The organism is Polaromonas potterensis, assembly GCF_033446725.1.
Classification (GTDB): Bacteria; Pseudomonadota; Gammaproteobacteria; order Burkholderiales; family Burkholderiaceae_C; genus Polaromonas.
In genome coordinates, this window is sequence record NZ_JAWQLX010000014.1 from 1 (window position 1) to 115,343 (window position 115,343).

Consider the following 115,343-nt stretch of genomic DNA (forward strand, 5'->3'; position numbering starts at 1 on the left):
TGCCTCGCACCATCAATTTCACGACAAAGCAAGAAAACCGTCACCAAGGAAAACTTATCACGAACAATGCTTGACTACGTGGGAAGTCCCTGTAAGGGGTTAGGGGTGGGAGTGGGGAGTCCGACCTACTGCCAGAGGCAAGCCGCCAATGCCGCGTGATACCGAGCGAGGGCCTAGAAACGAATGCCGGAGGGATTGTTCGCGCTGGGCGGCGGCGCGACAGGTGTTGCCGCTGGTTCTGCAGACCGTGTTGCACCGTCATTGCGCGCGACCGCCGGGACATTGAGCGTGACCAGGGGGGTTGCTGCCGCCTGGCGGTAGCTGGCCGGCAGCACCGACGATTTGGGGTAACCGGCAGCATCGAGAAACTGCGTCCATTCCGCGTCCGAGAAACCCTTGAGCTGCTGGCTGCCTATGGTCAAAAACGGCAACGAGCTGTCGCCGCTCAAACGCTGCAACGCCTGTGTGTCTTCAAAGGTCTTGACGGTTTTTTCTGCGAAGGGAATGCCGCGGGCGCTCAGCATGGACTTGGCCGAGGTGCAGGGGCCGCAGTTGTCGCCGGTGTAGAGGGTCACCGGGTACTGGCCGGCGACCTTGCGCAGTTCAAAAGGCAGGGACGCGCTGGCGCCCCCTTTGCTGCCGTCAGCAGACCCTGAGGTGACTTTGGCGTTGGTGGCAGCCGGCGGCGGCTGGTCAGAGAAGGTGACCTTGCCGTCGGGGCCCACGATGCGGTACACCGGCTGGGCCTGGGCTACAGAAGAAAATAGGCCTGTAGCCAGCGCCAGAAGGGCGCTGCTAGCTGCAAATTTGATAGCGGTCGATGTCATGCGTGCTCCAAAGTCGGGCTCAGACCATGCCCTGGTGGCGCAGCAGCGCGTCGATGGTTGGTTCGCGGCCACGGAAAGCCTTGAACGACTCCATCGCCGGCCGGCTGCCGCCCGCTTCCAGAATGGCCTGGCGGTATTTTCTGCCAGTTTCGACCATGACCGTACTGGGCGCGGTGTCTACATCGGCGTTTTGGCCTGCCACTGTGGTGTTTTTCGCACTCTCCTCGAAGGCTGCGTAGGCGTCGGCCGAGAGCACTTCCGCCCATTTGTAGCTGTAATAACCGGCCGCGTAACCGCCGGAAAAAATGTGGCTGAAGGTGTGTGCCGTGCGGCTGTAGGCTGGCGGCGTGATCAGCGCGTAGTCCTTGCGCACCTGGTTGAGCAAGACCATCACGTCGTCGCCGGGTTGGTACTGCGTGTGCAGCAACATGTCGAACAGCGAAAACTCGATCTGGCGCAAGGTCTGCATGCCGCTCTGGAAATTCTTGGCGGCCAGCATCTTGTCGAACAGCGCGCGCGGCAGCGCTGCGCCTGTGTCCACGTGGGCGGTCATGTGTTTGAGCACCTCCCATTCCCAGCAGAAGTTTTCCATGAACTGGCTGGGCAACTCGACCGCGTCCCACTCGACGCCGCTGATACCCGAGACATCGCGCTCGTTGACCTGCGTGAGCATGTGGTGCAGGCCGTGGCCGAACTCATGGAACAGGGTGGTCACGTCGTCATGTGTCAGCAGCGCGGGTTTGCCGCCCACACCGTCGGCGAAATTGCAGACCAGGTGCGCCACGGGCGTTTGCAGCTTGCCGGTGTCGGGTCGCAACCAGCGCGCGCGCACGTCGTCCATCCAGGCGCCGCCGCGTTTGCCGGTGCGGGCCGGCTGGTCCAGGTAAAACTGGCCGACCAGTAGTCCGTCGCGCTCGATGCGGTAGAACTCGACGCCGGGCTTCCACACCGGGGCGGTGTCGGGGCGTATCGCCACCTCAAACAGGGTCTCGACAATCTTGAACAGGCCTGCCAGCACCTTGGGCGCGGTGAAATATTCTTTGACTTCCTGCTCGCTGAAGGCGTAACGCGCTTCCTTGAGTTTTTCGCCGATGTAGGCGAAGTCCCAAGGCTGCGGGTCGGCCAGGTCCAGTTGCTGGGCGGCGAATTCGCGCAGGTCGGCCACGTCCTTGATGCCATAAGGCTTGGCACGCCGGCCCAGGTCGTGCAGAAAACTGATGACTTGTTCGGGCGAGTCGGCCATCTTGGCCACCACTGACACTTCGCCGAAATTGCGATAACCCAGCAACTGCGCTTCTTCCAGGCGCAGCGCCAGGATTTCCTGCATCACGGCTGTGTTGTCAAACTTGCTGAATTCTGCGGGCGCCTGGTCGCTCGCGCGGGTGCTGTAGGCCTTGTACAAGGTTTCGCGCAGGACCGAGCTGCCCGCAAACTGCATGACTGGCAGATAGCTGGGCATTTTCAGCGTCAGCTTGTAGCCGTCTTTGCCTTCGGCCAGGGCCTGCGCGCGGGCGGTTTGAATCACATCGGTCGGCACGCCGGCCAGTTCGCTGTCGGTCGCGTAATAAGCGTAAGCATCGGTCGCGTCCAGCGCGTTTTCGCTGAACTTCTGGCTCAGTTCGGCCTGGCGCTCCTGGATGGCCGCAAAACGCTCCTTGGCGGCGCCCACCAGCTCGGCCCCTGACAACACAAAGTTGCGCACGGCGTTTTTATGCGCCTGGCGTTGTTCGGCGTTCAAGGTGGCGACGTCAATGGCCTTGTATTTGGCGTACAGCCGCTCGTCGGCGCCCAGGCGGGTCCAGAACTCGGTGACACGGGGCAGGGCCGCGTTATAGGCGGCGCGCAACTCGGGTGTGTCGGCCACGCTGTTGAGGTGGCTGACGGCGCCCCAGGCGCGGCTCAGGTTCTCGGTGGCGATGTCCAGCACCCCGGCGATGTCAGCCCAGCGCGCCGGAAATGCTGGCGCGGTGACCTGCTCCAGGGCTTTTTCGGCCTCTGCCAGCAAAACATCAACCGCGGGGCCGACATGCGCCGGCTGGATGCGGTCAAACAGGGGAAGGTCGGAAAAGTCGAGCAGCGGGTTCTGTGAGGTCATGGCTGTTAGCTGTGGGCGGTGACGCCAAATCTAAAGAGACAGGAAAAATGAGACACAAACGCCGGGAAAGCCCGGCGTTTGCCCGGTGCGAACAGGGGTTTAGTCCTGCGACCGTTTCTTGAGACTTTGCAGCCTGGGCTTTTTGGCGCGTTTGACGGTGCCGCCCGGTGTCAGGCGCTGGTTGCCCAGCACGCGCAGGATTTTGACCTCGGGGCGCTGGCCGTAACGCGAGCTGTTTTTCAGCACTTTCACATCGCGCGGGGCAGCCATGCGGTCTTCGTTAATCTTTTTTTCCTTGGGGGGCATGGGCCGCCACATCACCAGCAACTTGCCGATGTGCTGGATGGGGGCGGCGTTCAGCTCGGTGGTCACGGTCTGGAAAATCGCCTCGCGACCGGCGCGATCGTCAGACTGCACGCGGACTTTGATCAGTCCGTGGGCCTTCAGCGCGGCGTCGATTTCCTTCGTAACGGCAGCGGTCAGGCCGTCTGAGCCGATCATCACAACAGCGTCCAGATGGTGCGCATCGGCGCGGTGATCTTTGCGCTGGGCGGGGGTAAGTAGTATTTGAGCCATGCCCTGATTATCGGTGAGAGGACAATACAGGCATGAAAGTAAATATAAAAAGCAAAAAGGTCAATAGAGCGTGGTTAAACGACCACGTGAACGATACCTATGTGAAACTCGCAAAAAGAGAAGGTTATCGGGCGAGGGCGGCCTACAAACTCAAGGAGATTGACGACACTTTTGGCCTGATCAAACCCGGCCATTGCGTGGTGGACCTGGGCAGTGTGCCCGGCGCCTGGAGCCAATATGCCCGCCGCAAACTCTCGCCTGCGGGCGCCGCTGCCGGCGCGCTGAACGGGCGTATCGTGGCGCTGGACATCCTGCCCATGGAGCCGATCGAAGGGGTGGTTTTTATCCAGGGCGATTTTCGCGAGCCCGAGGTTTTGCAGCAATTGGAGCAGACCTTGGGTGCTGACCGGGGCTTTACCAAGGTGGATGTGGTGATCTCCGACATGGCTCCGAATCTGTCGGGCATCGACTCGGCCGACGCGGCCCGCGTGGCGCATTTGGTGGAATTGGCCGTGGAATTTGCCGTAAGCCACCTCAAACCCGAGGGGGCGCTGGTGGCCAAGCTGTTTCATGGCGGTGCTTACAGCCCGCTGGTCAAGCTGTTCAAGGACACTTTCAAGGTGGTCAAGCCGGTCAAACCCAAGGCCTCGCGCTCCAACTCGTCGGAAACCTTTCTGGTGGGCATAGGCCTGAAAACCACGTCCAAAACGCCTGATTCAGCGGACTGAAGCAATAAAAATCTGCAATCCCGCTTTAAACCAAGGGATGTCCGCTGCCGTTTTGACGGTTATCGCCCTTGAAACGCCTAAAATCAGGCGCATGTGCCTTTTGTTCCTCTATCGGAGTCATCCTTGAACAATCAGTGGTTTTCCAAAATTGCAATCTGGCTGGTGATCGCCATGGTGCTGTTCACCGTTTTCAAGCAATTTGATACACGCGCGGGCGCTGGTACCAATTACCTGGGTTATTCCGATTTCCTGGAAGAGGTGCGTGGCAAACGCATCAAGTCCGCGACCATCGCTGAAGGCCAGGGCGGCACGGAAATCGCTGCCGTCACCACCGATGACCGCAAAATCCGCACCACCGCAACCTACCTGGACCGCGGCTTGGTCGGCGACCTGATCGCCAATGACGTGAAATTCGACGTCAAACCCCGTGAAGAAGGCTCCTTGCTCATGACCTTGCTGGTCAGCTGGGGCCCGATGTTGTTGCTGATTGGTGTGTGGATTTATTTCATGCGGCAAATGCAGGGCGGCGGCAAAGGCGGCGCGTTCAGCTTCGGCAAGTCCAAGGCGCGCCTGCTCGACGAATCCACCAATCCCGTGACCTTTGCTGACGTGGCCGGTTGCGACGAGGCCAAGGAAGAGGTCAAGGAAGTTGTCGATTTCCTGAAGGACCCGACCAAGTTCCAGAAACTGGGCGGACGTATTCCGCGCGGCCTCTTGCTGGTCGGCCCTCCGGGCACCGGTAAAACCCTGCTCGCCAAGAGTATTGCCGGTGAAGCCAAGGTGCCTTTCTTCTCGATTTCCGGTTCCGACTTCGTTGAGATGTTCGTCGGTGTGGGCGCTTCCCGCGTTCGCGACATGTTCGACAACGCCAAGAAAAACGCACCCTGCATCATCTTTATCGATGAAATCGACGCCGTCGGCCGCCAGCGTGGCGCCGGCCTGGGCGGTGGCAATGACGAACGTGAACAGACACTCAACCAGATGCTGGTCGAGATGGATGGTTTTGAAACCAATGTCGGCGTGATTGTGGTGGCTGCCACCAACCGTCCCGACATTCTGGACGCTGCCTTGCTGCGCCCCGGCCGTTTCGACCGCCAGGTTTATGTGACGCTGCCCGACATCCGCGGCCGCGAGCAGATTCTCAATGTGCACATGCGTAAAGTCCCCTTGGGCCAGGACGTCAGCCCGCTGGTGATCGCCCGCGGCACGCCAGGTATGTCCGGCGCCGATCTGGCCAACCTGTGCAACGAAGCCGCCTTGATGGCCGCGCGCCGCAGTGCACGCACCGTCGAGATGCAGGACTTCGAAAAAGCCAAGGACAAGATCCTGATGGGCCCCGAGCGCAAGAGCATGGTCATGCCCGAAGAAGAGCGTCGCAACACGGCCTACCATGAGTCCGGCCACGCCTTGCTCGGCAAGATGCTTCCCAAGTGCGACCCGGTGCACAAGGTCACCATCATCCCGCGCGGCCGTGCCCTGGGTGTGACCATGAGCCTGCCGGCGCAAGACCGCTACAGCTATGACCGCGAGTACATGCTGAGTCAGATCAGCATGTTGTTTGGTGGCCGTATTGCCGAAGAAGTTTTTATGCACCAGATGACGACAGGTGCCAGCAACGACTTTGAACGCGCCACGGCGCTGGCCAGGGACATGGTCACACGTTATGGCATGAGCGAGGCGCTGGGCCCCATGGTCTATGCCGAAAACGAAGGCGAAGTGTTCCTGGGTCGTTCGGTGACCAAAACCAACAACATGAGCGAGTCGACCCTGAAAAAGGTCGACGAAGAAGTGCGTCGCATCATTGACCAGCAGTACGCCGAGGCGCGCAAGCTGATTGAGGACAACCAGGAAAAGATCCACGCGATGGCCAAGGCCCTGCTCGAGTGGGAGACCATCGACGGCGACCAGCTCGACGACATCATTGCCGGCAAGGAGCCACGTCCGCCCAAAGACTGGACACCGCGCAACCCCTCGGTGGGCGGCAGCGACCCCAGTGGGGGCACCCCGGCGGTCAGTACCGATCCGGCGCCCACTGCGGCCTGATACCTTCTGAATACATCACAACCGGGGCAAGTCCCCGGTTTTTCTTTGGCCTTGCTTCAGGAGCATGGAATGATCTGGCAAACCTCCCGCTTTCAAATTGACCTTAGCCAAGCTCGTGTCATGGGCATCGTCAATGTCACGCCTGATTCGTTTTCAGACGGCGGCAAATATTTCTCTGAAGGCGGTGCTCAGCGCGCCGCGTTTGCACATTGCGAGCAGCTGATCAAGGACGGCGCGGACATGCTGGACATAGGCGGGGAGTCGACCCGCCCGGGCGCGCCACCGGTGCCGCTGGAGGAAGAACTGGCGCGTGTATTGCCGGTGGTACGCCATGCAGCAACCCTGGGTGTGCCGGTTTCGGTGGACACCTACAAGCCGCAAGTCATGGCCGCCGTGCTGGACCTGGGCGCCGACATCGTCAATGACATCTGGGCCTTGCGCCAGCCCGGCGCTGCGGCCATCGTGGCGGCGCACCCGGCTTGTGGTGTCTGCCTGATGCATATGCACCGCGAGCCGCAGACCATGCAGGCCGCGCCCATGGACGGTGATGTGGTGCCGCAGGTGTTGTTATTTCTTGAACAGGTCGCCAAGGACCTGCAGGCGCTGGGTGTGGCCGCCAGCCGCATCGTGCTGGACCCGGGTATTGGCTTTGGCAAAACCGTGGCGCAGAATTTTGCCTTGCTGGCGCGCCAGCGCGAATTGCTGGCGGCCGGTTATCCGCTGCTGGCCGGCTGGTCGCGCAAGTCATCACTGGCGGCTGTCAGCAGCAGCTCATTGGCCAACGTGGCCCCGCTGGACGTGACGAACCGCATGGTGCCCAGCGTCACAGCGGCCGTGCTCGCGGTGGACAGAGGCGCGCGTATTGTGCGTGTGCACGATGTGCGGGAGACCGTGCAAGCCCTCAAGGTCTGGTCGGCCGCCTCGGGGACGCCATAAATCCGATGCTCGGGCGCATGGCGGCACGGAGCGCAAGCGAACACCTGGTGTTCGGCGGTGCTCGGAATCCTCATGCACCGACGTGCATTCCGGTTCCTGCGCGCCGGGCGCCTTGCCCTGCATCCCGAGAATCGAACTTCTGAAGCCCCCGGTAGAGTCAACATGGACTCGCCCTAAAATTCACGAATCAAAAATAAGACAACTCAAGGGACAACCACAATGACCAGAAAATACTTTGGCACCGACGGCATTCGCGGCACGGTGGGGCAGGCGCCGATTACCCCCGACTTTGTGCTGCGCCTGGCCCATGCGGTTGGCCGCGTTCTGAAAAAGACCGAAGCCCGGCCCACGGTGCTGATTGGCAAAGACACACGTATTTCCGGCTACATGCTGGAAAGCGCGCTCGAGTCGGGTTTTAATTCCGCCGGCGTGGACGTGGTGCTGCTGGGCCCGCTGCCCACGCCGGGTGTGGCCTACCTCACGCGGGCCCAGCGTGCCAGCCTGGGCGTGGTGATCAGCGCCAGCCACAATGCCTTTGCCGACAACGGCATCAAGTTTTTCAGTGCCCAGGGCACCAAGCTGGACGATGCCTGGGAGCTGGCCGTGGAAGCCGCGCTGGAGGAAGAACCCGTGTGGGCCGACTCGGCCACACTGGGCAAGACCCGCCGCCTGGACGATGCGGCCGGGCGTTACATCGAATTTTGCAAAAGCACATTCGCCCATGACCTGACGCTCAAGGGCCTGAAAATTGTCGTCGATGGCGCCCATGGCGCGGCCTACCAGATTGCCCCCATGGTGTTTCATGAGTTGGGCGCCGAGGTCGTTGCCATTGGCTGCTCGCCCGATGGGTTGAACATCAATCATGAGGTCGGTGCCACGCACCCTGAGGCCTTGATTGACGCCGTCAAGGCCCACCAGGCGGATTACGGCATTGCCCTGGACGGCGACGCCGACCGTCTGCAGATGGTGGACGCCGACGGCCGCCTTTTCAATGGCGACGAGGTCTTGTACCTGATGGTGGCCGAGCGGCTGGCACGCGGCGAAAAAGTGCCAGGCGCTGTCGGCACGTTGATGACCAACATGGCGGTCGAAGTCGCCCTGAAAGCCAGGGGTGTCGAGTTTGTGCGCGCCAAAGTCGGCGACCGTTATGTGCTTGAAGAGCTTGAGAAAAAAGGCTGGCTGCTGGGCGGCGAAGGTTCGGGCCACCTGCTGGCGCTGGACAAACACAGCACCGGCGACGGCCTGATCAGCGCGCTGCAGGTCTTGCAGGCTTGTGTGCGCAGCGGCAAAACCTTGGCCCAACTGCTGGCCGAGGTGACGCTGTTTCCGCAAACCCTTATCAACGTCCGCCTCAAGCCGGGACAGGATTGGGCCCGCAGCGCCTTGCTGGCATCGGAGACCCAGGCCGTGCAGACCGAACTGGGCGACAACGGCCGTGTGCTGATTCGTGCCAGCGGCACGGAGCCCTTGCTGCGGGTGATGGTGGAAGCGCGTGAGGCCTCGCTGGCGCGGGCTTGTGCGGAGCGTCTGGTTGAGGCGGTGAAGGTCGGTTAATGACCAGTGTTGCGGCCACGGCCACGGTTGTTGCGGTCCACCGCAGCAGTGGCCACAGCTTCAGCAAGTTCGCCGAAGAGGCCATCCGCCTGGTCGCCGGTTTGGGCGTGTCGGGCGACGCCCATTCGGGTGTGACAGTCCAGCACCGCTCGCGCGTGGCGCGTGATCCCAGCCAGCCCAATCTGCGACAGGTTCACCTGTTGCACACCGAACTGTTCGATGAACTGCTGGCCGCTGGTTTTGCCGTGCGGCCCGGCGATTTGGGCGAAAACTTCAGCACGCGTGGCCTGGACCTGCTGGCCCTGCCCACAGGCACGCGCCTGCACTTGGGCCAGACGGCCATCGTGGAAGTCACCGGGCTGCGCAACCCCTGTAGCCAGCTGGATCATTTCCAGCAAGGCCTGATGGCCGCCGTGCTGGCGCGTGACAGCACGGGCCAGCTTGTACGCAAGGCCGGGGTGATGGGGGTGGTGTTGACGGGGGGCGAGGTGAGGGCGGGTGATGCCATTCGCGTCGCGCTGCCACGGCCGCCGCATCGGCCGCTGGCGCCGGTGTAGGCCTGGATGCCCTGGAATTTTAATGAAATAGGCCTCTAGCCCAATCAATACGGGCGCAAGAAGCTATCAAAAGAGGAGCGCTTGTGGCGGCGGGCTTATTTCCCCACCTGCCAGCCACCCCCCAGCGACTGAATCAGCACCACGGCCGTGGTCTGCCGGTCTGACAAGGCTTGTGCCAGGGCGCTGCGGGCGCTGAGTGCGGTGGCTTGCGCGCTGATGACTTCGGTGTAGCTGACCTGGCCGCTGCGGTAGCGGTTGAGCAATTGCTGCTCGACCAGATCGGCGGCTTCCGAGGCCTGGCGCCGGAGTTCCTGCTGGGCCAGCAGCACGCGGGTGGCGGACAGCTGGTCTTCCACGTCCTGGAAGGCGGCCAGCACGGCTTGGCGGTAACGCGCGACCGCCTGATCCCGGCCGGCTTCGGCACCTTCAACCCGCGCGCCGGTGGCACCGGCATCAAACACCAGTTGCGCGGCCGACAGACCCAGCGACCAGACGTTGCTGCCTATCTTGAACAGGTCGGCCACACGGCTGGCACCCGAGCCGCCCGAGGCGCTCAGGTTGATGCTGGGGAAATAAGCGCTTTTGGCAATGCCGATCTGCTCGTTGGCCGAGGCCACGCGGCGTTCCGCACCCGCGATGTCGGGGCGGCGCTGCAGCAGGGTGGAGGGCACACCCACGGGAATGTCCGGCACCACCGGCTTCCAGGCCGCAAGCGGCGGCAAGCTGAAATTGCCGGGCGCTTCGCCGACCAGCACGGCAATCGCATGTTCGAGCTGGGCACGCTGACGCTGCAAACCGACGGCGGTGGCCTGGCCATTGGCCAGCTGGGTTTGTGCCTGCAACACATCGGTTTTGGCGGCAATGCCGGCGGTGTAGCGGTTTTGTGTGATCTCCAGTGCGCGTGTGTAACCTTCGTTGGTGCTTTGGATCAAGGCCTGCTGGATGTCGGTCTGGCGCAAGGACAGGTAGTTGGTCGCCAGTTCGCCCTGCGCTGACAGTTTGGCCGAGGCCAGGTCGGCCGCGCTGGCCTGGGCGCCTGCCGTGGCGCCGTCCACCGCCCGGCCCAAGCGGCCCCAGACATCGGGCTCCCAACTACCGCCTATGCTGAGCTGGTAGTTGTTGCCGGTGCGGCCGGCCACGCCGGTACTGAGGTTGCCGCTGCTACGCGCGCGCGTGGCGCCGCCATTGAGCGTCACGGAGGGGAACAGCGAGGCACGCTGCTCACGCACCAGTGCGCGGGCCTGGGCATAGGCGCCCACGGCCAGGGCCACGTTCTGGTTGGACACCTCGACGCGCGAAGCCAGCTCGTCCAGCATCGGGTCGCCAAACAGCGACCACCAAGGGCCGCGCTCTAGCGTGTCGGCGGGGGCGGCGGGCACCCAGCCTTCGGCTTCCTTGAAAGCGCTGACTTCGGGCGTGCTTGGCAGCTCGTACTTGGGGCCGACGACACAGCCGCTGACCAGCAAGGCCAGCGCGGCGATGGCCAGCAAGGTATGGGGAGGTCTTACCGAAAAAGTGAAATGCATGGACTCGTTCATAGATTTACCCGGTTTGCAGTTCGTCGGGATGATGGCTCAACTGACGCTCGTAGGGGCTGCGGCGGCGCAGCTTGTCCATCAGCACATAAACAACGGGTGTGGTCAGCAGGGTCAGCAACTGGCTGGCGATCAAGCCGCCAATGATGGCGATGCCCAGCGGCTTGCGTAACTCGGCGCCTTCGCCAAACCCGATGGCCAGCGGCAGGGCGCCCAGGATGGCGGCCATGGTGGTCATCAGGATGGGCCGGAAACGCAGCAGGCAGGCTTCACGCACCGCTTCCATCGCCGTCAGGCCGCGTGCGCGTTCGGCTTCAATCGCAAAGTCGATGATCAGGATGGCGTTTTTCTTGACGATGCCGATCAGCAGGAATACCCCGATCAGCGCGATGATGGAAAAATCCATCTTGAACAGCAGCAGTGCCAGCACCGCACCCACCCCAGCCGAGGGCAGGGTGGAGAGCACGGTGATGGGGTGGACCAGGCTTTCATAAAGAATGCCGAGCACGATGTAAATCACCACCAGCGCGGCCAGGATCAGCATGGGTTGTTCCTGCTGCGATTGCTGGGCATTGCGCGCCGTGCCCTGAAAGCTGCCGCGCACATTGTTGGGCAGGCGGATGTCCGCCTCCGCCTGCCTGACGGCGTCCTGGCCATCGCTGATGGTGGCACCCTCGGCCAGGTTGTAGGAAATGGTGGTGGCCAGTTCGCCGTCCTGGTGGCTGATCGATGCGGCCTTGGGGTTTTCGCTAAAACGCGCAATGGCTGACAGCGGCACCATGGTGGTGGCCGAGGAACTCAGCGCCTGGCCGGTCGACGGGTCACGCAGGGCCGGGTTGACCGAGAGGGTGGTTGTCGTCGCCGTTGCCGGCGTGGCCAGTGTCGTGCCGCTGCCGCCTTTGGCCGGGATGTAGATGTCCTTGAGCGACTCGGGGCTGCGGATAAAACGGGGCGCCACTTCCATGACCACGTGGTACTGGTTCAGTTCGGCATAAATGGTGGCGACCTGGCGCTGGCCGAAGCCGTTGTACAGCGCGTTGTTCACGTCGCGCGAGCTGATGCCCAGGCGCGCCGCGCTGTCCTTGTCCACGGTGACCATGGTTTCGACGCCATTTTCCTGCTGGTCGGTGTCCACGTCGACCAGCACGCCCTGTAATTTCATCTGGTCGGCCAGCCGTGTGGCCCAGGCCTTCAGGTCGCTGGCGCTGTCGCTCTTGAGGGTGTACTGGTAGGTCGAGTTGCTCTGGCGGCCACCGCCGCGCAGGTCTTGCACGGTGTTCAGAAACAGGGTGACACCCGTGACCTGGGCCAGTTGCGGACGCAGGCGCGTGATCACCGCCTGGCCGGAGTCGGTGCGCTGCGCGACCGGTTTCAGGTTGATGAACATGAAGCCGCCGCCCGCCCGTGAGCCCCCGGTAAATCCGACCACGGTGTCCACCGCCGGGTCGGCGCGAATGATGTCCACCAGTTGCTTGAGTTTGCCCTGCATGGCCTGGAAGGAGATGCTGCGGTCGGCACTCAGGCCGCCGTTGATCTGGCCGGTATCCTGCTGCGGGAAGAAGCCCTTGGGCGCCTTTATGAAAAGGTAAACATTGAGCCCAATGACGGCCAGCAGGATCAGCATCACCAGCAGCTTGCTGGCCAGCGCCCAGTCCAGCGCCACTTCATAAGCGCGGAGTACACGTTTGAAGGCATTCTCAAACCAGCGGGCCACGCGGCCGGGCGGGGTGTTGTGGCTGCCCGGCTTGAGCAGCCAGGCGCACATCATGGGGGTGGTGGTCAGTGAAATCACCAGTGAAATCAGCACCGCCACGGACAGCGTGACGGCAAACTCGCGGAACAGCCGGCCGGTCTGGCCCGCCATGAACAGCAGCGGAATAAACACTGCCACCAGCGAGAGGCTGATGGACAACACCGTGAACCCGACCTCGCGCGCGCCCAGCAGCGCCGCCTTGAAACGGTCCATGCCGGCTTCAATATGGCGGCTGGTGTTTTCCAGCACCACGATGGCGTCGTCCACCACAAAACCGGTCGCAACGGTGAGCGCCATCAGGCTCAGGTTGTTCAGGCTAAAACCCAGCAAATACATCACGCCGAAGGTGCCCAGCAGCGACACCACGGTGGCCACGGCAGGAATGACGGTGGCCCGCGCGCTGCGTAAAAAAGCGCTGACCACCAGCACCACCAGCACAATCGAGATCAGCAGCGTGACTTCAATTTCATGCAGCGATGCGCGTATCGAGTTGGTGCTGTCGGAGGCGACCTGCAGCTGTACGTCTTGTGGCAACTGGGCCTGCAGCTCCGGCAGCAGCGCACGCACGCCGTCCACGGTTTCAATCACATTGGCACCGGGCTGGCGTGTCACCAGCACGATGACGGCCGGGCTGCCATTGAAGAGACCCAGGGTGTTGATGTTTTCAACACCGTCCACCACCTCGGCCACGTCGGCCAGCCGGATGGCCGCGCCGTTGCGCCAGGCCACGACGAGGCCGCGGTAATCGGCCGCCTTGAGCCCGCCCGTGGCGGTGTTGGCGCCCGAATAAATCTGCAGGCGCTGGCCGTTGCCTTCAATCGCGCCCTTGGGCCGGTTGGCATTCGAGGCCTGCAGGGCGGCCCGCACGTCTTCCATGCTGACGCCATATCGGTTCAGCGCAAACGGAAGCAACTCGACACGCACGGCAGGCAAGGAACCGCCGCCCAGCTCCACATCGCCGACACCCGGCACTTGCGCGATTTTTTGCTGCACCACGTTCGACACTTCGTCGTAGATCTGTCCCGGCGTACGCGTTTTGGACGTGAGTGCCAGGATGATCACCGGCGCCGAAGCCGGATTCGCCTTGCGGTAAGTCGGGTTGCTGCGCAAGGTGGCTGGCAGGTCGGCGCGCGAGGCATTGATGGCGGCCTGCACCTCACGTGCCGCGGCATCGATGTTGCGATTCAGCTCAAACTGCAGGCTGACACGGGTCGAGCCATTGCTGCTGTTCGACGTCATTTCGTTGACGCCGGAGATCACGCCCAGGCGTCGTTCCAGCGGCGTGGCCACACTGGTGGCCATGGTTTCGGGGCTGGCGCCGGGCAGTGAAGCGCTGACCGAAATGACGGGGAAGTCCACCTGCGGCAGCGGCGAGACTGGCAACACGAAGAAGGCACCTATGCCGGCCAAGGCGAGGCCCATGGTCAGCAGGACGGTGGCGACCGGTCTTCTTACAAAGGGTTCGGAGAGGTTCATTTTTGACCTCTCGGTGCTTGGCTTGAATTTTGTCGTGGTGCGTGGGCCTGCTGGCCGGGGGTAGCCCGGCAGCTACTCACTTTCTTTTGCTTCGCCAAAAGAAAGTAAGCAAAGAAAAGGCGACCCCGCTGTCTGCGTCCCCTGCGCTGCGCTGCGGGGCAAGCTGCGGTGCTCGGTCCAGCCGGGGTCGAGCTCGAACTCGCTGCGCTCAGACAATCGCTCGCCCTGATCCGGCTAGACCTCCGCTCCTCGGCGCAGTCAGAAGGGGTGGGAGACGAGAAACCGGGGACAAAAACTGGACTCCGACAAGGACGCGCTTTGCGCGTCCTTGTCTCCCCGCATTTATTTTGGGTGTTTGTGTTGTTCCCCAAAGCCCGACCGGCTCGAGCACCGCAGGTTGCCCGTAGCGCAGCGAAGGGACCCCGACTGCGGGTCGCCTTTCTTTTCCTTAGGTTTCTTTGGCGAAGCAAAGAAAAGTAAGTCGCCCGCCGGGGCGAGACCCGGCCAACAGGCGCAACTACAAAATCAAAACAAGATGGAAGCGTCACGCAACAAGCTCCCGCTTCCGCCTAAAGCGCTGCCCCATCCGGTCAAACGCCAGATAAATCACCGGCGTCGTGAACAGCGTGAGCACCTGGCTCACAATCAGGCCACCAAAAATGGACAGGCCCAATGGGCGTCGCAATTCAGCACCTTCGCCCCAACCCAGCATCAGTGGCACGGCTGCAAACAGGGCCGCCAGCGTGGTCATCAAGATGGGCCGAAAGCGCAGCAGGGCGGCCTGGTGGATGGCTTCCTGCGCCGACTTGCCCTGGTTACGTTCGGCGTCGATCGCAAAGTCGATCATCATGATGGCGTTCTTTTTCACGATGCCGATCAGCAGGATGATGCCTATGATGCCGATGACCCCCAGGTCGGAGCCGCTGATCATCAGGGCCAGCAGCGCACCGACGCCGGCCGAGGGCAGGGTGGAGAGAATCGTCAGCGGGTGGATATAACTTTCATACAACACGCCCAGCACGATGTAAACGCAGATCACTGCCGCCAGGATCAGCCAGAGCTGGTTGGACAGCGAGTTCTGGTAAGCGCCGGCCGCGCCCAGAAAGGTCAGGGTGACGCTGGCTGGCATGGCGATGTCTTTGGCGGCGCGTTTGATCTCGTCGACGGCTTTCCCCAGCGAGACACCGGGCGCCGTGTCAAAGCCCAGAGTAGTCGCCGGGTACTGGGCCACATGGGTGATTTGCAGGGGTGCCGGCCGCTCGCTGATGCTGGCAATCGCCGACAGCGGCGTGGTGCCACCGGCGCCAGTTTTCAGCTGCAGATTGCCCAGCGAGGCCGGCGTGGTCAGCTGGTCGGGCATGGCCTCGAGAATCACGCGGTATTGGTTGGTCTCGGTAAAAATCGTCGAGACAATGCGCTGGCCAAAGGCGCTGTACAAGGCATCGTCGATCGACGAAGTGGTGATGGCCAGCCGCGAGGCGGTGTCGCGGTCCACGGTAATGTAGGCCGAGGCGCCGCTGGAGCCGGCATCCGAGGCCACGTTACGCAGATCGGCAAGTTCGCTCATGCGCTGCGCGAGTTTGTTGGCCCACAAGACCACGGTGGTGTTGTCCACGCCTTCGACCGAGACGCGGAACTGGGTCGGCCCGGTTTCAGCGTCAATCGTCAGGTCCTGGGTCGGCTGCAGGTAAAGCGTGACACCGGCGATTTTGCCGACACCTTCCTTGAGCCGGTCCATGGTTTCCTGCTGGCTGCCGATGCGGTTTTTCTTCAGATTAATCAGCATGCGGCCGGTATGCAACATGGTGTTGTTGGCGGCATCGACCCCGATGAAGGAGCTCAGGGTATCGACATCCGGGTCTTCCAGGATGGCTTTGGCCGCCGCTTGTTGCAACCCGGCCATGCGTGCATAAGACACCGATTGCGCGGTTTCAATCCGGGCCTGCAACTGGCCGGTGTCCTGCGTGGGGAACAGGCCTTTGGGAATCAGTACATACAGCAACACCGTCAGCAGCAGGGTGGCCAGTGCCACCAGCAAGGTGGCGCCCTGGTGTTTGAGCACCCAGGTCAGCCAGCGGTCGTAATGCCTGATCACGTCGTCAAAAAAATGCTGCAGCCGGGCGCCCAACTTGCTGCCCTGGCCTTGGGGCACATGTTTGAGCCAGCGTGCCGACATCATGGGCACCAAGGTCAGCGACACCACGGCGGAGATCAGGATGGTGATGGCCAGCGTGACTGCAAACTCGCGGAACAAGCGCCCCACCACGTCGCCCATGAAGAGCAGCGGGATCAGCACGGCAATCAGCGAGACGGTCAGTGAAATGATGGTGAAGCCGATTTGTTGTGCGCCCTTGAGCGCGGCGGCCATCGGCTCCTCGCCTTCCTCGATGTAACGCGAGATGTTTTCAATCATCACAATCGCGTCGTCCACGACAAAACCCGTGGCGATGGTCAGCGCCATCAGGCTCAGGTTGTTCAGGCTGTAACCCAGCAGGTACATCGCGCCGCAAGTGCCTATCAGTGAAATCGGCACGGCCAGGCTGGCGATCACGGTGGCGCGCAGGCTGTGCAGAAAGGCAAAAATCACCAGCACCACCAGCAACACGGCCAGCAGCAGCTCGATTTCCACATGCAACACCGAGGCCCGTATGCCGGTGGTGCGGTCACTCAGCACGTCGACCTTCAACGCCGTCGGCAGGCCGGCCTGCAATTCGGGCAGGCGGGCCTTGATCGCATCGACGGTGGCAATCACATTGGCGCCGGGCTGACGCTGCACGTTCAGGATGATGGCGGGTTTCAGGCCGCTCCAGGCGCCGAGTTTGATGTTTTCGGCGCTGTCCACCACACGTGCGACGTCCGAGACACGCACGGCCGCGCCATTGCGCCAGGCCACGATCAGCTTGTTGTAGTCGGCGGCCGCCAGCAACTGGTCGTTGGAGTTGATGGTGTAGGCGCGGGTCGGGCCGTCGATGCTGCCTTTGGCGCTGTTGGCATTGGCGGCGCTGATGGCGGTGCGCAGCGAGTCGAGTGCCAGCCCATAGGAGGCCAGCGCCCGGGTATCGGCCTGGATACGCACGGCCGGCCGCTGGCCGCCGCTGAGCGACACCAGACCAACGCCGCTGACCTGGCTGATCTTGAGCGCCAGCCGGGTGTTGACGATGTTTTGCACCTCCGTCAGCGGCAAGGTGTCCGAGGTGATGGCCAGGGTCAGCACCGGGGCATCGGCCGGGTTGACCTTGGCATATACCGGCGGGGCTGGCAGGTCGGCCGGCAACAGCGAGCCGCCGGCGTTGATGGCGGCTTGCACTTCCTGTTCGGCCACGTCGAGCGAGATGCCCAGGCCAAATTGCAGGGTGACGATGGATACACCGGCGGCACTGGTCGAACTCAGGCGCTGCAAGCCGGACATCTGGCCGAAGTTGCGTTCCAGCGGCGCGGTCACGGTTTGCGCCATGACCTCGGGGCTGGCGCCGGGGTACAGCGTCTGCACCTGGATCGTCGGGTAGTCGACCTGGGGCAGGGCCGACAGCGGCAGGAACTTGAAGCCGACCAGGCCGGCCAGCACGATGGCCACCATCAGCAGCGAGGTCGCGACCGGGCGCAGGATAAAGGGACGGGAGGGGCTCATGCGAGGGATTCCTGGCGGCCGCTCATTGCGCCGGCCGTTCGCCCTGCCGGCGTTTCTCCATCATCTCCCGCCAGCGCGCCTGCGCGGCGGGGTCGCCGCGGTCCAGCTGTTCAAAAAAGCGCTGCCGGCGCTCCAGCGCGGCCGGATCGTCCTTGACCTGCTCCAGCATGCGTTGCCGTTGTTCGGCGCTTGGGCCATCGCCTTTGGCCACAGGTGCGGGTGCGCGGCTTTCCGCAGGCGGCACACGCGGCGCTGCAGCACTGGGGCCGGCCGCTGCCGCTACCGGCTCGGAGGCCGATCGCGCGGGGGCGGGTGCGGAGGCGCCGCCCGCCGGTGCGCCGGGACGCTGGCGCCTGGCGCCAGAACCTGCGCCGCCCGGCGGGTCGCCCGGCAGCACCACACGGGCGCCGTCCTTGAGTCGGTCCGCGCCTTCGGTGATGACACGTTCTCCGACCTTCAGACCGGTGCTGATCACCACCTTGTCCACCGTGGCCTGGCCACGCGTGACCGGCCGCAGGGACACGGTGCGTTCGGCGCTGTTAACCACATACACATAGTCGCCGGTGCTGCCATTGCGCAGGGCGGTGATCGGGACCACCACCGCGTTGTCCAGGGTCTTGACCAGCAACTGCACGTTGACAAACTGGCTGGGGAACAGGGTGAGCTGGCTGTTGGCAAAACGGGCTTTGGCCTTGACCGTGCCGGTGGTGATGTCCACCTGGTTGTCCAGCGAGGCAAACACGCCGGTGTCCAGCGTGGCCGAGCGGGTCCGGTCCAGCGCGATAACTTTCATGGCGACGTTGCCGCTGGCGTTTTGCTGCAGTTCCGCGGCCCGGTCTTGTGGAATGGAAAACACCACATCCATCGGGCTGACCTGCGTGATCAGCGCAATGCCGTTGACATCGCTGTTGCTGACCACGTTGCCGACGTCCACGGTGCGCAAGCCGACCCGCCCGCTGACCGGCGCCACCACCCGGGTGTAGCCCAGGTTCAAACGGGCCGCGCCTTCGGCGGCCTTGTCGATCACCACCGTGCCTTCGAGTTGTTTGACCAGGGCCGCCTGGGTGTCGACATCCTGGCGCGCAATCGAGTCCTGGGTCAGCAGGGTTTTGAAGCGCTGCAGGGTCACGCGGGCGCTGTCGAGTTGTGCTTCATCCCGCTGGCGCTGGCCGCTGGCCTGCATCAAAGCCATTTCAAACTGGCGCGGGTCGATGGTCGCCAGCAGGTCACCGGCACGCACCATCTGGCCTTCCTTGAACAGCACTTTTTCCATCACGCCGGACACCTGGGGACGCACCCTGACGGTGGCTTGCGGCGTGACGGTGCCCAGGGCCTCCAGCACCACCGGGATGCTGCTTTGCTCGGCCGTGGCCACCCCCACCGTGGTGGCCGGGGCGCCGCGCCGGCCGGCCGGCGGGCCACCGGGCCCGTTGGCGGCGCTGCTTGCGTCGGGTGAAGGATGGGTCAGGTACCAGGCCAGCCAGCCGGTGCCGGCCAGGACCAGCAGCGCCAGCACGCCGCCCACGATGGAGGCGCGGCGGCTTAGACGCTTGCGGGGGCTGGTACCGGGGACGGTTTGCGGTGTGTTGACTTTCGGGTCCATCCGTTATCCTTGTTGCCCGCCGCGGCGCCAGGGGGCCGCGGCATTTTTTTGTTTGATTGGGAGCGCTGATCAGCACGGTCGGCAGGACAGCGGCGTCCCTCTTGATTCACCGCCCGGACTGCTTCACCTGCGCAGAATAATTATCACTGCAAGGCCTGGCGCCGATTTTGCGCGCGGGACAAGCGCGGGTAAACGTCAGGTAAAGAAAAAAGGAGGGCGCCCGGGGCATGCGCGAGGCGCGCGAAGGGCGGTTTTGCTATGTTGTTGATAGCTGCTTGCGCCCGTTTTACCTGGGTTGGAGGCCGATTTGATGCATAAGACCAGCCTAAAACCTCTGGCGCGGCCACCCCGTCCCTAAAATCAGGTCATTGCTTTTTATGGAAAGAACACGGCGTGACTGAACCTATCTCGACCGACCTGCACATCTGCCAGGCCGACTACCACGACGCCGCACATGCCGAGGCGCTGGTGTTGCTGCTGGACGCGTACGCGCAAGACCCCGCCGGCGGCGACCAGCCGCTCAGCGACTTTGCCAAAAACAACCTGGTGAAAGAGCTGGCCGCACGCCCGCAAGCCTTCAGCGTGCTGGCGTTTGACGGCACGCAGCCGGTGGGCCTGGTCAATTGTCTGGAAGGTTTTTCCACCTTTGCCTGCCGACCGCTGGTCAATGTGCATGACCTGGCCGTGTTGGCCAGCCACCGCGGCCGACGTGTCGGCGAGTTGATGCTGGACCTGGTCGAGCAAATCGCGCGCAACCGCGGCGCATGCAAGCTGACGCTGGAAGTGTTGCAGGGCAATGCCAGCGCGATGCGGCTGTATGAACGCGTGGGTTTCGCCGGCTACCAATTGAGTCCTGCCCTGGGCCAGGCGCAGTTTCTGCAGAAGTGGCTGGCCTGAACCAAGAGCTACTTGGGCTGAAAAGCGATCAGGCCCATGCCCGCCAAGCTGACAGCGACCCCGGCCACATCCCAGGCGCTGGGGCGCACCCCGTCCACCGCCCAGAGCCAGGACAGGGCCACGGCGATATACACCCCGCCGTAGGCGGCATAGACCCGGCCGGCCGCCGCATCGTGCAGGGTCAACAACCAGGCAAACAGCGCCAGGCTCAGGCCCGCCGGCAGCAGCAGCCAGGCCGAAGCCCCTTTGCTGAGCCAGAGGTAGGGCAGGTAACAACCGACAATTTCAGCGAGCGCGGTGGCGAGGTAGAGCAGCAGTGTTTTCACGGGAGGCCTTGAAGGGATGAGCCGAGTTTACTTTTCGGCGTGGGAGGCATCACGCAAAACCAGAGGCAAAGTGTCTTGGGCAATCGTCAACACGCCGTTGCCGGTCCCGTGCAGCACGTGAACACAGCCCCCCGCTGGCACACCGTGGGTTTACTACAGCAACCGCGGCAGCTGCGCGGCCATGGCGGTGCTGCCGGGCCATGCCAGCACGATCCGGCTGTATGACCGGGTCGGTTTCGCTGGCTACCAGTTGAACCCGGCCCTGGGCCAGGCGCAGTTTCTGCAGAAGTGGCTGGCCTGAAGGGCTGCTGCCCTACACGCCCGTAAAGACGGGCGGGCGTTTTTCCTTCATGGCCAAGGCGCCTTCTGCCGCATCTGCGCTTTGTGCCAGCTGTTGCGCCGCATAGTGGGTAGCATACATGGCTTCGACCGGGCCGCGCGCCAAGGCTTCGCGCGCGGTTTGCTTGAGAAAACGAAGCACCAGCGGCGCTGCCGACGTCAGGCGCTGTGCCATGGCCATGGCCGCGGCGGTTTCCTCGCCCGGTGCGCATACTTGGTTGACAAAGCCAGCCTCATAGGCGCGTTGCGCGGACAACGGGGTGCCCATCAGCATCAGTTCCATGGCCACTTTGTGCGGAATACGCGGTATCAGCGACGAGATCAGGCCCGCCGCCATGCCCAGCCCGGCTTCCGGGTACACAAAGCTGCTGGTGTGCGAAGCCACGCAGAGATCACAAAAAGCCACCATCGACACGCCGGCCGCGATCACCGGCCCGTTGACCGCCGCAATCACCGGTTTGCCCAGCGCGAAGGCCAGGTCCGGCACCGCCTGCCAGAAATGAGCCGGCGGATCACGGATATCCAGTCCCGCCGTAAACACCGGGCCTTCGGCGCGCAACACGGCCACTCGGTCACTCGAGTGCTGGAAGCGTCGCCATTCCTGATGGAGTTGCTCCGCCATCGCGGCATTCAGCGCATTTCGCTTGTCGGGCCGGTTGAGGGTGATCACCCGCACCGCGCCAACGGAGCGAACGTCGATAGTGGTATCGGTCATTGGCATGGCGTGCGGCTCAGCGGGCTTTGTCCAGGAACTTTTTGAAGATCTGCTGGGTCTCGTCGGTATTGAGCAGGTCGGCAAAGGCCCGGACCTCCAGATCGAAGGCCTGTGTGACTTGCGCCTGCGAAGTTTCCCTCAGCATCCGTTTGGCCGTGCGCAGGGAGTTGCGCGGCAGACGAGCCAGGTCTGCCGCTGTCTGGCGGGCCACGTTCAGCGCCTCGCCGGGGGCCACCAGCTCGGTGATGAAGCCGGCGTCGCGCGCCTCGGTGCCGTCAAAGTACCTGCATTGCAGCAACCACTGCCGCGCCTTGCGCACCCCCACGATTTTTTCGAGCAGGTAGGTCGAGGCACCTTCCGGGCACAGGCCCAGGGCCACAAAAGGCATGCGAAAGCGGGTCTGCGCCGGGGCATAGACAAAATCGAAATGCTGCAGCATGGTGGCGCCAATACCGATGGCGAAATTTTCGACCGCCGCGATCAGGGTGACGTTGGCCCGGGCGAGTGCCCGCAGGAAAACCACGGCGGGCGCATCCTCGTGGCCGCGCTTGGTCTGGAAGTCCTGAATGTCCGCGCCGGCCGTGAAGAGGCCGCCTGCGCCGTACAGAATCACGGCCGCGCACGTGGCGTCGGCGCCCGCTGCATCGACCAAGCGCCCGAGTTCGAGGTACATGTCGTGGCTGAGTGCATTGCGTTTGTCGGGACGATCAATGCAAATCTCCATCACACCGTTGGCAACGTGGCTGCGAATCATGGGGTCTCCTTGGGTTGTTGAGTTTCTTTGCCGACCACCCCGCGCTGCGCGAAGTCGGCGACGATTTCCGGGCTCAGGCCCAGGATGTCGGTCAATACCTCGGTCGTGTGGCGTCCCAGGGCCGCCGGCGTGCGCTCATAACGAACCGGTGTTTCGCTGAACTTGATGGGGTTGGCAATGCCGCGCATATACCCCTCGCCGTTCTCACTGCCGACATTGACTGCCATTTCCCGGTGAATGATCTGGGGGTGTTCGAACGTTTCGCGGTAGCTGTTGATGCGCCCGTGCGGGATGTCCCACTCCGAGAAGGCGGCCAGCCAGTGGCTGGTGGCTTGTTGGGCGACGAGTGCCTGCAAGCGGGGCAGCAACACATCGCGTTGCCGGATGCGTCCGGAGGTGAGCTGAAACTCCGTTGCGGCTTCCAGCGAGGGGTCGCCCAGCGCCCGGCAAAAACGCGTCCACTGCGAGTCGTTGCCGACCGCCACGACGATTTTTCCATCGGCCGTATCGAAGACCTGGTAAGGCACCAGCGCCGGATGGGCATTGCCCCAGCGGCGCGGGTCCAGGTCGTTGACCAGGTGGAAGGCTCCCTGGTTGGAGGCCAAAGCCGTCACGCAGTCGAGCAAGGCTAGATCGATGTACTGACCGGTGCCCGTGACATGGCGGTGGTTGAGTGCCGACAAAACGGCAATCGACGCATACAGGCCGGTGGTCAGATCGGCCACGGCAATGCCGACTTTCTGCGGTCCACCGCCGGGCAAATCGTCCTTCTCGCCGGTGATGCTCATCAGCCCGCCTTCCGCCTGGAAGACGAAGTCGTAGCCCGGTCGGTCAGCGTAAGGGCCGGTTTGTCCATAACCCGTGATCGAGCAATAAACGATGGCGGGGTTGATCTTTTTGATGCTTTCGTAATCGAGGCCGTAGCGGGCCAGATCGCCCACTTTGAAGTTTTCGATGAAGACATCACACTGGGTCGCCAGCTTGCGCACCAGCTCCGCACCTTCCGGATTCGCGATGTCGATGGCGACGGAGCGCTTGTTGCGGTTGGCCGAGGCGAAGTAGGTCGCGTCACGGGTCTCCCGGCCATCCGTGGTCCGGAAGTAGGGCGGGCCCCAATGCCGTGTGTCATCCCCGCGCGCGGGGTGTTCGATCTTGATGACATCGGCGCCCATGTCGGCCAGAGTCTGGGTACACCACGGACCCGCGAGGATGCGGGTCAGGTCCAGCACGCGCACATTTCCCAATGCTTGATTCATGTGATCAACCCTGTTGCGGCGCATTCTGTTGAATGGCCTTGTATTCGAGAAACTCATCGAGGCCGACGCTGCCGCCCTCGCGGCCCACGCCGCTTTGCTTGAAGCCGCCAAAAGGCGCGAGCGCATTGAAACGTGCGCCATTGATATCGACCTGGCCGGCCCGGATGCGCCGCGCGACCTGCAAGGCCTCTTGCGGCTCGCCCCACACCGCAGCGGCGAGTCCGAACACCGTGTCGTTGGCGATGCGCACGGCCTCGTCCACATCGCGGTAGGTCATGACACTCAGCACCGGTCCGAAGACCTCGTTGCGTGCCAGCACATTGCCTGGCTCCACCCAGAAAGCCTGCGGACTGACAAAAAAGCCGTCGGCCGGGGCGGAAGCCGGCGCATGGATCGCTTGGGCGCCTTGCGCGATACCTTCGGCGATCAAGGCCTTGACGCGGTCTTGCTGCTGGCGGGAGATGAGTGGTCCGACCCGCGTGCCGTCAGCCAGGCTCTCGCCCAAAGTCAATTTGGCCATCTCCAGCTTCAGGAGCTCATCCACTTGCGCCTGCTGGTCCTCGGGCACCAGCAGGCGGGTATGGGCACTGCAGGTCTGGCCGTTGTTGAGCATGCAGGAGCCCAGCGTGGCTTTCACGGCGCGCGCCAGATCGCCGCTGGGCAGGACCAGCGCCGGGGACTTGCCGCCCAATTCGGTGGTGACCTTCTTGACGGTGGCCGCCGCCAGCGCGGAGACGGCGCGGCCGGCTTCGGTCGAGCCGGTGAAGCTGACCATGTCGACGCGCTCCGCGGCCGCCAGGAAGGCGCCGACTTCGGCGCCCAGCCCGTTGACCACGTTGACCACACCCGCCGGAAAGTCCGATTCGTCCAGCGCTTCGCTGATCAGTTGTGTGGTGAGCGGCGTCAGTTCGCTGGGCTTGAGCACCACCGTGTTGCCGGCCAGCAGGGCGGGGACCACCTTGAGCACAATCTGGTGCAGGGGGAAGTTCCAGGGCGTGATGCAGGCCACCACGCCGAAGGGCTCTCGCACGATCAGGGAGTTGCCGACCTGCTGCTCCCAGGCCAGCGAAGCGATGGACTGGATGAAGTGCTGGATATTGCGAATCGGTGCATCCACCTGCACGATGTGCGCGATCTTCAGGGGTGTCCCGATCTCGCTCGCCATGGCCTGGGCCAGGCTGTCCTTGCGGCGGGCCAGTGCCGCGCCGAACTTGCGGAGAAGGTCGGTGCGCTGTTCCAACGGGGTGTCAAACCAGGCCGGAAACGCGTCATGGGCGGCATCCACCGCCAGCGCCGCATCCTGTGTGTGTCCGCACGTCACCCGGGCGAGGGGCTTGCCCGTGTTAGGGTTTTGCACATCGACGAAGGCCGTGGCCAGCGATGTACGCCAGGTGCGGCCTATGTATTGCTGGTCGTAAGTCAATGTCATGATTTTTCTTCCTCCAGGGCTTGCACGCGTCCTGGCTGGCCAGACCAGCCCCAGGCCAGCGACGTGCGGGAAACCCCCATCAGCACGCCATTGAGGGCGCTGGGGTGGATCCAGAGGCCATCCCTTTCCGTGGGTGTGGTGGTTCTGCGTGTCCATTTGTGCTGGTGGCGCTCCAGCCGGGCAATCACGTCCGCCAGGTCATCGGTCTCCACGTAACACATGTAGAGCGCGTCGCCTCGTTTGGCGGAGAACCGCCCCATGGCAAAGGCCGGGTCGTGCGCTTCGGACAGTTCGATGCGATCCAGGCATTTCGGATCGAATAGCATGAGCGTGCCCTCATAACCAAAACGCTGGAAGGTGATGTCCACCATGTGTTCGCGCGGCAGTCCCAGACGTGTCGCGTAGTGCTCCGCTACCTTGTGCCAGTCGGAGCGCAAGACCATCGTCAGTTCATACAGAAACTCGACCGGACCGCCTCCCCGGACGGGGGCTTGCGCGGGCGCAGCGCTAACCACGAGCGGCAGCCCATAAAGATCGTCGCTCTCGGGGTAGAGGCGGCCATCGGCCTGGACGAGGCGGGTGCCCTGCGCCGTCAGCCCGCGCTGGCAGCTAGCGAGATCGCCGGTGGTCACGCCACCGCGGAAAAGCCCCTGGCCGAACTGGCTCAGATGGGTCTCCACCTGCCCAGTCCCCAGTGGCTTGCAGAGCTCCACTTCGCTCGCGCCGAGGGCCATGCGGCGTATGCGTGCGTTGAGATGTGTGCTCTCAAAATCGCCGATCACCGTTGCGCCCAGCACATTGCGGTAGTTGTTTTCTGCCTCATCAAGGTCGTTGACGGCAACGAGAATCCTGTCTACGTTTTTAAACATGGCTTGTGGTGTCCTGGTTGGAAAAATGGATGGGCCGGCAAGAGGCCGCCCGGCAGGGCTGGCCCTGGCGTCAAAGGTGCGAAGGGGCGGGCGGCCTGGTTGGCGCTGCGGCTGCCCCGCCTCCGTGGCCTGTGCAAGCGGCTGGTGCTTGCACAGTGTCTGCTGCGTGACGGCGCTTGCTGCGCCGACCGCGGATCAGTCTGCCTTGATGCCCAGTTCGTTGATCAGGCTTCCCCAGCGGCGATCTTCCGACGCAATGAAGTCGCGGTATTGCTGGGGTGTGCTGGGCGTGATGTCGATGTTTTGCTGCTTGAAGAATTCGACAAATTCCGGCTTGGCCTGAACGGTACGAACGGCGGCATTGAGCTTGCGCACGATTTCCGGCGGCGTCGCCTTGGGCAGGTGGATGCCGAACCATGACGCGACCGTGAACTCCGGCAAACCGCTTTCCACAAAGGTGGGAACCTGCGGCAAAGCCGCCGAACGAACCGCCGTGGTCACGCCCAGAGGTACAACTTTTCCGGACTTGATGTGGGGCAGCGCCGTGTTGATGCTGTCGAACATGAAGTCGAGGTTACCTCCCAGCAGGTCCATCATGGCGGGCGCGCTGCCTTTGTAAGGCACATGGACCACCTTGATGCCGGCCTGTTTGGCAAACAGTTCTGCCGACAGATGCGAGGAGGAACCCGGACCGAAGGAGCCGTAGTTCAGCTGGCCCGGGCGCTTCTTGGCCTCTTCCACCAGACGGGCGACGCTTGAATAAGTCTGTGCCTTCTGGGCGTTGACCACCAACACATTGGCGCCATCGGCGACCTTGGCCACGGGGATCAGGTCACCCGGCGCATAGGGCATCTTTTGCAACAGAAACTGGTTGACGCTGACCTGGCCGATCGCGCCAAACATCACCGTGTAGCCGTCCGGACGCGACTTGGCGACCATGTTGGCGGCGATGGATCCGTTGGCACCGGCCCGGTTGTCCACGATCACGGGCACTTTGAGAACCAGCGCCAGCTCGACCGCCAGTTTTCTGGCAATCGCGTCATTGATGCCACCTGCCGGATAACCCAGCACAAAGGTGAGGGGCTTTTCAGGCCAGTTTGCATCAGCTTTGGTGTCCTGTGCCGCGCTGACGGTGGGTAAACCCAAAGCCGTTGCGGCGACGCAAGCGAGGGCCAGGCGAACGCCCTGACGACGGATGGCACTGTGGAATGGTTGGACCGGTTTCATGTCTGTCTCCTCGTGTAATAGACGATCTGATTCTCCCCACGCCGGTCCAGCCCGGGACACCCGGATCACGACTTTTGTGCGAATATCGCCCAATTCAGTACCTACTGCCCCTCGCCATGCCCCAGTTCGAAGAAATCCAGCACATTGCCGCCGCCCACAAGGGCGACCCAGACTTCATGCTGTCCCTTGCCAGAGGCATGCAGGTGTTGCTTGCGTTCTCCGAGCGCAAGACGCCGGCCTCTCTGTCGGAGATCGCCCTCAAGACGAGCCTGGACCGCGCGGTCGTGCGGCGCTGTGTCTACACGCTGGGGAAGTTGGGCTTGGTGGGGGGCGTGGGCAAGAAATATGCACTGAACGCCGAAGTCCTCAGCCTGGGCCATGCCTATTTTTCGTCGGCCGACCTGATCACGCGGGCACAACCCGTGCTGGATCAGCTGAGCGAGAAAATTCACACCAATTGTTCATTGGCGATTCTGAACCAGGGGGATGTGGTCTACCTAGTGCGTTCGCAGAGCCGGCGCCTGATGCAGCGCTCCCTGGGGATGGGCAGCCGCCTGCCCGCGCATTGCACTTCACTGGGACGGGTATTGTTGGCCCACATGCCGGCCAAGGAGTTCAGTATCTACCTGGCCGCCACGCAGTTTCAGCCCCTGACGTCGTTTACCGTGACGGACAAGCGGGCCTTGCGAACCATTTTGAAAAACATACGCAAGGATGGTTTTGCCATCGTCAACCAGGAGATAGAGATGGACCTGGTGGCCATTGCCATCCCTGTCCGGATGGCGGGTTACAACGAACTCATGGCCCTGAGCGTGACGGTGAACCCGCGCTACACCGCCGCTGAAGACATGAAGGCGCGTTATCTGGAGGCCATGCAGCAGGCGGCCACGCAGTTGCTAACGGTCTAGGTCTTGTCGGTCGCAGTCTGGCCCAGCCCGCGGCTGAGCAACACACCGGCCCACGCGCCTATGAATTCGGCGAGCATAAAGCCTGGTGCGCTGGCGGGCGCAATGCCGGCAAAACTGTCCGACAACATGCGTCCCAACACCGCCGCCGGGTTGGCAAACGAGGTGCTGGCAGTGAACCAGTAGGCCGCGCCTATGTAGCAGGCCACCAGCGCGGCCGCTTTGCTCGGCGGCGCACGCAACACCACGAGGATCAGCCCGGCCGTGGCCACGGCTTCCGCCAGCCACTGGCCCCAGCCGCCGCGCAGGTGGTGGCTGAACTGCAGCACCCCCAGGTCAAACATGGCATGCGCCAGCCAGGCCCCGGCCACCGCACCCAAGCCCTGGGCTGCTATGAAAAATAGAGCTGTTTGTGTCCGCCCGGTCTGGGCTGGAGGGCCTTTCGACCACATGACCAGGGTCACCAGCGGGTTGAAGTGGGCGCCGCTGACCGGGCCCAGCACCTCAATCAGCACGTAGAGCGCAAACACCGTGGCCAGGGTATTGGCCAGCAGCGCCAGCGCCAGGTTGCCGCCAGCCAGCCGTTCGGCCATGATGCCGGAGCCAATAACCGCGCAGAGCAGGGCGGCGGTGCCGACGAACTCCGCCAGGAGTTGGCGTGGCAGTGGGTGAGGTTGGGCGTGACCGGCCAGCCGCGCAGCGGCGGCGCTCATGAAGCGCTCAGGCAAGCGGTGTTTGTGGGGCTGATTTCGCAGCTGCCGCCTTCACAACAATGCTCGGTCAAATAAGCCAGCAGCGCATTCATCTGCGCAAAATTGGCGCGGTAAATCAGGTTGCGGCCGCGTGGCTCGCTGCTGACCAGGCCGGCATGCGCCAATTCCTTGAGGTGGAAAGACAAGGCGCTGGGCGCCACACCGAGTTGTTCGGCGATGTTGCCCGGCGTCAGCCCATCGGGCCCGGCCATCACCAGCGCACGGAAGGTACGCAGACGTTGTGCTTGCGCCAGCGCCGCCAGGGCCTTGACGGCAACACTTTCGTCCCGCGGTGCGAAGGCTGGGGTTGGCGATTTTGATTTCATGATTCAAATATAATTGAATTATTGAATCAAAACAATCCCTTCCACTTCCTGTTGGATCGACAGGCGGGGCAGGCACAAGGAGTACCGCCACATGTCCAGCATCACGATTTATCACAACCCGCGTTGCAGCACCTCGCGCAACACGCTGGCCCTGATCCGCAACAGCGGCGCCGAGCCCGAGGTCATCGAATACCTGCTGACACCGCCGACCCGGGAGACCTTGCAGGCGCTGATCGCACAAATGGGCATCCCGGTGCGCGAACTGATACGCAGCAAGGAAAAACTCTACACAGAGCTGCAACTGGACCAGCCCGCGCTCAGCGACGAGGCCTTGCTGGACGCCATGCTGGCCCATCCCATCTTGATCAACCGGCCGATGGTGGTGACGCCGCTGGGCACGCGCCTGTGCCGTCCTTCCGAGTTGGTGCTGGACATTCTGCCCAGCCCGCAGCAGGGCGCTTTCACCAAGGAAGACGGCGAGCCGGTGATCAACGACAAGGGCGAGCGTGTTGCTGGGCGCTGATCTTCCCAATCTTGAATCGGCGCTGCTTGCGCCGCCGTCAGTCAGCGCTCTGCAGTCCGACCGGCCTTCGGCGCATGCGCCACGTATCTTGTTGTTGTACGGCTCGGTGCGTGAACGTTCCTACAGCCGGCTGCTCAGCGAAGAAGCCTCACGGCTGCTGCAGGCCATGGGCGCCGAGACCCGTACCTTTGACCCGCGCGGCCTACCGCTGCCCGACGACGCGCCCGACAACCACCCCAAGGTGCAGGAGTTGCGGCAACTGGCGCAGTGGGCCGAAGGCATGGTCTGGACCTCGCCCGAGCGTCACGGGTCCCTGACCGGCATCATGAAGTCGCAGATCGACTGGATTCCGCTGGCCGACGGCGCCGTGCGGCCGACCCAGGGCAAAACCCTGGCGCTGATGCAGGTCAGCGGCGGCTCGCAGTCTTTCAACGCCGTCAACCAGTTGCGCGTCCTGGGCCGCTGGATGCGCATGTTGACCATTCCCAACCAGTCCTCGGTCGCCAAGGCTTTTCTGGAGTTTGACGAGGCCGGGCGCATGAAGGCATCAAGCTATTACGACCGCGTGGTGGACGTGATGGAAGAACTGCTCAAGTTCACCTTGCTGACGCGGGACGTGTCGCCTTATCTGGTGGACCGGTACAGCGAGCGCAAGGAGAGTGCGCAGGCGCTGGCCAGGCGGGTGAATCAGCGGGGTTTGTGAGTTTTATACGCCAAACAGGCCTCTAGCCCTTTAGGTTTGGGCGTAAGTAGCTATTGAATTTGTAGCGACTGGCTATGCGCTTCTGTCACCCGCAGCTCAATAAGACTTGGGCAAGCCCAGTACTTTTTCGGCGATAAAACACAGGATCAGTTGAGGGCTCACGGGGGCCAGGCGGGGAATCCAGGACTCACGCAGATAGCGCTCCACGTGGTATTCCTTGGCGTAACCCATGCCACCATGGGTGAAGATGGCGTTTTCGCAAGCGTGGTAACAGGCTTCTGCGGCTAGATACTTCGCGCTGTTGGCCTCGGCGGCGCATGGCAAATGCTGGTCATACAGCCACGCGGCCTTCTGGACCATCAAGTCAGCAGCTTCCAGCTCCATCCAGGATTTGGCCAGAGGGTGCTGGATGCCTTGGTTTTGACCAATCGGGCGACCAAACACTTCGCGCTCATTGGCATAACCCGCTGCGCGTTTTAAGGCCGCACGCCCCAAACCCACGGCTTCGCTGGCGATCAGGATGCGCTCCGGGTTCAGGCCGTGCAGGATGTAGCTGAAGCCTTTGCCTTCTTCTCCCACACGGTCTTCCACGGGAATACGCAGACCGTCAATGAAGACCTGGTTGGAGTCCACGCACTTGCGGCCCAGTTTTTCAATTTCCCGGACTTCAACCTTGCTGCGATCCATATCGGTGTAAAACAGGCTCAAACCTTCGGTGCCCTTGCAATCTTCGATAGGTGTGGTGCGCGCCAGCAGCAAGATCTTGTTGGCCACTTGGGCCGTGCTGATCCAGACCTTCTGCCCATGCGCGACATAGTGATCGCCGTCACGTACCGCACGCGTCTTGAGCTTCAAGGTGTTCAGCCCGGTATTGGGTTCGGTTACCGCGAAGCAGGCCCGGTCCGTGCCCGCAATCAGCGGCGGCAACCAGCGCTGCTTTTGCGCATCGGTGCCGAACACCACGACGGGGTGCAGGCCAAAAATATTCATGTGCACCGCAGAGGCGCCAGACAAACCTGCGCCGGTCGCGGAAATCGTGTGCATCATGAGCGCCGCTTCACTGATGCCCAGGCCTGCACCGCCATAGGCCTCGGGCATGGCGATGCCCAGCCAGCCCGAATCCGCCAGCGCGCGGTGAAAATCATCAGGGAAGCCGCCTTCCTGGTCCTTGCGCAGCCAGTAGTCAGCATCGAATGGCGCACAAACACGCTCAATGGCATCGCGGATTTGTTCTTGATCAGGGGTCCGTGCAAAGTTCATCGTGAGGCTCCGTTCGAAATGGCGTTGTCGGGGCGAATCACTTTGTCGGGCGATTCGCCGTAGGGTGGGCTGTAGATCACGAGCAGCTTCACGGGGCTGTCACTGGTGACCGTGAAGACATGCATTTGGTCGGCAGGGAAGAAACAGGTGTCGCCTGGCGCCATCTCAAACGACTGGCCGGCCACCTCGACATGCGCTGTGCCTTCCAGCAGGTAGCAGGCTTGTTCAATGCCAGGGTGGGCATGGGGCAAAGCCCCACCCCCTTTATGCAGCGTTCCCAGCAAGACCTCCATCTGCTGGGCCCCGACGGTCTCGGGGCCAATCAGTCGTTGATTGCTGGTGTGATGGTGGTTGGCCGGCTGATAAGCCGGCACATCTTTAGTACGAACCAGGTAACTTGGTTGCATGTTGTTATTCCTTTCAGATGGAAGTTCGGCAAGCACCCTGTTCGATCAAGGTGTTGATGCGTTCTGGGGTGTAACCCGCTTCTGCCAGGACTTGTCGGGTGTGTTCACCCAATCTTGGCGCGGGCGAAAAGCTGCGCGCAGGCGGCGTGGCCGACCACTTCGTTGGGTGCGCGAGTGTGTGCATCGGCCCTTCCGTCGGATGAACGCTGTCACGCACAAAGCCCGTGGCGCGCAGTTGTGGATTGACCAACAGGTCTTCCGGACTGTTCATCGGCATGTTGGGCACGTCGGCCGCATCCAGCAAGGTGCGCCATTGCGCGGTGCTGCGGCTGCGGAGGATGCGGGCGACTTCCGCATAAACCTCGTCAATATGGGCCGCACGTGCGCTGTGTGTCACAAAACGCGGATCGCGGCCCAGGCCATCGGACTCGCCTATGGCGTCAAAGAAACTTTTCCAGTGCTTGTCGTTGTAGATCAGGACACACAACATGCCATCGCTGGTGACATAAGGCTTGCGGTGTGGCGTCAGCAGGCGTGCGTAGCCGGGCTTCCCAAGCGGCGGCTCGAAAGTCAGGCCGGCCATGTGATCACCCAGGATGAACTGGGCCATGGCTTCAAACATAGGCACCACCACGGACTGACCCACGCCCGACTGGCTACGGGCATACAGTGCCGCCGTGACGGCGTAAACGGTGTGCAGGCCCGTCACGCGATCTGCCAGCGTGGTCGGGGCATAGGCGGGCTCGGGCGTCCCATATTGCTCCATCAGCCACGGCACACCTGTTGCACCCTGAATCAGATCGTCGTAAGCCGGCCGGGCGGCATCTGGACCGTCTTGATCAAACCCACAACAACTCACATGGATGATGCGGGGGTTGCGCAGACGTATCGCCTCGTAGTCCAGCCCCAAGCGGGCCAAAGCCTGTGGCCGCACGTTGCTGATAAACACGTCGCAACCCTCTGCCATTTTCAAGGCGGCCTCCAGGCCTTCCGGATGTTTGAGATCCAGGACGATACTTCTCTTGCCGGCGTTGGCATGCAGGAAGATATGTCCCATGCCGGCATGGGCCATCGGGCCGACGTGGCGCATGTTGTCGCCTTCCGGGGTCTCCACCTTGATCACCTCGGCGCCCAATTGCGCAAGAATCTGGGTCGCAAAAGGCCCCATGACAACAGAGGTCAGGTCGAGAATCTTCACACCTGCCAGCGGACCGGAGGTGGAGGCTGAATACGGAGCGCTCATGTTTATTCCGGGCGAATGCCGGCTTGCTTGATGAGGGTGCTCCAGTGCGCGAGCTGGTCCGCCACGTATTTGGCAAACTCTTCCGGCGTCTTGGTCGGCCAGGTCTCAAAGCCAAGCTGGCTCAGTGCTTTCTGTACGTCCTTGTCGGCCAGCACCTCTTGCAGCTCCATGTTCAGCTTGTCCACCACAGGCTTGGGCGTGCCCGCCGGTCCGAAGATGCCGTTCCAGGATGTCAAGTCAAAGCCGGGGACCACTTTGGCGATGGGAACTGCCCCTGGTATCGCTTTCAGCGGCTCTTTTGTCGTGACGCCCAGAACCCGTACGCTTCCCGCATTAATCATGCCCATGCCAGAACCCAGATCCACGACGTACATCTGGACTGACCCACCGATCAGATCGGTGAGGGCCTGGGGGCTCGATTTGTAGGGAATCGCAACGACATCCAGGCCCGCAATCCGCTTGATGGTTTCAGAGGCCACCAGGGAGGTGCTGTTCGGCGTGGCGTAAGAAAATTTTCCGGGGTTGAGTTTGGCTTGATCGATCCAGTCTTTGAGCGACTTTCCGGGATCGTTTTTGTTGACCACCAGGGCAAAGGGAAGTTCACCAATGCGGGTGACAGGTGTGAAATCCTTGATCGGGTCGTACTTGAGATTCAGGACCAGGCTGGGATTGGCCGAGTGTGATGTATTGGTCGTCATCAGCAAGGTGTAGCCGTCGGGCTTGGCCTTGGCCACGAACAGGGCGCCAATCTGGGCGTTGGCACCAGCCCTGTTGTCGATCAGAACGGGTTGTTTGAGTCGCTCGCCGAGCTTTCTTGCAACAATGCGTGCCACCGCATCCGTACCACTGCCGGCTGCAAATGGCACGACCAGCGTGACGGGCGCAGAGGGGTAGATTTGACTCAAGGCTGCCGAAGCCGCAAGCAAGCTAGCCGCCAGGGTAAGGGCGCGAGGAAGGATTGTCATGAAGCGTCTCCGTTTGTGAATGTCATTTGGCACCGTCCAGTCAGTGATGCGGTCACATCCTCCCCACTTCAATCATTCGTGTCCAATCCTATTTTTGGTTGGAGCAATTCTTTTTGAGAATCATTGAAAGATAATTGGCTCTCGGCCTAACCCACACGCTCCACCCATGAAGCTTCACTTTCTTCGTTACTTTGTCGTACTGGCTGAAGAATTGCATTTCGGACGGGCCGCAAACAAGCTTGCGATCACGCAGCCGCCACTGAGCAGCGCCATCAAGTCGCTGGAACAGGAGTTGGAGGTGCAACTCTTGATTCGCGATAGCAAACATGTCGAGCTGACCCAGGCCGGAGAGGCCTTCCTGGAGGAGGCGCGCCAGATTTTGGAACAAGTGGCGCGGGCTTCGAATGTGGCGAAAATCGTCGCCAGGGGGATGCGGGGGCGACTGGAGATTGGCATGACCGGTTCGCTGGTCTACCGGGAAGTGCCGACCATCGTGAGACAGTTCAATGCGGAAATGCCAGACGTGGATGTGGTGCTGAGGGAAATGTCCAGTGCCGACCAGTTGAATGAGTTACTGCGCGGCCAGATCCATGCCGGGTTTGTGAATGCCGCTACGGTTCCGCCCCAATTGGCATCGATGCCCATGGGTGAAGATGAATTTGTGCTCTGCTTGCCCGAGGATCATCCCAAAGCACAGGGCGCGACGGTCGATCTGAGACAACTGGCCGATGAACGGTTTGTGATGTTTTCCCGGGATGTGGCGCCTGCCAACCATGACAACGTGATCGCCATCTTCTCTCGCGCCGGCATACACCCCCAAATTGCGCATGCGGCCCGTCAATGGTTGACGATTGTGGCCATGGTCGCCAATGGCCTGGGTGTTTCTCTGGTGCCCCGCACGCTGGCTCGCTCGCGTGTTCACGGCGTGAAATTCATGAGGATTAGCGGTGAACAAGTGCTGGCACCGGCCATGCTGGTCTGGAATCCAGCTTATTACTTGCCGACCCTGCGTAGTTTTATTGAATGCTCTGAACGGATCCTCGCTCGGAAGGTGTGACTGGGCGAAGCATTTTTTCGGCAATAGCCCGTCGTGCATCAACGAAACTGCAGAGGTCCCCTGGGTCGCGTTCTGGCAAGGTTTATCCAGCCATCCAAACAGATCTTTCGTAGCGAATGCCTGCTGACGAGTCGGCCAAACTTTGAAATTCAAAGCCCAGAAAGCGGCCGGTGGCGACCGGCAGCAAACGCGGCTTTGCTGACGATCAAAGGGTCTACCGCGACAGGCTACAAAAGACTGCAAGCCGGCCTGCAAGCGAGAACTGCGACCGGCGGCATCCGCTGCATTGGGGTAGTTCGTTTAAGACCGACAACTGACATAGGGTTATTCACGCTGCTCGCTCCATACCCGACGTTGGTATCAGCAGGTTGGTGTCAGCAATGTGGCGCCAATTTCGATGACTGCTGCAACCGCACCTAGCCAGTACCAGCCAGTCATGCTGCTGCAATAAGCAGCGGCAAAAGGCTGCTGGGATCACCCGCATGGGAATGCTTGAGCTGCGTGCGGGTGGTGCATGGAAAAAGCCTGAGCTCGCCAAGCAAAACCCCGGTGCTCAAAGGCCGGGTGAAAAGCTGGTTGATCCAGAAAACCGAGGTACTGGCTTTGTGCGGGCGTGGCTGGCCGAGGGCGCCGACGGGGCACTGGCCGCCGCATTGGTGCTGTACGGGCCTGGGGCCGCAGCCTCACACCGCCGAAGCGGCGGCCTAGGCCTTCCGCCCGCAGCCTGCCGGTGCAGGCGGTTGGCTTACCACACCCTCAGCGTACAGGCTGGCGGCCGACGTCCTTCAACAGCTGTATGTAGCGATTGACCTGGGCCACCAAGTAGGCATCCGCTTGCGCTTGTGTGGCGAGTGGCAGCAACACCGTGCGGCCTTCCGCTTCCAGCCGCGCGCGCACGTCGGCTTGCTGGAGAGCATGGCCCACCGCCACGCGCAGACGGTCGACGAGCGCGCCAGGCGTGTCCTTGCGCACCAGGTAGCCGCCGCCGATCGTGTGCTCGAAATCCGGCAGTTGCTTGCTGGCGTCGATCTTCGGAATGTGCTTGAGCGTGGGCGGCAGGTTTTTGGAGAAGCTGGTCAACAGCTTCAGGCGCCCCTGCTGGGCCATGCCATCCATGCTGACCTGGTAGGCAAGGATGGCAAAGTCCACCTGCCCGCCGGCCAGGTCCTGCAGCGCGGGCGCGGACCCCTTGTAAGGCACGTGCAGGAAGTTCGCCCCCGTTCGTTTGGCCATCGCCTCGCCCATGAGGTGGTAGAGCGAGTCGATGCCCACCGTCGCGAAGCTCAGCGGTTTGTCCTTGTTTTTTTGCGCATAGGCGATGAATTCATCGAGCGTATTGATGTTGAGCCCATTGCGCACGAGCAGGACGATGGTGGCTTCCGTCGTGGGCTGCGCGAACTTGAAGTCGGTCGACTTGTATTTCGCCGCCTCGTTGAGCAGCGGAGCCAGGATCACTTCGTTCACCGAACCGTGGAAGAAGGTGTAGCCATCGGGCGCCGCACCGAGCACCTTGTTGGCGCCGATCACCCCTGTGCCGCCGCCGATGTTCTCGACGATGACCGGCTGCTTCAGGTCCTTGCCGATCGCCTCGGCAAAGATGCGCGCGGCCGCATCGCTGGGGCCGCCAGCTGGATACGGGACGACCAGCGACAGCGGCCGGTTCGGATAGGGCCCCGACTGGGCCCAGCTGGCAGGGGTGGCTGCCACCGCGGCTGCGGTCGCGATGAGGGATCGTCTCGAGAGGCTGTACATCGTTTTTGTCTCCTTGCAATTCACTCTTTTTGCTCTGTTCGCGGGTCCACTCAGCCGATCAGAGCAGGCGGGCATGCACCAGCCTGACCCAAAAGGCCGCGCCCGTGGGCAGGGCATCGTCGTTGAAGTCGTAGCCTGGGTTGTGCACCATGCAGCCTCCGTCTTCGCCCACGCCGTTACCCAGCCGCACATAGGCGCCCGGCACGGCTTGCAGCATGTAGGCGAAGTCTTCGCTGCCCATGGTCGGCTGGCGTTCCGACACCTTGTCGGCGCCAAGCAGGTCAATGGCGACTTGACGGGCGAACTCCGTGTGGTCTGCGGGGTTGACCAGCACTGGGTACTTGTGCACGTACTCAATGCTGCAGCCCAGGCCGTAGCTTTCGGCCTGGGCCTGCACGAAGGCCTTGATACGGCGCTCAATCTGCTCGCGTACCTTGGGCTCCAGCGTGCGCACCCCGATCTTGAGCACGGCGCGTTCGGGCACGATGTTGTACACCTCTCCGCACTGGACGGAGCCCACCGTGATGACCGCGGCGCGCTGCGCATCGATTTCCCGCGACACCAGGCTTTGCAGGCCCAGCACAATGCTCGCGGCACACTGCATCGGGTCGACGCCATGGTGCGGCATGGCCCCGTGGGCGCTCACGCCTGTCAATTCGACCGTGATTCGGTCAAAGGACGCCATGGCGGCCCCCGCGCTCATCGCCATATGGCCGACCGGCAGACCCGGGGCGTTGTGCAGCGCGTAGATGCTGTCGCAGGGGTAGCGATCGAAAAGACCTTCGTCCACCATGCGCAAGGCGCCGCCTTCGTTCTCCTCGGCCGGCTGAAAGATGAGATTCAGCGTGCCGTTGAAACGGCCATGTTCAGCCAGGTATTTCGCGGCGCACAGCAGGATGGCGGTATGGCCGTCGTGGCCACAGGCGTGCATCTTTCCGTGCACGGTGCTGCTGTAGGGCAGGCCGGTTCGCTCAACGATGGGCAGTGCATCCATGTCGGCGCGCAGGCCCAGGCGCTGTACACCGTTGCCTCGGCGCAACTGCCCGACCAGCCCGGTGCCACCGATGCCGCGCTCGACCTGATATCCCCATTCGGCGAGCTTTGCGGCAACCAGATTGCTGGTCTGCACCTCCTCGAAGGCAAGTTCCGGGTGCGCGTGGATCTCGCGTCGGATATCCACCAGTTCCGGCGCGATTCTCCGGATGTCTGTCAGCAATTCTTGTGCGGTCGGGTGTGTCAATGTAGGCATATGCCGAATTCTCTACAGGGGTCCCAGCACTATCAAGGCCACACATTGCGCTGAATCGTTGCCGAAAAAGCAACGGACCATGCGTACCCCGTTCGGTTGGCATCTAGCGCCGCACGGGAATTCTCTTGATGAAATGGTCAAGCAACGACTGGACCGCCGGCGACAGATGCCGGCCCACCCGGGTCATCACATGCATGCTTCCGCGGTTGAGGATCGGATTGACCATGGGCAGTGCCACCACGTCTGGCATGTGGATGCGCGAGGTGAAGGGGGCGCTGGCCGTGGTCAGTGCATAGCCCAGGCCGGCATCGGCGAACTGCCACAGCACCTTGAAGGAGCTGGTGGTCAGTACGTTGCGCAATTGCACCTGCTCGCTGATCTCTGCGGCCTGTATGTGCTGGCGCACTCCGAAGGTGTCGAGCATCGCCGCGCCAGGGTAGTCCAGCAGATCGCTGAGTTGCAGTGGTCGATCTATGCAGGCCAGCGGATGGGAGCGATGCACGATCGCCTGGATCGGTGCCGACGCCGTGCTGTGGTGCGATCGCAGACGGACGTCATGTGGCGGCTGGAAGACGATCCCGATTTCCACCTTGTCTTCGAGGATGAGGTCGATGCTGTCGGCGGTGCTGGCGACGTTCAGCGTCAATGTGACCTGCGGATGGCCGCGCACATACTCTGCGATGAGCGGATCGAAGAAGAGATCCAGCATGCCCTCTCCAAGCACCAGATCGATGTGGCCGCGGTTAGCATTGCGCAGGCTATCGACCTCGGCGTAGAAGGTCGCCTGCACATCAAGCTGCCGCCGCGCGTAGGTGGCGAGTAGCCGGCCTGCATCCGTGGGTACGACGCCGCGGCCGCGGCGCTCCAGCAGGGTCATCCCGCATTCCTTCTCCAGCAGCGCAACGGCGCGGCTCACGGCCGAGGGCTCGATGCCGAGCTGCTCCGCGGCGGCGCGCACCGAGCCGCTGGCAACGACCTGCTGAAAGTAGTGCACACGCCGCGAATCGAAGAGCTCCTGCATGGTGGCCATCATAGGGGGTAGACGCCATACCGCCTGCGCCACCGATGACCAGCAGACGCTGGCCCTCGCCACCGCCACGGGTCAAACCGAACCGGTCCAAAAGCATCTAGTAAGCCGTGAGCCCTGCCGAGGGCAGGGCTCACGGCCTTGGGAAAGGACAATCCTGGCGGCTTGTGATCGACGATGCGCTCATCTACGAGCTGCCATTGAGCGTTGCTGCCTTGCCGCCGCACGCTGCCGGCATAGAGCACTTCATAGCCGACGGCAAGCCGACACTGACGATCGGCAGCCTCGCTGCATTGCGGGTGCCCAAGCGCAACCCGTTGTCCGGTTGAATCTACCGCCCATTGCGGGCCTTTCCGTCTCCGAAAGCGGACCTTGGCGTTGCTTCCATCGGGCTTCGTAGACGGGCAAAGTCGCTGACCGCACGACGCCGGTCAAGGTGCAACAAGTCAGCGGGCTGAGGAGGACTTGCGCGCTGGAGGGGCCGCGTCGTTCCAGTGCCGTTCCCAGAGGGCTTCGCCGCGTTCGAGCGCGGCGCCCATTTCCTTCTTGCGGCGCTGCGCCACGGCCGTGATCAGCGCATTACACACCGAGAGCGCCGCCGTGTACGAATCAAAGGGCGATGCGCTGGAGGTGCGCACCAGCAGCAGGTGGTTGGCCGATGCCGCCGCGGGTGCTGTCGGTCCGTCGGTGATCACGATCACCTTCGCTCCCTTGTCACGAAAGTACTTGGCCGCGCGCGTGATAGCGAGTGAATGGCGCCTGAAGGTGGGGGTGAGCAACACATCGTGTTCGTCGATCCAGAGCAACTGGTCTTCGAGCAGCAGCGGGCTAGCCGACGCCATGAGACGCACGTCGGGCAGGCACAGGTTCAGATGCAGCGCCAGGTGGCTGGCCATCGCGGCGCCGTGCCTTTGCCCGAGCACATGCACACGCACCTTGCGCTGCGTGAGCAGTCGCACCGCAGCTTCGAAGGCCGCCACGTCGAGCGACGCGAAAGTGGCGCTGAGGTTGTGCTGGTCGTGCAGCAGCGCGTTGGCCAGGCAGGACCGGATGGAGCTGTCGTCGTTGATCACGGCGTCAGCACGCGTGGCGGGCGAGGCCAGCAGGGCGGTCACCTCAGCGCGGGCTTCCATCTGCGCTTCGGCGTAACTTTCATAACCCAGCTTGGCGAGCAAGCGGACCACGGTGGACGCGCTGGTGCCCACTTTTTTGGCAAGGCTTGTGGCCGAGGCGAGCAGGCCTTGCGGATGATGTGCCTGCAACTCCTCAATCAGGCGTTGCTCGCTCTTGGTGAGCTTCTTGCCGTAAGTCGAGATGCGTTGGTTCAGATTCATGCTCGCAAGACCTTCTGCATGTGGTGTCTGGAGGGATCTCATTTCTGCCGAAAATATTGCATGGAAAATAATTTTTGCAATAATCCATGCATTATGCCGATCCGGCTTTGCAAGCTCTCTACGCACAAGGACACTCCCATGAGCCCCACCAATGCAGTTCCCACGCTTCGGCGACGCGAAATTCTCGGCGCCGGATTGACGGCCTTGTTGCCCCTGGCCGCGCAAGCCCAGACTTACCCTTCGCGGCCGATCACGCTGGTGGTACCTTTCCCGGCCGGTGGCTCGGTCGACCTGATTGCACGGCTCTACGCCGAGCCGCTGTCCAAGGCGCTGGGTACGGCGGTGGTTATCGACAACCGCGGCGGTGCCGGGGGATCGATTGCTAGCGCGCAGGTCGCACGCGCCAAGCCCGACGGTTACACACTCGTCGTGTCCTCGCAGAGTTCGCATCTGGCCAACCCGCTGACGCAAGCCAACCCGGGCTACGACCCGATCAAAGATTTCCTCTCGATCAGCCAGCTCGCCCGTTCCATCAACGTGTTGCTGGTGAACCCGGCCGTGCCCGCGAAGACCTTCAAGGAGTTTGTCGCGCTGGTGAAGGCGCGTCCCGGCGAGCTCAACTTCTGCAGCGCGGGACCGGGCAGCATGGGGCAGCTCAATGTCGAGTTGATGAAGTCGTTGCTGCAGCTCAATGCCATCCACGTGCCCTACCGTGGCGGCGGTCCGCTGGTCACCGCCTTGATCGGGAACGAGGTGCAGTTCGGCCTCGACAATCTCGCGCCTTTCCTGCCGCACGTCCAGTCCGGCAAGCTGCGCGCGCTGGCCGTGGCCTCTCCGACCCGTGTCGCGGCGCTGCCCGATGTGCCGACCTTCGCGGAACTGGGTTATCCGGTGCTTAACACCACCTCGTGGATCGGCCTGGCCGCGCCCGCAAAAACGCCGCCCGAGGTGATCGCCGCCTTGCACAAGGCTGTGCGTTCAGTGGCCGACCAGCCGGTCATGGTCGAGGCATTGCTGTCGCGCGGTTCGCTGCCGCCCGAAGTGCAATCGCCCGCGCAGTTCACCGCGATGATGTCGGAGCGGCTCGCGCTCTACGGCGAGATGGTCAAACGCGCCGGCATACGCGGCGAATAAGCGCATGACGCCAACATCGTTCGCCCCCGACACCGCGCCACTCGAGGTGCTGCCGCGTGACATCTCGGCTTACCGGCAAGGCAACATCGGCATCGATTACGTGCACCGCTTCGCATCGGGTCGGCCTGGGCCGCATGTGCTGGTCAACGCGCTGACACATGGCAACGAAATTTGCGGCATGGTGGCGGCCACACACTTGCTGGATACAGGTATACGACCGAAGATAGGCACGCTCACCGTGAGCTTCGCCCATGTCGAGGCCTACAACGCCTTCGATATCAACCGGCCTTACGACAACCGCCAACTCGTGCACAACCTGAACCGCATCTGGTCCAAGGAAATGCTCGACGGCCCGGAGCAAAGCCCCGAGCTGCGCCGCGCGCGCGAACTGCGGCCTGTGCTGGACGCGGCCGACTACGTGCTGGACATTCACTCCACGCGCGCGCCCGTGCAACCTTTCTGGGTCTATCCCGAGTTCGATCGCAATGGCCGTTTGGCGCAGGCGGTCGGCAACCCGCTGGTGCACCTCGTCATGCCCGTGGGCTGTGCACCCGGCACGGGTGTCAACGGCTACGGTCGTCACGGTGAGGCGGGTGTCGATGGCGGCGCGCTGGTGGTGGAGTGCGGCCAGCATTTCAGCCAGTCGGCCGCTGACCTGGCCACCGATGTGTCGCTGCGTTTTCTGGCGCACCTGGGGCTGATCGATGCGGCGCCAGACGCCCCTGCACCTGAAGCCGCGCGCCGGTTCCGGCTACTGGAGGTACACATGGTGAAGTCCGAGAGTTTCGCGTTCACAAGGCCTGTGATCGGTTTTGAGATCTTCAACAAGGGCGAACTGATCGCGGTCGACGCGGGCAACGAAATCCGCTCACCCTGCGACAACTGCACGATTTTTATGCCGACCCGTGAACCGGTGGTCGGGCGAGAAGGCGTGTACTTGACTGTGCAAATCTGAGCAACTGCAATCCGAGTTCGACGCAGGCTCGGGGTGCTGGCCTAGGCTAAGGCCACGCGGGCGCGCTGCTGCCAGGCGGCATCGAGGGCCGCGCCCATTTGGCAGGCGTGCGTGCAAGTTGGGCACTGTGGCGCACGGCGCACAACGTACCGAATCCGGAGGGGGAAACCTCAAGATAGGGGGCCATAGGGGGTCTCGCCGCGGCCAAGCCGCCGGGCACGCGTCCGAGATTGCGCAGCCATTGCCCTGTTTGAGCCAACGAGACTTGCACATGCCAACTGCCGCCCTCGCGTTGCTGGCGCCACAGCGCTGCCGCCGCACCAAACGCTATCAGGTAGCCCGTTGCTTCATCCAGAATCTGCATGGGCATAGGTCGTGGGACACCATCTCCGGCCGCCTGTCCCTCCGCATGGTTGAAACCCATGGCCGTTTGCACCAGCGAGTCAAAGCCACGCCGTTCAGCCCACGGACCTTGCGTGCCATACGCTGACAGCGAGACATAGACGATGCCTGGACGCAATCGCGCTATTTCTTCGCTGCCATAGCCCAGGGCCTGTAGTCCCCCGGGTCGATAACCTTGCACAAAGACATGCGCATCGCCGAGTAGCTGCTCTAAAGCTGCGCGGCCCTGGGCGGTATGCAAATCCGCATGGGCGGATAGTTTTCCGCGGCTGGTGTCCGCGATGGCATCGATGTTGGGCAAGTTTGGTGAGTTGATCAGCATCACATCGGCGCCATAAGCCGCCAGTGCGCGACCACCGACAGGTCCCGCAAGAATGCGCGTCAAGTCGAGAACGCGCACGCCGCTCAGTGGCAACGCGTCATCGCGCAGCGGCGGCAAGGTGAGGGGTGTTGCATCCTTGGGGTCGCCGATGCGCTCGATGGTAAAGAGCGGCTGGGTGCGCAAGGCCAGTCCCTGCGGGGTGGCATCCCATTCATCAAAACTGCGCAAGGCGGTCGCCACCAGATGTTGTTTCGCAGTGGCTTCTTCAAAGTCGCGCGCACGCCAGCCAAGCAAAGCCTTTTCGGCGTCACGGCGTTGTGCGGTCGCCGGGTTCAGCCCCAGCAAACGCAGGGCACCCTCGCGATGGTGCGCAAAGTTGGTGTGGATCCTGACATGGCCATCGGCGCATCGGTACAGGCCAGAAAATACATCCCAAACTTCCGGCGTCTGGCCGTCGATGCTGAACCAGCCTGTGCACTCGACGGCCGCGTGTGCCATCTCGACAGCCACGCGCTGACGGGCAGCGCCACGCTGGTGACCGACTTCACACGCGGCCAAAGCAGCGGCGGCAATCGTGCTTTGTGCCGCAGCGCCAACGCGAAAGGAGGAGGGGAATACAGGGTCTGCGCCAGAAAGATCCGTGAAAGCCAGGGCCTCGGGCGGCAATTGGGCGGCTCGCCACAAGTCCTCTAGGATGCTGTGTGGGGTCATGCGTCGAGCTTATCAAATTGCGATGGGCTCGATGCCGCGAACGTTCGGATGGCGCCTGTCTCAGGCCGGAACCACTCAGACCTTTGGCCATCGTTCCTTGAACCGCTTCGCCGACACTCGCTGGCGGTAGGTTTCAACGCTTGCACGGAGCGGATTGTGTCGCACCCGGAGATTGAACAAATCATCGAGTCCATGCGGAGCCACGACGCGTATCGCGTCGTCAGGGCCCAGCATGACCCCCACACAAGTCGCGTATTCCGGCCAGGTTGAAACACCTTCTTCCAGCGACTGGAGTGGTTTGACCGCCTGGCCTAGGTGCGCCTTGAACCACTGATGCACCGAAGCCTGATTGGTGACCTCCCAACGAATCCCCGGCATACACAGGGAAAGTTTTCTTTCGAAATCTGTATCGTTCTGGGTGTTCACCGCCGATGCGTCGAAGTACACGACGTCTATGTCTTCCAGTGGCGAGGGCGCTTGAAACCCATGCAAGGTGTCCCAAACCAGGGTTCGGACGGCCCCGGCGCCGATGCACCATGAATGGAGCTTGAGTTCGCGGACCGCCGACAGTGCGTCCATCAACCGGGCCGACTCACGCACCATCGCAACGAGACGATGGCTGAGGTCGAGTTGGGTTTCACGCATGGAGGTCATTGCAATGGAATGTGCCGTTGAAGGCTCGTGTATGACCGGCAGCAGGTCAATGCTCGGTGCCCGCATATATCCACATCGGCTCTGTTTGGCCCGCGCGCTCGAAGCCGAGTTGCTTGTAGAACTCGACCGCACGCCCGTCGGCGGTCAGCATCAGTTGGTGAAAGCTTCCGTACCTCTCCAGAAAGGCTTGCATCATTTTTCTGCCAATGCCATGTCCGTGAAGGCCCGGGAGGACCAACAGGTGGGGAAAGTAGACGACGAGGTGACCATCGGAAATGGCGTTGCCAAGTCCAACAAGCTCTCCCGAAACACGCGCCGTGACGAGGGCGTGCGAACCTCTCAACGCCGCCATCAACTGAGCGGGCTTTTCAGCGGATGACCACGCATTGGCTCGGTAGAGCTTCAGCACCTCTTCTTCGCTGATCGTCTCACTGAGGGAAATGTCTACATCCACCATAGTCTCCTTTGCGCGGGGCCCGTGAGTTTGTTGTGGGCGTTGAACTTGAAATCAATCATAGCCGCGTGAATAGAGCGGTGAGATCGGGCCTCCGCAGCCGATACGTGGGATCTGCTGTTGCTGACAAGCCGAAGCAGCTGCTTGATGCCGTCAAACACGGATAGAAGGGTTTCTTAAGCCTTTTAGGTTTCTAGCCCAATACCAGAGGGCGCAAGACGCTATTCATTTAGTAGCAAAAAAGCATCCCCCAGCGGGCTGTCATCAAACTGCCATCAAACCGACATGAACACGTCACCCCCGGCTTTCAGAATCACGTCATCAATCAAAAACACGATGGAGAGTGATTCATGGGTCAAGGGTTTGGCAAGGTTTACGAGCCGGAAAACGGCGTCAATACGGCGCCCAATCCGTCTATTCACGAGATAGACGGCGAGCGCCGCCATGTGCTGCGCTGCACGACAGCCGCGGTGGCGCTGCTGATGGGTTCGCACACCTTGAGCGCCAACGCGGCAAGTACCGCCAAAGGCCGGCCGCTGGGTTTTAGCAGTGTGCCGGTGTCTGTTGCCGACACGCTGGTGGTCCCGCCTGAATACGAAGCCCAGGTCTTGTACCGCTGGGGTGATGCGACCGGGATTGCCGGCGCGGCCGCACCGGCCTTCAGCGCCGACGCGTCGAACAACTGGCAGGAGCAGTTGTTGCAGGCCGGCATGCACCACGACGGCATGGAGTATTTCCCGCTCGACAAAAACCCGCGCCACGGCCTGTTGGCCATCAACCACGAATACACCGACGACGGGCTGCTGCACAGCGACGGCATGAAAACCTGGACGCCAGAAAAAGTACACAAATCACAGGCCGCCCACGGCGTCAGCGTGGTGGAAGTGCTGGAGCGTGGCGGCGTCTGGCGGGTGATGCCCAACTCGCGTTATGCGCGCCGCATCACGGCTGCCACACCGATGGTGTTCAGCGGCCCGGCGGCCGGCCATGCCTTGCTGAAAACCGCTGCCGACCCGAGTGGCCTGCGGCCCCTGGGCACCCTGAACAATTGCGCGGCAGGGCAGACGCCTTGGGGCACATTTTTGACCTGCGAGGAAAACTGGAACGGTTATTTCTCGGCGCAGGCCAAGCCCAATCCGGACGAGTTGCGCTACGGCATGCGGCCGCAAGGTTTTGGCTACCGCTGGCACGAGTTTGATACGCGTTTCGACGCCGTGAAAACGCCTAATGAGCCGCACCGTTTTGGCTGGGTGGTGGAGATTGATCCGCAGGACCCGACGCAAACCCCGATCAAACGCACGGCACTGGGCCGCCTGAAACACGAAGGCGCCACCAGCACCTTGACGCGCGACGGCCGTGCCGTGGTCTACATGGGCGACGACGAACGTTTTGAATACATCTACAAATTTGTCAGCCGCGACAAGGTCAAACCCGGCGGCTACCGCGCGAACAAGGACTTGCTGGACCACGGCACCTTGTACGTGGCGCGTTTTGACGCCCAGGGTTATGGTCGCTGGTTGCCGCTGGTACATGGCGAAGACGGTCTGACTGCTGCCAACGGCTTTGCCGGCCAGGCCGAGGTGCTGGTCAAGTGCCGCCAGGCGGCCGATGCCGTGGGCGCCACGAAGATGGACAGACCCGAGTGGGTGGCGGTGCATCCCAACACCGGCGAGGTGTTTGTGACCCTGACCAACAACAGCGCGCGTGGCCAGGGCGGCACCGGCCCGGATGCGGCCAACCCACGTAAGGACAACATCATGGGCCACATCATTCGCTGGCGCGAAGGCAAGGGGCAGGGCCTTGCAGGCGGCACCCCCGACGGCGACGCCAGCGCAACCGAGTTCCGCTGGATGCACTTTGCGCTGGCCGGCGATCCCAACGCCGGCAAGGCCGAGTACCGCGGCACCATCAAGGGCGACATGTATGGCAGCCCGGACGGTTTGCAGTTCGACGCCAGCGGCCTGCTCTGGATACAGACCGACGTGTCGACCTCGACATTGCACAAAGGGGCCTACGCCAGCATGGGCAACAACATGATGTTGTGCGCCGACCCGAACACCGGCGAGACCAAGCGGTTCCTGACCGGACCAGCCGGTTGCGAAATCACGGGTGTGACCTTCACGCCGGACCGCCGCGCGGTGTTCATCAACATCCAGCACCCCGGCGAACCCGCCAGCGAGCGCAGCGACCCGGCCCAGCCGAAAGCGGTGAGCCAATGGCCCGACGGCCCCGCCGGCGGACGGCCGCGTTCGGCCACCGTGGTCATCCGGCGCAAGGATGGCGGTGCAGTTGGCACCTAGTTTTTTGAATCATCAGCCCCTGCCCAGGGGCTTTTTTACAGCTTTTTTTGAACCTCAATTTGCGAGAAGACAACCAGGAGTCATCATGAAAGAACTGCCCAATCCAACCTTTGCACTGTCGCCCGTCGCTTCGCCCCAGTTCTCTCGGGGGTTGGTTCATCAAAGCTCTCATGTTGTCGGTCCAGCCGCTGTTCAAGGGCCTGTCCTGGGGAAAATCCAGGTCAGCTGGGCCAGGCACCAGGACGAGGTCCGGCAGGCGCAACGCCTGAGGTACCAGGTCTTCGCGCTTGAGATGGGCGCCAGGCTGCCCAACACAGTGCCCGGTCATGACATCGACCTGTTCGACGACTATTGCGAACACCTGCTGGTGCGCGACGAAGCCAGCCAGGAGGTCATAGGCACGTACCGCGTGTTGACGCCGACCCAGGCCAAACGCGCCGGCAGCACCTACAGCGACACCGAATTTGACCTGACGCGCCTGCGTTTTTTGCGCCCGCGCATGGTCGAGCTGGGCCGCAGCTGTGTGCATGCCGAGCATCGCCACGGGGGGGTGATCCTGGCCTTGTGGGGCGCGCTGGCCGAGTTCATGGCGCGCAACCAGCTCGACACCATGATTGGTTGTGCCAGCATCCCTATGCAACACACGGGTGCGTCCAGCGGCCAGGCGGCGGCCAGCATCTGGCGCCAGGTCCGGCAAACCCATCTGGCGCCGATTGACTTCCATGTGACGCCGCGCCTGCCGCTGCCGGTCGAGCAGCTTGATGATTCGCTGGATGTGGAGCCGCCGGCGCTGATCAAGGGTTATCTGCGCCTGGGTGCCAAGGTGTTGGGTGCGCCGGCCTGGGACCCGGACTTCAACTCCGCCGATCTGCCCATGATGATGCGTATCGCCGACTTGCCGCCGCGTTTTCGCAAACACTTCGCGGGCAAGGGGGACTGATGCGTACCCTCTTTGACAAACTCGGCCCGCTGAACCAAGGCTTCATGCCGGACGACGGCGATGATGACGAAGACCTGGCGCTGCGCAAACGTTACCGCAGCATTTTTATCTCCGACCTGCACCTGGGCACACCGGGTTGCCAGGCTGCCGCGCTGCTGGATTTTCTGAAAGCCCATCCCAGCGATTACCTGTATCTGGTCGGCGACATCGTGGATGGCTGGCAGTTGCGGCGCAAATGGTATTGGCCGCAGTCGCACAACGACGTGGTGCAAAAGCTGCTGCGGCGTGCCCGCAAAGGTTGCCGCATTGTGTATGTGCCGGGCAACCATGATGAGTTTGCGCGTGAATTTATAGGCCACCAGTTCGGCGGCATCGAAGTGCTTGAAGAAGCGGTGCACACCACGGCCGATGGCCGCAAGCTGTGGGTGGTGCATGGCGACTATTTTGATGCGGTGGTGCAATGCGCCAAGTGGCTGGCCTATGTGGGTGACAACCTCTATGAGTTCACGCTCAAACTCAACCGTTACCTGAACAGCCTGCGTGCGCGCATGGGCCTGCCTTACTGGTCACTGTCCGCCTACCTCAAGCAAAAAGTCAAAAGCGCACTGAACTACGTCACGGATTTTGAAGTCGCCGTCGCCAGCGAAGCTCGCCGCCGCGGCCACCAGGGCGTGGTCTGCGGCCACATCCACCGCGCCGAGATGCGCGAGATCAATGGCACCTTGTATTGCAACGACGGCGACTGGGTGGAAAGCCGCACCGCGCTGGTTGAACACTTTGATGGCACGCTGGAGTTGCTGCATTGGGCGCCCTCTAACGAGCACCGTAGCAGGGAGCCGCTGGAGAACGTGGGCAGCGTTGAGGACTCCCCTCTGTTCAAGCCAGGGCCGCGGAACTGGCTTGGCCAGGCCGCAGGCGCAGCGGCCCCCTCGGGGGGCAGGGCGCTACACGAAGTGAGCAACCGTGGGGGTGGCGTACAAGCATGAAACTCGCACTGATCACCGATGCCTGGCAGCCGCAGGTCAACGGCGTGGTGACCACCCTGGTGGAGCTGGTGCGTGAACTGGAAAAGCTAGGCCACCAGGTCGAAGTGATTCACCCCGGCCTGTTCAAGACCCGGCCTTGCCCGGGTTATGCCAGCATAGACTTGGCGATTCGCCCCAAGGTTTTGCTGACCGAAAAGCTGGACAGCCTGCAGCCCGATGCGATTCATGTGGCCACCGAAGGCCCGCTGGGCTGGGCCGCCCGCAGTTATTGCCGCCAGCGGGGTTTGCGTTTTACCAGCGCGTTTCACACCAAGTTTCCGGAAATCCTGAACGCGGCCTTGAAAATCCCGCTTTCCTGGGGTTACGCCTTGTTCCGCCATTTTCACAAAGCCTCGTCGGGCGTGATGGTGCCGACCCACGGGGTGTTAAACATGTTGCAGCAGCGGGGTTTTCGCCACCTGCGCAGCTGGACCCATGGCGTGGACACGCGGCTTTTTGCTTATGAAGCGCAGCCCGGTCTTTACCCGCCAGCCGGGGCGCTGGTCCGGCCTGTATCCCTGTTTGTGGGCCGGGTGTCGTACGAGAAAAACATTGAAGCCTTTTTGCAGTTGGATCTGCCGGGCAGCAAGGTGGTTTGTGGCGTCGGGCCGCTGGAAACCTCGTTGAAGGCGCGTTACCCGCAGGTGCGCTGGCTTGGGGTCTTGCCCCGGGACGAACTGGCCAGCGTTTATGCGGCGGCCGATGTGTTTGTTTTTCCGAGCCGATCCGAAACTTTTGGCCTGGTGATGCTGGAGGCCATGGCCAGTGGCACGCCGGTCGCGGCTTTTCCGGTCGATGGCCCGCTGGAGGTGCTTGGCACGCCCGATGGCCGTGTGCACGGCGGCGTCCTGCATGCCGATCTGAAACTGGCATTCGAGGGGGCGCTGGCGGTTCCGCGGCATGAGGCCCGCGCCCGTGCGCTGGCGTTCAGTTGGGCGCATGCGGCACAGCTGTTTGAAGGGAATCTGGTGCCCAGCCAGCCGAAACGGGATGACAAACCGGTGACGGCGGAGGCCCTTTAGCCAAAGGGGGTTTGTCGCGCGCTTGTCATATTGTTGTCATCTAAGGGGGCAACACTAGGGCCTGTTCACACTATTTTTACGAATGCGAACGGGGTGAAAACAGTGCCAATCAAGGCGCGCGACGACGCCCAGACTGGGCGTCTGGGCTAGGCGTGCAACGCCGAGTGGCGGTGATTTCACCCCGTTCCCTTCGGGTTGCGATCAAAAAGGCCCTGCGCGGCGTTGCAAAGCCTTGTCGGGGGGCTTACCCCGCCGGCGTTTTGCGCCTTGCTCAGGGCCTTTTTGACTCGCAACGCATCTCGTAAAAATAGTGTGAACAGGCCCTAAACAAGTCAATTGGATTACAAAAAGATCACAGGTCCGCATGTCCCCATCTTCCGCGCCTCCATCGCCTGTTGTTCCCGCTGCTGTCCAGTTTCTGGACCGCGACCACAGCATTCTTGCCTTTAACGAGCGTGTGCTGGACTGGGCCAAGCGGGCAGACGTGCCGCTGCTGGAGCGTTTGCGCTTTTTGTGTATTGTTTCTTCCAATCTGGACGAATTTTTTGAGGTCCGCGCCGCGCTGCATTTGACGGCGGCCCAGGCCAAAGAACAAAAAGGGGTGTACAGCACGGCGTCTTTTCAGGCGCTGGCCGCCGCCGCCCACGACATGGTGGCGCGCCAATACACGCTGTACAACGACGAGTTGATGCCGCTGTTTGAAAAGCAGGGCATCAAGATGATTTCGCATGGTGACCGTAATGCGGCGCAAAGGCAGTGGGTTCACGCCTACTTTGAGCGTGAGGTCAGGCCGCTGCTGATTCCGGTCGGGCTGGATCCGTCGCACCCGTTTCCGCAGGTGGCCAACAAGTCGCTCAACTTTATCGTCCGGCTGGGCGGGAGTGATGCCTTTGGCCGCGAAAACGACATCGCCATCGTCAAGGTGCCGCGTGTCTTGCCGCGGCTGATACGCATGCCGGACAAGGTCTCGGGAAAATTCACCTGTTTTGTGTCCTTGTCCAGCGTGATCCGCGCCCACCTGAGCGAGCTGTTTCCCGGGCGTGAGGTCGGGCAGTTCTCCCAGTTTCGCGTGACGCGGCATTCCGACCTGGCCGTCGACGAAGACGATGTGAAAAACCTGCGCACGGCCTTGCGCCTGGGCCTGGAGCAGCGGCATTACGGGCAGGCGGTGCGGCTGGAGGTCTCGGCCGGCTGCTCGAAACATCTGTCCGATTTTTTGCTGAGCCAGTTCAACCTGCCGGAAGCCGCGCTCTACCGCGTGCACGGCCCGGTCAACCTGGTCCGACTGACGCAGCTGGTGGACCTGATCAATGACCCGCGCCTGCTGTTTCCGGCCCACAAAGCTTGTTACCCGACACAACTGGTGCCTGGCGAGTCATTTTTTGAACGGCTCAAGCGTGGTGATGTGTCCATCCACCAGCCTTTTGAGAGTTTTGACGGCGTGCTCGATTTCCTGCGCGAAGCGGTGAACGACCCGCAGGTATTGGCCATCAAACAAACCATTTACCGCACCGGCACGGATTCCGAACTGATGGTTTTGCTGCGTGAAGCGGTGCGGCGCGGCAAGGAAGTCATGGTGGTGCTGGAGCTGAAAGCCCGCTTTGACGAGGAAGCCAATATCAACTGGGCCGAGATGCTGGAGTCCATAGGTGCGCAGGTGGTGTATGGCGTGGTGGGTCTCAAGACCCACGCCAAAATGCTGGTGGTGACACGGCGTGAAGGCCAGCACCTGAAACGGTATGCGCACCTGTCCACCGGCAACTACAACCCCAAGACGGCGCGCCTGTACACCGACATCAGCTACCTCAGCGCCGATCCGGCCTTGACGGCCGACATCGACAACGTGTTTGTGCATCTGGCCAGCCAGAGCAAACTGCCCAAGCTGAATCGTCTGTGGCTGGCGCCGTTTCAGCTGCAGAAAAAGCTGATCGAAAAAATCGATGCGCTGGGCGAGGCGGCCGCGCTTGGCAAAGAATCCCGCATCGTCGCCAAAATGAATGCGCTGACCGACGAAGACCTGATGCTGGCGCTGGTCAAGGCGGGGCAGCGCGGCGTGAAAATTGACCTGGTAGTGCGCGGCGCCTGCATGTTGCCGGCCCAGGTGCCGGGGGTCACTGACAACATCCGGGTGCGCTCCATCATCGGCCGCTTTCTTGAACACTCGCGCGTGTTTTATTTCCGCTGCGAGGAGGACGAAACCTTGTATCTGTCCAGCGCCGACTGGATGAACCGCAACATGCTCAGGCGGGTCGAGCTTGCCTGGTCCGTGACCGATCCGCTGATTCGCCAGCGCATCATCGACGAGTGCCTGGTGGCCTACCTGCATGACGACCTGGACGCCTGGGACCTGCAGCCCGACGGTACCTACCTGCGTGTCCATGCCTTGGCGCCAGGCGAGGCACACGGCGCCCAGGCCGCGCTGATGGCGCGTTATTCGAACAGCAACGCCGGCACGGAGCTTTCGTGATGGACCTGATCCTGTGGCGTCACGCAGAGGCTGAAGACTGGCCGCCGGGTGAGGATCACGGCCGCAGCGACCTGGAACGCTCCCTGACGCCGCGCGGTGAAAAACAGGCGGCCCGCGTGGCCGGCTGGCTGGACCGGCAACTGCCGGAGCGTGCCCGCATCCTGGTGAGCCCGGCGCGCCGCTGCGAACAAACCGCGCTGGCGCTGGGGCGCAAATACAAAATTCGTGCGGAACTCGGTCCCGATGCACCGCCGTCGCAATTGCTGGAACTGGTGTTATGGCCGACGAACAAACTGCCCATCCTGATCATCGGCCACCAGCCCACGCTGGGACAGACGATTGCCCAGTTGCTGGGCCTGAAAGACAGCGATTGCCCGGTGAAAAAAGGCGCGCTCTGGTGGCTGCGTCACCGGGAGCGCGAAGGCGGCGCGCAGACCGTGGTGGTCACAGTGCAGTCACCTGAAGTCCTCTGAACGACCACTGGTCAACACAGGTCGCGACGACGCGCTGTGACGTCTGCAGCATGGGTGTATGTGTTCATGCATGAATTTACAAAATATTGCACTGAACCCCAATAGACAAGCCAAAGGCCGGATGTTTTAGTGTTCGGATTCAATCGCAGTCACCAATAGATGCCGCCGGTTTGGCGGCATCCATGGCCTGACTTCGAAGCCGGAACGAGGCTAGCTTGCTTCTCATCTGGCGCACTTGTGCAGAAGGAGAGCGTCACATGAATCCAAGCACCACGCTGCCTCTCAGTCAGCGTATTGTTCAGGTTTGCCTGTTCCTGGTGGCGGCCATCGCCATGTCCGGTGGTGTATTGCAGATGTACCTGGGTCAGCCCGATACCACGCCGCGGCTGGACAACGTCCACCGATTCATGGCCGGTGTCTACTTCTCCACCGGCATCATCAACCTTTGGGCTGCGCTGACCATTCGTCGTCAGGGCGCGCTGATTTTTCTGCTCGCCTTGGGGGTCTTGCTCGCCGGCATCGGACGGCTTGTGTCCATCAGTCAAGTGGGCTTGCCGGAGCCTGCGGCTGTCTGGCTCGGCTACCTGATTCCAGAGCTGTTGTTGCCCGTGATCATGACCGTGGCCCAGCTCGCCACCCGTCGCCATGTGTTACAAACCGCCCATTTGGCCTGAGCCTCCAGTCAAGCGGACGCTGCGCAGTAAACCGCGTTATGAGGCTTGAGGGCTCGCTCAGCTTCCAGGTCATGCCTCTTTGTCCACGCACTCCAAGGAGCTTTTGATGAAACTCACGTCCTTCTGTTTGGTTTTTGTTGCCGCAACCCTCGCCGGTTGTGCCTCCCACCAGGTTGCGCAGAGCAATGCCAATGTGCAAGGCGCACGCACAGAGAACTGCAAGGCAACGTCCGATGCGGAAATTGCGTCACTGTTCGATCGATGGAATCAGTCCTTGCAAACAGGAAACCCGCGTCAGGTGGTCGCCAACTACGCAGAGCGGTCCATTCTTTTGCCCACGGTGTCCAACAAGCCACGTCTCACACCAGAGGAAAAAGAGGATTACTTCAAGTACTTTTTGGAAAGCCGACCCTCGGGCAAGATTGACTTGAGAACCATTGAGCTCGGTTGCAACAGCGCGGTGGATGCGGGGCTTTACACCTTCACGTTTGCCAAGACCGGGGCAACAGTCAGCGGACGTTACAGCTATACCTACCGCTGGAATGGCTCGGCGTGGTTGATTACCAGCCACCATTCCTCAGCTATGCCTGAGAAGCAGTAGGGCAAGAGCCGCCTCGCTGTCAGGCCCTAAACCGCTGACGGCCGGCCGGTCTTGATGGCCGGCACCTCGGCCAGCGTCACCAGAAAAGCGACATCATTCATGGCCGCCAGGGCCTTGATGCCGGCCCGGAGCAGCTCGCTTTTCTTCACGGGGCGGGCCAGTGCGCTTGCACGTTGTTTGAGTTCGTCCAGCACCCCGTATTCGTTTTTGGGAATGGTGAAGCTGTCGCGTACCAGCTTGGGCTTTTTGGCTTTGACGGGTTTTTCCGGTTTGGGTGTGGGGGCCGGTTGGGCGACTGCTTTCTTGGCCACAAGCGGCTTGGGGGCGGGGCGGGTGAGGGCTTGTTTGCGCGCTGTTTTTGGGGAAGCCGTGCCGGCTTTTTTCAGCGGTGCCACGGATTTTTTCGCAGTTGCCATGAGTCTTGCCTTTGGAGGGAAACGGTTTATACAGTTTATGCCGTTTGCGCCAGATCCGTCAAATCACGCGCGCCGAGCGCGCAGCGTTTTTTAAATCCCGGCCAGCACCAGTGTCCAGGGCGTTTTCTGCCAGGCCAGCATTTCTTCACGCAGCAGGTGGGCCGACTGCGGGTAGGTGCCGGCCCAGCCGGTGCGACAGCGCAGGACAAAACGCTGGCGGTCTATGTCGCGTTCAAGCAGCATGCCCTTGGTGTCGGGGTCACGCCGTGCATGGCAGAGGATCACGGCCAGCCGCAGGCACAGCAGTTGCTGCACAAACACCTCGTCGTTGAAGTCGGCTTCCAGCTTGCGCAGCTTGCCGCGGTGGCCCAGCACCAGCAGGCTCAGGCTGTGCAGTTCGGGCAGGGCAAAACCGGGGGCGTCGGCATTGTCCAGGATGTAAGCGCCATGTTTGTGGTAATCGCTGTGTGAAATATGGCTGCCGATTTCATGCAACTGGGCGGCCCAGTCGAGCTTGCGCTGAAAACGCGCCAGCTCGGCCGGCGGCACAACGCTGCCGGCCTGCTGGAACAGGCTTCGGGCTACCTTGCTCACGCGTTGCGCCTGCGCGGCATCAACGTCGAATTTAACGGCCAGGCGTTGCACCGTGGTGGAACGCAGGTCGGTCGTGTCCTGTTCGCGGTCTAGCAGGTCGTACAACACGCCGTGGCGTAAGGCGCCCTGAGCCGCCTGCATTTGTGTGATGCCCAGGAGTTCAAACGTGGCCCGCAACACGCTGACACCACCGCCAATCACGGCGCGTCTGTCCTCCTTCATGCCGTCCAGCTTGAGACGATCGGCACTTTGGGCTTTAAGCAGTCGGTCCAGCAACCAGTCCAGTCCGCCCTGCGTGACCAGGCCTGGCGGCCAGCCCGCGGCGCTCAAGACCTCGCAGACGGCACCCACCGTGCCCGACGAGCCATAAGCCACGTCCCAACGGCTGGGGTGGTAGAGGCTGACGGCTTCGTCCAGCACGGCTTTGGCGGCGACCTCGGCGGCCTCGAAAGCCGAGGCGTTGAACTGGCCGTTGGGGAAATATTGCATGGACCAGGCCACGCTGCCGACCTGGTAGGACTCCATGGTCAAGGCATCCAGGCCTTTGCCCAGAATCATTTCGGTGGAGCGGCCACCGATGTCGACGACCAGACGTTGTTCGTCAGACTGCGGCAGCATGTGGGCCACACCCTGGTAAATCAGGCGGGCTTCTTCGCGGCCGGAAATCACGTCGATGGGAAAACCCAGCACCTGGTGGGCGGGGATCAAAAATTCGTCGCGGTTGCGCGCTTCGCGCAAGGTCTGGGTGGCGACTGCGCGTATTTCGCGTTTTTTGAAGCCGGCCAGACGTTCACCGAAACGCGCCAGGCAGTCCCAGCCGCGCTGCATGGCCTCGGGTGTGAGGTTGCCGTCGCCATCCAGGCCATTGCCCTGGCGCACGGTTTCCTTGAGGTATTCGGTGCGGAGTATCCGGCCGTGATCGAGGCGGCCTATTTCGAGGCGAAAGCTGTTGGACCCGAGGTCCACCGCAGCGAGGCGGGTTCCGTTTTGCATGTGCGAGTGTCTGTGTGGGGGCTCAGCATAGCATTCGCGCGGCACCCGCATCCTGGTTTTATCCGATCAAGCGGCCGTCCACCGTCAGCATGCTTTGTGTGACATAGGTGCTGCTTCGGCGCTGGGGGTTGAACTGGACCCGGAAGCCGCCAACGTCGAGGTTGTTGCGGCGCTGAAAAGCCGTCAGCACGTTCTGGCGTGTCAAGGCGCCGTCGATGTCGGCCAGCACGTCGTGGGTGTAGCGGGCGGCGATATAACCGGCCAGGCTCAGGGATGTGGGCGGCTCGTCAAACAGGCGGGCCAGGGTTTCGCGGTAGGCCCGCACCACGGGCAGGCTGGCGTTGACCATGGGCACCGGCTGGGTGGCGATGACCGGGGTGTTGCGGGCGGCGCCCATTTGCTGCATGGTCTGCAGATTGACGTCGGCCAGCGCCACGATGTAACGCTGGCGCGCCTGTTTTTCCAGCCCCTGCGTGAACTCGGCCAGTTCCGGCGTGCCACCTATAAACAGCAACACGGCCGGCGTGCGGGGTGTCAATTGTTGCCCCAGGGCCCGGAGATTGTCGGCACCGCGAAATACCTGCAGGCCGAGTTTCATGCCGCTGGCAATACGCGCCACCTCGCCGTGATAAGCCGTGTAATCCTGGGGCGAGGCATAGACCGCGCCCAACTCCTGCAAGCCCATCACGGACAGCGTTTTCAGGGCGTGGGCAATTTGCTCCTGGCGCGCTGCAAAAATCGGAAAGGTTTGCTGATCGATGTCCAGGCTGGCGTTTTGCAGCCAAGGCGCGACGTGGGCCAGGCCCAGGCCGTCCTGCTTGAGTTGAGCCACGACCTGGCTGGCCATCTGGTCGCCCACGCTGCCGGACAACACCACGCAGGCGCTGTTGTCCCGGATGCGGGCGAGGGCGCTGCGCAGGCTGGCCGCCGTGCCGTCGGTTTCCAGCGCCAGGTGCTGGACCTGGCGGCCGCGTAGGCCACCGCGTGAATTGATGTCCTGCCAGGCCGCGCGCGACCCGATCAGGAAGTCTTTGGACACGTCTTGCTGCGCTAGCGAATAGTCCACCACCTGCGCCACCACAAGGCTGCGCGCGTTCGTGGCGGCCTTGCCGGGTTGGGCCCAGGCGGGCAGGGCTGCTCCAGCGACCAGCCCTGCTGCGCCTTGCAAGGCCTGGCGGCGGCTGAAGGTGGGGGTCTGAAAAGGCATGGGGTTCTCCCGTGGCCGTGCCACGACGGTGTTGTTTGCTATGAATGTGATAGCTGTCTGCGCCCGTTGTATATGGGCTAAAGCCCTAAAAGGCTTAAGGCTTTTGCAAAAAAGGCTGGCTGCTGTCGCCGGCCCTTCGTGGCTTACTGCTTTTTCGGCGGCAACATCACGCGGTCCACGCTGTGGATCACGCCGTTGCTGGCGGCCAGGTCCGCGGTTTGCAGCATGGCTTCTTCCACAGTCACAAACTCGCCGGCTTTGCCCAGCGCCAGGCTGGCGCCGTTCATGGTTTTGACGGGGCCGGTTTTGACGTTGGCGGCCAGCAGTTTGACGGGCAACACGTGGTAGGTCAGCATCTCTTTGAGCAGCACCGGGTCTTTGGCCAGCGCATCCATGTTTTTTTGCGGCACGGCCTTGAAGGCCTCGTTGTTAGGCGCAAACACGGTGAACGGGCCGCTGCCTTGGAGGGTCGGGGCCAGGCCGGCTTTCACGACCAGGCCGTTGAAGGTGCTCAGCGACGGTGTGGCCGTCAGGGTGTCAGCGACCGACACGGGAGCGGGGACGGTGGCACAGGCGGACACAAGGACGGCGACAGCCGCGACAAACAAAACACGACGTTGAAACATGAGGGTGACTCCGGGTTAAGAAACAGCCCGAGAATAGGGAGTATTCGTGACAAAACCGTGACGCTCGCAACCCCTGGCGCGCCAGCCGGCACGGTCAAACCGGGTGGAGAAGCAGGGAAATCAGTACTGTCATACCGTTGTCACACAAGCTTCCTACAGTTCTTACATCTTTCATTAACTCAAGAGGTGTACGAATGAAGCTGATTTTCAAAGCGACGATGGCGGCTGTGGTGGCCTTGACGGCCCTGTCTTTCAGCGCTGTCGCCAGCGCCCAGGATGTGACTGGTGCCGGCGCCTCCTTTCCTGCACCGATTTACGCCAAGTGGGCTGACGCCTATAACAAGGCCACTGGCGCACGTATCAATTACCAGTCCGTGGGCTCAGGCGCCGGCTTGCGCCAGATTCGCGGCAAGACCGTTGACTTCGGCGCTTCCGATGCACCGCTGACCGATGCCGAACTGGCCAAGGACGGCTTGTTGCAGTTCCCCACCGTGATCGGTGGCGTGGTGCCTGTGGTCAACATCAAGGGCATTGCTGCCGGCCAGATCAAATTGACGGGCGCCGTGCTGGGCGACATCTACCTGGGCAAGATCACCAAGTGGAATGACGCTGCCGTGACCGCCCTGAACCCGGGCGTGCCGCTGCCGGATGCCGCCATTGCCGTGGTGCGCCGCGCCGATGGTTCCGGCACCAGCTTCATCTTCACCAACTACCTGTCCAAGACCAATCCCGAGTGGAAAGCCAAGGTTGGCGAAGGCACGGCCGTGAACTGGCCGACCGGCGCCGGTGGCAAGGGCAACGAGGGAGTTTCAGCTTTTGTGCAGCGCCTGCCCAACTCCATCGGTTACGTGGAATACGCCTACGCCAAGCAGAACAAACAAACCCATGTGACCCTGCGCAACGCCGCCGGCAACTACGTTCAGCCTAGCGACACGGCCTTCAAGGCCGCCGCCGCCGGTGCCGACTGGGCCAAGTCTTTCTACCAAATCCTGACCGAGCAGCCCGGCAAAGAGTCGTGGCCCATCACCGGCGCGACCTTCATCCTGATGCACGCCAAGCAGGACAAACCGGCGCAAGCCACCCAGTCGCTGAAGTTCTTTGACTGGGCCTTCAGCAGTGGCGACAAGATGGCCGACGATCTTGACTATGTGCCCATGCCTGATTCGGTCAAAGCCGTGATCCGCCAGTCCTGGAGCAAGATCACCGACGGCGCCGGCAAAGCGGTCGCCACCAAGTAAACCCAGCCTGCACAGGCGAAGCGGCTGATGCCGTTTCGCCTTTTTTCCACGTCCAGGAGCCTACCCGTGGCAGCTACACTTCCTGCAAGTTCATACAGCAGCAGAGAGACAACCATGTCCGTCCCGCCGACCCCCACCCAGCGTCGATCCAGCCGCACGGCCGACCTGGTTTTTGAGTGGGCGGCCCGGCTCGCGGCCATCGTCACCTTGCTGCTTCTGGCCGCCATCATCCTGTCGCTGATCCTGGGCGCCTGGCCAGCGATCAAGGAGTACGGGCTGAGTTTTCTCTGGACCTCCGAATGGGACCCGGTCCAGAACAAATACGGCGGCCTGGTGATGATTTACGGCACCTTGATGACCTCGCTGGTGGCGCTGGTGATCGCCGTGCCCGTCAGTTTTGGCATCGCCCTGTTTTTGACCGAACTCTCGCCGCGCTGGCTCAAACGCCCCCTGGGCGTGGCCATCGAGCTGCTGGCGGCGGTGCCGTCCATCGTTTACGGCATGTGGGGCTTGCTGGTGTTTGGCCCCATCCTGGCCCAGTATGTGCAGGCGCCGCTGCAAGCCGCGTTTGGCGATGTGCCCTACCTGGGCGCGCTGTTTTCCGGCCCGCCTGTGGGTATCGGCATCCTGGCGGCCGGCATCATCCTGGCCATCATGATCATTCCCTTCATCGCCTCGGTGATGCGTGATGTGTTTGAAGTGACGCCGCCCATGCTCAAGGAGTCGGCGTATGCGCTGGGCGCCACGACCTGGGAAGTGGTGTTCAAGGTGGTGCTGCCTTACACCAAGGCCGGTGTGATAGGCGGCATCATGCTCGGCCTGGGCCGGGCGCTGGGCGAAACCATGGCCGTGACTTTTGTGATCGGCAACTTCAACCAGCTGGATTCCTTGTCGCTGTTCCAGGCGGCCAACAGCATCACTTCGGCCCTGGCCAACGAGTTTGCCGAGGCCACCGAAGGCCTGCACCAGGCGGCGCTGATTTACCTCGGCCTGGTGCTGTTTTTCATCACCTTTGTGGTGCTGGCGCTGTCCAAGCTGCTGCTGTCGCGCCTGCAAAAAGGCGAAGGAGCCCGTACATGAGCACCACCCCGCTGAATGCCGCGCAACAAGCCCGGCAGGCTAAATTCCGCAGGCGCAAAACGCTGAACCTGGTCGCCATCACCTTGTCGATGGGCGCCATGGCTTTTGGCCTGTTCTGGCTGGCCTGGATTCTGTTTGAAACCTTTCGCCTGGGCCTGGGCGGTCTGAGCCTGGCCTTGTTCACCGAGATGACACCGCCGCCGAATGCCGAAACCGGCGGGCTGGCCAACGCCATCTTTGGCTCCCTCACCATGGTTTTGCTGGCGACCTTGCTGGGCACACCTATTGGTGTGCTGGCCGGCATTTACCTGGCCGAATACGGCGCGCATAGCCGCCTGGGCAAACTGACAAGTTTTGTCAACGACATCTTGTTGTCGGCGCCGTCCATCGTGGTTGGCCTGTTTGTGTATGCACTGGTCGTCGCCCAAGTCAAAAGTTTTTCCGGCTGGGCGGGCATTGTTGCGCTGGCGCTGCTGATCATTCCGGTCGTGATCCGTACCACCGACAACATGCTCAGGCTGGTGCCCAACGCCTTGCGTGAAGCCGCCTACGCCCTGGGCAGCCCCAAGTGGAAAGTGGTCATGGGCATCACCTTGCGTGCGGCCCAGGCGGGTGTGGTGACCGGGGTGTTGCTGGCGGTGGCGCGGGTGGCCGGAGAAACCGCGCCGCTGTTGTTCACGGCGCTGTCCAACCAGTTCTGGACCAGCGACCTGAGCCAGCCCATGGCCAGCCTGCCGGTGACCATTTTCAAATTCGCAATGAGCCCATTTGAAAACTGGCAAAAACTGGCCTGGGCCGGTGTGTTGTTGATCACGCTGAGCGTGCTGGCCTTGAACATCCTGGCCCGCCTGATGTTCAGAAACAAAAACTGAGGAATACCCAAGATGCTCACATCCACCGTGGCGCGTAACGAAGCGATCAAGATGTCGGTTCGCAACCTGAATTTTTACTACGGCAAGTTTCACGCGATCAAGAATGTCAGCCTGGACATTCCGGAGAAAAAGGTCACGGCTTTCATCGGCCCTTCGGGCTGCGGAAAGTCCACCTTGCTGCGTACCTTCAACCGCATGTACGAGCTGTATCCAGACCAGCGCGCCGAAGGCCAGGTCATGATGGGCGGCGAGAACATGATCACGTCCAAGGAAGATGTGTCGCTGATACGCGCACGTATCGGCATGGTGTTTCAGAAGCCCACGCCGTTCCCGATGTCGATTTACGACAACATCGCTTACGGTGTGAAGCTCTTTGAAAGTCTGAGCGCCAGCGACATGGATGAACGTGTCGAATGGGCGCTGGGCAAAGCGGCCTTGTGGAACGAGGTCAAGGACAAGCTCAACCAGAACGGCGCCAGCCTGTCCGGCGGCCAGCAGCAACGTCTGTGTATTGCGCGCGGCATTGCGATCAAGCCTGAAGTGCTGCTGCTCGACGAACCCTGCTCGGCGCTGGACCCCTTGTCGACCGCCAAGATTGAAGAGCTGATTGCCGAGCTGAAGAAAGACTACACCGTGGTCATCGTGACGCACAACATGCAGCAGGCCGCGCGTTGCAGCGATTACACCGCCTATATGTACCTGGGCGACCTGATCGAGTTTGGCGCCACCGAGGAGCTTTTCTTCAAGCCCAAGCGCAAGGAAACCGAAGATTACATTACCGGCCGTTTCGGCTGATCGGGAGCACACCATGCCAGACAAACATTTATCCACCCAGTTCGACAGCGAACTCAATGCCGTGTCTTCACGTGTGATGGAGCTGGGCGGCCTCGTCGAGTCCCAGATCCGCCTGGCGATTCATGCGTTGTCGCAGTTCAGCGCGGAAACCGCCAACCAGGTGATTGAGACCGAAGCCCGGGTCAATGCCATGGAAATCGACATTGACCGCGAGCTCTCGTCCATCATTGCGCGCCGCCAGCCAACCGCACGCGACCTGCGGCTGCTGATCGCGATTTCGAAAACCACGGCCAACCTTGAGCGCGTCGGCGACGAGGCCGAAAAAATCGCCCGCATGGTCAAGTCCATCATTGAAAGCGGCGCGTCCCGCACCTTGCCCTCGTCCGAGCTGAAAGTCGCGGCCGAACTGGCGTCGGGTTTGCTGCGCAAGGCGCTCGATGCGTTTGCCCGCCTGGACACCGCAACCGCCGTGTCCATCCTCAAAGAGGACGACCTGATCGATCAGGAGTTCGACGGTTTTGTGCGCAAGCTCATCACCTACATGATGGAAGACCCGCGCACCATTTCCCCCAGCCTGGACTTGCTGTTTGTGGCCAAGGCGATTGAGCGGGTCGGTGATCACGCGAAAAACATCGCCGAATTCATCATCTACATCGTCAAGGGGGCCGATGTCCGGCATAGCCCGATGGACCAGATCGAGTCAGCAGTCAAGTAAGTCTCCATGAAACACCAGCCACGTATATTGATCGTCGAAGACGAACCAGCGATCGCCGAACTGATTGCCATCAACCTGACGCATGGCGGTTTTTTGCCGGTGATTGCCGGCGACAGTGTCGCCGCGCAGCGTGAGCTGGATGCCGTGTTGCCCGATGCCATCCTGCTCGACTGGATGTTGCCCGGGCAAAGCGGTCTGGCCCTGGCGCGTCACCTGCGCAAGGAAGCGCGCACCAAGGCCATTCCTATCCTGATGCTGACAGCTCGGGGCGACGAGCCGGACAAGGTGGCAGGCCTGGACGCTGGTGCCGACGACTACATCACCAAGCCGTTTTCCACACAGGAACTGCTGGCCCGCATTCGTGCGGTGCTGCGTCGGCGCGCGCCGGAATCGGTCAACGACAGCGTGACCGTCGGCGAGTTGCTGCTGGATGCCGGCACCCACCGCATTTCCTACCAGAGCCAGGAACTCAAGCTGGGTCCGACCGAGTTCAAGCTCTTGCACTACCTGATGAAACATGCCGAGCGGGTGCACAGCCGCAGCACCTTGCTCGACAAGGTCTGGGGTGACCATGTGTTCATCGAGGAACGCACCGTTGATGTTCACGTCAAGCGCCTGCGCGAAGCGCTGGGCGCGGCCGGCGCCATGGTGGAAACGGTACGTGGTGCGGGTTACCGCTTGACCGCGCAGGCCCCCGCTTTGTCAGCGTCCCGGACATGATCAATCGCTGGATGATTTTTGTCGCCTGCCTGTTGCTGGGCGCGGGCGGTGGCTGGTGGCTGGCCGGCAAAGACGGTTTGACGACCGGGCTCTTGCTTGCCGCCGCGGTCTGGTTGCTGCAAGACACCCTGAAGATGGCGCGTCTGTTGACGTGGTTACGCAGCGAACAAAATGCCGATCTGCCCGGTGTGCCGGCCGGCGACGCGCCTAGCCTGGGTGGTGTCTGGGGCGAGTTGGCGGACCGCGTCCGCCGCCTGCTGAGAAACCGTGATCGCCAGTACCAAGACAGCCAGGCCCGCCTGAACGAATTTTTGTTGGCGATGCAGGCATCACCGAACGGCGTGGTGCTGCTGGATGCAGAAGGCCGCATCGAATGGTGCAACCAGACGGCGGCCCAGCATTTTGGTTTTGATGCCAAACGTGACGTGATGCAGCACATTGCCAACCTGGTGCGTGATCCGGCGTTTACCGCCTACCTGTCCTCCGGTGATTTTTACGCTGATGTGGTGATTCCCGGCGGCTCCTCCACACCGGCGCGGCCGGTCAAGCTGTCGGTGCACCTGCATGCTTACGGCAACGAGCGCAAATTGCTGTTGTCGCGCGACATCACGGCGCTGGAGCTGGCCGAAGCCATGCGCCGCGACTTTGTGGCCAATGTGTCGCATGAAATCCGCACACCGCTGACCGTGTTGTCGGGGTTTATCGAAACGCTGCAAACCCTGCCGCTGCAGGAGCCCGAACGCACACGTTACCTGGGCCTGATGGCGCAGCAGTCGCTGCGTATGCAAACATTGGTCAACGACTTGCTCACCTTGTCCCGCCTGGAAGGCAGCCCTCTGCCGGATACCAGCGGCTGGGTCAGCACCGCCGCCTTGTTGGCGCAATGTGAGCAGGAGGCGCGTGTGTTGTCGGCCTTGCTGACCGCCGAGGGTCACCGGCTGGTGTTCGAGGCCGGGCCACCTTGCGAGCTGGCAGGCGCGCACAACGAACTGCTCAGCGCGATGTCCAACCTGGTGACCAATGCCGTGCGTTACACCCCCCAAGGCGGGCAGGTGCTGGTCAGCTGGGCGCTGCTGGACGATGGACGCGGCCGGTTCCAGGTGCAAGACAGCGGACCCGGCATTGCCGCGGAACATATCCCGCGCCTGACCGAACGGTTTTACCGCATTGATCGCAGCCGCTCGCGTGAGACCGGCGGCACCGGGCTGGGCCTGGCGATTGTCAAACATGTGACCCAGCGCCATGGCGCCGAGTTACAGATTGAAAGCCAGCCGGGTCACGGCTCGCGGTTTGCGATTATTTTTCCGCTGACGCGGGTGCGGCCGAGCCAGACCTAGGCGCTGCCGTCAAGCTGCGCCTGACCGCGTGCCAGAGCAATCCTGCAAAACACAGGGCGACCGCGCCCAGGGCCACGGTGCTGACGGCCCAGAAACTGCTGGCCGACTGGGTGGCCGGCCAGGCGCCCCATCCCTCATAGGCCAGCGTATAACCCCCCAACAGACCCACGCCCCAGAGCAGCACGCTGTAGAGCAGCAGCGGCGTCAGGGTGATACGGTAGCAACGCAGCAAGAAGGCGCACAGGGCCTGAATGGCATCGGCCAGGTGGTAGGCCGCCACCCACAGCAGCAGGCCAGAGCCCAGGGCCACGATGGCCGGGTTGCGGGAGTAAAGACTGGCGATGACTTCATTTGCTATTAAAAGAGTAGCTGAAAGCGCAAGTGCAATAAGGGCTGTCAACCTGAAACCTATCCAGACGACACGCCGGGCCTGGTCCGGGCGCTCGGCACCTATCCAGAACGACACCCGGGCGCTGCAGGCCAGGGCCATGGACAGCGGCACCATGTACAACACAGCTGTGACACTGGCCGCGATCTGGTGGCTGGCCGTGGCCACCGTGCCCAGTCGGGCGATGAACAGCGCCATCAAGGTAAACGAGGTGACCTCGACCAGGTAGGCCATGCCACCCGGAACGCCCAGGCGAGCGAAGGCGCCGATCTGGCGCCAGTCGGGCGCTTCCATGGCGGCCCATAGTTGATAGGGCCGGTACAGGCCCTGGGTGCGCAGCATGATCACGGCCAGCAGCAGCAAGCCGTAGTTGACCACCAGGGTGGCCCAGGCGCAGCCCACCACGCCCATGGGCGCCACGCCGGCGCCGCCGGCTACCAGCCAGACCGACAGGGGCAGCTTGAGGAGCAAGGCCCCCAGTTGCAGCCAAGTCACCAGCAGGGGCCGGCCTAAGGACTGGTTGAAGGTGCTGTACACGCGAAACAGCAGCGAGGGCATCAGTGCCACGGCCAGTACCGCCAGGTAAGCCTGCACCTCGCCCCGCATGGCCTCGGGAACCTCTGCCCAGCGCAGCAGCGGACCGGGGAACAGCAAGGCAGCCATGCCGGCCACCGTGAGAAAAATGCACAGGTACAGGCTTTGTCGCAGCGATTGCCCCAGGGCCGCCGGCTGGCGCGCACCGTGGAGTTCGGCCCAGATGGGCAGCAAGGCCTGCACGATGCCGATCAGGCCAACATAAACGCTGACGTAGATCGCCGAGCCCACGGACAGCGCTGCCAGGGCCTGGTCACTGTAGCGGCCGGCAATGACCGTGTCAGCTACGCCAAAAGCCATGACGGCCAGTTGGCCGACCAACACCGTGCCGGCGTGCCTGAGGATGACTTTGAGTTCGCTCACGGCCGGCGGCGAGCCGGCGCAGCCGTGGAGGCTGTCGCTTGATCGGGCGTTGCCACGCTGACACGTTTGTACAGCGCGACGTTTTCGCCTTTGTCGGTGGGCCGGCGCAAGGTGGCCAGGTAAGCCCATTCGGGCATGTCGACGACGTTGCTCACCGTGTCTTGTGCGTCGGCATCCACCACCAGGTAGGGACAGGTCGCTTTGGGGCCGGCCTGACGCAACTGAAGATTGCCATGGTATTGAAAGGCCGCCACCTGGCCGCTGTTCAGGCCATACACCTCGACGCAGGCTTGCGGATCGACCCGCGCGGCGACCTGGCGTGACAGTGGCGCATAGCTACGGGCATAGTCCAGCAGGGGCAGCCACAGCGTCATGAGTAGCAGCCAGCACAAGGTCGCGCCGCCGGCCGGCAGCACCATGGATTTCCAGACCGCGGTGCGCTGACGGCCAGCGCGCCATTTGACCAGCCAGGCCCAGACCAGGGTGGCCCCGACCGCCGCCAGAAACGCCAGCCAGGAAAAGCTCGGTTCAAAGCCCGGCGCCAGCTTGGCGACATTGGCCGCTGGTTGTTTGGGGATGCCGGTCTGCATGGCGATCCAGATCACCCAGATGACGGTGGCGCAGCCGGTGAAAAAGAGCAGGGTGAACCAGTCGATCAGCGAAGCGACGCTGCGTTTGAGTGTGGGCAGCGCAAAGGCCGCGAGGGCCGCCAGCGGCGGCAGGCTCAGCAGCAGGCTACGGTCGGAGGCGGTGGTGGTCAGGGTGGCGGCGATGGCCACGATGGCAAACCACAGCGGCAAAGCCACATGCCGGCTGCTCAGTTGCCGGCGCCAGCGCCACAAGGTCCAGGCCGCCAGCGGCCAGGTGGGCCAGGTGAACCAGATCAGCAAGCGCCCCAGGCTGCGCCATTCCTTGATGTCTGCGGGCGTACTCAGGCCGGCCATGTCTATACGCCAGCGCCACAGATCCAGCCCGTAAGACAGGAGGGCCACGGCCACGGTCAGCGTACCGGCCAGCAGCGCCCAGCGCCAGGCATGGGCGGGCTTGTCTTCAGGCAGGACATCTTTCCGGCTGTTCAGCGCGATCAGGGTGCTGCCGGCGCCCAGCAGGACCGCCACGGTGGGCGCACCGCTCAAAGCCAGCCCGGCCAGCCCGAGCGCCAGGCCCAGGGCGGGGCCAATGATTTGGGAGGCGCTGCGGTAGGCGCTGGCGGCCATGGCATAAAACACCAGCGCCGTGAAGCCGAGTTGGGCCAGGGCCGGCGTGGTTTCATGCGAGAGCTGGGCCAGGCCCAGGCTGGCAATCAGGGCCAAGAGGCCGGCGTCGGCAATGGCTCTGGCGTAGTCGATGGGGCTGGCTTCGCCGCCAAAGGCAAAAGCCACCGGCTGGGCCTGCGGACTGCGGGCCAGGTAATAAATCGCATACCAAGTGGCCAACAGGGTCAGCGCCAGCAGCAGGCCAAAGGGAATCCGTGCCGCAAAGGCAGAATCAAAAAAGGGCAGGAGCTTGATCGCCAGGGCGCCCAACCAATAAGGCGCCAGCGCTTCAAATTCGCCCGATTGCCCCAGCAGTTGGGGATGCAGCCAACTGGTGTTGCCGGCAGCAAGTTCGCGCATGGTGCCAAAGGCCGCGATGTCGGCGGTTTTCCAGGGGCCACGACCCAGGAAGCCGGGCAGCACATAGGCCACACAAAACAGCAGCAGGGCAAGCCGGGGCAGGCGGCGCACCGCAGACTGGGCAATGATGGCTGGCGAAGGTTTGTTCAAGGGTGCTCGGGGTCAAACAAGGAATGCCCGATTTTGGGGCAAAAAAAAGCAGCCTGACATTCAGGCTGCTTTTTCTGTGAGCTGGACGAAGGTCGCAGCTTACTCGGCAGCGGGGGCTTCAGCAGCAGCGGTTTCAGTCGCGGCAGTTTTGGCGGTAGTTTTGCCAAAACGGTTGCGGAACTTCTCAACGCGACCACCCATGTTGTCCACGGATTTTTGTGTGCCGGTGTAGAAGGGGTGCGATTCGCTGGACGTATCGAGCTTGTACAGGGGCAACTCGCGACCGTCTTCCATTTTCACCATTTCCTTGGTGTTGGCGCAGGAGCGTGTCACAAACTTGAAGTTGTTGGACATGTCCAGGAAACAAACTTCGCGGTAGTTGGGGTGAATGCCGTCTTTCATGATCTTTTCCTTGTTCGTTATGGCAGCCACCCAAACCAGTTCCGGGCACTTTCCATGAAGCCTTAAATTATAGCCCGGATTTGAGGCTCCAAGCTTCCAGCCCAAATGGGCAATTTTCCGACGGGCCGCCCCTAGGAAAATTAGCCCCCTCGGGGGGCAGAGAGCTACACGCTAGTGAGCGAACGTGGGGGCTATGTTCTAGCCGCCTCTACGCATCATGTCGAAGAACTCGTGGTTGTTCTTGGTTGCTTTCATGTTCTTGAGCATCAGCTCCATGGACTCGATTTCGTCCATGTTGTACATGAATTGACGCAGAATTCGCGACTTTTGCAGGATTTCCGGGGCCAGCAGCAGCTCTTCCTTGCGGGTGCCGCTGCGGTTCAAATGAATCGCCGGGAACACGCGTTTTTCGTACAAACGGCGGTCCAGGTGGATTTCGCAGTTGCCGGTGCCTTTGAATTCTTCAAAAATCACCTCGTCCATGCGGCTGCCGGTATCAACCAGCGCGGTGCCGATGATGGTCAGGCTACCGCCTTCCTCGATCTTGCGGGCTGCACCGAAGAAACGTTTGGGGCGCTGCAAGGCGTTGGCATCGACACCGCCGGTCAACACCTTGCCGGATGAAGGCAAGACGTTGTTGTAGGCACGGGCCAGGCGGGTGATGGAGTCCAGCAAAATGACCACGTCTTTGCCGAGTTCGACCAGACGCTTGGCGCGTTCGATCACCATTTCGGCCACATGCACGTGGCGGGCGGCGGGCTCGTCAAAAGTCGACGAAATCACTTCACCGCGCACGCTGCGCTGCATTTCGGTCACTTCTTCAGGGCGCTCATCCACCAGCAGCACCATCATGACCACTTCGGGGTAGTTGGCGGTGATCGCGTGGGCGATGTGCTGCATCATCACGGTCTTGCCGGACTTGGGCGGCGCCACCAGCAGGGCGCGCTGGCCTTTGCCGATGGGGGCGATGATGTCTATGATGCGGCTGGTCAGGTTTTCTTCACCCTTGATGTCGCGTTCGAGCTTGAACTGCTCGCGCGGGAACAGCGGTGTCAAGTTTTCGAACATCACCTTGTGCTTGTTGGCTTCAGGCGCGCCGTCGTTGACCTTGTCCAGCTTGTTCAGTGCAAAGTAGCGCTCGCCGTCTTTCGGGGTGCGCACTTCGCCTTCGATCATGTCGCCGGTGTGCAGGTTGAAGCGGCGGATCTGGCTCGGACTGATGTAGATGTCGTCCGTGCTGGCCGTGTAGCTGGAGTCCGGTGCGCGCAGAAAGCCGAAGCCGTCAGGCAACACTTCGAGCACGCCGTCAGCGACGATGGTTTCCCCGGTTTTGGAACGCTTCTTGATGATGGCAAACATCAATTCCTGTTTGCGCATGCGGCCAGGATTTTCGATCTCAAGGGCTTCGGCTTGCTTGAGGACTTCAGACACGTGCTGCGCCTTGAGTTCGTTTAAATGCATGGGGAAACCTTGCGTGAAGTGAACTCCTCGCGGAGTCATTTAAAAAACGGGGGAGGTTTGAAAGGAAAGCTAGAAGGGCTTCACAAACCGGGAACTCGAACCAACCGGCAGCAGCCAGTCAGCGAACAAGGGCATTATGACAGGAAAATGGGAGGCTTCATCAGGGCCTTGGGGGCCTGGTCACAGGCACTGCCGATTTGCCCCGGAGGGGAGGACGCGCGAAGAAGCTGCGTGGGGACAGCTTCTTTCGCGACGCCGGGCATGGCTTAGGCCAGTTGCTGGTCGATGAAGGCGGTCAGCTGGGCTTTGCTCATGGCGCCGACCTTGGTGGCGGCCAGTTGACCGTCCTTGAACAACATCAGGGTCGGGATGCCGCGGATGCCGAACTTGGCGGGGATGTCGCGGTTTTCGTCGACATTCATCTTGGCGATTTGCAGCTTGCCTTCATAGCCGGTGGCAACTTCGTCAAGAATAGGCGCAATCATTTTGCAAGGGCCGCACCATTCGGCCCAGTAGTCCACCAGCACAGGTTTGGAAGCTTGCAGCACGTCGGCTTCAAAGGTGGCATCGGTGGTATGTTTGATCAGGTCGCTGGCCATGGCATGTCCTTTGGGAAAGGGTTCAGGAAATTTCTAGGATAGAAGCTAAAGTTGCAGGCATTGTGGCAGAAACCAAGTCCCCCCGCCGTTCCCCAAACCCCAAATCCTCCCTATGAGCGTGATAGTCAAGAGCATGGCCGCAGCGCCAGGCCCCAGCGAGCCCAGCTGGCAACAAGTGATGAAGCAACTGGCTGCCTTGCTGCAGGAGCGTGGTGTCCATCCGGCGCGCACCGTGGTGTTGTTGCCTTATGTACAACTGATTCAAGAGGCCAAAACCGCCTGGGCCAGTGCGGCCAGCGGCACCCACTTTGTGCCGCGTTTCGAGTCGACCATGAACTGGGCCACCAGCTTGGGAGGCTTCGAGCCGGCCGACGGCGACTGGCGCCAGGACGTGGCGCGCGACGTGTTGACAGCCGCCTCATTGTTGACGCGGGCCGGTCTGGGCGCGCACAAGGATGCTTTCGCGGCCCGCCTGGTCGAGGCCGCCGCATCGCTGGCCAAGCTGGCTGCGGCTGTGCCGCCCGAGCAGCGCCTGGCCTGGGGGGCGCAGATGAGTACTTCTCTGGGCGCCGGCATGGACTCGTCGCTGCTGCAGTTGGAAGCCGCGCTGGGCCAGATCGCGCTGACCTGGGTGACCCATTCCAGCTACCCCTCGGACGTGCTGTTTACGGAGCAGGCGAGTGGGCCGGTAGACCTGCTGGTGGTGCTGGAAGGCTTCCAGGCCGAGCCGGTGACCGAGGCGCTGAAAACCCATTTTGGCGAGCGCGCCGTGGCGATTGCCCTGAACCTGCCCGGCGAGCCGCATCTGCCGGCCTTACATGCCGCACCTGATTTTGAAGCCGAGGCGCAACGCGCCGCCGCCTGCGTGATGGCGCATCTGGCGCAGGGCCGCAGCCCGGTCGCGCTGATTGCGCAGGATCGCGAGCAGACCCGCCGCGTGCGCGCCATGCTGGCGGAGCGCGGCATTGCGCTGCGTGACGAAACCGGCTGGAAACTCTCCACCACCCGCGCGGCGGCCACCTTGATGGGCTTGTTGCGCGCCTTGACCTGGAACGCCAGCACCGACGCCGTGCTGGACTGGCTGAAAAACGCCCCGGCCTTTGAGGCGAGCACCGTCATGGCCGCCGAGAAAGAATTACGCCGCGCCGGTGTGCGTGAATGGCGCGGCATCTACGCCTCGCTGCTGGCCAGCAGCGCTCTCGTGGTTCGCTGGCAGGAACTGCGCGAGCCCTTGCAGCGCGCAAGGCCGCTGGCGGTCTGGCTGCGTGACTTGCGCGCGGCCCTGCAGCAGGCCGGGCAGTGGGAGGTCCTGGTGCTGGACGTGGCCGGTCAGGCCGTGATGGACGCCTTGCGCCTGCACGAGGGCGCGGAAACCGAGTTTGACGATGCCGAAGGGCGCATGAGCCTGGCCGAGTTCAGCACCTGGGTCAACCAGGCCTTGGAGGCGGCCAAATACATGCCGGTGCATCCGGACCAGGCGCAGGTGGTGATCTTGCCGCTGAGCCAGTTGCTGGGCCGTACCCTGCAAGCCGTGGTGCTGCCCGGCTGCGACGAGTTGCACCTGCCGGTCTCGCCCGAACCCGCCGGCCAGTGGACCCCGGCCCAGCGCGAACTGCTGGGCCTGCCCTCGCGCGAGGCCGAGGCCGCCGCCCAACGCGCCGCCTGGCAACACGCCTTGCGTTTTCCGCATCTGGATGTGCTCTGGCGCGAAAGCCAAAACGGCGAACGTTTGATGCCCAGCGGTTTTGTGCAGGAGCTTGTGTTGCAACACGCACCCGCGCTGGCGCCCGATCCACGTGTGTTGCGGCAACTGGACATCCATCCCACGCAGCGACCGATGCCGACCGGTGCAGCGCTGCCGATCCAGCGCCTGTCGGCCAGCGCGTACGAAGACTTGCGGCGTTGCCCGTATCGTTTTTTTGCCCTGCGCCAGTTGAAGGTGCAAGAGGCCGACGAGCTGGACACCGAACTCGGCAAGCGTGATTTCGGCAACTGGCTGCACAGCTTGCTCAAGATTTTTCATGAGGCCTTAAAAGCCGCGCCCACCCCCGATCTGCAAGCGCGGGTAGCTATGATCAATAGTGCGGCTGACGAAGCCGCCAAGGCACTGGGTCTGAGTGACAGCGAGTTCTTGCCTTTTGCCGCCAGCTGGCCACGGGTGCGTGAAGGTTACCTGGACTGGCTGACAGGCCACGAGGCCGAAGGTGCGGTGTTTGAGGCGGCCGAGGTGTCCCGCGAGGTGCCGCTGGGCGCCTTGACCTTGATCGGCAACCTGGACCGCATCGACCGTCTGGCTGATGGCAGCCGTCTGGTGATCGATTACAAAACCGAAAACCGCGCCACCACCGCCGATCGCCTCAAACAGCCGCAGGAAGACACCCAACTGGCTTTTTACGCCGGGCTGCTTTGCGACGACACCTTGTCGGCGGCGTATGTGAACCTTGGCGAAAAAGAAGCCACACGCACCTACGAGCAGCCCGACATCGTGGCCCTGCGCGACGAGTTGCTGGAAAGCATCCTGAGCGACATGGCGCGTATCGCCGACGGCACGCCGCTGCCGGCCCTGGGCGAAGGCAAAGCCTGCGACTACTGTGCAGCACGCGGCCTGTGCCGCAAGGATTTCTGGAATACATGATGACCCCCACGTTTCTCGCTTCGCGTAGTGCGCTGCCCCCCGAGGGGGCCACCCCGCCTGCGGCCCGGCAAAGCCGGTTCCGCGTCTCGGACTGGCTGGAAAGGAGTGTCCTTTGACGCTCGTGCCTACTGTGCCGTCTGTTGCGGCCTACGAACACAACGGCAAAACCGTTTCCGCCCCGGCTTTTTACGCCATCGCCTGCGACCCGCGTCGCAGCGTGGCGGTGGAAGCCTGCGCCGGCGCCGGCAAAACCTGGATGCTGGTCTCGCGTATCGTGCGGGCCTTGCTGGACGGTGCGCAGCCGCATGAAATCCTGGCGATCACTTTTACCAAACGTGCGGCCGGCGAGATGCGTGAGCGTCTCTACGACTGGCTGGAGCAGTTCGCCCATGCCGACGACGCGACCCTGGCGCGGGAACTCGCGATGCGCGGTTTTTTGTATGAAAAAGGCCCGCAGCCCCCGTCTGACGGGCGCGAGCAGCTATCAAATTTATACCAAGGCATTCTCACGACCGGCCGCGCGGTGCAGATACGCACCTTTCACAGCTGGTTTGCAGCCTTGCTCCGCAGCGCGCCGATTGCGCTGTTGCAGCAGCAAGGCTTGCCGCTCAATTACGAACTGCTGGAAGACGATGCGCCGGCCAAGGCCCTGGTCTGGCGGCGCTTTTATGCGGCGCTGGTGGCGCAGCCGGAACTGAAGGCCGACTTTGAAGCCGTGGTGCTGGCCTATGGGCGTTTCCAGGCCGACAAGGCCTTGCAGGCCGCGCTGGACAAACGCACCGAGTTCGCCCTGGCCGATGCCGCCGGCGTGGTCGATGCCTCGGTCCAGCATTTCACGGCGCAGTTCACCGAGTTCGGCGGGCTGGACGAACCTGAAGAATTGCTCAGCACCAACCGCTTTCACCGGCAAACCCTGCGCGATGCCGCCGTGGCCCTGGGCCGCGCCAGCGCGCCGACGTTCTCTGCCAAAGGGGTGGAGCTGGAGCAGGCGCTGACCGCCGGCAACCTGCAGGCGGCGTTTGCCGCGTTGCTGACCGACAAGGGCACGCCGCGCAAGTTCGGCGACAAGATCGTCGGCATCGAGCAAGTCCGTATTGCGCAAGACCTGGTGTTGCGTGTGTTGGCCGCGCGCCAGCAGCACGATGCCTGGTTGTACCAGCAGCGTCTGGCGCGGCTGACGCGTCTGCTGATCGCCGAGTTCACCGCGCTCAAACACGAACGCGGCTGGGTCGACATGAACGACATCGAACGTGCTGCGCTGGCGCTGCTGGGTGACGAGGTCTTGTCGGGCTGGGTGCAGGAGCGGCTGGACGCACGGATCCGGCATTTGCTGATCGATGAATTCCAGGACACCAACCCGCTGCAGTGGCAGGCGCTGTGGTCCTGGCTCAGCGCTTATGGCGGCGCGGGCAGCCGGCCCAGCGTGTTTATCGTCGGCGACCCGAAGCAGAGTATTTACCGCTTCCGGCGTGCCGAGCCGCAGGTGTTCAAGGCCGCGCAGGCCTTTGTGGCCGACCCCGACGGCCTGAACGGCGAGCTGCTTAGCTGCGACCACACACGGCGCAATGCGCAGCGGGTGATTGCCACCGTCAACGAGGTCATGGGCGCCGCGCGGGATAACGACGGTTACGACGGCTTCCGGGACCACACCACCGAGTCGCCTGAACCCGGATCGGCGGGCCGCCTGCCACCGATTCCCCGCGCCAAAGAAGTCGAAGGCGAAGCGCCGGGCCAGGCCTGGCGCGACAGCTTGAGCACACCGCGCGAGATTCCCGAAGAAACCCTGCGCACGCTGGAAGCGCGCCAGGCCGCGGCCTGGATTTCGGCACAGGTGGCCGGCGGTCTGCAACCGTCCGACATCATGGTGCTGTCGCGCAAACGCGCGGGCTTGCTGCCGCTGCAGGAGGAGTTGCGGGCTTTGCATATTCCGGCGCTGGTCGGCGAAAAAACCGCGCTGATTGATTGCTGCGAGGTGCTGGATATCGTGGCGCTGCTGGATGTGCTGGTCTCGCCGCAGCACGATTTGTCGCTGGCGCGCGCCTTGCGCTCGCCGCTGTTCGGCCTGGACGACGACGCGCTGGTGCAGATCGCGCTGCAGCGCACAGCGCTGGGCGGCTCCTGGTTTGATGTGCTGCAAAAATCAGAGCATCTTGCGCCCGCGCTACAAGGGCTGGCACCTGTTTTGATGCGGTACAAAGGCTGGCTGGACCGCCTGCCGCCGCACGATGCGCTGCAGGCCATTTACCACCATGGCGACGTGCTCGCGCGTTTTGCCGCCGCCGCGCCGGCCGCGCAACGCGCCAGCGTGCTGGCCAATCTGCGCGCGCTGCTGGCGGTGGCGCTGCAGCTTGACGGCGGGCGTTACGCCACGCCGTATGCTTTTGTGCGCGCCCTCAAAGCCGGCGGCCTGCAGGCGCCCGCCACGGTCAGCAGCGAGGCCGTGCGCCTGTTGACCATTCACGGCGCCAAAGGCCTGGAGGCCGAAGCCGTCTTGCTGCTGGACACCGACACGCTGGAGCGCAACGCCGACAGCATGGGTGTGCTGGTGGACTGGCCCGGCGAGGCCGTCGCGCCGCACAAGTTTGTGTTTTTGGTCAGCGAAAGCCGGCCGCCGGCCTGTGCGCTGGAAGCCCTGGCTGCCGAGCAGACCGCACGCCGGCGCGAGGAACTCAATGCCCTGTATGTGGCGCTGACCCGCGCCCGGCGCACCTTGATGATGTCGTCCATCACGCCGCACCGCGAAACCACCCACAGTTGGTGGCAGCGCCTGGTCGGGTTGGTGGACGAGGTGCCGGTACCGCCGGCGCAAGAACTGGCGGGCGACTTGGCCCACGCGCTGGATCATTTGCCGGAACTGCCTGTGGCCCCGGTGTTGCCTGTGCAGGTAGCGACGGAAACCAAAGTGGATGACGACACGCTGAGTGCCCGCCTGGGCAAGGCCATGCACCGGCTGCTGGAGTGGGGCGGCAGCTCGGAGCCGCGGGTGCGCGCGGTGATGCGCGAGTTCCGCCTGAGCCCGGCCCAGGGCCAGACCGCGGCAGAGCGGGCGCAGCGCATCCTGAGCGGCGCGGGCGCCTGGGCCTGGGATGCCCAAGTCATCGCCTGGCAGGGCAACGAAGTCGAGCTGTTTTACGAAGGTGATACCTGGCGCCTGGACCGGCTGGTGCAGCGCAAGGACGCCGGTCACGAAGGCCACTGGTGGGTGCTGGACTACAAATCGAACGCCGCGCCGCAAGAGCTGCCGGAACGGGTGGGCAAGATGCAAACTTACCGCGCGGCGGTGCAGGCGCTGTACGCGGGGCAAACCGTCAAGGCGGCGTTTTTGACCCCACAAGGGGCGGTGCTGGAAGTGCCCTGAGGGGCGGCGGGTCGGCCTGCCTGCATAATTCGCCCTGGCCCTCACGCTAAAGCGCCGCCTGTCGCCATGGATCGATTTCTCAAGCCTTTTAGGCCTCTAGCCCATGGTGGTCGAGCGCAAGCAGCTATAAAATAAATAGCGACTGCTGTGCCCCTCACCGCCTATTTTTGTCCCCGCCTCCCGCGCCATTTCCGGAAACTTTCTTGAACGATCTCACTGACTCCGCCTCCCGCACCTCTTTGTCCACCGCCGGCCGGGTGCGCCGCATTGCCGTGATAGGCGGCGGCCCCGCCGGCCTGATGGCCGCCGAGGTGCTGTCCAGCGCTGGCGCCGCCGTGCAGGTCGAGGTCTTTGATGCCATGCCTTCGGTGGGTCGCAAGTTTTTGCTGGCCGGCAAGGGCGGGCTGAACCTGACCCACTCCGAGGCGCCTGAGCCTTTTCTCAGCCGTTATGGCGAACGCAGTGCACAACTGCAGCCGCTGCTGGCCGCGTTTGGCCCCACCGACTTGCGCGCCTGGGCCGAAGCCCTGGGCGTGGAAACCTTTATCGGCAGCTCGGGCCGCGTGTTTCCCAAAGACATGAAAGCCGCGCCGCTGCTGCGCGCCTGGCTGCAGCGCCTGCGCCTGGCCGGTGTGAAGTTCTCCATGCGCCACCGCTGGCTGGGCTGGGCCGAGGACGGTGCGCTGACCTTTGCCGGCCCCGCCGGCGAAGTGAAAACGCAGGCCGACGCCGTGGTGCTGGCGCTGGGTGGTGGCAGCTGGGCGCGCTTGGGTTCGGACGGCGCCTGGGTGCCCTTGCTGGCACAACGTGGCGTGGCCATGGCGCCGCTGCGGCCGTCCAACTGCGGTTTTGACGTCGCGGCCTTGCCGCGCGAAACGGCGGAGGGCGAAACGCGGCGCGAGTTCTTGAAAGAAATCACCGGCCAAAGCCCGGCCCCCCAGGCCGGCTGGACCGAACATTTCTCCAGCCGCTTTGCCGGCCAGCCCTTCAAGTCGGTCGCCATCCAGTTCACCGACTCGCAAGGCCGGAGCTTCCACCGCAAAGGCGAGTTTGTCGCCACCGCCACGGGTGTGGAAGGCAGCCTGGTTTACGCCGTGTCCAACCTGCTGCGCGACGAAATCGCCGCGCACGGCAGCGCCACGTTTTACCTGGACCTGCTGCCCGACAAAACGCCCGAACAGGTGCTGGTCGAGGTGCGCCATCCGCGCGGCTCACGATCGTTGTCCAGCCACCTGAAAAGCCGGCTCAGCATTGACGGCATCAAGGCCGCCATGTTGCACGAGCTGCTGGGCAAGGAGGCCATGAACAGCCCGGTGCAACTGGCCCACGCCCTCAAGGCCTTGCCGGTGCGTGTGATCGCCGCCAGGCCCATCGACGAAGCCATCAGCACCGCCGGCGGTGTGATGTTTGAAACCATGGATGCGCAACTGCGGCTCACCACACTCAAGGACACGGCGCAGCCGGTGTTTTGTGCCGGTGAAATGCTGGACTGGGAAGCGCCCACAGGCGGCTACCTGTTGAGCGCCTGTTTTGCCAGCGGCCGTGTGGCCGGGCAGGGCGCTTTAAGCCATTTTGGCCTCTAGCCCAATCAGGGCGGTCGCAAGCAGCTACTGATTTGGTAGCGGCTTGTTCACTTTATTTGTTTGATTCGTTTCCCCGCTGCCCTTGTGCAGCAGCCTTCAAGAAAAGAGATAACCATGATCGTCCGCTTCCACATTGACCCGATGGAACAAGACCAGTACGAATACCGTGTCACCTACGAAGGTGAAGACCTGTTTGGCGACGTCGGCCTGGACAGCATCGAAGCCTGCATCACCGCCGCCACCGAAGGCCTGAGCCAGGACCCCGTGGGCGCCGAGATCGCCTACCGCGGCATCATCAGCGGCACCTACCCGCTGGCCACCCTGGCGCTGGCGTCGGCGCAGATTGCGCAGCATGCACTGAATACAACGACGGCGATTGAAGAGGTCAGCTCGTAAGCCTGCATAGGAAATGATGAGTCTGTCTTTTACACTCATCCTCATGAAAAAAAGCGCCCCAATCCGTTACGCCGTACTCGCAATCTGGGTAACGATTGCCCTGTCTGTAGTCATCGCTGTCATCGACCGACAAACAGGAGCAATGTCGTCAGGAAACTTCCTCGGGTCGCTTTTCATCTACGCTTTCGTGTGCATCTTGCCCTTCAAGATTTCTGAAGGCAAGAACTGGGCGAGGTACGCTTACGCGGTTGTTGTTGTCTTGACAACGGCGGTGCTGTTTGAACCAAGTGCGGTAGTTGTCGCCCATTTCCCTTGTGACGCCCTCTAGTGCCATGTCGGGATACCGGCTTTCAAATTGCTTTAGTGCCCGTCCATACGCCGCTATAGAGTCTTTGGACCGTGTGGAGTCGCCTGATACCTGCCAGCGCTCATACACGCCCCGTAATGTTCTTGGCTTGGCGGTGGCGGGCAACGTGGTTAGGACTACAGGCGTATCTATGATTTCCCCGGCGTCTCGCTGGGTCCTCTCATGGTGCGCTGTGCGGTACGCCTTGAGACACTGGAGAAGCGCCTCCCGCGCGCCAGGAGTTCGGGCATCAAGGGATATACCCAGCTTGTTTGCCTCAGCTTGGACGATAGGCAGCACGGAGGCAAGGTTTCGGCCCGCCAGGGCCACCGCCGCATTACCGTCTAGATAGGCATTGAGTTCGGACAGTTCTGCAGCCTCTTCAGGCGTCAGCCCAGAGAGGTCATCCTCACGGGTCTCGGTAGGTTCCCATTGGGGGATGATTAATGGATTCTTGGCCCTGCGATCAAGCTCGCGGCGAATGTGAACCATCTCAGCAAGGAGAGGCAAGTCGGAGCGTAAACGGTCATCCTCAGCTAATACGGTGGCGCGGACCCGCTCAGACAGCAATGCGGCTAACTCTTGGGGGACCGAATCAATTTGAGTGGGTTTTAATTCGCGGCGCTTGGTCTCGAAGTCGGCCAGCCATTCGGCCCGCTTGATGGTTGCCAGAAGGGTTGCCTCGTGGCGTTCGCTGGTGTCCAAAGCGAGGTTAATACGGGAAGTCCCGTAGGCCACCTTCAGATCGTTTGGGATCAGGATTCGGATGTACCAGCGGGAGCCTCGGAGGTTCAACCCTTCGACTTGAGCCATGTCTTTTTCCTTCATAGATTTAATGAAGTGACACACTCAAGTGATACAAAACCGCAGCGGGAAGCCGCTCTAGGCTTGAAACCCGCATGGATACTCGGTTTAATATGAATAAGGTGACGAGCCTTGACCCCGGCACTGGCTCCACAGTTAGGGCTGCTTGGTTCCCCATCTGACCCGGTTGGCCGCTTTACCATGCGGGAAGGCCCGTCACTGACTATTGTAAGGGCAGGGCGGCAGGCTTAAAGACCGGGGGGCCAAAAAACCCTCAAGGCAGCGCTTTAGAATCCCCTCATGTCCTATCTCGTGCTCGCCCGCAAATACCGCCCCAGAAACTTCTCTGAAATGGTCGGGCAGTCGCATGTGGTGCAAGCGCTGGGCAATGCGCTGCGCACGCAGCGCCTGCACCATGCCTATATGTTCACCGGGACGCGAGGTGTCGGCAAGACCACCATTTCGCGCATTCTGGCCAAGTCGCTCAACTGCCTGGGCACGGACGGGCAGGGCGGCATCACAGCCACGCCTTGTGGCGTATGCCAGGCCTGCACCGACATCGACAGCGGCCGTTTTGTCGATTACACCGAGCTGGACGCGGCCTCGAACCGCGGCGTTGACGAGATCGCGCAACTGCTGGAGCAGGCGGTTTACAAGCCAGTGGTGGGGCGCTTCAAGGTCTTCATGATCGACGAGGTGCACATGCTGACGAACACGGCCTTCAACGCCATGCTCAAGACGCTGGAAGAGCCGCCCGAGTACCTGAAGTTTGTGCTGGCCACGACCGACCCGCAGAAAGTGCCGGCCACCGTGTTGTCGCGCTGCCTGCAGTTCAATCTGCGGCCCATGGCGCCCGAAACCATTCTGGAACATTTGACCCAGGTGTTGCAGGCCGAAACCGTGGCCTCCGAGCCACAGGCATTGCGCTTGCTGGCGCGCGCGGCGCGTGGCTCCATGCGGGATGCGCTGTCGCTGACCGACCAGGCGATTGCTTTTGGCTCCGGCCAGTTGCAGGAAGCCAGCGTGCGCCAGATGTTGGGCAGTGTGGACCGCAGTTATGTGTTTCAGTTGCTGGATGCGCTGGCGCGTGGCGACGGCAAAAGTGTGGTCGAAACCTCCGAGGTCTTGCGCCTCAATGGGCTGAGCGCCGCCTCCACCCTCGAAGAAATGGCCACCGTGCTGCAACGCATGGCCGTGCTGCAAGCGGTGCCGGGCATAGGTGCGGGCGACGACGAGTCCGACCCCGAGGTGGCCGCCACGGCGCGTCTGGCGCAAACCCTGCCGGCTGATGAAACCCAATTGCTCTACAGCCTGTGCCTGCATGGCCGCGCTGAACTGGGCTTGGCGCCTGACGACTACGCGGCGCTGACCATGGTGCTGCTGCGCCTGCTGGCTTTCAAGCCCGCGGGTGCTGGCGCGGCAACGGCACCGGGGAGCGCCGTCGAGCTCCCAAAAAAGCCACAGCCTGACCGGGCACCGGCCCCGGTCGTACGCCCAGTCGCACCGACCCCTGTGCCGGCACCGATCCCTGCGCCCGCACCGGTGTCTGCGCCAGCCCCCGCACCGGTCCAGCTGGTGGCTGCGGTGCCCGAAAGATTTGAAGAAAACAGGCCTCCAGCCCAGGAGGATCAAGCGCCACCAGCTATTGATTTTGTAGCGGATGAAGATTCGATGCCGCCGCCCTGGGACATGGACGAGGAATTGGCTGGGGCCGTGGTTGCACCCGCCCCGGCACCTGTTCGCGTGTCCGAACCCGCGCCTGCCGTGGCCACGTTTGAAGCCAGTCCGCTGGGTGACGACTGGACCGCGCTGGTCAACCGGATGGTCGCTGACGACATGATTGCGGCGCTGACGCGTGAACTGGCCTTGCAGTCCGAGCTGCGTTCCCAACTGGACGGTGTCTGGACCCTGCGCGTCGAGCGTGAGTCGCTGACCCATACCGCCTCGCGCGAAAAACTCCAACTCGCCCTGCAAGCCGCCGTGCCTGACAACGCGGCCATCAAGCTGGTGGTTGAAGTCGGCCCGGTGGGTGATTCACCGGCTAGGCGCAACGCGGCTGCGCAGCAGGCGCGGCAACGCGAGGCCGAAGCCATCATTCTCAACGACCCTTTTGTGCAAGACATGATGCGCGACTGGGGTGCCAAAATTGTGCCGGGCAGCATCAAGCCGGTGAAGCCCGCCGCTGCCAAGCCGATATGATCGAAGCCCTGTGGGCGCATTGATTTAGCCATTTAGATTCAAAGGAAAAAACATGTTCAACAAAGGACAACTCGCCGGCCTCATGAAACAGGCCCAGAGCATGCAGGACAACCTGAAAAAAGCGCAGGACGAACTGGCTTTCATCGAGGTGACGGCCGAGTCCGGCGCCGGCCTGGTCAAAGTCACGATGACTTGCAAACACGACGTCAAACGTGTCGAGATCGACCCCAGCCTGCTGGGTGAAGACAAGGACATGCTGGAAGACCTGGTGGCAGCCGCCTTCAACGCCGCCGTGCGCAAGGCCGAAGAACTGAGCCAGGAAAAAATGGGCAAACTCACGGCAGGTATGCCCGGCCTGCCCGGCGGCATGAAGTTCCCGTTCTAAATCTGTGAGCCCCCACGTTCGCTCGCTGCGCGTAGCTCTCTGCCCCCCGAGGGGGCGCTGCGCCTGCGGCCCGGCGAAGCCGGTTCCGCGGCCCCGGCTGGGTGTGTCCGTGCATACGCTTGCACCTTAGCCACCATGGCTGACTCCAATGCCCTTGAGGGCTTGACCCAAGCGCTGAAGCGCCTGCCCGGCGTGGGCGCCAAGTCGGCGGCGCGCATGGCGTTTCATTTGTTGCAGCACGACACGCAGGGCGCCTTGCAGATTGCGCGTGCGCTGGAGCACGCGGTCCACAGCGTCAAACATTGCGCCTTGTGCAATACCTTGACCGAGCTGGACGTGTGTATCACCTGCGCCAACCCCGAGCGCGACCGCAGCAAGTTGTGTGTGGTCGAAACCCCGGCCGACCAGGCTGCGCTGGAGCGCACGCGGGCCTACCGCGGCCTGTATTTTGTGCTGATGGGCAAACTCAGCCCGCTCGACGGCATAGGCCCGCACGACATTGGCCTGAAAAAATTGTTCGACCGCGTGGTGCCCAAAGATGCGCAGGGTGAGCCGGCGGGTGCCGATGCCCGAGAGGTGCAGGAAGTGATTCTGGCGACCAACTTCACGGCCGAAGGCGAGGCCACGGCGCATGTGATCACGCAGGCGTTGAAAAGCCGCGGCGTGCAGGTGACGCGCCTGGCGCGTGGCGTGCCTGTGGGCAGCGAGCTGGAGTACGTCGACCTGGGCACGATTGCCCACGCGCTGGTGGATCGCCGTTAAGGCTCTCTGCCGGCTGAGTCATATTCGCTATACTTTTTATAGCTGTCAGCGACCGTCCTTCAAAGACTACAAGCCAGAAAGGCACTTGATTCATGAACTATGCGCATTTCACCGTGGCCTACTGGTGTTTGCTGGTCGCCGCCTTGTTGCCGATTGGCTGTGCGGCCCTGGCCAAGTGGGGCATGTTCAGTGTCTCTCCGCGTCAGGGGGGTTATGACAACCACCACCCGCGCGCCTGGCTGGCCAAGCAAACCGACTGGCGCGCGCGTGCCAACAGTGCGCAAGCCAACACCTTTGAAGCGCTGCCGTTTTTCTTTGCAGCGGTGATCATTGCGCACCAGTTGCAGGCGCTCCAGGTGAGGCTGGATGTTTTTGCGTTTGTGTTTGTGGTGCTGCGCATTGCCTACGTCATCATGTACGTGGCCGACATGGCCAAAACCCGCAGCGCGCTCTGGGCCCTGGCCTTGCTGGTCAACATCGGCATTCTGTTTCTCGGCTATCGGTAACGTCTGGTAACCAAGGGCTCTCTGCCTAACTCCCGCTATGCGCGTTCGGATCCACAACGGGATGATTTGCTCGCCAACACCGTGCAGCGTGTGCTGAAGCACACGCAAGGGGTTTGGTGAGGAAAGCGCCCGTTTTGGTCCGAACCCGAAGGGGCGTGGTTTTGCGGGCGATCCATTTCGTTACAAAACCAGGCAAGGCGTTCAGCCTTGCCTTGGGTTTTGCGCCTCATGGCTCATCCCGCAAAAGCCCCGCAGCGCGCGGCGCGAGTTAGGCAGAGAGTCCTTAACGTTCCGTACAAACCCGCACGGGATGATACCGATGCGTTTTTTTTTGTCGCTGTTTATGCTTCCTCCAAGCCATAAATTGCACAGAGAGAACCCGCATGAACACTCCTTTCTCCCTCACCCGCAGAAGCTTCGCCGGCGCTACCGCCTTCGGTGCGGCCAGCCTGGCCTTCCCGGCCTTGCGCGCCCAGGGCAAGCTTGAGAAGACAAAAATCGCGCTCGCCGTTGGCGGCAAGGCAGCGTTTTATTACCTGCCGCTGACCATCACCGAGCAGCTCGGCTACTTCAAGGCCGAAGGCCTGGAAGTCGAGATCAGCGACTTTGCCGGCGGCGCCCGTGCGCTGCAGGCCGCGGTGGGCGGCTCGGCCGACGTGGTCTCGGGCGCCTACGAACACACCATCAACCTGCAGTCCAAAAACCAGATGTTCCAGGCCTTTGTGCTGCAGGGCAGGGCGCCGCAGATTGCCTTTGGTGTGTCCACCAAAAACATGCCCAACTACAAGTCGGTGGCCGATCTGAAGGGCAAAAAAATCGGCGTCTCCGCGCCCGGCTCGTCCACCAACATGATGGCCAACTTGGTGCTCTCGCGTGCCGGGCTCAAGCCCAGCGATGTGAGTTTTATCGGTGTCGGCACCGCCGCCGGCGCGCTGGCGGCTTTGCGTTCTGGCCAGATCGACGCGATGAGCAACACCGATCCGGTGATGACCATGCTGGAGCAAAAAGGCGATGTAAAAATCATCTCCGACACACGCACACTCAAGGGCACGATTGATGTGTTTGGCGGCCCCATGCCGGCGGCCTGCCTGTATGCGCCCATGGACTTCATCCAGAAAAATCCCAACACCTGCCAGGCCTTGACCAATGCCATCGTGCACGGCCTGAAGTGGCTGCAAACCGCCGGCCCCAGCGACATCATCAAGACCGTGCCCGAAAACTACCTGCTCGGCGACCGCGGCTTGTACCTCGCGTCTTTCAACAAGGTGCGCGAGGCGATTGCCGTGGACGGCCTGATTCCCGAGGACGGCGCGAGGACGGCGCTCAAGGCGCTGGCCAGTTTCGATGCCAGCATCAAGGCCGACAAGATCGACCTGAGTAAAACCTACACCAACGAATTCGCCCGACGCGCGAAGGACAAGTTCAAAGCCTGAGCAATGTTGCCCCCACGCTCGTCGCTTCGCGTACTTCGCTTCCCCCCAAGGGGGCTCATTTTCCCAGGGGCGGCCCGTCGGAAAATGGCGCGCTTGCTTTCCTGACCCTTTCTTAAGCCCGACCTGGTTCGCGGCCACTCTTTATCTATGCCGCAAACCTCCCAGGATCACGCCGCCGAATACGCGATTGAACTGCTCAATATCACCTGTACCTTCCGGGCGCGGGAGGATGCGGGGCCGGGTTATACCGCCGTCGGGGACACCACGCTGCGTATACGTGCCGGCGAGTTTGTCTCGGTGGTCGGCCCGACCGGCTGTGGCAAGTCCACCTTGCTCAACATCGGTGCAGGCCTGCTGGCGCCGTCTTCCGGCACGGTCAAGGTTTTTGGCGAGCCGCTGGCCGGCATCAACACCCGCGCCGGCTACATGTTCCAGACCGAAGCGTTGATGCCCTGGCGCAGCGCCATCGACAACGTGATGGTCGGCCTGCAATACCGCGGCGTGCCCGACCCCGAAGCCCGGCGGCAGGCGCAGGCCTGGCTGGACCGGGTGGGCCTGAGCGACTTCGGCGACCGTTACCCGCACCAACTGTCCGGCGGCATGCGCAAACGCACGGCGCTGGCGCAGGTGCTGGCGCTGGACCCGGACATCATCCTGATGGACGAGCCTTTTTCGGCGCTGGACATCCAGACCCGGCAACTGATGGAAAACGAGGTGCTGGACCTCTGGGCCGCGAAGAAAAAAGCGGTCATTTTTATCACCCATGACCTGGATGAAGCCATCGCCATGAGTGACCGCGTGGTGGTCTTGTCGGCCGGGCCGGCCACCTGCCCGATGGGCGAGTTCGACATCGACCTGCCGCGTCCGCGCAACGTCGCCGAGGTACGCACCCAGCCACGTTTCATCGAACTGCACACCCAGATTTGGGACGTGTTGCGCGATGAGGTGCTCAAAGGTTATGCGCAACAGTTGAAGAGAGCAGCATGAAGACGGCTCAAAAGTATGCAGTCATCCCGGACCCCGGATCAAGTCAGAGGCAGACCCGATCCGGGATCTATCTGCGCGCCAACATGGATTGCGGGTCAGGCCCGCAATGACAGAAAAAATGTGGACCTTGTTTAAACCCTCCGATAAAAACCTTCGCTACTGGCAGGTCGGCCTGCTGCTGGCTTTCCTGGGCCTGTGGCAACTGGCCTCGCGCGACCAGCAACTGGCTTTTTTCCTCGGTGAACCGGTCCAGGTCGCCGGTCGGGTCTGGTCCTGGTTCATGCCTTTCGGCTTTGGCCCCAGCCTGCTGTTTGCCGATGGCTTGCCGGGCAATGCGGACATTTATTTACACCTGGGCACCACCCTGCTGGAGACGGTGCTGGCCTTTGGCATAGGCACGGTGCTGGGCCTGGCCTGCGGCCTGTGGCTGGCGCTGGCGCCCATGGCCAGCGCCATCATGGACCCTTACATCAAGGCCGCCAACTCGATGCCGCGTGTGATCCTGGCGCCGATTTTTGCGATGTGGTTCGGCCTGGGCATCTGGAGCAAGGTGGCGCTGGCGGTGACGCTGGTGTTTTTCATCGTGTTTTTCAATGTCTATCAGGGCGTCAAGGAAGTCAGTCCGGTGGTGCTGGCCAATGCCCGCATGTTGGGTGCCAACCAGCGCCAGTTGTTGCGCACCGTCTACCTGCCCAGCGCGACCAGTTGGGTGTTTTCCAGCCTGCACACCTCGGTCGGCCTGGCCTTTGTCGGCGCGGTGGTCGGCGAGTACCTGGGTTCGGCGCGCGGTGTGGGTTATCTGATTTTGCAGGCCGAGGGCACGTTTGATGTGAACACGGTGTTTGCCGGCATCGTGGTGCTCACTGCCTTTGCCCTGGTGCTGGACGGCATTGTGGGGCGGCTGGAAAAACGCCTGATGAAATGGCAGCCGCGCACCGGTGAGACCGAGAAGTTGTGATGACAAATGCCCGTGAATCGCTGCGCCTGTATTCCGGCCCGCTGAGCATGTTCGGCGCCAAGGTGCAAATTGCCGCGCTGGAAAAAGGACTGGACGTCGAGTTGGTCATGGTGCCTTTCGAGATGCAGCGCCTGTACCAGCCCAAACACCCGGAGGTGCTGCGCATCAACCCCAAGCAGCAGGTGCCGGTGCTGGTCCATGGCGATCTCGAACTGTTCGATTCGACCCAGATTTTTGAGTACCTGGAAGAGTTGCAGCCGGCGCCGCCGCTGTGGCCGGCCGGCCTGGCTGCCAAAGCCCGCGCACGCCTGCTGGAGCATCAATCCGACGAGGTGTATTTCCCGCCCATCGTTCGCCTGATGGGGTTGCAGGACCGGCCGCAAGACCCGCTGGCCATCGCAGCGCGCGAGGCCTCGGCTGCATATTACGTGGCCATGGATGCGCTGCTTGTGGACCGTGATTACCTGGCCGGCCCGTATTCGTTTGTCGACATGGCGTTTTACATGGCGCAGCTGTTTGGCGAGCGTATGGGGGCGGTGATGGGGGATGACACGCCGCGCCTGCTGGCCTGGCGTGAGCGGCTCTCGCATCGGCCAGCCGTGCGGCAGGTGGCCGGTGCGATGGCGCAATACCTGCTGTCGCAGGGGCGGCCGCTGCCGGCTTTTTTGGCGGACCTGGTGCTGGCTGCTTGAGTCTTGCGTGCGCAGGGCTGGCCTGCTCGCTCCGTCCTACAAACGCTGGCCCGACTTGCCGTTAAATGGAATGCCTATCCCCGGTCCCGACGGCGCCTGTGTGCTGCCGGGACTTTTTGACCACTTCAAGGAATATTCATGTCTCTGACTGCCCACATTGGCCCTGTCGCGGCCCTGATCGCCGGCATCCTGATTTTGCTCATGCCCAAGCTGCTCAATTTCATCGTGGCGATTTACCTCATCATCGTCGGCGTGATTGGCCTGTTCGGAACGGGCTGGTTGCGGGTGTAAGACGCGAAGCGAAGGGCGAGGGCCCCGCGCAGCGGGATCGACCAGCGTAGCGGCTGGCGAGCCGAGGGCCTGGATGGCCCGCAGGCGAGACGCGGAGCGCGAGATGCCTCAGTCGCCGCCACCACCCGCCAGCGCCAGCAATGCCTGCGGCTGGTCTGTCGTGCGCGTGGCGCGAGTAGCGCCAGAGCGTCACACCGCCGGCTGCGCCGTGGGACTGACAGCGGGTTTCAAAACCGGCCTCGGCCAACAGGGCTTCACACACAGCGCCTCAAACTGCGGCGCCGACAACTTGTCAAAAATGCCTGGCCCCCAGAGCGGGACGGGTGCGGCCTGCTTGTCTGTGGGGTGAAACATCAGCGCAGGGGCTCAGGGGCTGGCAGGCAGGGCTCTCAGTCGCTATTGTTTTAATAGCTGCTTGTGCTTGTGGGCTAAGGGCTGGAGCCTTGTTTTTCTTGTGACTTTGGCTGCTTAGCGTTTTTTGCTCTTGACCACGGCTTTGCCCGGGTTGCGCTTGACGGCCTTGATGGCGCCGTGCGCGGGAACAGATGTTTTCCTGGCGCCGCCCATTTTGACCGGCAGAAACACCACCACCGGGTGGCCCAGTTTGAATCCGGCGTGGGCGCCCACCTTGTTCCATTCGGCCACGCTGGCGGCGCTCAGGCCGTAACGGTGGGCGATGCTGGCCACGGTTTCGCCTTTGCGCGCCTTGACGGTGCTGCGGCGCGTGACAATTTCCGGGGCGAAGGCCATCTGGGCGTTGTCGGCCACATGGCTGGTCACGTCGTTGTTTGTTGAGGCCGTGCGTGGCACCAGCAGGGTGGAGCCGGCCTTGATCAGCATGCGCGGCGGGATGCTGTTGATGCCGCGCAAGTCGGCTTCACTCATACCGACACGCCGGGCGGCGTCGCCGACGCTGAGGGTGGTGGGGGCGGTCCAGGCCGTCCAGCTGGCGTATTGGCCCTGGGTGTAAGCCTCGAAGTTGCGCTGGAATATCTTGGCGTTGTCCCAGGGCAGCAGGATGTGCGGTGTGCCGGCGGCAATGATCACCGGCCGGTGCGCCGAGGGGTTGAGCGCCTTGAAGTTGCTGATTTCCACATCGGCCAGCCGGGCGGCCAGCGCCACGTCGATGTCGCGTGTGATCTGTACTTGCTGGAAGTAAGGGTGGTTTTCAATCAGCGGCAACTCGGCGCGGAAGTTCTGCGGGTTGGCCACGATGTTTTTGACTGCCTGCAGCTTGGGCACGTACAGCCGTGTTTCATCGGGCATGCGCAAGTCGTTGTAGCTGGTGCCCAGGCCCAGTTTCTGGTTCTTGGCGATGGCGCGGCCCACGCTGCCTTCGCCCCAGTTGTAGGCGGCCAGCGCCAGGTGCCAGTCGCCGAACATGCCATAGAGTTTTTGCAGGTAGTCCAGCGCGGCGCGGGTTGAGGCCAGCACATCGCGGCGGTCGTCGCGGAAGGCGTTTTGCTTGAGGTCGAAATATTTGCCGGTGGCCGGCATGAACTGCCACATGCCGGCGGCCTTGGCGCTGGAGACGGCTTGCGGGTTGAAAGCGCTTTCGATGTATGGCAGCAAGGCCAGCTCGGTCGGCATGTTGCGCCGCTCCAGCTCTTCAACGATGTGGAACAGGTATTTGCTGGAACGTTCGGTCATGCGCTGCATGTAGTCCGGTCGGGTGGCGTACCACTGCTCGCGGTCGCTGACCAGTTCGTTTTCGAGGTTGGGCATGGCAAAGCCACGGCGTATACGTTCCCACAAATCGGCCGGCGCCTGCAGTTGGGCCACCGCGCCGGATGCGGCCTGAGCGCGGTCAATCGGCGACAGCGGACCGTTCGGGTACAGGGGTTTGGCCGCAGGTGTGGCAGCCGGGGTCGTGCTCAACACCGGGTCGCCGGGCATGCCGGGCGCGCTGCCGGTGCTGGCGCAACCGGCGAGCACGGCCAGACCCAGGCCTAACAACAGGGTTTTTAGCGTCCGCGTGTGGCGGGAAAGAGAGGGAACAAAGAAGGAGAGGAGATTTGATAAAGCGGGCTGTGGGCTTGTCATTTGAATTGGTTCTTCCACTGCCTGATGGCGGCAAATACGGTGTTGTCGTCATGGGCCGCCGGATCAAAACGTCGGGCTGCAGCCATGACCGTGGCTTGTCGGGTACGCAAAAAGGGGTTGATCAACAACTCCTGCGCCACAGTCGTGGGCAAAGTCGGCTGACCCTGGTCCCGCAAGCTGGCGCAGCGTGCATGGTAACCAATCAGCTCGATGTTGTCAGGTTCCACCGCCAGCGCAAAACGCAGGTTGCTCAGGGTGTATTCGTGGGTGCAGCAAACGCGGGTGTTGCCGGGCAGGGCCGCCAGCCGGTCCAGCGAAGCCAGCATTTGTGCCGGCGTGCCTTCAAACAGGCGCCCGCAACCGCCTGAAAACAGCGTATCACCGCAAAACAGCAAAGGCCGGCTGTCCAGGGCGAGGCCATCCGGCGCCGGGCCGCCCCAAGCCGGATGAGCCCCCTCGGGGGGCAGCGCATCACGCGAAGCAGAAAGCGTGGGGGCAAGATAGTACGCAATATGCCCGGCGGTATGGCCAGGCACGTCAATCACCTGGAAATTCAGGTCCAGGGCCCGCACGGTGTCGCCGTCCTGGAGGCGCTGGAAGGGCTCTGGAATGGACTCGCGGGCCGGGCCCACCACCTTGGCACCAGTCGCCTCACGCAGTTCATCGACACCGCCGGTGTGGTCGGCATGGTGGTGCGTGACTAGAATCGACTCTAATTGCAGCCCGTTCTCCTGCAGTACGCGCAACACGGGCTGGGCATCGCCCGGATCGACAACCAGGGCGCGCCGGCCGTCGTGCAACAGCCAGAGGTAATTGTCGTTAAACGCGGGGATGGGAATTAAGGTCATGCGGCGGTCTCGATGGGGTCACAAATTATAGGTTTCACTGACTGGTTCAGAACCCCTCCCGGCGAGTATTTGCTGGCGTGGGAGCGTGAGCGATTCGATCTCGCGGTGGCGGACATGTTTGGCTACCACGCGCTGCAACTGGGCCTGCCTGAACTGGACGCCTTGCGCAGCAACCGCATGCCGCACCAGTGGCTGGCGCTGCCAGGCGTCGACACCGGGTCCCGTCGCGATGTTTATCTTCCCGGCACGAGCCCTGTTGCGACCTCGGCACCGGTTGCAAGTTCCCCGCGTGTGGCCTTGCTGACCGATCCGGCTGCCTTGCCTTTTCCCGAAAACAGCCTGGACCTGGTGGTCTTGCCGCACACGCTGGAACTCAGCCGCGACCCGCATGCCACCCTGCGCGAGGTTGCGCGGGTGTTGGTGCCTGAAGGCCGGGTGGTCATCAGCGGCCTGAACCCCGCCAGCTTGTGGGGCTTGCGCCAGCGGCGTGCGCATTTTTACCGGCGCCTTGGGTATGGCGAGCTGTTTTTGCCGGAAGCCGGCGAGTTTATTGGTTACTGGCGCTTGCGCGACTGGCTACGTCTGCTGGATTTTGAGGTCGAATCCGGCCAGTTCGGCTGTTACCGCCCGGCCGTCAGCAGCCCGGTCTCGCTGGAGCGTTTTGCCTGGATGGACAAGCCGGGTGAACGCTGGTGGCCTATTTTTGGTGCCTTGTATTTTCTGGTGGCGGTCAAACGTGTGCGCGGCATGCGCCTGCTGGAGCCGAACTGGAAGACCAACAAGGCCACGGCGAATGCGCCGGCGGCCGTGGCCAACCAATTGCGCCGCCCCGACTCTTTTTGATGATTTATTCGATAAGCACAACCTTGGACTTTCGCAACGCATGACCGAACTTTCGCAAACCGCAGCACAACATGTGGTGATTTACACCGACGGCGCCTGCAAAGGCAACCCCGGCCCGGGTGGCTGGGGCGCCCTGATGACCACCGGCGACAGTGTCAAGGAACTCTTCGGCGGCGAACTGGACACGACCAACAACCGCATGGAGATGACGGCCGTGATTGAGGCCCTGGCCGCGCTGAAACGCCCCTGCCAGGTGACCTTGTATGTCGACAGCCAATACGTGCTCAAGGGCATGACCGAATGGATCAAGGGCTGGAAGGCCAGGGGCTGGCGTACGGCGTCCAAAGAGCCGGTTAAAAACGTTGATCTCTGGCAAAAACTCGATGCCCTGGTCAGCGGCAGCGGCCACAAGATCGACTGGCGCTGGGTGCGTGGCCATGACGGCGACCCTGGCAACGAACGCGCCGATGTCCTGGCCAACAAGGGTGTGGCCGTGGCTTTGTCCAGACGCTGAGCCGCTTCTGCAGGCCGGCTTGAGCCGGTATGTCGGCGCGGTGGCGCGCTTGCCTGCGAATGCTGCAAAAATTACACTGTAAGCACACCTAGCATCCCCCCGCCAGCGCCGGACCAGTGTTTGGTAAAGGCGTTGTAAAGCTGACGCGCAAGTCCGTTGACAGCACGCGCAAAAGCTGCGCAAGCCATGGTGTCCTGCTACATTGGAATGTTTGTATCTTTTCCATTACAAGTTTCTCCTCCCCATGGCATCAAAAGCAATTTACACGGTGGTCGCGGTAGCAGGTATCGCGGCTGCATCAGGCGCCGCCTGGTGGTACCAGAAGCCCAAGACCCCAGCCGGGGCTGGGGATGTTTCTTCGTCGGCTGCCGGGCCGACCAAAATCGCCGCCAGCGATGCCGCCAATGGCAAACCGGTGACAGTGGAAGCCGCCCGGGTGGAATTGGCCCGTTTGGTCGATGACGCGCAGGCCGTGGGCAGTTTGCGTTCGCGCCGGGGCGTGGTCTTGCGTCCCGAGGTCAGCGGCCGTATCACCCAGCTTAATTTCACCGATGGCCAGCGGGTGCGCAAGGGGCAGGTGCTGGTGCAGTTTGACGACCAGCTGCAACTGGCACAGGTCCAGCAAAGCCAGGCCGAACTGTCGATTGCCCGGGCCAACCAGAAACGCAACGAGGAGCTGGTGGCGCAAAACTTTGTCAGCCAGCGTTCCCTCGATGAAAGTGCCGCCAACCTGCAGGTGGCCGAAGCCAAGCTGTCACTGGCCAAGGCCACGGCCGCCCGCCTGAAAATTGTCGCCCCGTTTGACGGCATTGCCGGTATTCGCTTGGTCAACGTCGGGGACTACCTGAAAGACGGCGCCGACATCGTCAACATCGAGGACATCGAAGCCATTTATGTCGATTTCAGGCTGCCCGAACGTTTTCACAGCAAGGTCAGGCGCGACCAGACGGCGGTGCTCGACATCGATGCGCTGCCGGGCCGCAGCTACAGCGCGCAAATCCAGGCGATCGATCCGCTGATCGACGCCAATGGGCGTTCGGTCGGCATCCGCGGCTGTATCGACAACCGCCAGCTGCAGTTGCGTCCCGGCATGTTTGCCCGCGTCAACACGGTGTTTGGGGTGCGCGACAACGCCCGCGTGATTCCTGAAGAAGCCATTGTTCCGCAGGGCGGCAAGCAGTTTGTCATCAAGCTGCTGGAAGGCCCGAACGGGCAGACCCGCAAGTCCCAGCGTGTCGAAGTCAAGGTGGGCCTGCGTACCCCGGGCAAGGTGGAAATCCTCCAGGGGCTGGAGGCCGACGACCTCATCGTTGCGACCGGCCAGCAGCGTGTGCAGCGCGACGGCACCTTGGTCACAGTGGTGGACCTGTCCAGTGCACGGCCGGCCAGTCCGGCCAAAGCCGCCGGCAACGGATCCGCCAACGCGGCGGCCCCGGCCGAGCCCGCCTTGTCCGGCGCCAACCCCTGCGGTGTGGTGATTTCCCAGGCCCCCGCCGTGGACAAGACTGGGCGTGGCGCCGGTACGCCCGAACGCAGCCCGGCCGCGACTACAGCGCGTAATCCCGCCTGAGTTTCAAGCTGATTCACGTCACAGGTTTTTATGCAACTCGCTGAAGTTTCCATACGCCGCCCGGTATTTGCCACCGTGCTGTCACTGCTGATCGTGCTGATCGGTGCAGTGAGTTTCAACCGCCTGGCGGTCCGCGAATACCCGAAGATCGACGAGCCGGTTGTCACCGTCAGCGTGCGTTATGCAGGGGCGTCGGCCGAGGTGATCGAGTCGCAGGTGACCAAACCGCTGGAAGACTCCATTGCCGGTATTGACGGTGTGGATGTCATCACCTCCATCAGCCGCGCCGACCAGGCGCAGATCAGCGTGCGTTTCCGCCTCGAAAAAGACGCCGACTCCGCCGCCGCCGAGGTGCGCGACCGCACCTCGCGGGTGCGCAACCGGCTGCCGCAGGCCATTGAAGAACCGGTGATTGCCAAGGTCGAGGCCGACGCCTTCCCGGTCATCCAGCTGGCCTTTTCCAGCGAATCGATGACACCGCTGCAGATCACCGATCTGGTCAACCGCATCGTCAAGCCGCGTTTGCAAACCGTGACCGGTGTGGCCGATGTGCGGATTTACGGCGAGCGCAAATACGCCATGCGGGTCTGGCTGGACACCGACAAGCTGGCCTCTTACCGCTTGACCACACAAGACGTGGAAGATGCGATTCGCCGCAGCAACCTGGAACTGCCGGCCGGGCGGATTGAATCGCAGCAGCGTGAATTCAGCGTGACCTCGCAGACCGATCTGATCCGGCCAGCCCAGTTCGGCGAGATCGTGGTCAAAACCGTCAACGGATTTTCCGTCAAGGTGCGCGATGTGGCCCGGGTCGAGGAAGGGGCGGCGGACGAACGCACCTCGGTCCGGCTCAATGGCCGCTCCGCCGTGGCGGTCGGCGTGATCCGCCAGGCAACCGCCAACCCGCTGGACCTGTCCAAAGGTGTGCAGGAAGCCATTCCCAAGCTGAAAGCCGATCTGCCGCAAGACATGCTGGTGGACATCGCCAACGACAACTCGGTTTTCATCGACCGCTCGGTCAAAAACGTCTACCGCACCATCATCGAAGCGATTGTGCTGGTGGCGCTGGTGATTTTTGTGTTTTTGCGCACCATGCGTGCCTCCATCATTCCCATTGTCACTATTCCCGTGAGCCTGATCGGCACGTTTGCGCTGATGGCGCTGGCCGGTTTCACCATCAACACCTTGACCTTGCTGGCGCTGGTGCTGGCCATTGGCCTGGTGGTGGACGATGCCATCGTGATGCTGGAGAACATTTTTCGCCACATTGAAGAAGGTATGGATCCGTTTTCTGCCGGTATCAAGGGTGCGCGTGAGATCGGTTTTGCGATCATCACCATGACCGCCACCTTGGTGGCGGTGTACGCGCCGCTGGCTTTCACGCCGGGGCGTACCGGCCGTTTGTTTGTTGAGTTTGCGCTGGCCCTGGCCGGCGCGGTGGTGGTCTCGGGTTTTGTGGCGCTGACGCTAACCCCCATGCTCTGCACGCAATTGCTCAAGCACAACCCCAAGCCGAATCGTTTTGACCGCTTCATGGAGCGCTTACTGACGGCCATCTCCGATCGTTACGGCGCGGTGTTGCGCTGGGTGGTCACCACGCGGTATCAGCCGCCGGCTGGTGGGCGTAGCGTAGGTCAGCGGGTTAGGGGGGCGATCTTGCAGGCGCGCTGGATCGTTGTCGGCGTGATGCTGCTCAGCGCGATCGCAATTGCACTGGTGTTTCCGACCATGAAGCAGGAGCTGTCGCCCATGGAAGACCGTGGCGTGATCCTGGCCAACGTCAATGCGCCCGATGGCGCGACCATGGACTACACCAACCGTTATGCGCAGGCGCTGGAAAAAATGGGCCAGCCCTTCCCGGAGTTCGACCGGATTTTCGCCAACGTCGGCAACCCGACCGTGGCGCAGGCCAGCGTGGTTTACCGCACTGTGGACTGGGATGATCGCAAACGTTCCACGATGGAGATGGCGCGCGAGTTGCAGCCCAAGTTCAATGCCTTGCCGGGGGTGAGCGTTTTCACGATCACGCCGCCTTCACTGGGTCAGGGCTTTCGCGATAGGCCGCTCAACTTCGTGATCCAGACCTCGGACAGCTACCAGAACCTGAACGCCGTGGTGCGCCAGATGCTGGACGAGATCGCCAAAAACCCCGGCATCGTCTCGCCCGATGTGGATTTACGCCTGAACAAACCCGAACTGCGCATCGAGGTCGAGCGCGACAAGGCGGCCGACCTCGGCGTCAGTGTCGAAGTCGTGGCCAAGGCCATCGAGACCTTGCTGGGCGGGCGCAATGTGACACGTTACAAGCGCGACGCCGAGCAATACGACGTGATTGTGCAAACCCAGGCCAATGGCCGCACGACGCCGGAAGACATTGACCGCATCTACGTGCGCGGCCGCAACGACACGGTGATCCCGCTGTCGGCCCTGGTCAAGGTGCATGAAAGTGTCTCGCCGCGCGAGCTGAACCACTTCGGCCAGCGTCGCTCGGTTTCCATCACGGCCAGCCTGTCGGCCGACTACTCCCTGGGCGAAGCGCTCAAGTTCATGGACCAGACGGCAGCCAAGGTGCTCAAGACCGGTTACAGCACCGACCTGAACGGCACTTCGCGCGAGTTCAAAAATTCACAGGGCGCGCTGGCGATTGTGTTTGTGCTGGCGCTGGTGTTTATTTTCCTGGTGCTGTCGGCGCAGTTTGAAAGTTTTATTGATCCGCTGGTGATCATGTTGTCGGTGCCGCTGTCCATGATTGGCGCCTTGCTGGCGCTCAAGTGGTCGGGCGGCTCGCTCAATGTGTATTCGCAGATCGGCCTGATCACGCTGGTGGGGCTGATCACCAAACACGGCATCCTGATTGTCGAGTTCACCAACCAGCTGCGTGGGCAGGGCATGGAGATGATCGACGCGCTGGTAAAAGCCTCGTCGCAGCGCCTACGTCCCATCATGATGACCACAGGCGCCATGGTGCTGGGTGCCTTGCCGCTGGCCTTGTCCCACGGCGCCGGCGCCGAAAGCCGCCAGCAAATCGGCTGGGTGATTGTGGGCGGCATGTCGCTGGGCACCTTGCTCACGGTGTTTGTGGTGCCCACCATGTATTCGCTGTTTGCCCGTAGCAAAATCCCGGGTGCCAACAAGGCCGAGGCCAAGGAGGCGCCGGAGGCGCATCACGGCGAGCCGGAGTTGATCGCCAAGTAAAGGTCGCCCGGGACGTTTGGGGGAAAGCGCTGATGCCGCTTGTTTGGGGGGTATCAACTCTTTGAATGGTGCCGCAGGCGTAGCTGCTTAAATAATAAGCATGCTCCGCCAGCCCAACAAGGGCGTGGGTTTTGGGACTTGTCCCATGTCTTGTCCACAGCTCAGCCCACAGGGCGTGGGCATAAGTCCGGCGCGCTGCCGGACTGTTGTGGCCCTTAACGCACGCGCTCGCTTTCGACCCTCATGTCGAGCACATACACGTATTTCGAGGCATCGGCCGGAACCTGGGTGCGGGTGTAGCGCTTGAGGCGCAGCACGTTGCGCACGCCGGCTTGGTGGGTGTAGCCCTCGATTTCACCGTAAAAGTTCTCCCACGGGCCGGTGCTTTGTTTGAGGCCTTGCGCGTTGTAGCTGAGGGTACGCACTTTCAGGCACTGGTAGTTGGGCATGAGCGGATGGGCGCAGGGCACGCGTTCTGGCGCGACCTCCAGAAAGACCTGTTCAGCCGCAGAGCCATAACGTGTTTCCGCGGTGGCTGTGCCGTCCAGCACCCAACGCCCGCCGTCGCTAAAGCCCAGCGTCAACTGCGGGTTTGTCGCATTTCCGGTCGGGGTTTGCAGCGACCAGCGCCGGATCTCGGGCAGGCGTTGGGCCACGCGTGTTTCCAGCGCCATGAGGGCTGCGTCAGGGCAGGCCATCAGGGTGCCCATCGCGTGGCCCATCGTGATCTGCTGGCCATCGAGGGTGTACGAGGCCGACAGGGCATTACACAGCCCGCCGACCTGCATGCGCCCCTTGTTGAAGTCGAGCCGTACCATGCCCCAGCCGGTTTGCACCACACCTTGTGCGTCCAGGGCCTGGCGCAACTGCCAGTGGTAGGCGGACAGCGGTTCAGTCTGGGGGGCTTGCTCAGCCTGTGGTGACAGGTTGCCGCAGGCTGCCAGCCCCTGAACCACAAACAAGGGAAGCAGCCATTTCCATGCAGAGGTCATTTCAGTTCTCCCGATAAAGAACCAGCAGTTTGCCGCAAGGTGTTAGCGGCGCCGGAGCAGCGCCGCCAGCGCTAGATCACGCCGTCAAACATCATCACGTCGACGGCATCGCCAGGCGCCACATTGCCCTGGACATGGTGCAGCACGATCAGGCCATTGGCCTCGGCCATGGAGCTGAGCACACCCGAGCCCTGGTTGCCAGTGGTCTGGACCTGCAGCGTGCCGTCGGCCGCGCTGCTGACCGTGCCGCGCTGGTACTCGGTGCGGCCCGGTTTTTTGCGTATGGCTTCGAGGCTGCGGGCCTTGAGCAGCGGTGGCGTGGCGGCCGTGCTGCCCATCATCTGCAGCAGCGCCGGCCGCACAAAAGCCAGAAAAGTCACCATCACCGCCACCGGGTTCCCCGGTAACCCGAACAGGATAGCCCCGTTCGAGTTGCTATGGGTTTCGTAGCTGCTTGCGCCCGTGGGTATTGGGCTGGAGGTCGATTTGGTTTGAGGAATTCGGCCCACAGCCATGGGGCGGCCGGGGCGCATGGCGACACGCCAGAAGGCCACGTCGCCTAGCTTTTTCATCATGCCTTTGGTGAAATCGGCCTCGCCCACACTGACGCCGCCCGAGGTGATGATGGCGTCGACCTGCGCGGCGGCGCTGGTGAACGCGGCTTCCAGCAGGGCCGGGTCGTCGCGCACCACGCCGAGATCTATCACCTCGCAGCCCAGGCGTTTGAGCATGCCGAACACCGTGTAGCGGTTGCTGTCGTAGACTGCGCCTTCACGCGGCGGCTCGCCCAGCGACAGGATTTCATCCCCGGTGGAAAAGTAGGCGACCCGCAGCGGCCGCCAGGTGTTCACGGTTTTGAGACCCAAAGAGGCCACTAGCCCAAGACGGGCGGGCGTGAGAAGCTCACCTTTTAGGAGCGCCGGCCGGCCGTTTTTTAAATCTTCGCCGCGCAGCCGGCGGTTGTCGCCAGCGCTCAGCAGTTGGGCGGGAATCGTGATGTGGTCGCCCAACACGCTGACAAACTCCTGTGGCACCACGGTGTCCAGGCCTTGCGGCATGATGGCGCCGGTCATGATCTTCACGCATTCGCCGGCGCCGACCGTGCCTTGCCAGGCTTTGCCGGCCAGGGCCGTGCCGACCACCTTCAGGGTCAGCGCGGTTCCGCTGGCCAGCGGCGCCCCGTCGAAGGCGTAACCGTCCATGGCCGAGTTGTCATGCGGCGGCACATCAAAAGGCGAGACCACATCGGCCGCCAGCACACGGCCCAGCGCGTCAAACAGCGGCAGGTCCAGGCGGTCCTGCACCGGTGCCACCAGCAGCGATAAAAAGCGCGACACGTCGGCCGCGGACAAGGCCTGTGGGTCGTAACCCTGCAACTCGGCAGCGATCTCGGCAATACTTTTCACGGCCTGAGGGCTTCCAGCCGGTGTAGCTCCGTCAGCGTGTTGGCGTTGAAAAACGCACTGGCATCGTCGCCCGGCAGGTTGAAGGGCACCAGCACGGTTTTGTGCTGCGCGGTCCACGCGTCGATCTTGCGCCCGCCGCCGGCGGTGAAGGCCGCGAGGCTTTCCAGCATGTGGGTGTGCATCAGACAAAACACCGGCTGCGCGCGCAACTGGCCATCTTCTTCGGGTGCGGCCACCACGGCAAAGTCAGCCTGCTCGGTCACCAGGGCTTGCGCCAACCGGGCCACCAGCGCTTCGCTGAACAGCGGCGTGTCGCAGGGCACGGTCAGCAGGTAAGGGGTTTCGCAACGCTCCAGCCCGGTGATAAAGCCGGCCAAAGGGCCCGAGAATTCGCCCAGGCCGGCTGCGTCGGGCCAGACCGGCACACCAAAGGCTTCATAGGCCGCCAGGTTGCGGTTGGCGTTGATCATCACCTCGCCGACCTGCGGCTGCAGCCGCAGCAGGGTGTGCAGGGCCAAGGGCACGCCGTTGAAATTCTGCAGGCCTTTGTCCACGCCGCCCATGCGCGAGCCGCGCCCGCCTGCGAGGATCACACCGGTGATTTCTGCGCCGTCTATGGTGTCTATCATGTTTTTTTCGGCCTAGCCGCCTATGTAACTCATCTCTACGCGCTTTGCCCCTTCAGTGCCGGGGACGCTGCGGTCCGGCGGCAAGGCCGCGCGCAATTCTGAATAACGGTCGCCACGGCCCTGCCAGATGTGGGCGACGGCTCCGGAGATTTGTTCGTCCGAATAGTCCCCGTTGCGCAGCAAGGCGCGCAAGTCGTGGCCCTGGCTGGCGAACAGGCACAAAAACAGCTTGCCTTCGGTCGACAGCCGGGCCCGATTGCAGTCGCCGCAAAAAGCCTTGGTCACGCTGCTGATGACGCCGATCTCGCCGCCACCATCGCTATAACGCCAGCGTTCGGCGGTTTCGCCGAGGTAGTTGGCATCGATGGCCTGCAACGGAAATTCGGCCTGCAGGCGTTCTATCACCTGGGCCGAGGGCAAGACCTCGTCCATGCGCCAACCGTTGGTGGCACCCACGTCCATGTATTCGATAAAACGCAGCACCACGCCCGAGTTGCGGAAGTGCCTGGCCATGGGAAGAATCTCGGCATCGTTGGTGCCGCGCTTGACCACCATGTTGACCTTGATAGGCGCCAGACCGACCTTGTTCGCCATCTCGATGCCCTTGAGCACGTCGGCCACCGGGAAGTCCACATCGTTCATGCGCCTGAACACCGCATCGTCCAGCCCATCCAGGCTGACCGTGACACGTTGCAGGCCGGCGTCTTTCAGGGCCTGCGCTTTTTTGGCCAGCAGCGAGGCATTGGTCGTCAGCGTGATGTCCAGCGCTTTGCCGGACGGTGTCTGCAGCTTGGCCAGCATCTCGATCAGCACCTCCAGGTGCTTGCGCAGCAAGGGTTCACCGCCGGTTAGCCGGATTTTTTCGACACCGTGTGCGACAAAAATTTTCGCCAGCCGCGTGATTTCTTCAAAACTCAGCAGCGAGCTTTGTGGCAAAAAGGCATAGTCCTTGTTGAAGACCTCGCTGGGCATGCAATAACTGCAGCGGAAATTGCAGCGGTCGGTCACGCTGATGCGCAGGTCGTGCAGAGGCCTGGCCAGGGTGTCGCGCAGCAGCCCGCTGGGTGCGGACAGCTGGTCAGGAATGTGCGGCATACGTGCCGCGTAGCGGATGTCCGCCAGAGGAATAATTTTGTCAGCCATGGATTTACCTTGTACGGAATTTACTCCATTGGCGAAGACCTCTGGTACGGCAGGGCGCTGGGTGGTTCCCGGGGGCGTCACCAGCGCTGCCGCAGGGGTGGATCGGGTAGCATGGTCGCTCCGTCCCGGCGCCATGTCCATCCCCTTTTTAGCAGGGCCTCCATGCGATTGTTCAAACGAAGTTTGGCCGTTTTGGCTGTTTTCCTCCTGCTCGCCGCGGGTGTGCTGGCCTCGTTGCTGCAGCAGCATCCGGCCCTGGCGCCCTATGCGCCGCTGGCGTGGAAACAAAAACCGCCGCCGCCTTCGGCCCTGAAAGTGAGTTTTTTAGGCGTGGCCACGGTCTTGCTGGACGACGGGGAGACGGCCATTTTGACCGATGGTTTTTTCTCGCGGCCCGACAAGCTTCAGACCTTTCTGGGCAAGGTGGCGCCGGATCTGGACGGCATCACGCGCGGGCTGCAGCGCGCCGGCATCCCCGAGCGCACGGGCAAGCTGGTGGCTGTGATCCCCGTGCATTCCCATTACGACCACGCCATGGACGCACCCGAGGTGGCCAGACGCACCGGTGCGTTGCTGCTGGGGTCGGAATCGACGGCCAACGTGGGGCGGGGCGGGGGCCTGCCGGAAGCGCAGATTCGTGTGGCCAAACTGGGCGAGCCCATGAGGTTTGGCCGTTTCACCGTGACGCTGTTTCCCAGCCGCCATGCGCCCACGGGTTTTACCGGTGGCCAGATCGAGCAGCCGCTCAAGCCGCCGGTGCGCGCCAGCGACTACAAGGAAGGGCAAAGTTACGCCGTGCTGGTGCAACACGATGGCAAGTCCCTGCTGATCAATGGCAGTGCCGGTTTTGAGCCGGGCGCGCTCCAAGGCGTACAGGCCGATGTGGTGCTGCTGGGCATAGGCTCGCTCGGTCCACGCGGCGACGACTACCGCGATGCCTACTGGCGCGAGGTGGTGGCCACGGTGAAGGCGAAACGGGTCATTCCCATCCACTGGGATGACTTCTGGCTGCCCTCCGACCAGCCCATGAAACCCATGCCGCCGCCGCTAGACCAGTTTGAGCGCTCCATGGATTTTTTACGCGAACGCGGAGTGAAAGAAGGCGTGGATGTCCGTTTGCCGCTGGAGTGGCAGGCCATGGACGTCTGGGGTGCGTACTAAAACTACACGCAGCGCCCGCCATCCACCTCGATACACACGCCGCTGATAAACGCGGCTTCGTCGCTGGCCAGGTACAGCGCGGCGTTGGCCACGTCCAGCGCCGTCGAAAAACGCCCGAGCGGAATGCTGGCCAGAAACTTGGCGCGGCGTGCTTCACCTTCGGGGCCGGTGACCGTACCGCCGGCAAACTGGGTGGACAGCGCGGTGTCGGGGTTGAACACCGGGTTGATGCAGTTGACTCGGATGTTGTCCGGGCCCAGTTCGGCGGCCAGCGATTTCGAGGTCGTGATGACCGCGCCCTTGGAGCCGTTGTACCAGCTCAGGCCGGGCCGCGGGCGCACGCCGGCGGTCGAGGCAATGTTGATGAAGCTGCCGCCGCCCTGCGCGCGGAAAACCGGCGTGGCGTGAATGGTCGAGAGGTAAATGCTTTTCACGTTGATGGCGTAACAGCGGTCGAATTCTTCTTCGGTGGTTTCCAGTGCAGGCTGGTTCAGGTGGGTCCAGCCGGCGTTGTTGACCATCACATCAAGCTTGCCGTAACGCTGCACGGCCGCCGCTACCAGCGCTTTCATCTCGGCAGTTTTGGTCACGTCGGCCGCGAAGAAGGACGCGGTGCCGCCGGCCTGGACAATCTCGGCCACGACTTTTTCGCCCAGCGCGGCGTTGATGTCGTTGACGATGACCTGGGCGCCTTCAGCCGCCAGCCGCTTGGCAATGCCTTCGCCGATGCCGCCGCCTGAGCCGGTGACGATGATGGATTTGTTTTTGACGCGCATGGATGGCTCCTGATTTGCTATTGATTTGAGAGCTGCTTGCGCCCGTGGTGAAAGGGCCGCAGCCTTGTTTGGCTTGAGGTTTTCGGGCTGGCCGGGTTCAGCCGTGCCGGATCGCCACGGTCTTCAGCGTCGTGAACCCGAACAGCGCTTCAAACCCTTTTTCGCGCCCGTAACCCGACGACTTCACGCCGCCAAAGGGCAGTTCCACACCGCCGCCGGCGCCGTAGTTGTTGATGAAAACCTGGCCGCTCTGCACGCGTTTGGCCATGCGCAGCTGGCGGCCGCCGTCGCGGGTCCAGATGCCGGCGACCAGGCCGAACTGCGTGGCGTTGGCGAGTTCGACGGCGTGGTCTTCGTTGCTGAAACTCATGGCGCACAGCACCGGGCCGAACACTTCTTCCTGCGCCAGGCGGTGCATCACCGGTACGTCGCGCAGCAGGGTGGGCGCCTGGTAAAAACCGGTGTCGGGTGCCTCGTCAACGATATGGCCTTGCGCGACCATGGGGATGTCGGCGACTTGCGCGTCGCTTAAAAAGTCCCAGACGCGTTGTTGCTGGCTTTGCCGGATCAGCGGGCCCACGTCCAGGTCCATGCTGGCGGGGCCGACGCGCAGCTGCGTGAAGGCTTGGCCCAGACGTTCGAGCAGGGGTTCGTAAATGTGTTGGTCCACCAGCAGGCGCGAGCCGGCTGAACAGGTCTGGCCGGCGTTTTGCACGATGGCGTTGACGATGGCCGGAATAGCGGCGTCGAGGTCGGCGTCGGCAAAAACGATTTGCGGGCTTTTGCCGCCGAGTTCCAGCGTGACCGGGCAATGCCGTTCGGCCGCCACCTGCTGGATCAGGGTGCCTATGGTCGGGCTGCCGGTGAAGCTGATGTGGTGGATGCCTTTGTGGCGGGCCAGGGCGTCGCCGACTTCATGGCCGTAACCGGTGACGATGTTGATCGCACCGGCCGGAAAACCGACCTCGGCCGCCAGTTGCGCCACACGAATCAGCGACAGGCAGGCGTCTTCGGCCGGTTTGACGACACAGACGTTGCCGGCGGCCAGCGCGCCGCCGACGCTGCGGCCGAAAATTTGCATCGGGTAGTTCCACGGAATGATGTGGCCGGTCACGCCATGTGGCTCGCGCCAGGTGAAGACGCTGTAGCCGTCCTGGTAGGGCAGGGTCTCGCCGTGTAACTTGTCGCAGGCACCGGCGTAAAACTCAAAATAACGCACCAGCGCGGCGGCGTCGGCCTTGGCTTGTTTGGTCGGTTTGCCGCAGTCGCGCTGCTCGATCATGGCCAGCTCGTCGGCATGTTCGGCCACCTTGTGCGACAGGCGCATCAGCAGCCGGCCGCGTTCGGCAGCGCTGAGTTTGCACCAGACGGTGTCCAGGCAATCATGCGCGGCTTGCACGGCCTGGTCGATGTCCTGGGCGTTGCTGCGCTGGATCTCGTCGAAAGGCTGGCCGTCGGACGGGTCGATGACGGGAATGGTTTTCCCGGACGAAGAGCGGACCGATGCGTTGGCGATGTAATTGAGTTGCATGCCTGTGATTTTGCTTCAAACCGCTGGCATACCCGGGATTCGATATTTATTGATGAAATAGGCCTCTAGACCAATAGGAGTGGGCGCAATCAGCTATGGAATCCATAGCGAATCAGGGTTTCCCCGGGCGTGCCAGACGCAGCACCCCCAGGCTGGCCAGCGTGGCCAGCGCCAGCAACACGGTCAGGCAACCCGCCACGTCGGCCAGGGGCGCGCCCATCTGGTTGAGCCGCAGCGAGGCCTGGATACCCGCCGTGCTGGGAAACAGCCAGCGCAGCGTCTGCAAGGCCTCGGGCAGGGCTTCCACCGGCCAGGAAAAGCCCGACAAAAACGCCAATGGCAAGGCGGTGAACAACAAGACCTGCAAGGCCCGCTCGCGCTTGCGCAAGCACAATCCCAGCAGGGCACCCAGCGCGCAGATGGCCGGCACATAAATCGCCAGCAGGGCCAGCGCCCCCAGCGGGTTGCCACCACGCGGGAAGTCCTGCACCAGAAAGATCCAGCCGAAGTAGAACAGGCCACTGAGCCAGCCCACCGTGCTGAAAGCCAGCAGGCGCCCGCTCCAGACGCCCACGCCGGCGCGGTGTCGGCCGGCTTCGACCCAGGTGCCGACACACATGGCCACGCCCATGAGCAGAGTCTGCTGCAGGATCAGCAAGGCCACGGCCGGCACCACGTAGCTGCCATAACCTTCGGTGGGGTTGAACAGCGCCACCATCTGCAGATTGACCGGGCTGCGGCTGGCCATGGCTTGCGGCGCGCTTTGCCCGCTGGCCTGCAGCTTGCGGATTTCAATCCCGGCCGACACCGTGCCTATGGCTTCGGCAAAACCATAAAGCACGGCCTTGTTGAGCAGCGCGTAAGCGCCATTGGCTTCCACTGCGATAGTGGCCGGGGCGCCGCGCAACACATTGCGTTTGAGGTCGGGCGGAATCACCGCATAACCTTCGATCTCGCCGCGCCACAAGGCTTGCTGGGCCTGGCCCTCGTCGTGGGTGACCAGGCGCACATCGATGCGCGGGTCGGCCTGGGCAAAACGTGTGATCTGGCGCGACAGGCTGGTACGGTCGTGGTCCACCACGGCGACCGGCACCCGCGTGACGGCCTGCGTCATGTAAGGCCAGGGGTAGAAAAAGCCATACAGCACCGGCGCCCCGACCAGGATCAGCAGGATACCGGCATCGCCCAGGATGCCGCGCAGGGTGGCGCCCCAGGCCTGCAGAAAATCACCGCCCAGGCGGCGCATCAGCGTTTCCCCCACAGATGCGGCTGGCGGCAGGCTTGTTGCAGCAGCGGCACACTCAGGGCCAGCAAGCCACCGCTGGCCAGCAGCATGATCACGACGGTGGGCAGGCTGTAACGTAGCGGCGCGCCCATCTGCAACTGTTCCATCTGCAGCCGGATGTAGTGGGTGTAGGGCAAGACCTCGGCCCAGGCGCGCGCCAGCACCGGCATGGCCACCAGCGGAAACCCAACACCGCTGAAGGCAAAGGCCGGCGCCGTGATAAAGCCGGTGGCCGAGAGCGCCACACGCAGGGAACGTGTGACCGCCGCAGCGGCCACACCCAGGGCCATGGACAGCGCCAGCATCACAAGCTCCGCCAGCCAGACCCAGGCCAGCGAGCCCGCCGGGTACCAGCCGCGGCCCCAGGTCAGCCACAACAAGGCGGCGCTTGCCACCAGCGACAAGCCCAGCCAGGCGGGCAGCAGTTTGCCGAGCAGGGCGCCACCGGCCTGCGGCCAGCGCGGCAACACGCCCAGCCAGCGCCACAGCGAACCATCACGCAACTCGCGGCCCACGGTCCAGGCGCCTGCGGTCATGGCCAGGATGTGCAGCAGCGCGGGGATCAGCGCCGCCGCCAGGAATTGTTCGTAGTTGAGCGAGGTGTTGAACAAGGTCAACATGCCGGTGCGGATCGGTTCCATGGACACCCGCACCGCTTGCGCCGGTTCGCCGCGTTTGTTGCGCGCCGCCATCTCCACACCGGCCGACAAGGTGGCGACGACAGTGCGTACATCACGCTGGATCAGGCCGGAATGGGTGCCGAGTTGCGCGTTGTGCAGCAAGGTCACCTGCGCCGCGCGGCCCTGCTTGATGCTGCGGGCAAATCCGGGCGGAATGCTGACCACCGCATAGACCGCTGCGCTGCGCAAAGCCTGCTCGGCCTGGGCGCTGTTGTTGTAACGGCCGGCGACTTGCAGCCCGGGCGTGGCGTCCAGAAAACGGGTGAGCTGGCGTGACAGCGCCGAATGGTCCTCGTCCATGAGGCCTATCGGCAAACGGTTGGGCAGGCCCGCCGAAAAGATCCACCACAGCAGGGCCACGGCCAGCAACGGCACCCAGGAGATCATGGCCAGATCCCAGGGGCTGCGACGCAGCCAGGCGAGTTCGCGGCGCGCACTGGTCATGAGCGCTTGTGCGAAGCCCATGTTGATATGTCCAGACGCGGCGGTGTTACTGGACCAGCACACTCATGCCGGGGCGTGCGCCTTCAATCGGCGCGACGGGCTTGGCCCGGATTTCAAAGGTGCGCGCATCAAAACCCTGGCCGGCGCGGGTGGCGCGCCAGGTGGCGAAGTCGGGCAACACGGCGCTGTAAAACACCTTGAAACGCACGGCCTTGTTGTCCAGCGCCGGCAACTGCGCATCAAACTCGGCGCCCATGGCAAAACGCTGCAAACGGTCTTCGCGCACATTCAGCACCACCCATTGGTCTTTCAAGTCCACCACCGACACCACGGCCACACCTTGCGGCGACAACTCGCCGACCTGGGCCAGCACCTTGGCCACTTCACCGGCCACCGGGCTTTTGAGTTCGGTCTCGGCCTTGGCGGCCTCCACCTCGGCGACGACACCGGCCACCTGGCGCGCTTGCGCGTTGGCGGCGGCCTTGTCTTCCGGCCGGGCGCCGGTGCGCGCCATGTCGTACTGGGCCTGGGCCGTCAGGGCCTGGTCGCGCGAGGCTTTGAAGTTGGCTTCGGCTTCGTCGCGTTTTTGCGCAGCAACCAGGCCATCCCGGGCCAAGCCGTCCACCCGTTTGAAGGAGATCTGGGCCAGGTCGGCCGCCGCCTGGGCGCGCTGCCACTGCAGTCTGGCCATTTCCACTTCCTGCGGTCGGGCGCCGTTCTGCGCCTTGTCCGCCACGGCCTGGGCGGCTTGCTGCGCGGCGGTGGCCTGCGCCAGTTTTGCCGCAACTTCGGGGCTGTCGGTGCGTATCAGCAGGGTTCCCACGGCCACCTGCTGGCCTTCCTTGACCAGCACCTGGGAGATACGTGCCGTGACCTTGGGCGCGATGTCGGTCTCGCGGGCTTCCATCTGCCCCTGGAAGACTTCGGGCGGCGGCTGGGAGGCGCGCCACAGGCCAAAGCCCAAGAGCCCGACCACCACGATGGCCGCTGCGGCCTTGAAGACAAGTTGTCGGTTCATGGTCAATACACTTTCACGTCGGCGCGGCGGATGTAGCTGCTGAATTCATCGGACAGACCGCAGCTCTCGAGCAGGCTGGCCAGCGCCATCACATACTCGTAAGCCACTTGCGCGCGTTCGGTTTCGACCTTGGTCTGGTTGACTTCGGCGTCTATCAGTTCCAGCGCGGTGCCCGTGCCTTCACGCAAGGCCGCGGTGCGCAGGCGCAAGACCTCGTGGGCCAGGGTCACGCCGGGCTCGGTGGCCAGGAACTGCCGGCGCGCCTGCTCCAGCGCGCGCCAGTTTTTTTCGACCAGCAGGCTGATGTCGCTGCGCGCCTGCAGACCGGTGCGTTCGGCCTGCTCGATCTGTTTGTTCGAGGAAGCGGCCAGCGCGTCGCGGTCCATCGCGTCAAACAAGGTCCAGCGCACGCCGATGCCGCCTATCCAGTCGGCGTTGCCGGTTTTCAGCTCGCGCTGTCCGAAGGCAAACACCTGGGGTTTGCGAAGCGCCTCCTGGCCGTGGTGCAGTTGCTCGGCCTGCATCTTTTTGGCGTTCACCTTGGCCAGGCCCGGATGGCGCTGCAAAGCCTGGTCCAGGAAATGTGGCAATGGTTCGACGGCTTGGGTCAGGACAAACAGCGGCGTGTCGGGCTTGACAGGGGTATTGGACTTGACCGTGCGGGCCAGCGCAATTGCCGTCATTTCGGCATCGTCCTGCGCCTTGAGGGCATTGCGTTTGGCTTCTTCGTAAGCGGCTTGCGCTTGCAGGCGTTCGATGCGCGAGATCACGCCGGCCGCCAACATTTTGGCGGTGGCCGCGTCATGCTGGCGAATGTCGTCCAGTGCAGCCTGCCGCAACGCCGCGGCCTTGGCCGCCAGCTGCGCGCCGAAATAACGTTGCACCAGTTGAGTGGCGAGTTCGTGGCCGGTCTTGTCGGCATCGGCGCGCGCTTCGTTACCCTGCGCTGTCACGACGCCGCGCACCGCATCGCTGGCACCGCCCGCATAAATCGGCCAGACCGCCGAGATGGATCGGGTGGTGCCGGTGTCATGCCGGTTGAAGGTGTAGTTGGAGGGGAACTGCGGCACCGGCAGCGGGATGGGCAGATTCTGCAAGGGAATCGGCAGGCGCTGGCTGGCTTGTGCGAGCTGCTGGTTGATGGGGTCGAGGTTGACGTTCAGGTTGGCGTTGTAGGCATAAGCCACGGCCGAGAGGCTGACCACCGGCCCGCCCAGGCCCTTGAGGCCACGTTCCTGCAAGTCCTTGCTGTCAATCGCGGCCTGAGCGGCGGCCATCTGGTCGGAGCCGGTCTTGAGACGGTCCCAGGCGGTTTCAAAACTCATGGCTTGCACCTGAACCTGAGGCGGGACCGCTTGCGGAGCCCGCACTTGGGCCAGGACACCGGCACAGCCTGCAAGGCAAAACGCTGCGGCCAGCAAGGAGGAGGGTGAGGTCATGGGGCCTTGCCTGGATTCAATAAAAAGGTGCTGTCTGGCGCGGCGTCAAAAAGGCCACGTGCAGACACACGAACATACCATGGCTGATGGCCGCGAACCCGGCAAGCGCTGCATGCAGGGTTGCGCGCTGGCGCAAGGCATAAAGCGCCGGCAAAGCATAGGCCCACTCGCGCAGTGCTGACCTTGCTTTCCCGGCGGCATATTTTCGTCAAGACGCGGCCTGATCGCGCTCCAGTCCTTTATCCGCGGGAGACGACTGCTATCGAAATGATGGCAATTCAGGTGGCTTGGCCTGGCCTGCTCACGACCGTGTAAAGCGGCGCGTTGTCGGCCAGCCAGCGTTCGGACAACTCGCTGGCCTGCTGGTTCGGGTGAAAGTCCTGTCGCAGGTAGGCGCGCCAGGGCCGGAAGGTCTGGCGGACCAGGCCGCGCTGACTGAACAAAAAACCGGCGGCGCTTTTCCAGGTGGTCCACTGCCACAAGCTGCCGTCGCGGCGGAGGTTGTTGACGGTCTGGCGCAGGGTGTCGCTCAGGAAGACGATGGTGATGCGACGGAACCATTTAATGCGCCAGGCGTGGCTGCCGTCCAGCGCGGCATACACATCGAAGGCGGTGGATTTGTGCTCGGACTCCTCGGCGCAATGCCACAACCACATGGTTTTCAGGCGCGGCTCGCAGGGCTCCAGCAAGTCGGGGTTGCGCAGCAGCCATTCGGCAAAAATCGCGGTGAAATGTTCGTTGGCCGCGGTGAGGGCCAACGCGTGGCGCGGGTTGGTGCCGGCCAGCAGCTGCATATTGCGTTCGGCGCGCGGCGCCCAGTCGTTCACCAGGCCTTGTGTTTCCAGGTGCTGGTTGAACAGGCTGTGAATCCGGCGGTGTGTCGCTTCCTGGCCGATGAAACCCTGGACTTCGGCCTGGTAGGGTGCTTGCCGTTCTGCGGGCAAGGCCTTGAGTCCGTTGCGCACCGCATCGATGAAAAACTGCTCGCCCACCGGGAAACTCATGGACAAGGCGTTGAAGAAGGCCGTGCGAAAAGCGTCGCCGGCGCACCAGTGGCGTGGCAAAGGCGTTTCAAGGTCGATCAGCAGGCGGCGCACAACAAGTTCGCTCATGGGTTTCTTTCGAAAACAGGTTGGTACCGGCGGGTACCAATCGAGGTGACTATAGGGTTGCGCTGTGGTACTGTCAAGTACCAAAAAATCCTGCAGTGTTGACACATGCCTTCTGACCAGATGACTTCCCAAGAACCCGCCACGGCCCACCGCTCGCGCCTGATCGAAGGCATGGCGCATAGCGTGGCCGCCAGAAGTTACGCCGATACCACGGTGGCCGACATCGTGCGTGAAGCGGGCGTGTCCAAGCGCACGTTTTACGAATGTTTTGCCAGCAAGAAAGACTGTTTGATTGCACTTTATGTGGCGGCCAGCCACGGCGCGCTGAAGGTGCTGAAAGACGCCATCGACCCCAGCCGCGACTGGAAAACCCAGGTCGAGCATGCGATGAGCGCCTACCTGGCCTGCCTGGCCAGCAACCCGGCCTTGTTGCGTACGCTGTTCATCGAAATCCTCAGCCTGGGCCCCGAGGGCCTGCAGGTGCGCCGCCGCATGAACCAGGAACTGGCTGACTTTGTGGTGCAGGTGGTCAACGCTGGTCACCCGCACACAGCGCAAGACAGCGCACAAACGGCCACCCTGGCGATGGCCGTGGTCGGTGGGATCAATGAACTGGTGTTGCAGGCGATTGAAAACAACCGCACCGCAGACCTGGCGGATCTGGCGCAGCCTTCGAGTGCCCTGGTGCGCGCCGTGCTGGCGGCGCCGCGTTGAGCGCAGCCTTGCATCCATAAAAAAAGCCCGGCGAGCCGGGCTTTTTGGTGATGAGGGCCCTGCGCTTATTTGCTGGCAGGCGCCGGTGCTGGCATGACGGGCGTGGTCACAATGACCTCCACGGCCGATATCGGTGTCACGACCACCGCCGGTATGACCACAGGGATGACCGGCGCCGCATTGGCGTTGCCACCGTGGAACTTCATCATCAGCGGCACGATCAGCAGCGCCACGATGTTGATGATCTTGATCAGCGGGTTGATGGCCGGGCCGGCCGTGTCCTTGTAGGGGTCGCCCACGGTGTCGCCGGTGACCGCCGCCTTGTGGGTTTCGGAGCCTTTGCCGCCGTGGTGGCCATCTTCGATGTATTTCTTGGCGTTGTCCCAGGCGCCGCCGCCGGTACACATGGAGATCGCCACAAACAGGCCGGTGACGATGGTGCCCATCAGCAGGCCGCCCAGGGCCGCGGGGCCGAGCAGTAGGCCGACCAGAATCGGCACCACCACGGGCAGCAGCGAAGGGATCATCATTTCCTTGATGGCGGCGGTGGTCAGCATGTCGACCGCGCGGCCGTATTCCGGCTTGGCCGTGCCTTCCATGATGCCGGGGATGTCCCGGAACTGGCGCCGCACTTCCACCACCACCGCACCAGCGGCGCGGCCCACGGCCTCCATCGCCATGGCGCCGAACAGGTAGGGAATCAGGCCGCCTATGAAGAGGCCGATGATCACCATCGGGTCGGAGAGATCAAAACTGATGGCTTTGCCGTAGGCTTCAAGTTTGTGGGTGTAGTCGGCAAACAGCACCAGCGCGGCCAGACCGGCCGAACCGATGGCGTAGCCTTTGGTCACCGCCTTGGTGGTGTTGCCCACCGCGTCCAGCGGATCGGTGATGGCCCGCACGCTGGCCGGCATGTCGGCCATTTCGGCAATGCCGCCGGCGTTGTCGGTGATGGGGCCGTAAGCGTCGAGCGCGACCACGATGCCGGCCATGCTCAGCATGGAGGTCGCGGCAATCGCAATACCGTAAAGGCCGGCCAGGTGGTAGGCCACCCAGATCGCGATACAGACACAAATCACCGGCCAGGCGGTGGAACGCATGGACACGCCCAGGCCGGCAATGATGTTGGTGCCGTGGCCGGTGGTCGATGCCTGTGCAATGTGCTGCACCGGTTTGTATTGCGTGCCGGTGTAGTACTCGGTGATCCAGACCAGCGCGCCGGTCAGTACCAGGCCCACGGCACAGGCGCCGAACAGCGCCATCTGGCTGCCGACGGCCTTGATGGCGTTGTCGGGCATCAGCCAGGTGGTGACAAAGTAGAAGGCAATCAGCGACAGGCCGCCAGCGACCGCCAGGCCTTTGTACAGCGCCGGCATCACGTTGGTCATGCCGGGCGAGGCCTTGACAAAAAAGCAGCCGATGATGGACGCGATGATGGACACCGCGCCCAGGGCCAGCGGGTAGACCACGGCGCTGGTGCCGGCATTGGTCACCAGCAGGGCACCCAGCACCATGGTGGCGATCAGGGTCACGGCGTAGGTTTCAAACAAATCGGCGGCCATGCCAGCGCAGTCGCCCACGTTGTCACCGACGTTGTCGGCAATCACGGCTGGGTTGCGCGGGTCATCTTCCGGAATACCGGCCTCGACCTTGCCCACCAGGTCGGCGCCGACGTCCGCACCCTTGGTGAAAATACCGCCGCCCAGACGGGCGAAGATGGAGATCAGCGAGGAGCCGAAGGCAAAACCGATCAGCGGATTCAGCAGGTTGGCCAGCTTCACATCGGGTGTGTAGTTGCCGTTGCCGACCAGAAACCAGTAAAAGGCCGTGACGCCCAGCAGGCCCAGGCCCACCACCAGCATGCCGGTGATGGCGCCACCGCGGAAGGCGACGTCGAGCGCGGGGCCAATGCCTTTGGTGGCGGCTTGCGCGGTGCGCACATTGGCGCGCACCGAGACATTCATGCCGATGAAGCCGCAGGCGCCGGAAAGCACCGCGCCCACGACAAAACCGATGGCGCTAGGTACGTCCAGAAAAATACCGATCAGAATCGCCAGCACGACACCGACGATGGCAATGGTTTTGTACTGGCGCGCCAGGTAGGCGGCCGCGCCGGTTTGAATCGCGGCTGCGATTTCCTGCATTCGCGCATTGCCAGCGTCCTGGGAAAGAATCCAGCTGCGGGCCCAGATGCCGTAAGCCACGGCGACCAGTCCGCAGACGAGCGCAAGAATAAGCGCTGAGTTGCCTGTCATAGAAATCTCCTACGTTGTTTTTCGCTTGGAGGGGGTGCCACGCTAGCGGTGCCCCCGCTGCGTTGCTTCCTCGTTGCTCACGTAGAGACGATTGGCCAACCTTTGAAATTTAACGCCAAAATGTGACAAGTTGACGAGACGTCAGCCCTGAATCAGTAAAATGAGGGTAAATACCGACCGGCTCCTTGCCTCTTTTTTATTAATCCAACCCAAAGCCACCATGTCTCTCGATAAAGTTTCCCCCGGCAACAACGTGCCCGACTCTTTCAACGTGATCATCGAAATCCCGATGAATGCCGACCCCGTGAAGTACGAAGTGGACAAGGAATCCGGCGCGATTTTTGTGGACCGCTTCATGAGCACGTCCATGCATTACCCGACCAACTACGGTTATGTGCCCAAAACCATCAGCGGCGACGGCGACCCGGTGGACGTGCTGGTGATCACGCCCGTGCCCCTGATCCCCGGTGTTGTGGTGACCTGCCGCGCGATCGGCATCCTGAAGATGACCGACGAAGCCGGCGAAGACGGCAAAGTGCTGGCCGTGCCCATCGACAAGAAGTGCTCGCTCTACACCCAGTGGCAAAAGCCGGAAGACATGAACCCGCTGCGCCTGAAAACCATCTCGCATTTCTTCGAGCACTACAAAGACCTGGAAGAAGGCAAGTGGGTCAAGGTCAACGGCTGGGAAGGTCCAGAGGCCGCCCACAAGGAAATCATGGACGGCATTGCCAACTACAAGAAGTAAAGCCTTCAATCCTGAAATGCTTGATTTCTTAAGCGTTTTAGGCCTCTAGCCCTTATCTGACGGGCGCACGCAGCTATCAATAGGGTAGCGAATAACATTCAAAGCAAAACGCCGGCCTCTCGCAAGAGAGGCCGGCGTTTGTGTGTGTGTGTGGGCACTACAAGGGCGAAAGCCCAAGCAGCTTAGAAAGCCCAGCGCAACTTGACCGAAGCGGTCTGGTTGATGAAAGCCTTGCGGCCCTCGACGTCATAACGCGCAGCGATCTCCATGCCGCCGGCGAGTTTCTTGACCAGGCCCAGACCCGCACGCACGCTCCAGGGCGTGGCGTCCATGCCATAGGTCGTAAAGGCCGCGTTGGGTGCACCGGCAAAGGCCGCGACGATGGACGCCTTCTTGCTCAGCATGTCGTAAGCCGCGCCCAGATTGGCCGTCACCGAGGTTTGCGAATCCAGGTTGTGGGTCAGCTTGCCATCCACGGCCAGGAGCATCTGCTCAGCACTGCGGCCCGCCACATTCAGGTTCAAGGCCCCAGCGCCGCTTTCGGCATAAGCCTTGTCCTTGATCCGGCTGTAGTCCAGACGCAGGGAAGGTGTGAACGCCGTGGTCGTGCCCAAAGGCAAGATATGGCCAATGCCCACACCGACATGGGTGGTCAGGCTCTTGTAGCTGGCCCGCGCCGTGCTTGAGGTGAAGGCCAGGCTGCGGCTGCCCTGGTTGCTGTTCTGGCCGATATCGG

Annotated in this window: 100 protein-coding genes, 1 other RNA gene and 1 pseudogene (1 of these 102 running past the window's edge); 49 read left to right on the top strand and 53 right to left on the bottom strand. The window is 62.6% G+C overall.

The features are described 5' to 3' along the window. Positions 1–173: 173 nt before the first annotated feature. The 3 genes from R6254_RS20385 to R6254_RS20395 all read right to left on the bottom strand — a co-directional run bounded on the left by R6254_RS20385 (position 174) and on the right by R6254_RS20395 (position 3,498). Positions 174–827 (bottom strand): glutaredoxin family protein, encoded by a 654-nt coding sequence (locus R6254_RS20385; protein ID WP_318409514.1) that lies wholly within the window; start codon positions 825–827, stop codon positions 174–176. Positions 828–846: 19 nt separating this feature from the next. Further along, complete coding sequence (locus R6254_RS20390; protein WP_318409515.1) at positions 847–2,922, bottom strand: M3 family metallopeptidase; 2,076 nt, start codon at positions 2,920–2,922, stop codon at positions 847–849. A gap of 99 nt (positions 2,923–3,021) precedes the next feature. Further along, positions 3,022–3,498 carry a YhbY family RNA-binding protein gene (locus R6254_RS20395; RefSeq protein ID WP_318409516.1) on the bottom strand — a complete coding sequence of 159 codons (477 nt, stop codon included), beginning with the start codon at positions 3,496–3,498 and terminating at the stop codon, positions 3,022–3,024. A 32-nt stretch (positions 3,499–3,530) separates the two neighbouring features. Between R6254_RS20395 and R6254_RS20400 the strand changes: the two genes are divergently transcribed. The 5 genes from R6254_RS20400 to R6254_RS20420 all read left to right on the top strand — a co-directional run bounded on the left by R6254_RS20400 (position 3,531) and on the right by R6254_RS20420 (position 9,316). Beyond that, positions 3,531–4,226: an RlmE family RNA methyltransferase gene (locus R6254_RS20400; RefSeq protein ID WP_318409517.1), complete on the top strand. Its 696-nt coding sequence runs from the start codon at positions 3,531–3,533 to the stop codon at positions 4,224–4,226. 123 nt (positions 4,227–4,349) lie between these two features. After that, positions 4,350–6,269: an ATP-dependent zinc metalloprotease FtsH gene (gene ftsH, locus R6254_RS20405; RefSeq protein WP_318409518.1), complete on the top strand. Its 1,920-nt coding sequence runs from the start codon at positions 4,350–4,352 to the stop codon at positions 6,267–6,269. A gap of 69 nt (positions 6,270–6,338) precedes the next feature. Further along, positions 6,339–7,205 carry a dihydropteroate synthase gene (gene folP, locus R6254_RS20410; RefSeq protein ID WP_318409519.1) on the top strand — a complete coding sequence of 289 codons (867 nt, stop codon included), beginning with the start codon at positions 6,339–6,341 and terminating at the stop codon, positions 7,203–7,205. Positions 7,206–7,424: 219 nt separating this feature from the next. Next, on the top strand, positions 7,425–8,759 hold the full coding sequence (glmM, locus tag R6254_RS20415) for a phosphoglucosamine mutase (protein ID WP_318409520.1): 1,335 nt from the start codon (positions 7,425–7,427) through the stop codon (positions 8,757–8,759). Then, positions 8,759–9,316 (top strand): MOSC domain-containing protein, encoded by a 558-nt coding sequence (locus tag R6254_RS20420; RefSeq protein WP_318409521.1) that lies wholly within the window; start codon positions 8,759–8,761, stop codon positions 9,314–9,316. The genes glmM and R6254_RS20420 overlap by 1 nt, the downstream gene beginning before the upstream one ends. Positions 9,317–9,411: 95 nt before the next feature. Here the strand turns inward: R6254_RS20420 and R6254_RS20425 are convergent, their stop codons facing one another. The 4 genes from R6254_RS20425 to R6254_RS20440 form a co-directional block, all read right to left on the bottom strand. Continuing rightward, a complete protein-coding gene (locus tag R6254_RS20425; RefSeq protein ID WP_318409522.1) occupies positions 9,412–10,842 on the bottom strand; it encodes an efflux transporter outer membrane subunit in 1,431 nt (476 codons plus the stop codon). A gap of 16 nt (positions 10,843–10,858) precedes the next feature. Continuing rightward, positions 10,859–14,080 (bottom strand): efflux RND transporter permease subunit, encoded by a 3,222-nt coding sequence (locus tag R6254_RS20430; RefSeq protein WP_318409523.1) that lies wholly within the window; start codon positions 14,078–14,080, stop codon positions 10,859–10,861. Between the two features lie 544 nt (positions 14,081–14,624). After that, a complete protein-coding gene (locus R6254_RS20435; RefSeq protein ID WP_318409524.1) occupies positions 14,625–17,708 on the bottom strand; it encodes an efflux RND transporter permease subunit in 3,084 nt (1,027 codons plus the stop codon). 22 nt (positions 17,709–17,730) lie between these two features. Continuing rightward, positions 17,731–19,311, bottom strand: coding sequence for an efflux RND transporter periplasmic adaptor subunit (locus R6254_RS20440; protein WP_318409525.1), 1,581 nt, complete (start codon positions 19,309–19,311; stop codon positions 17,731–17,733). Between the two features lie 393 nt (positions 19,312–19,704). Here R6254_RS20440 and R6254_RS20445 point away from each other — a divergent pair, with 393 nt between their 5' ends. Further along, complete coding sequence (locus tag R6254_RS20445) at positions 19,705–20,208, top strand: GNAT family N-acetyltransferase (RefSeq protein ID WP_318409526.1); 504 nt, start codon at positions 19,705–19,707, stop codon at positions 20,206–20,208. Positions 20,209–20,216: 8 nt separating this feature from the next. Here the strand turns inward: R6254_RS20445 and R6254_RS20450 are convergent, their stop codons facing one another. The 7 genes from R6254_RS20450 to R6254_RS20480 form a co-directional block, all read right to left on the bottom strand. After that, entirely contained in the window at positions 20,217–20,534 is a 318-nt protein-coding gene (locus tag R6254_RS20450; protein WP_318409527.1) for a YnfA family protein, read from the bottom strand. A 313-nt stretch (positions 20,535–20,847) separates the two neighbouring features. After that, a complete protein-coding gene (locus R6254_RS20455; RefSeq protein ID WP_318409528.1) occupies positions 20,848–21,588 on the bottom strand; it encodes an enoyl-CoA hydratase/isomerase family protein in 741 nt (246 codons plus the stop codon). A gap of 16 nt (positions 21,589–21,604) precedes the next feature. Continuing rightward, a complete protein-coding gene (locus tag R6254_RS20460) occupies positions 21,605–22,342 on the bottom strand; it encodes an enoyl-CoA hydratase/isomerase family protein (protein ID WP_318409529.1) in 738 nt (245 codons plus the stop codon). Then, on the bottom strand, positions 22,339–23,598 hold the full coding sequence (locus tag R6254_RS20465; protein ID WP_318409530.1) for a CaiB/BaiF CoA transferase family protein: 1,260 nt from the start codon (positions 23,596–23,598) through the stop codon (positions 22,339–22,341). Before R6254_RS20465 ends, R6254_RS20460 begins: the two co-directional genes overlap by 4 nt. Positions 23,599–23,602: 4 nt before the next feature. Beyond that, positions 23,603–25,027 carry an aldehyde dehydrogenase family protein gene (locus R6254_RS20470; RefSeq protein ID WP_318409531.1) on the bottom strand — a complete coding sequence of 475 codons (1,425 nt, stop codon included), beginning with the start codon at positions 25,025–25,027 and terminating at the stop codon, positions 23,603–23,605. Next, on the bottom strand, positions 25,024–25,896 hold the full coding sequence (locus R6254_RS20475) for a VOC family protein (RefSeq protein ID WP_318409532.1): 873 nt from the start codon (positions 25,894–25,896) through the stop codon (positions 25,024–25,026). Before R6254_RS20475 ends, R6254_RS20470 begins: the two co-directional genes overlap by 4 nt. Positions 25,897–26,091: 195 nt before the next feature. Then, complete coding sequence (locus R6254_RS20480) at positions 26,092–27,123, bottom strand: Bug family tripartite tricarboxylate transporter substrate binding protein (RefSeq protein WP_318409533.1); 1,032 nt, start codon at positions 27,121–27,123, stop codon at positions 26,092–26,094. Between the two features lie 116 nt (positions 27,124–27,239). Between R6254_RS20480 and R6254_RS20485 the strand changes: the two genes are divergently transcribed. Next, the gene (locus R6254_RS20485; protein ID WP_318409534.1) at positions 27,240–28,031 is read left to right on the top strand and encodes an IclR family transcriptional regulator domain-containing protein; all 792 of its coding nucleotides are present in this window, start codon (positions 27,240–27,242) and stop codon (positions 28,029–28,031) included. Here the strand turns inward: R6254_RS20485 and R6254_RS20490 are convergent. Next, the gene (locus R6254_RS20490) at positions 28,028–28,741 is read right to left on the bottom strand and encodes an MIP/aquaporin family protein (protein ID WP_318409535.1); all 714 of its coding nucleotides are present in this window, start codon (positions 28,739–28,741) and stop codon (positions 28,028–28,030) included. The two genes, R6254_RS20485 and R6254_RS20490, sit on opposite strands and share 4 nt — an antisense overlap. Then, positions 28,738–29,106 carry an ArsR/SmtB family transcription factor gene (locus tag R6254_RS20495; RefSeq protein WP_318409536.1) on the bottom strand — a complete coding sequence of 123 codons (369 nt, stop codon included), beginning with the start codon at positions 29,104–29,106 and terminating at the stop codon, positions 28,738–28,740. The genes R6254_RS20490 and R6254_RS20495 overlap by 4 nt, the downstream gene beginning before the upstream one ends. A gap of 91 nt (positions 29,107–29,197) precedes the next feature. Here R6254_RS20495 and arsC point away from each other — a divergent pair, with 91 nt between their 5' ends. Both arsC and arsH read left to right on the top strand, forming a co-directional pair. Next, complete coding sequence (gene arsC, locus R6254_RS20500; RefSeq protein ID WP_318409537.1) at positions 29,198–29,629, top strand: arsenate reductase (glutaredoxin); 432 nt, start codon at positions 29,198–29,200, stop codon at positions 29,627–29,629. After that, positions 29,616–30,332, top strand: coding sequence for an arsenical resistance protein ArsH (arsH, locus tag R6254_RS20505; protein WP_318409611.1), 717 nt, complete (start codon positions 29,616–29,618; stop codon positions 30,330–30,332). The genes arsC and arsH overlap by 14 nt, the downstream gene beginning before the upstream one ends. Positions 30,333–30,428: 96 nt before the next feature. On the opposite strand, the gene R6254_RS20510 is transcribed toward arsH, so the two are convergent. The 4 genes from R6254_RS20510 to R6254_RS20525 are packed head-to-tail and all read right to left on the bottom strand — an operon-like array spanning position 30,429 to position 34,207. Further along, positions 30,429–31,592, bottom strand: coding sequence for an acyl-CoA dehydrogenase family protein (locus tag R6254_RS20510; protein ID WP_318409538.1), 1,164 nt, complete (start codon positions 31,590–31,592; stop codon positions 30,429–30,431). Continuing rightward, positions 31,589–31,999: a cupin domain-containing protein gene (locus R6254_RS20515; RefSeq protein WP_318409539.1), complete on the bottom strand. Its 411-nt coding sequence runs from the start codon at positions 31,997–31,999 to the stop codon at positions 31,589–31,591. Before R6254_RS20515 ends, R6254_RS20510 begins: the two co-directional genes overlap by 4 nt. A 13-nt stretch (positions 32,000–32,012) precedes the next feature. Continuing rightward, positions 32,013–33,242 (bottom strand): CaiB/BaiF CoA transferase family protein, encoded by a 1,230-nt coding sequence (locus R6254_RS20520; RefSeq protein WP_318409540.1) that lies wholly within the window; start codon positions 33,240–33,242, stop codon positions 32,013–32,015. Between the two features lie 2 nt (positions 33,243–33,244). Beyond that, entirely contained in the window at positions 33,245–34,207 is a 963-nt protein-coding gene (locus R6254_RS20525) for a Bug family tripartite tricarboxylate transporter substrate binding protein (protein WP_318409612.1), read from the bottom strand. A 166-nt stretch (positions 34,208–34,373) separates the two neighbouring features. Between R6254_RS20525 and R6254_RS20530 the strand changes: the two genes are divergently transcribed. Both R6254_RS20530 and R6254_RS20535 read left to right on the top strand, forming a co-directional pair. Beyond that, positions 34,374–35,264, top strand: a complete 891-nt coding sequence (locus tag R6254_RS20530) for a LysR substrate-binding domain-containing protein (protein WP_318409541.1) — start codon at positions 34,374–34,376, stop codon at positions 35,262–35,264. Between the two features lie 492 nt (positions 35,265–35,756). Then, positions 35,757–35,929, top strand: a pseudogene (locus R6254_RS20535) (Smr/MutS family protein); the annotation flags it as partial. 91 nt (positions 35,930–36,020) lie between these two features. On the opposite strand, the gene R6254_RS20540 reads toward R6254_RS20535, so the two are convergent. The 3 genes from R6254_RS20540 to R6254_RS20550 all read right to left on the bottom strand — a co-directional run bounded on the left by R6254_RS20540 (position 36,021) and on the right by R6254_RS20550 (position 39,286). Continuing rightward, positions 36,021–37,016: a tripartite tricarboxylate transporter substrate binding protein gene (locus R6254_RS20540; protein ID WP_318409542.1), complete on the bottom strand. Its 996-nt coding sequence runs from the start codon at positions 37,014–37,016 to the stop codon at positions 36,021–36,023. Between the two features lie 58 nt (positions 37,017–37,074). After that, positions 37,075–38,265 carry a M20 aminoacylase family protein gene (locus R6254_RS20545; protein WP_318409543.1) on the bottom strand — a complete coding sequence of 397 codons (1,191 nt, stop codon included), beginning with the start codon at positions 38,263–38,265 and terminating at the stop codon, positions 37,075–37,077. Between the two features lie 103 nt (positions 38,266–38,368). Then, entirely contained in the window at positions 38,369–39,286 is a 918-nt protein-coding gene (locus R6254_RS20550; RefSeq protein ID WP_318409613.1) for a LysR family transcriptional regulator, read from the bottom strand. 173 nt (positions 39,287–39,459) lie between these two features. Here R6254_RS20550 and R6254_RS20555 point away from each other — a divergent pair, with 173 nt between their 5' ends. Next, a complete protein-coding gene (locus tag R6254_RS20555) occupies positions 39,460–39,621 on the top strand; it encodes a hypothetical protein (protein WP_318409544.1) in 162 nt (53 codons plus the stop codon). Between the two features lie 117 nt (positions 39,622–39,738). Here the strand turns inward: R6254_RS20555 and R6254_RS20560 are convergent, their stop codons facing one another. After that, a complete protein-coding gene (locus R6254_RS20560) occupies positions 39,739–40,626 on the bottom strand; it encodes a MurR/RpiR family transcriptional regulator (protein ID WP_318409545.1) in 888 nt (295 codons plus the stop codon). A 138-nt stretch (positions 40,627–40,764) separates the two neighbouring features. On the opposite strand from R6254_RS20560, the gene R6254_RS20565 reads away from it, so the two are divergent. Both R6254_RS20565 and R6254_RS20570 read left to right on the top strand, forming a co-directional pair. Beyond that, on the top strand, positions 40,765–41,760 hold the full coding sequence (locus R6254_RS20565; RefSeq protein WP_318409546.1) for a Bug family tripartite tricarboxylate transporter substrate binding protein: 996 nt from the start codon (positions 40,765–40,767) through the stop codon (positions 41,758–41,760). A 4-nt stretch (positions 41,761–41,764) separates the two neighbouring features. Further along, entirely contained in the window at positions 41,765–42,715 is a 951-nt protein-coding gene (locus R6254_RS20570) for a M14 family metallopeptidase (protein ID WP_318409547.1), read from the top strand. Between the two features lie 46 nt (positions 42,716–42,761). On the opposite strand, the gene R6254_RS20575 is transcribed toward R6254_RS20570, so the two are convergent. The 3 genes from R6254_RS20575 to R6254_RS20585 form a co-directional block, all read right to left on the bottom strand. Further along, the gene (locus tag R6254_RS20575) at positions 42,762–44,150 is read right to left on the bottom strand and encodes a CoA transferase (protein WP_318409548.1); all 1,389 of its coding nucleotides are present in this window, start codon (positions 44,148–44,150) and stop codon (positions 42,762–42,764) included. A gap of 75 nt (positions 44,151–44,225) precedes the next feature. Beyond that, a complete protein-coding gene (locus R6254_RS20580) occupies positions 44,226–44,804 on the bottom strand; it encodes a nucleotidyltransferase family protein (RefSeq protein ID WP_412103203.1) in 579 nt (192 codons plus the stop codon). 46 nt (positions 44,805–44,850) lie between these two features. Then, a complete protein-coding gene (locus R6254_RS20585; RefSeq protein WP_318409549.1) occupies positions 44,851–45,258 on the bottom strand; it encodes a GNAT family N-acetyltransferase in 408 nt (135 codons plus the stop codon). A 350-nt stretch (positions 45,259–45,608) separates the two neighbouring features. On the opposite strand from R6254_RS20585, the gene R6254_RS20590 reads away from it, so the two are divergent. From R6254_RS20590 to R6254_RS20625, 8 genes are all read left to right on the top strand, one after another. Continuing rightward, positions 45,609–47,558 carry a PhoX family protein gene (locus R6254_RS20590; RefSeq protein WP_318409550.1) on the top strand — a complete coding sequence of 650 codons (1,950 nt, stop codon included), beginning with the start codon at positions 45,609–45,611 and terminating at the stop codon, positions 47,556–47,558. A gap of 85 nt (positions 47,559–47,643) precedes the next feature. Next, positions 47,644–48,498: a GNAT family N-acetyltransferase gene (locus tag R6254_RS20595; protein ID WP_318409551.1), complete on the top strand. Its 855-nt coding sequence runs from the start codon at positions 47,644–47,646 to the stop codon at positions 48,496–48,498. After that, positions 48,498–49,484 carry a UDP-2,3-diacylglucosamine diphosphatase gene (locus R6254_RS20600; protein ID WP_318409552.1) on the top strand — a complete coding sequence of 329 codons (987 nt, stop codon included), beginning with the start codon at positions 48,498–48,500 and terminating at the stop codon, positions 49,482–49,484. Before R6254_RS20595 ends, R6254_RS20600 begins: the two co-directional genes overlap by 1 nt. After that, positions 49,481–50,545: a glycosyltransferase family 4 protein gene (locus tag R6254_RS20605; protein WP_318409553.1), complete on the top strand. Its 1,065-nt coding sequence runs from the start codon at positions 49,481–49,483 to the stop codon at positions 50,543–50,545. The genes R6254_RS20600 and R6254_RS20605 overlap by 4 nt, the downstream gene beginning before the upstream one ends. Before the next feature lie 364 nt (positions 50,546–50,909). After that, on the top strand, positions 50,910–53,012 hold the full coding sequence (ppk1, locus tag R6254_RS20610; protein ID WP_318409554.1) for a polyphosphate kinase 1: 2,103 nt from the start codon (positions 50,910–50,912) through the stop codon (positions 53,010–53,012). After that, entirely contained in the window at positions 53,012–53,485 is a 474-nt protein-coding gene (locus R6254_RS20615) for a SixA phosphatase family protein (protein ID WP_318409555.1), read from the top strand. Before ppk1 ends, R6254_RS20615 begins: the two co-directional genes overlap by 1 nt. Positions 53,486–53,742: 257 nt before the next feature. Next, positions 53,743–54,159 (top strand): DUF4345 family protein, encoded by a 417-nt coding sequence (locus R6254_RS20620; protein ID WP_318409556.1) that lies wholly within the window; start codon positions 53,743–53,745, stop codon positions 54,157–54,159. 106 nt (positions 54,160–54,265) lie between these two features. Next, positions 54,266–54,760 (top strand): DUF4440 domain-containing protein, encoded by a 495-nt coding sequence (locus R6254_RS20625; protein WP_318409557.1) that lies wholly within the window; start codon positions 54,266–54,268, stop codon positions 54,758–54,760. A gap of 26 nt (positions 54,761–54,786) precedes the next feature. Here R6254_RS20625 and R6254_RS20630 read toward each other — a convergent pair whose 3' ends face one another. From R6254_RS20630 to R6254_RS20645, 4 genes are all read right to left on the bottom strand, one after another. Then, the gene (locus R6254_RS20630; protein WP_318409558.1) at positions 54,787–55,176 is read right to left on the bottom strand and encodes a hypothetical protein; all 390 of its coding nucleotides are present in this window, start codon (positions 55,174–55,176) and stop codon (positions 54,787–54,789) included. 90 nt (positions 55,177–55,266) lie between these two features. After that, positions 55,267–56,763: an exopolyphosphatase gene (ppx, locus tag R6254_RS20635; protein WP_318409559.1), complete on the bottom strand. Its 1,497-nt coding sequence runs from the start codon at positions 56,761–56,763 to the stop codon at positions 55,267–55,269. A 58-nt stretch (positions 56,764–56,821) separates the two neighbouring features. Next, positions 56,822–57,970, bottom strand: a complete 1,149-nt coding sequence (locus R6254_RS20640; protein WP_318409560.1) for an ABC transporter substrate-binding protein — start codon at positions 57,968–57,970, stop codon at positions 56,822–56,824. A gap of 143 nt (positions 57,971–58,113) precedes the next feature. Further along, a complete protein-coding gene (locus R6254_RS20645; protein WP_318409561.1) occupies positions 58,114–58,596 on the bottom strand; it encodes a fasciclin domain-containing protein in 483 nt (160 codons plus the stop codon). Between the two features lie 194 nt (positions 58,597–58,790). Between R6254_RS20645 and pstS the strand changes: the two genes are divergently transcribed. The 7 genes from pstS to phoR all read left to right on the top strand — a co-directional run bounded on the left by pstS (position 58,791) and on the right by phoR (position 65,353). Then, complete coding sequence (gene pstS / locus R6254_RS20650) at positions 58,791–59,834, top strand: phosphate ABC transporter substrate-binding protein PstS (protein WP_318409562.1); 1,044 nt, start codon at positions 58,791–58,793, stop codon at positions 59,832–59,834. A gap of 114 nt (positions 59,835–59,948) precedes the next feature. Further along, positions 59,949–60,914, top strand: coding sequence for a phosphate ABC transporter permease PstC (gene pstC / locus R6254_RS20655; RefSeq protein ID WP_318409563.1), 966 nt, complete (start codon positions 59,949–59,951; stop codon positions 60,912–60,914). Further along, a complete protein-coding gene (pstA, locus tag R6254_RS20660) occupies positions 60,911–61,786 on the top strand; it encodes a phosphate ABC transporter permease PstA (protein ID WP_318409564.1) in 876 nt (291 codons plus the stop codon). The genes pstC and pstA overlap by 4 nt, the downstream gene beginning before the upstream one ends. Positions 61,787–61,798: 12 nt before the next feature. Then, entirely contained in the window at positions 61,799–62,581 is a 783-nt protein-coding gene (pstB, locus tag R6254_RS20665) for a phosphate ABC transporter ATP-binding protein PstB (RefSeq protein ID WP_318409565.1), read from the top strand. Positions 62,582–62,594: 13 nt separating this feature from the next. Continuing rightward, positions 62,595–63,296 (top strand): phosphate signaling complex protein PhoU, encoded by a 702-nt coding sequence (gene phoU, locus R6254_RS20670; RefSeq protein WP_318409566.1) that lies wholly within the window; start codon positions 62,595–62,597, stop codon positions 63,294–63,296. A 6-nt stretch (positions 63,297–63,302) separates the two neighbouring features. Continuing rightward, positions 63,303–64,016, top strand: a complete 714-nt coding sequence (phoB, locus tag R6254_RS20675; protein WP_318409567.1) for a phosphate regulon transcriptional regulator PhoB — start codon at positions 63,303–63,305, stop codon at positions 64,014–64,016. Beyond that, positions 64,013–65,353 carry a phosphate regulon sensor histidine kinase PhoR gene (gene phoR, locus R6254_RS20680; RefSeq protein ID WP_318409568.1) on the top strand — a complete coding sequence of 447 codons (1,341 nt, stop codon included), beginning with the start codon at positions 64,013–64,015 and terminating at the stop codon, positions 65,351–65,353. The genes phoB and phoR overlap by 4 nt, the downstream gene beginning before the upstream one ends. On the opposite strand, the gene R6254_RS20685 is transcribed toward phoR, so the two are convergent. The 5 genes from R6254_RS20685 to trxA form a co-directional block, all read right to left on the bottom strand. Further along, a complete protein-coding gene (locus tag R6254_RS20685) occupies positions 65,313–66,698 on the bottom strand; it encodes an MATE family efflux transporter (protein WP_318409569.1) in 1,386 nt (461 codons plus the stop codon). The two genes, phoR and R6254_RS20685, sit on opposite strands and share 41 nt — an antisense overlap. Beyond that, complete coding sequence (locus R6254_RS20690; RefSeq protein ID WP_318409570.1) at positions 66,695–68,464, bottom strand: hypothetical protein; 1,770 nt, start codon at positions 68,462–68,464, stop codon at positions 66,695–66,697. The genes R6254_RS20685 and R6254_RS20690 overlap by 4 nt, the downstream gene beginning before the upstream one ends. Positions 68,465–68,563: 99 nt before the next feature. After that, a complete protein-coding gene (locus R6254_RS20695; protein ID WP_318409571.1) occupies positions 68,564–68,866 on the bottom strand; it encodes a type B 50S ribosomal protein L31 in 303 nt (100 codons plus the stop codon). Positions 68,867–69,064: 198 nt separating this feature from the next. Then, positions 69,065–70,327: a transcription termination factor Rho gene (rho, locus tag R6254_RS20700; RefSeq protein WP_318409572.1), complete on the bottom strand. Its 1,263-nt coding sequence runs from the start codon at positions 70,325–70,327 to the stop codon at positions 69,065–69,067. A gap of 266 nt (positions 70,328–70,593) precedes the next feature. Beyond that, a complete protein-coding gene (gene trxA / locus R6254_RS20705) occupies positions 70,594–70,926 on the bottom strand; it encodes a thioredoxin TrxA (RefSeq protein WP_318409573.1) in 333 nt (110 codons plus the stop codon). 112 nt (positions 70,927–71,038) lie between these two features. Here trxA and R6254_RS20710 point away from each other — a divergent pair, with 112 nt between their 5' ends. The 4 genes from R6254_RS20710 to R6254_RS20725 all read left to right on the top strand — a co-directional run bounded on the left by R6254_RS20710 (position 71,039) and on the right by R6254_RS20725 (position 78,898). Beyond that, positions 71,039–73,561 carry a PD-(D/E)XK nuclease family protein gene (locus R6254_RS20710; RefSeq protein WP_318409574.1) on the top strand — a complete coding sequence of 841 codons (2,523 nt, stop codon included), beginning with the start codon at positions 71,039–71,041 and terminating at the stop codon, positions 73,559–73,561. A 121-nt stretch (positions 73,562–73,682) separates the two neighbouring features. Beyond that, positions 73,683–76,919: a UvrD-helicase domain-containing protein gene (locus R6254_RS20715; RefSeq protein ID WP_318409615.1), complete on the top strand. Its 3,237-nt coding sequence runs from the start codon at positions 73,683–73,685 to the stop codon at positions 76,917–76,919. A 299-nt stretch (positions 76,920–77,218) separates the two neighbouring features. Then, positions 77,219–78,502 (top strand): TIGR03862 family flavoprotein, encoded by a 1,284-nt coding sequence (locus R6254_RS20720; RefSeq protein WP_412103204.1) that lies wholly within the window; start codon positions 77,219–77,221, stop codon positions 78,500–78,502. Between the two features lie 114 nt (positions 78,503–78,616). Next, a complete protein-coding gene (locus R6254_RS20725; protein WP_318409575.1) occupies positions 78,617–78,898 on the top strand; it encodes a hypothetical protein in 282 nt (93 codons plus the stop codon). A gap of 148 nt (positions 78,899–79,046) precedes the next feature. On the opposite strand, the gene R6254_RS20730 is transcribed toward R6254_RS20725, so the two are convergent. Further along, a complete protein-coding gene (locus R6254_RS20730) occupies positions 79,047–80,057 on the bottom strand; it encodes a DUF6538 domain-containing protein (RefSeq protein WP_318409576.1) in 1,011 nt (336 codons plus the stop codon). A 112-nt stretch (positions 80,058–80,169) separates the two neighbouring features. Further along, an RNA gene (gene ffs, locus R6254_RS20735) (signal recognition particle sRNA small type) lies at positions 80,170–80,266 on the bottom strand. A gap of 82 nt (positions 80,267–80,348) precedes the next feature. Between ffs and dnaX the strand changes: the two genes are divergently transcribed. The 9 genes from dnaX to R6254_RS20780 all read left to right on the top strand — a co-directional run bounded on the left by dnaX (position 80,349) and on the right by R6254_RS20780 (position 88,261). After that, a complete protein-coding gene (gene dnaX, locus R6254_RS20740) occupies positions 80,349–82,247 on the top strand; it encodes a DNA polymerase III subunit gamma/tau (RefSeq protein WP_318409577.1) in 1,899 nt (632 codons plus the stop codon). 52 nt (positions 82,248–82,299) lie between these two features. Continuing rightward, entirely contained in the window at positions 82,300–82,632 is a 333-nt protein-coding gene (locus tag R6254_RS20745; RefSeq protein WP_318409578.1) for a YbaB/EbfC family nucleoid-associated protein, read from the top strand. Between the two features lie 135 nt (positions 82,633–82,767). Further along, on the top strand, positions 82,768–83,394 hold the full coding sequence (gene recR / locus R6254_RS20750; protein WP_318409579.1) for a recombination mediator RecR: 627 nt from the start codon (positions 82,768–82,770) through the stop codon (positions 83,392–83,394). A 92-nt stretch (positions 83,395–83,486) separates the two neighbouring features. Beyond that, positions 83,487–83,900 (top strand): MAPEG family protein, encoded by a 414-nt coding sequence (locus tag R6254_RS20755; protein ID WP_318409580.1) that lies wholly within the window; start codon positions 83,487–83,489, stop codon positions 83,898–83,900. Positions 83,901–84,283: 383 nt separating this feature from the next. Continuing rightward, positions 84,284–85,333 (top strand): ABC transporter substrate-binding protein, encoded by a 1,050-nt coding sequence (locus R6254_RS20760; RefSeq protein ID WP_318409581.1) that lies wholly within the window; start codon positions 84,284–84,286, stop codon positions 85,331–85,333. 147 nt (positions 85,334–85,480) lie between these two features. Beyond that, the gene (locus tag R6254_RS20765; RefSeq protein WP_318409582.1) at positions 85,481–86,320 is read left to right on the top strand and encodes an ABC transporter ATP-binding protein; all 840 of its coding nucleotides are present in this window, start codon (positions 85,481–85,483) and stop codon (positions 86,318–86,320) included. Between the two features lie 118 nt (positions 86,321–86,438). Then, a complete protein-coding gene (locus tag R6254_RS20770; protein WP_318409583.1) occupies positions 86,439–87,278 on the top strand; it encodes an ABC transporter permease in 840 nt (279 codons plus the stop codon). Then, complete coding sequence (locus tag R6254_RS20775) at positions 87,278–87,970, top strand: glutathione S-transferase family protein (protein WP_318409584.1); 693 nt, start codon at positions 87,278–87,280, stop codon at positions 87,968–87,970. The genes R6254_RS20770 and R6254_RS20775 overlap by 1 nt, the downstream gene beginning before the upstream one ends. Before the next feature lie 138 nt (positions 87,971–88,108). After that, positions 88,109–88,261, top strand: a complete 153-nt coding sequence (locus R6254_RS20780) for a DUF3096 domain-containing protein (RefSeq protein WP_318409585.1) — start codon at positions 88,109–88,111, stop codon at positions 88,259–88,261. Between the two features lie 468 nt (positions 88,262–88,729). Here R6254_RS20780 and R6254_RS20785 read toward each other — a convergent pair whose 3' ends face one another. Together R6254_RS20785 and R6254_RS20790 are read right to left on the bottom strand one after the other, a co-directional pair. After that, positions 88,730–90,157 (bottom strand): transglycosylase SLT domain-containing protein, encoded by a 1,428-nt coding sequence (locus tag R6254_RS20785; RefSeq protein WP_318409617.1) that lies wholly within the window; start codon positions 90,155–90,157, stop codon positions 88,730–88,732. A gap of 143 nt (positions 90,158–90,300) precedes the next feature. Then, positions 90,301–91,152: a hydroxyacylglutathione hydrolase gene (locus tag R6254_RS20790; RefSeq protein ID WP_318409586.1), complete on the bottom strand. Its 852-nt coding sequence runs from the start codon at positions 91,150–91,152 to the stop codon at positions 90,301–90,303. A 12-nt stretch (positions 91,153–91,164) separates the two neighbouring features. On the opposite strand from R6254_RS20790, the gene R6254_RS20795 reads away from it, so the two are divergent. The 4 genes from R6254_RS20795 (at position 91,165) to R6254_RS20810 (ending at position 97,274) form a co-directional block, all read left to right on the top strand. After that, complete coding sequence (locus tag R6254_RS20795; RefSeq protein WP_318409587.1) at positions 91,165–91,995, top strand: class I SAM-dependent methyltransferase; 831 nt, start codon at positions 91,165–91,167, stop codon at positions 91,993–91,995. Positions 91,996–92,035: 40 nt separating this feature from the next. Beyond that, a complete protein-coding gene (gene rnhA / locus R6254_RS20800; protein ID WP_318409588.1) occupies positions 92,036–92,509 on the top strand; it encodes a ribonuclease HI in 474 nt (157 codons plus the stop codon). Between the two features lie 244 nt (positions 92,510–92,753). Beyond that, positions 92,754–94,079 carry an efflux RND transporter periplasmic adaptor subunit gene (locus tag R6254_RS20805; protein WP_318409589.1) on the top strand — a complete coding sequence of 442 codons (1,326 nt, stop codon included), beginning with the start codon at positions 92,754–92,756 and terminating at the stop codon, positions 94,077–94,079. Positions 94,080–94,109: 30 nt separating this feature from the next. Further along, positions 94,110–97,274, top strand: a complete 3,165-nt coding sequence (locus tag R6254_RS20810) for an efflux RND transporter permease subunit (RefSeq protein ID WP_318409590.1) — start codon at positions 94,110–94,112, stop codon at positions 97,272–97,274. Positions 97,275–97,489: 215 nt separating this feature from the next. Here R6254_RS20810 and R6254_RS20815 read toward each other — a convergent pair whose 3' ends face one another. The 4 genes from R6254_RS20815 to moaA all read right to left on the bottom strand — a co-directional run bounded on the left by R6254_RS20815 (position 97,490) and on the right by moaA (position 101,444). After that, a complete protein-coding gene (locus tag R6254_RS20815; protein ID WP_318409591.1) occupies positions 97,490–98,266 on the bottom strand; it encodes an META and DUF4377 domain-containing protein in 777 nt (258 codons plus the stop codon). Positions 98,267–98,337: 71 nt separating this feature from the next. Beyond that, positions 98,338–99,672: a molybdopterin molybdotransferase MoeA gene (gene moeA / locus R6254_RS20820; RefSeq protein ID WP_318409592.1), complete on the bottom strand. Its 1,335-nt coding sequence runs from the start codon at positions 99,670–99,672 to the stop codon at positions 98,338–98,340. Continuing rightward, positions 99,669–100,301: a molybdenum cofactor guanylyltransferase MobA gene (mobA, locus tag R6254_RS20825; protein ID WP_318409593.1), complete on the bottom strand. Its 633-nt coding sequence runs from the start codon at positions 100,299–100,301 to the stop codon at positions 99,669–99,671. Before mobA ends, moeA begins: the two co-directional genes overlap by 4 nt. Before the next feature lie 12 nt (positions 100,302–100,313). Beyond that, positions 100,314–101,444 (bottom strand): GTP 3',8-cyclase MoaA, encoded by a 1,131-nt coding sequence (gene moaA / locus R6254_RS20830; protein WP_318409594.1) that lies wholly within the window; start codon positions 101,442–101,444, stop codon positions 100,314–100,316. Between the two features lie 192 nt (positions 101,445–101,636). On the opposite strand from moaA, the gene R6254_RS20835 reads away from it, so the two are divergent. Then, entirely contained in the window at positions 101,637–102,605 is a 969-nt protein-coding gene (locus tag R6254_RS20835) for an MBL fold metallo-hydrolase (protein ID WP_318409595.1), read from the top strand. Positions 102,606–102,607: 2 nt separating this feature from the next. On the opposite strand, the gene R6254_RS20840 is transcribed toward R6254_RS20835, so the two are convergent. The 7 genes from R6254_RS20840 to R6254_RS20870 form a co-directional block, all read right to left on the bottom strand. Further along, the gene (locus tag R6254_RS20840; RefSeq protein ID WP_318409596.1) at positions 102,608–103,381 is read right to left on the bottom strand and encodes an SDR family oxidoreductase; all 774 of its coding nucleotides are present in this window, start codon (positions 103,379–103,381) and stop codon (positions 102,608–102,610) included. Positions 103,382–103,478: 97 nt separating this feature from the next. Next, the gene (locus R6254_RS20845; RefSeq protein WP_318409597.1) at positions 103,479–104,912 is read right to left on the bottom strand and encodes an aldehyde dehydrogenase family protein; all 1,434 of its coding nucleotides are present in this window, start codon (positions 104,910–104,912) and stop codon (positions 103,479–103,481) included. Positions 104,913–105,024: 112 nt separating this feature from the next. Continuing rightward, the gene (locus R6254_RS20850) at positions 105,025–106,158 is read right to left on the bottom strand and encodes an ABC transporter permease (protein ID WP_318409598.1); all 1,134 of its coding nucleotides are present in this window, start codon (positions 106,156–106,158) and stop codon (positions 105,025–105,027) included. Next, positions 106,158–107,342: an ABC transporter permease gene (locus R6254_RS20855; protein ID WP_318409599.1), complete on the bottom strand. Its 1,185-nt coding sequence runs from the start codon at positions 107,340–107,342 to the stop codon at positions 106,158–106,160. Before R6254_RS20855 ends, R6254_RS20850 begins: the two co-directional genes overlap by 1 nt. A gap of 25 nt (positions 107,343–107,367) precedes the next feature. Next, positions 107,368–108,339 carry an HlyD family secretion protein gene (locus R6254_RS20860; protein ID WP_318409600.1) on the bottom strand — a complete coding sequence of 324 codons (972 nt, stop codon included), beginning with the start codon at positions 108,337–108,339 and terminating at the stop codon, positions 107,368–107,370. 2 nt (positions 108,340–108,341) lie between these two features. After that, positions 108,342–109,778 carry a TolC family protein gene (locus R6254_RS20865; RefSeq protein ID WP_318409601.1) on the bottom strand — a complete coding sequence of 479 codons (1,437 nt, stop codon included), beginning with the start codon at positions 109,776–109,778 and terminating at the stop codon, positions 108,342–108,344. 278 nt (positions 109,779–110,056) lie between these two features. Beyond that, positions 110,057–110,890 (bottom strand): metal-dependent hydrolase, encoded by an 834-nt coding sequence (locus R6254_RS20870; protein WP_318409602.1) that lies wholly within the window; start codon positions 110,888–110,890, stop codon positions 110,057–110,059. A gap of 120 nt (positions 110,891–111,010) precedes the next feature. Here R6254_RS20870 and R6254_RS20875 point away from each other — a divergent pair, with 120 nt between their 5' ends. Then, positions 111,011–111,604, top strand: coding sequence for a TetR/AcrR family transcriptional regulator (locus R6254_RS20875; RefSeq protein WP_318409603.1), 594 nt, complete (start codon positions 111,011–111,013; stop codon positions 111,602–111,604). 65 nt (positions 111,605–111,669) lie between these two features. On the opposite strand, the gene R6254_RS20880 is transcribed toward R6254_RS20875, so the two are convergent. After that, the gene (locus tag R6254_RS20880) at positions 111,670–113,859 is read right to left on the bottom strand and encodes a sodium-translocating pyrophosphatase (protein WP_318409604.1); all 2,190 of its coding nucleotides are present in this window, start codon (positions 113,857–113,859) and stop codon (positions 111,670–111,672) included. 220 nt (positions 113,860–114,079) lie between these two features. Between R6254_RS20880 and ppa the strand changes: the two genes are divergently transcribed. Continuing rightward, a complete protein-coding gene (ppa, locus tag R6254_RS20885) occupies positions 114,080–114,607 on the top strand; it encodes an inorganic diphosphatase (RefSeq protein WP_318409605.1) in 528 nt (175 codons plus the stop codon). A 182-nt stretch (positions 114,608–114,789) separates the two neighbouring features. On the opposite strand, the gene R6254_RS20890 is transcribed toward ppa, so the two are convergent. Then, positions 114,790–115,343, bottom strand: the 3' portion of a protein-coding gene (locus tag R6254_RS20890; protein ID WP_318409606.1) for an autotransporter domain-containing protein. Its footprint extends 3,055 nt past the window's final position; the window shows 554 of its 3,609 coding nt (coding positions 3,056–3,609); its start codon lies off the right edge, out of view; it ends in the stop codon at positions 114,790–114,792.

Coding starts and splice junctions, on each gene's coding strand:
- R6254_RS20435 (WP_318409524.1), bottom strand. CDS start 17,708: ATGAGCCCCTCCCGTCCCTTTATCCTGCGCCCGGTCGCGACCTCGCTG.
- R6254_RS20845 (WP_318409597.1), bottom strand. CDS start 104,912: ATGCAACTCAATTACATCGCCAACGCATCGGTCCGCTCTTCGTCCGGG.
- R6254_RS20795 (WP_318409587.1), top strand. CDS start 91,165: ATGGGGTCACAAATTATAGGTTTCACTGACTGGTTCAGAACCCCTCCC.
- trxA (WP_318409573.1), bottom strand. CDS start 70,926: ATGGCCAGCGACCTGATCAAACATACCACCGATGCCACCTTTGAAGCC.
- R6254_RS20630 (WP_318409558.1), bottom strand. CDS start 55,176: ATGGCAACTGCGAAAAAATCCGTGGCACCGCTGAAAAAAGCCGGCACG.
- R6254_RS20570 (WP_318409547.1), top strand. CDS start 41,765: ATGACGCCAACATCGTTCGCCCCCGACACCGCGCCACTCGAGGTGCTG.
- R6254_RS20480 (WP_318409533.1), bottom strand. CDS start 27,123: ATGAAACCGGTCCAACCATTCCACAGTGCCATCCGTCGTCAGGGCGTT.
- glmM (WP_318409520.1), top strand. CDS start 7,425: ATGACCAGAAAATACTTTGGCACCGACGGCATTCGCGGCACGGTGGGG.
- R6254_RS20745 (WP_318409578.1), top strand. CDS start 82,300: ATGTTCAACAAAGGACAACTCGCCGGCCTCATGAAACAGGCCCAGAGC.
- R6254_RS20550 (WP_318409613.1), bottom strand. CDS start 39,286: ATGCAGGAGCTCTTCGATTCGCGGCGTGTGCACTACTTTCAGCAGGTC.
- R6254_RS20725 (WP_318409575.1), top strand. CDS start 78,617: ATGATCGTCCGCTTCCACATTGACCCGATGGAACAAGACCAGTACGAA.
- R6254_RS20840 (WP_318409596.1), bottom strand. CDS start 103,381: ATGCGCGTCAAAAACAAATCCATCATCGTCACCGGCTCAGGCGGCGGC.
- R6254_RS20560 (WP_318409545.1), bottom strand. CDS start 40,626: ATGAATCTGAACCAACGCATCTCGACTTACGGCAAGAAGCTCACCAAG.
- R6254_RS20465 (WP_318409530.1), bottom strand. CDS start 23,598: ATGAATCAAGCATTGGGAAATGTGCGCGTGCTGGACCTGACCCGCATC.
- R6254_RS20485 (WP_318409534.1), top strand. CDS start 27,240: ATGCCCCAGTTCGAAGAAATCCAGCACATTGCCGCCGCCCACAAGGGC.
- ppx (WP_318409559.1), bottom strand. CDS start 56,763: ATGCAAAACGGAACCCGCCTCGCTGCGGTGGACCTCGGGTCCAACAGC.
- R6254_RS20460 (WP_318409529.1), bottom strand. CDS start 22,342: ATGATTCGCAGCCACGTTGCCAACGGTGTGATGGAGATTTGCATTGAT.
- R6254_RS20710 (WP_318409574.1), top strand. CDS start 71,039: ATGAGCGTGATAGTCAAGAGCATGGCCGCAGCGCCAGGCCCCAGCGAG.
- pstS (WP_318409562.1), top strand. CDS start 58,791: ATGAAGCTGATTTTCAAAGCGACGATGGCGGCTGTGGTGGCCTTGACG.
- R6254_RS20790 (WP_318409586.1), bottom strand. CDS start 91,152: ATGACCTTAATTCCCATCCCCGCGTTTAACGACAATTACCTCTGGCTG.
- R6254_RS20720 (WP_412103204.1), top strand. CDS start 77,219: ATGGCCGCCGAGGTGCTGTCCAGCGCTGGCGCCGCCGTGCAGGTCGAG.
- R6254_RS20510 (WP_318409538.1), bottom strand. CDS start 31,592: ATGAACTTTGCACGGACCCCTGATCAAGAACAAATCCGCGATGCCATT.
- R6254_RS20805 (WP_318409589.1), top strand. CDS start 92,754: ATGGCATCAAAAGCAATTTACACGGTGGTCGCGGTAGCAGGTATCGCG.
- R6254_RS20730 (WP_318409576.1), bottom strand. CDS start 80,057: ATGGCTCAAGTCGAAGGGTTGAACCTCCGAGGCTCCCGCTGGTACATC.
- R6254_RS20615 (WP_318409555.1), top strand. CDS start 53,012: ATGGACCTGATCCTGTGGCGTCACGCAGAGGCTGAAGACTGGCCGCCG.
- ppa (WP_318409605.1), top strand. CDS start 114,080: ATGTCTCTCGATAAAGTTTCCCCCGGCAACAACGTGCCCGACTCTTTC.
- arsC (WP_318409537.1), top strand. CDS start 29,198: ATGTCCAGCATCACGATTTATCACAACCCGCGTTGCAGCACCTCGCGC.
- R6254_RS20540 (WP_318409542.1), bottom strand. CDS start 37,016: ATGTACAGCCTCTCGAGACGATCCCTCATCGCGACCGCAGCCGCGGTG.
- R6254_RS20870 (WP_318409602.1), bottom strand. CDS start 110,890: ATGAGCGAACTTGTTGTGCGCCGCCTGCTGATCGACCTTGAAACGCCT.
- R6254_RS20455 (WP_318409528.1), bottom strand. CDS start 21,588: ATGACCGATACCACTATCGACGTTCGCTCCGTTGGCGCGGTGCGGGTG.
- R6254_RS20545 (WP_318409543.1), bottom strand. CDS start 38,265: ATGCCTACATTGACACACCCGACCGCACAAGAATTGCTGACAGACATC.
- ppk1 (WP_318409554.1), top strand. CDS start 50,910: ATGTCCCCATCTTCCGCGCCTCCATCGCCTGTTGTTCCCGCTGCTGTC.
- R6254_RS20580 (WP_412103203.1), bottom strand. CDS start 44,804: ATGACCTCCATGCGTGAAACCCAACTCGACCTCAGCCATCGTCTCGTT.
- R6254_RS20495 (WP_318409536.1), bottom strand. CDS start 29,106: ATGAAATCAAAATCGCCAACCCCAGCCTTCGCACCGCGGGACGAAAGT.
- R6254_RS20860 (WP_318409600.1), bottom strand. CDS start 108,339: ATGAACCGACAACTTGTCTTCAAGGCCGCAGCGGCCATCGTGGTGGTC.
- R6254_RS20760 (WP_318409581.1), top strand. CDS start 84,284: ATGAACACTCCTTTCTCCCTCACCCGCAGAAGCTTCGCCGGCGCTACC.
- R6254_RS20400 (WP_318409517.1), top strand. CDS start 3,531: ATGAAAGTAAATATAAAAAGCAAAAAGGTCAATAGAGCGTGGTTAAAC.
- R6254_RS20395 (WP_318409516.1), bottom strand. CDS start 3,498: ATGGCTCAAATACTACTTACCCCCGCCCAGCGCAAAGATCACCGCGCC.
- rho (WP_318409572.1), bottom strand. CDS start 70,327: ATGCATTTAAACGAACTCAAGGCGCAGCACGTGTCTGAAGTCCTCAAG.
- R6254_RS20600 (WP_318409552.1), top strand. CDS start 48,498: ATGCGTACCCTCTTTGACAAACTCGGCCCGCTGAACCAAGGCTTCATG.
- rnhA (WP_318409588.1), top strand. CDS start 92,036: ATGACCGAACTTTCGCAAACCGCAGCACAACATGTGGTGATTTACACC.
- R6254_RS20470 (WP_318409531.1), bottom strand. CDS start 25,027: ATGACATTGACTTACGACCAGCAATACATAGGCCGCACCTGGCGTACA.
- R6254_RS20785 (WP_318409617.1), bottom strand. CDS start 90,157: ATGCCCGGCGACCCGGTGTTGAGCACGACCCCGGCTGCCACACCTGCG.
- R6254_RS20385 (WP_318409514.1), bottom strand. CDS start 827: ATGACATCGACCGCTATCAAATTTGCAGCTAGCAGCGCCCTTCTGGCG.
- R6254_RS20695 (WP_318409571.1), bottom strand. CDS start 68,866: ATGAAAGACGGCATTCACCCCAACTACCGCGAAGTTTGTTTCCTGGAC.
- R6254_RS20430 (WP_318409523.1), bottom strand. CDS start 14,080: ATGAACCTCTCCGAACCCTTTGTAAGAAGACCGGTCGCCACCGTCCTG.
- R6254_RS20645 (WP_318409561.1), bottom strand. CDS start 58,596: ATGTTTCAACGTCGTGTTTTGTTTGTCGCGGCTGTCGCCGTCCTTGTG.
- pstB (WP_318409565.1), top strand. CDS start 61,799: ATGCTCACATCCACCGTGGCGCGTAACGAAGCGATCAAGATGTCGGTT.
- R6254_RS20565 (WP_318409546.1), top strand. CDS start 40,765: ATGAGCCCCACCAATGCAGTTCCCACGCTTCGGCGACGCGAAATTCTC.
- R6254_RS20605 (WP_318409553.1), top strand. CDS start 49,481: ATGAAACTCGCACTGATCACCGATGCCTGGCAGCCGCAGGTCAACGGC.
- R6254_RS20490 (WP_318409535.1), bottom strand. CDS start 28,741: ATGAGCGCCGCCGCTGCGCGGCTGGCCGGTCACGCCCAACCTCACCCA.
- R6254_RS20390 (WP_318409515.1), bottom strand. CDS start 2,922: ATGACCTCACAGAACCCGCTGCTCGACTTTTCCGACCTTCCCCTGTTT.
- R6254_RS20815 (WP_318409591.1), bottom strand. CDS start 98,266: ATGACCTCTGCATGGAAATGGCTGCTTCCCTTGTTTGTGGTTCAGGGG.
- dnaX (WP_318409577.1), top strand. CDS start 80,349: ATGTCCTATCTCGTGCTCGCCCGCAAATACCGCCCCAGAAACTTCTCT.
- recR (WP_318409579.1), top strand. CDS start 82,768: ATGGCTGACTCCAATGCCCTTGAGGGCTTGACCCAAGCGCTGAAGCGC.
- R6254_RS20810 (WP_318409590.1), top strand. CDS start 94,110: ATGCAACTCGCTGAAGTTTCCATACGCCGCCCGGTATTTGCCACCGTG.
- R6254_RS20775 (WP_318409584.1), top strand. CDS start 87,278: ATGACAAATGCCCGTGAATCGCTGCGCCTGTATTCCGGCCCGCTGAGC.
- R6254_RS20640 (WP_318409560.1), bottom strand. CDS start 57,970: ATGCCTTTTCAGACCCCCACCTTCAGCCGCCGCCAGGCCTTGCAAGGC.
- R6254_RS20520 (WP_318409540.1), bottom strand. CDS start 33,242: ATGAGCGCTCCGTATTCAGCCTCCACCTCCGGTCCGCTGGCAGGTGTG.
- folP (WP_318409519.1), top strand. CDS start 6,339: ATGATCTGGCAAACCTCCCGCTTTCAAATTGACCTTAGCCAAGCTCGT.
- R6254_RS20515 (WP_318409539.1), bottom strand. CDS start 31,999: ATGCAACCAAGTTACCTGGTTCGTACTAAAGATGTGCCGGCTTATCAG.
- R6254_RS20880 (WP_318409604.1), bottom strand. CDS start 113,859: ATGACAGGCAACTCAGCGCTTATTCTTGCGCTCGTCTGCGGACTGGTC.
- R6254_RS20770 (WP_318409583.1), top strand. CDS start 86,439: ATGTGGACCTTGTTTAAACCCTCCGATAAAAACCTTCGCTACTGGCAG.
- R6254_RS20575 (WP_318409548.1), bottom strand. CDS start 44,150: ATGACCCCACACAGCATCCTAGAGGACTTGTGGCGAGCCGCCCAATTG.
- phoU (WP_318409566.1), top strand. CDS start 62,595: ATGCCAGACAAACATTTATCCACCCAGTTCGACAGCGAACTCAATGCC.
- moaA (WP_318409594.1), bottom strand. CDS start 101,444: ATGGCTGACAAAATTATTCCTCTGGCGGACATCCGCTACGCGGCACGT.
- R6254_RS20595 (WP_318409551.1), top strand. CDS start 47,644: ATGAAAGAACTGCCCAATCCAACCTTTGCACTGTCGCCCGTCGCTTCG.
- pstA (WP_318409564.1), top strand. CDS start 60,911: ATGAGCACCACCCCGCTGAATGCCGCGCAACAAGCCCGGCAGGCTAAA.
- pstC (WP_318409563.1), top strand. CDS start 59,949: ATGTCCGTCCCGCCGACCCCCACCCAGCGTCGATCCAGCCGCACGGCC.
- R6254_RS20425 (WP_318409522.1), bottom strand. CDS start 10,842: ATGCATTTCACTTTTTCGGTAAGACCTCCCCATACCTTGCTGGCCATC.
- R6254_RS20755 (WP_318409580.1), top strand. CDS start 83,487: ATGAACTATGCGCATTTCACCGTGGCCTACTGGTGTTTGCTGGTCGCC.
- R6254_RS20855 (WP_318409599.1), bottom strand. CDS start 107,342: ATGGGCTTCGCACAAGCGCTCATGACCAGTGCGCGCCGCGAACTCGCC.
- R6254_RS20440 (WP_318409525.1), bottom strand. CDS start 19,311: ATGGACCCGAAAGTCAACACACCGCAAACCGTCCCCGGTACCAGCCCC.
- R6254_RS20780 (WP_318409585.1), top strand. CDS start 88,109: ATGTCTCTGACTGCCCACATTGGCCCTGTCGCGGCCCTGATCGCCGGC.
- R6254_RS20420 (WP_318409521.1), top strand. CDS start 8,759: ATGACCAGTGTTGCGGCCACGGCCACGGTTGTTGCGGTCCACCGCAGC.
- phoB (WP_318409567.1), top strand. CDS start 63,303: ATGAAACACCAGCCACGTATATTGATCGTCGAAGACGAACCAGCGATC.
- R6254_RS20625 (WP_318409557.1), top strand. CDS start 54,266: ATGAAACTCACGTCCTTCTGTTTGGTTTTTGTTGCCGCAACCCTCGCC.
- R6254_RS20530 (WP_318409541.1), top strand. CDS start 34,374: ATGAAGCTTCACTTTCTTCGTTACTTTGTCGTACTGGCTGAAGAATTG.
- R6254_RS20875 (WP_318409603.1), top strand. CDS start 111,011: ATGACTTCCCAAGAACCCGCCACGGCCCACCGCTCGCGCCTGATCGAA.
- R6254_RS20590 (WP_318409550.1), top strand. CDS start 45,609: ATGGGTCAAGGGTTTGGCAAGGTTTACGAGCCGGAAAACGGCGTCAAT.
- R6254_RS20765 (WP_318409582.1), top strand. CDS start 85,481: ATGCCGCAAACCTCCCAGGATCACGCCGCCGAATACGCGATTGAACTG.
- R6254_RS20475 (WP_318409532.1), bottom strand. CDS start 25,896: ATGTTTAAAAACGTAGACAGGATTCTCGTTGCCGTCAACGACCTTGAT.
- phoR (WP_318409568.1), top strand. CDS start 64,013: ATGATCAATCGCTGGATGATTTTTGTCGCCTGCCTGTTGCTGGGCGCG.
- R6254_RS20850 (WP_318409598.1), bottom strand. CDS start 106,158: ATGCGCCGCCTGGGCGGTGATTTTCTGCAGGCCTGGGGCGCCACCCTG.
- R6254_RS20525 (WP_318409612.1), bottom strand. CDS start 34,207: ATGACAATCCTTCCTCGCGCCCTTACCCTGGCGGCTAGCTTGCTTGCG.
- R6254_RS20620 (WP_318409556.1), top strand. CDS start 53,743: ATGAATCCAAGCACCACGCTGCCTCTCAGTCAGCGTATTGTTCAGGTT.
- mobA (WP_318409593.1), bottom strand. CDS start 100,301: ATGATAGACACCATAGACGGCGCAGAAATCACCGGTGTGATCCTCGCA.
- R6254_RS20865 (WP_318409601.1), bottom strand. CDS start 109,778: ATGACCTCACCCTCCTCCTTGCTGGCCGCAGCGTTTTGCCTTGCAGGC.